Origin of the sequence: Methylophaga sp. OBS4 (genome assembly GCF_026319305.1) — a bacterium.
In the GTDB taxonomy this organism is placed as follows: domain Bacteria; phylum Pseudomonadota; class Gammaproteobacteria; order Nitrosococcales; family Methylophagaceae; genus Methylophaga.
Map to the genome: position 1 here is coordinate 1 of NZ_JAPDMV010000004.1, position 104,459 is coordinate 104,459.

The following is a 104,459-nucleotide window of genomic DNA, read 5'->3' on the forward strand; positions in this document are numbered from 1 at the left end:
TTCAGTAAATCTCTGGCAATCGCGACAACAGCAACTTTGTCAGCTTCACGAACGGAGATAAAGGCTTTACCACCAGTTGGNNAACTCACAGAGGCTGCTAACTGAGATTTGGCAAATGCTTCACCAAGGCTGGCTTTGAAACCCCCATCACTGATCTGACACCGCGAATTCAGGGTAAGCAAGCCACGCTGGAGCAAGCAATAAAGCACATAGCCACATTAATGAAAGCCAGCAAGCAGCCATTAATTGGCGGTCTGGGAACCGATTTAAACGGTGCCCGTGCTGCGATGGCATTGGCGGATAAGAGCCAGGCCAGTGTTGACAGTGTTTATTCCAATGCGGCTTTCAGAAATATTCTGGTATTGCAGGATACCGGTTATATGACCACAACATTGACCGAAGTGCGTAACCGCGTCGATCTGCTGCTGATTGTCGGCACCGATGTTGAAAAAACCTTCCCGCGATTCTTTGAACGCATGGTCTGGGTCAAGGAAAGCATGTTCGGTCAGGATATAGAATCCCGCGACATCATTTATCTGGGTAAAAAACCGTCCGGCGAGGCTTCAACTTCGCCCGGTGGCAGAACAGCCCAGGTGATCGAATGTGATGATGCCGGTCTGCCGGAAGTCATTTCAGTGTTGCGAGCGCTGGTCAAAGGCAAAACCGTACAGGCGCAAACTGTGGTGGGTATTGCGGTAGCGGATTTGGCAGCTATCGCTGAAAAACTCAATGCGGCCAAATATTCTGTAGTGACCTGGTCTGCCGGTCAGCTTGACTTTGATCATGCGGAAGTCACGATTCAGAACATCTGCGAAATGATTAAGGAAATCAACCTCACTACCCGCAGCAGTGGTCTGCCATTGGGCGGCAAAGAAGGGGATGCCACGGTCAATGCCGTGTCTGCCTGGCAGAGCGGTTATCCTATGCGCACCAACTTCCATCGCGGCCATCCGGAATATGACCCTTATCTTAACGACGGCAAACGCATGCTGGCTGATGGGGAAGCCGATCTGCTGATCTGGGTGTCCAGCTTCAATGTGGCAGTCACTCCGCCGCCAAGCATCGCCACTACAGTGGTATTGGGACGTTCAGGCATGACGTTTGAACAGGAACCGGAAGTCTTTATCCCGGTCGGTGTCCCCGGTATCGATCATGCCGGCCGTGCGTTCCGTACCGACAGTGTGGTGTCTGTACCGCTGAAAAAATTACGTGACAGTGGCTTGCCCAGCACCTTCGAAGTGCTGACTGCTGTTGAACAAGCTCTGTAAACGGAGATAAATCATGATTACTAAATTAACAGGCGGCAGAATCTTTGATCCCGAACACGGTATCAACGATGTTGTCCGCGATATCTATATTCGTGATGGCCGTATTGTGGATGCGCCCAGTGATGGCAAAGTCGATGAAGAAATTGATGTCCGCGGTAAAGTCATCATGTCCGGCGCGATTGATATGCATACTCATATCGGCGGCGGAAAGGTCAATATTGCCCGTACCATGTTGCCGGAAGATCATGCCGAAGCGATTGTCGAGCGTACTGAACTGCTGCGCAGCGGTTCAGGTCATGCAGCGCCCAGCACCTTGACCACCGGTTACCGCTACGCTGAAATGGGTTATACCTCCTGTTTCGAACCTGCGGTATTGCCGGTCAATGCCCGTCAGGCCCATATGGAAATGCATGACACGCCGATTATCGATAAAGGCGGTTATGCGATGCTGGGCAGTGATGACTTCCTGCTCCGAATGATGGCGGCCAATCAGGATCAGGAAGCCATTAACAATTATGTGGCCTGGACCCTTACCCACAGTCAGGCTATCGGCATCAAAGTGGTCAATCCGGGCGGCATCAACGCCTTCAAATTCAACCAGCGCAAACTGGATCTTGACGAGAAAAACGAGTTTTACAATGTGTCGCCGCGTGAAATTCTGCAACGTTTATCGCGGGCGGTCACCGAGCTGGGCGTGCCGCATCCGTTACACGTTCATGGCTGTAATCTGGGCATACCGGGCAATATGAATACCACCCTCGATACCATTCAAGGTATTGAAGGTCTGCCGATGCATCTGACCCATATTCAGTTCCACAGCTACGGCACCGAAGGTGATTTCAAATTCTCATCCGGTGCGGCCGAGATTGCTGAAGCCATCAACAAACACAAAAACATCACCGTTGATGTCGGTCAGATCCTGTTCGGTCAGACCGTCACCGCATCGGGCGACAATATGCGCCAGTTTGCCGGTAGCGCCCATGCGCACCCGAACAAGTGGGTGTGTATGGATATCGAATGTGATGCCGGCTGTGGTGTGGTGCCGTTCAAATATAAAGATCAAAGCTATGTAAACGCCTTGCAGTGGATGATTGGTCTGGAAACCTTCCTGATGGTTGATGATCCGTGGCGGATCTTCCTGACCACCGATCACCCGAACGGTGCGCCGTTTACCAGCTATCCGCATCTGATCAAACTGCTGATGGATAAATCATTCCGTAACGATATGCTGTCCACCTTGCATCCGGAAGCACAGAAAGCTTCGCATCTGGCGTCATTGGATCGTGAGTATTCACTTTACGATATTGCGATTATGACCCGTGCCGGTGCCGCTAAGCTGGTCGGCTTGGCCGATCGCGGTCATCTGGGCACCGGTGCGGCAGCGGATATCACCGTTTATACCGATGATGCCGATCGCGAAAAAATGTTTGCCAAGCCGGATTATGTATTCAAAGACGGGCAGATGGTGGTCAAAAACGGTGAGCTGGTTAAAGTTACCTGGGGCACCACGCATGTGGTCAAACCGGAATTTGATATAAGCATTGAAAAACCGTTGCAGGCTTATTTCGATCAATACCACACCATGAAATTGGGCAACTTTAAAATCGGTGACGATGAAATCATTGATGATGGTCGCGGCAGTCTGACTGTACAGCCGTTGAAAAAAGGAGGCAGCTTATGATTATCAACGGCGTCACGATAGACCCGACCTTTGCCGAAGCCTTTCCGATGAAAGGTACCCGGGTCATTATCACGGCACAAAACCTTGAGTGGGCGATGAACTCGGCAACTGCGTTTACCGGTTTTGCCACCTCGGTCATTGCCTGTGGGTGTGAAGCGTCGATTGAACGCACTTTGGATCCGAGTGAAACCCCGGATGGCCGCCCCGGCGTAGCCTGTTTGATTTTTGCGATGGGCGGTAAAGGGCTGGCTAAACAAGTTGAAACCCGTGCGGGTCAGTGTGTACTTACATCTCCTACCTCGGCTTTATTTGCGGGGATTGATGAAGGTGATCAGATCGCTTTAGGTAAAAACCTGCGTTTCTTTGGTGACGGTTATCAAATCTCCAAGATGATCGACGGTAAACGCTACTGGCGGATTCCGGTGATGGACGGTGAATTCCTGACCCAGGAAACCACGGGCGTATTGCCATCGGTCGGCGGCGGTAACTTTTTGATTTTGGCCGAATCACAACCGCAGGCATTAGCGGCGTGTGAAGCGGCGATCAAGGAAATGAAAAAAATTCCGAACGTCATTATGCCGTTCCCGGGCGGGGTAGTGCGCTCAGGCTCTAAAGTCGGTTCCAAATACAAGGCGTTGAATGCCTCGACCAACGATGCGTTTTGCCCGACCTTGAAAGGCCAGACCAAATCCGAACTGTCGCCGGAAGTCGAATCGGTGATGGAAATCGTTATCGACGGTCTGTCGGAACAAGATATCAACAAAGCGATGCGTGTCGGTATTCAGGCGGCCTGTGATCTGGGCGCCGAAAATGGTATCCGTCGCATCAGCGCCGGTAACTACGGCGGTAAACTGGGGCCGTTCCACTTCCACCTGCAGGAGATCATGGCATGAGTGCTTTAACATTCACTTTAAAAACCACCCCTGCACAGCGTATTGATTGTTCGGCGCTGACACCGGATAAATTCGAAGGGAAAACGCTGGCTGATATCGCAGCATTAGAACTGGTCACTGGTAACAGCAAAACCCGCGTCGATGCCTTGTTTGATCTCAGCGGTGACGATCTGGATGATCTGTGTTTCGAAAACAGCTGCGGCAAACTGGATCATATCGGCCATGCAATGAGCTCAGGCAGCATTACCGTTAACGGCGATGGCGGCGCTTATCTGGGTCAGTTCATGACCGGCGGTCAGCTTGAAGTCAACGGCAATACCGGTATTTTCACCGCCTGTGAAATGAAAGGCGGTGTGATTAAAATCAACGGCAATGCCGGTGATTTTGTCGGCGGTGCCCGCGTCGGTTACAAAAACGGCATGGCCGGCGGTACCGTGATTGTGACCGGCAATACTGGTGATCGTACCGGCGATCATATGCGTCGCGGCATGATCCTGATTGAAGGAGACGCCGGTGATTACTGCGGTGCCCGTATGGTTTCCGGCACTATTGCCGTGTTGGGTCAGGTTGGCAAGCATCTGGGTTATGCGATGAAGCGCGGCACCTTGCTGCTTACTCAGCCGCCGCAAAACGGTATGGCGGCCAACTTCAATGACTGCGGCGCACATACGTTAGCATTTCTGCCGTTGATGTTTGCCTCGTTCAAACAGCTCGACAGCAAGTTTGCCGAGGTTGAACCGTTCTCACGGGTACAACGTTATGCCGGTGATATTTCCGGTATCGGTATGGGCGAGATCCTGGTCAAGCTGTAAAACTTAAAGATGTAACCACAGAGAAAATAATGTACTGGTTCCCACGGTCCTCCGTGGGAACCGTGTTCCTGTTCTCAGTAAACCCAACCGTTCCCATGCTTCGCGTGGGAACAAGAGCTTACACCTTGTAGGCTGGTTGAATACCAACTTGCTTATCCCTCCCCGGTGGTTTAGTTTTATCAAAATAACCATAAAGTAATTCAGCGAATCCGCTGACTTTCAGCGCGGAGGCAACACCCATGTCAGATATCGGAAAATCCGTTATTCAATTCATTGTCGAAGAACAACGGGCGCATCCCGGCTCCACCGGCGACTTATCCGGCCTGCTTAGCGATATTGTCAGCGCCTGTAAAAAAATCTCTCATCTGGTCGGCCGCAGCGGCATTATCGGCCTCGGCGGTTATGCCCACTCGCAAAACATCCAAGGTGAAGATCAGAAAAAACTCGATATCATCACTAATGATGTGATGGTCGACCATCTGAAATGGACCGGCCACCTTGCCGCGATGGCTTCGGAAGAAATCGAAGAAATCATCCAGATCCCGGCGCAGTTCCCCAAAGGTAAATACCTGGTCTGTTTCGATCCGCTGGACGGTTCCTCTAATATTGATATCAACCTGACGGTTGGCACTATCTTTTCGGTTTTACGTTGTCCGGAGGGTATCCAGGAGCCGGCGCTGGACGATTTTATGCAAAAAGGCAGCGAGCAGGTCTGTGCCGGTTTTTGCATTTACGGTCCGGCCACCATGCTCATCATGACGGCCGGCAACGGCGTCAATGGCTTTACGCTGGATCGTGATGTCGGCGAATTTATCCTCACCCATCCGGATATGACCATTCCGGAAGATACTGCCGAGTTTGCGATTAATACGTCTAACCAGCGCTTCTGGGAAGCGCCGGTCAAACGTTATATCGACGAATGCGTGCAAGGCACCGATGGCGGCCGCGAGAAAAACTTCAATATGCGCTGGAATGCGTCAATGGTGGCCGAGGTCTACCGCATCCTGACCCGCGGCGGCATCTTTATGTATCCCCTCGACAGCAGAATCGCCGAGAAAGGCGGCAAACTGCGCCTGATGTATGAAGCCAACCCGATGAGCTTTATCGTCGAACAGGCGGGCGGTGTGAGCTCCACAGGCCGCGAACGCATTATGGACATCCAGCCGCAAAGCATTCACCAGCGGGTGCCGGTGGTGTTGGGTTCTAAAAAAGAAGTGGAGCGGGTGGTCGAATATCACCAACAAGCATAAAGCGCCTGATTTTTAACAAAGCGCTATATAGCTAGGGCCTGTTTATTGAAATGGAGGGGAGATGGCGAAACATCTTGCTCTGGTACTCATTTCGGTATGGGTAACCGCTATCCAGGCGGCCGAAGTTTATCAATGTGTCGAAAATGGCACATTGATGTTGAGTGACAGACCTTGTGCAAAAGAGGCCGAACATCAGAAAACCATCCCTATCAAAGAACCGCTGCCAGCCACGGCAAGCTCTGAAAGCACCTCAGATTTAACCTCATCATCAAAAGCTGTTGTGGACTTGGGTTCGGACGAAATTCTTCGGCAGAAGCTAATCGGGCGTTGGGCCGGAAAATTATTGGGAGAGGGAAGTGAAGACAGGACTTTTTATGCAGACGGCACGTTTGAATCTTACGGAAAAAACAAGTTTGCTGAAATAACTGCCACCGGTAGCTGGTCTCTGCACGGTAAAAAGCTCACGATCACAGCTGATTTTGAGAATACGATGTATAACGGAGATAAAGTGACCGTGAACAATATTTTGAAATATACAGTGAAATCAATAGACGATCGTGTGCTGAAGCTCTACTGGCCTCGGTATGGCAGTAGCGAGGAATGGGTACGACAATAGCCCGTTAATTTATTTTTTATCATGGAAGATCATCATGGCTAAATTATTTACAGGAGCAAGGATATGCGTTTCTTAACAGCTTTATTAGCTTTGGTATTGGTTCTGCCGGTACAGGCAGAGATCTATAAATGCACGGTCAACGGCAAAACCCAGTTCAGCGATCAACCTTGTTCGGACAAGGCTGAAATCATTGAGCTTAAAATTCGCCAGCCCAAAGCTGAAGATGTAACAACGCAACAGCAGATAACCCAGCAATTCAAGGAAGAGTCCAGGGTCAATACCATCCATTCTTTGCACGAAGAAAACGAAACGCTTAAAGCCCAAATCACGGAACTGGAAAAGCAGCGGGAAGCTGAACTTGAGGAGTTAAGCCAAAGAACGTATCAATATGATGACGACACCATCGCCACTAAAGAGCCTGGCCTGTTTCAGAAAATGAACGATGTGATGGCGAGCTACCAGAAAAAAATCCGGCAGATCGAGAATCGGATACGGGAAAATGAAAATACGATGTCGCAGTTACAGTAGAAGGCACCGTGACTGTAGCAAACAGGCCCGATTAAACAAGCAAAGTCGAGTTATTGGCCTTATTTTGCGAGCATAGGCCCAGACGTTATTTCTAATTTGGTTAAAAATCAAAAATATAGTTTAGTCTTTGGTTTGATGTTGGCGGATTAAAATGTCGCCCTATAATAATTATTATGAGGCCGGAGGCTTCATAAACAGACTGTTAAGGATCTCCCATGGGCGACTCGGAAGTCTTTCTGCATGTCCAAAACTGTTTCAGTGATCTTGATGATGCTCGTAATGTGCTAAAGGCTGTCAGAAATTCAGACGGTGGCATCATCCGTGAAGCCGCTTTCAAGTATGCAGTTATAGCGTACTGTCGAGTCTATACAGGCTCACAGGGAAAGAAAGGGACGCCTTGGCGTAAACTTGATGAGCGCTACATCCCAGATGGTTTTCGTGAATTACATGATGAGTTGTTGCGTTGTCGAGACAAAATGTATGCCCATTCTGACAGGGACATCCTCGATGCAAAAGTTTCGGTTCATGAATTCAAAGGCCAAAAGATACCATTTCGAATTCAAAACATTGTGTACCCGCTCGAAGTGATGGCTAGGATTGAAAAAAGAAATGAACGCTGTATCTGGATGGAATGTACTTCACATTAGATTCACGGCTTATATGATCAGATTAATAATTAAATTAATCTCCGCTACGTCACTGTTTATGTTTTTTGCGTGCGTGGCGCATGCGTCTTCGGGCTGTGGTGATAACGGTGTAGCGGTGCAGGTACTGGGCTCTGGTGGTCCCGAAATCACCGACCAGCGGGCATCTTCTGCTTACTTGATCTGGCAGGATGGCCGTGCTCGCGTTTTGATAGACATGGGGCCGGGCAGCATGTTGCGTTACGAAGAAAGTGGTGCGCGATTGGAAGATCTCGACGTGATTTTGTTGAGCCATTTGCATGTCGATCACAGTGCGGATCTGCCGGCGCTTATCAAAGGGGCTTTTTTTACCGGGCGCGAGCGGGACTTGCCGATCTATGGCCCTACGGGTAATCAATTCATGCCGAATACGAAGGATTTCGTGCAGGCGTTGTTCGCGTCACCCGATGGTACATTTCATTATCTTGACGATTATTTGACGGGAAATGAAAGCTACCGCTTGAGAGCCTTTAACGTAGAGGCGGTCGGCGACAGCCCGACGAAGGTCATTGATGATGGGCGCTTTCATCTAACCGCCGTGCCTGTACACCATGGTTCGCTTCCAGCACTTGCCTGGCGTGTTGATATCGCCGGTAAGCATCTTGTGTTCAGTGGCGATATGAACGGTGACAACCACACGCTTGAGCTGCTTGCCTTTAATGCCGATCTGCTTGTGGCGCATCATGCGATTCCGGAAAGCATGGGTGGTGTTGCCCGTAACCTGCACATGCCGCCGTCAGTAATAGGTAAGATTGCTGCCATGGCGAGCGTTAAGCACGTCGTGTTGTCGCATCGTATGCGCCGTACCATCGGCCTCGAAACGGAGTCCACCGAAGAGATTCGAAAGCATTACAACGGGCCATTGGTATTTTCCGAAGACGGCCAATGCTTCGCTGTTGAGTGAATGTATTTAGCCGTGGTCGAGGATTAAGCGACCGAAACACTTGAAACCTGATATTTTAGTCATCGGATTCTATCCATTTGTAATCAAGTGTTACGAATTCCAACAAAATTAACGGGAAAAAGAAATGGCCTACTATCTGGCTAAGGTAGTCATTACCACAATTCTGATAGTTATTATCTCCGAAATCGCCAAGCGAAGCTCTCTGATCGCAGCTGTCTTGGCTTCCATACCACTGGTGTCAGTGCTTGCGATGATTTGGCTTTATATCGATACCAAGGATGTTGCCAAGGTTACTGCTCTGGCGACAAGTGTGTTCTGGCTGGTGATCCCTTCCTTGGCCTTATTTATCACCTTACCCTTGTTGTTAAAGCAGGGTGTGGGTTTCTATATCAGTCTGGCGATTTCTATTGGTGTTACCGTTACCTGTTACTTCGTTATGTTGGCTTTATTGAATTATTTCGAAGTAAAACTCTAGTTCATAATCAAGGGGATAATACGCTTGAAACCAGATACTTTAGTCACCTGATTCTATCCCTTCGGAATATAAACATGACCGACCACAACCTGGAGATGGAAAACGACAGCGAAGTTTATAAAACGCTGTTGGAGTCCACCAACGCCATTCCCTGGAAAATTGACTGGGAAAGCCTGCAATTTGCCTATATCGGCCCGCAAATCGAAAAGCTGCTGGGCTGGACTCAGGATAGCTGGAGAGGTATCGATGACTGGGTGGAGCGGATGCATCCCGAGGATAGGGAGGAGGTCGTCAACTTTTGCGTGTCACAATCCAAAGCAGGCACCGATCACGAGGCGGATTACCGGGCGCTGACCAAGGATGGTGAGTATGTCTGGATCCGTGATGTGGTACATGTGGTTCGAAATGAAAACGGTGAGGTCGATTCGCTGATAGGTTTTATGTTTGATATCACTGAGCGCAAGGAAACGGAACATAAGCTGATCGAGTTGCAAAAAGAGCTGGAAGAGTTGTCATTCAAAGACGGTCTGACCGGTGTGGCCAACCGTCGTATGTTTGATTCGGTGCTGGAAATGGAGTGGAACCATGCTCGGCGCAATCAACGGCCTTTGTCGTTGATCATGCTCGATATCGACTTTTTCAAACAATATAACGACCATTACGGTCATATTCAGGGTGATAGCTGCCTGAAACAGGTTGCCGAAACCTTGAGTGAGGCGGCAACACGCGCCAAAGATTTTATCGCCCGTTTTGGCGGCGAAGAGTTTGCGTTGATCCTGCCGGAAACCGACGCTGAAGCGGCCGGTAAAGTTGCTGAACGCTGCCGCAGGCTGATATTCAAACAGCAAATCCCGCACCGGGCTTCATCTATCAGCCATGTGCTGACGGTGAGCATGGGTGTCAGCACCATTATTCCGGCGCATGATGATGAACCGCTCCGCTTTATCGAAACGGTTGATCGCCTGCTTTACCAAGCCAAGCAAATGGGCAGAAACACCACCAAGGTCGGTGACGAGTGAAGCGAATCCCAACAATTAATTGCTTTCGAGGATATTGGGTTCAGCGTAAGAAATTTTTATGTTGAACATATCTGCCAGAAATGAAAGTATTACCGGCAGCCTATTAAAATAATAGAGAAGCTTAAACCAACAAAATAAAGGGACTTATACATGTTCAGAAAACTAGCGATTGCGGCTACGATAATTTTTTCATTAGTTTTGTCAGGTTGTGCATCAGTACCGATGGCTAATAAAGAAAATGACCTTGCATTGAAGCAGTTTTCACCCCCACCGGAAGATAAGGCCGGTCTCTATATTTATCGAAATACCTTTGTTGGGCAGGCACTGAAAAAGACGGTATCTCTGGATGGCAATGTGATCGGAGAAACGGCAAATAAAGTTTATTTCTACAAAGTTATTTCACCGGGCCCTCATACACTGGCTACAGAGTCCGAGTTCAGTGATAACTCAATATCATTTGAAGCAGATGCAGGCAAACACTATTACGCAGAGCAGTACATCAAGGTGGGTGTTTTTGTTGGTGGAGCTAACCTGAAAATGGTCGAGGAAGAAGAGGCTAGAAAGGCTATTCTTGAATGTAGTCTGGCCGAGGAAGCGTCGCTTGCTGACAAATCTGCTCAAGCCTCAAACCGATAGGTCTGGATGTATTTCATTAACTGTTTTCAGATAATTGGGTGGTCAGAATACGTTTAAGGTTGTCTTCAATCCAGCCAGCCAACCCGATCGCGCGTTCACCAATTTCCATTCCCAATGGCGTCAGACTAAATCCACATGTAGCTGTACCACAGGGTAAGAAGCGGGTTTGGAGTATATTTGTTCAAAAAGCATAGCGGCACTCACTTGTCTATGGATGATGCCATTGAACCAAGGACCATTGCATGTTCATGCTCTCCATCACCGATGGTGGCGTTATAAATATGAATTTGAAAAGGGCTGGCTTTTTGAAAAGAAAAATGAAGTAAGCTGTTTATTGACCATGTAACCCGAGAGTCAATATGGGCCAACAAGATGAAAAGTCGTCAGCCGCGAGTGAATATCCGCCTGCCACTCGTTATCTAAGCAGTTATCTGTTCGGGCTTGTGGAAAGCCGTTTATGGCTGAAGGTGCTGATCGGCCTGTTTCTGGGGCTTATCGTCGGTGTGTTATTGGGTCCTTCCGTTGGTTGGGTTGAACCGGAAACAGGTTCTATTATCGGCAGTTGGCTGGCATTTCCCGGCCATTTGTTTATCGCCAGTATTCAGATGATAGTGATACCGCTGGTGGTGGCGTCTGTGGTTCGTGGGCTGGCGGCCAGTGAGGATTTGGAGCAGCTTCGCAAAGTCGGCATTCGTGTCGTTTTGTTTTTTACTATCACCACCGCATTGGCTGCGGCGATAGGTTTATGGGTTGGCAATTTGTTCAAACCGGGTCTGCTGCTGCACGGTATGCCGGTACCGAATATTGATGATGCGGTGATTGAAAACAACGCAACATTGCCCAGTGTGGTTGAGTTACCGGAGGTATTGATAGGTCTGCTGCCCGGTAATCCGCTGGATGCGATGGTGCAAGGTCAGATGCTGCAAATCGTCATCTTTTCGATCATTGTCGGTATTGCGCTGGTGACGATGGCGCCGGAACAGTCGCGTCCGATGCTGGATTTGCTCAGATCCTTGCAACAGATCTGCATGACCGTGGTGCGCTGGGCAATGCGTCTCGCACCTTATGCCGTGTTTGGTTTGATGGCACAGCTGACGACCAGCATAGGTTTCAGTGCATTGCTTGGCATGGCCTCTTATGTAGCCACGGTACTGGCCGGACTGCTGGTGATGCTGGCGGTGTATTTATTGCTGTTGCGGTTCCTGGCCAAGCAGGAGCCGCTGCTTTTTCTGAAGCATTCGCGGGATGTGTTATTGCTGGCATTTTCCACGTCAAGCTCTGCTGCAGTGATGCCCTTGTCGATTCGGACTGCTCAAGACAAGTTGGGAGTGAGGCCCTCCATTGCCCAGTTCGTTATTCCGCTGGGGGCAACGATCAATATGAACGGCACGGCATTGTACCAGAGTGTAGCAACGGTTTTTCTGGCGCAGGTATATGGTATTGATTTGAGTATGGCGAGCATGGCTTTGGTGGTCGCAATGGCTGTCGGGGCATCCATCGGTTCTCCGGCGACACCGGGTGTCGGTATTATTATTTTATCGATGGTGCTCACCACTGTCGGCATCCCGCCAAGCGGTATCGCGTTGATAATGGGTGTCGACAGAGTTCTGGATATGTCGCGTACAGCGATTAATGTGACCGGTGATCTGGTGACGTCCCGTTTGATGGAGTCATGGGCGCGTAAAGAGCCGTCACAGGCTACGGCTGTGGCTACCGAGTCCGATCAATGATAACTGTTGACAGCTTAAAAAACAGGGCAGCAGAGCTAAAGAAAAATACCTGCGCCTTGTATCTGGCATCAAAAGATCCCCGCGTGCCAATATTGGCGAAAATAGTGATCGTTATCGTCGTGGCTTATGTCTTGAGTCCTGTTGATCTGATCCCGGATTTTATTCCGGTCATCGGTTATCTGGATGATATGTTGTTATTACCTATTGGTATCTGGCTGGCGATCAGATTGATACCCGAAGAGACCTGGTTAAGTTGTCAGGCAGCTGCGAAGAAGCAGATAGCTGATTTGCCGCGTAATCGTCAAGCAGTGAAGGTGATTATTTTTATCTGGCTATTATTGGTGTTAGTGATCTTGTTGTGGTTGGTTTAGCCTTCCATTGATGCTTCTTGTGAATTCGAGAATGATCTTTCACTTTTTAGCCTGTAGCAGAATTGCTAACCCAAATTAATTCAAAAAGTAAGTTTCTGATTAACGAATAATTTTCTGCTATATCCATTTTTTTTAAGTGGGTATAAAGTAGTAAATAACTATAGCCGTTAACCATAGGTGAGTCTTGAATCATGAGTGAAAAGCATGAGGATCAAGGCCGGGACGTCATAAAACAGCTTCGCAGCAGAACCGCACAGCTCGAGGAGTTAAGAGCGCACATCAATGGGCTGGAAAATCAATGTATGCATTTACAGGACTCGGCTCACCAGCTGGCTGAAAAACTCATCGAATACAGCCAGATTGAAGAGGAGTGGGAATGGTTCTTTGAACACTCTGTAGAAATGCTTTGTATCGCCGGAACCGATGGTTATTTCAAACGGGTTAACGCCGCTTTTGCCAACAATCTCGGTTATACAAAGCAAGAGCTTACTTCGTGCCCGTTTATCGATTTCGTTCATCCTGATGATCGGCAAAGAACACAGGAAGAATTCCGTGCGCTCCAACATGGGCACGACACCATCAACTTTGAAAACCGTTACCGGGATAGTGAAGGGCACTGGCACTGGTTGTCCTGGCATTGTCCCGCAGTTACTCCGTCGATGACCAAGCTGTTTGCGGTTGCGCATGATATGACCGAGAGAAAGCGCAGCGACGAGGATATGCTCTATAAGGCGTTACATGATCCGCTGACGGGTTTGTTCAATCGGGCGGCGTTTGAGGAACAGCTGTCTAACGCCATCGCACGGGTGAAGCGCCTTCCGGGTGATGAGATCGCGTTATACCTCATTGATCTGGATGGCTTCAAGCATGTTAATGATACCTATGGGCATATGGCCGGCGATCAATTGTTGAAACAGTTGTCAGCAAGATTTAAGAAGATAAAGCGGGAAAACGAGTTTGTCTGCCGCTATGGCGGAGATGAATTTGCCTGGCTCGCTGAAGAATCAGGGGCCATGAAAGTCGAACCGCTGGCGGAAAGAATTATGGCTAGCATTAATCAGCCCATCAAGCTGGAGAAGGCGACGGTCAGAGTTAGCTGCTGTGTCGGTATTTCAATATTTCCGCGTCAGGCCATAGATGCCAGCACCTTGATGTCGCAAGCCGATGCAGCTATGTATAGTGTTAAAAAAAATGGGAAATCCGGGTATAAGATATTCAAATACTAGGAGCCTGAATGCCCTCGCACGCTTTACGGTGGCTGGCATTGCCACGGCAACGGTATCAACAGGGAGGTGAGGTATGAAGAAAATTTTGCTGTTTCTTACAACCCATGCCGTTACCCTGCTTATCGGTTTCGCGGCCGGTATCTATTTGTTGCCTATCCTGATTGCGCCGCCGGCCCCGGAAGAGTCAGAAGTGAATGCCGTGGCTTCTCAGGCCATGTTCGGCGGTCAGTTTCGACGTGATCTCAAAGGCAGCGATGCGTTGCACTGGGGGGAAGGTACGGTGTCGGTCAGCCGCGAAGCGGTTTCACTGCAGGGTAAATTGGCGCCGGGGCCTGATTACCGGCTCTATTTCTCACCCGCGTTTGTCGAAACCAAGGCTGATTTCCTGCAAATAAAAGCTCAGATGGTGCAGGTCGGCGACGTTAAGACATTCGAGAACTTTATTGTTAAGCTGCCGGCATCAGTTGATCCGGCGTCCTATAACACGGTGATCGTCTGGTGTGAGTCGTTCAATATGTTTATCACCGCAGCCCGGTATCGTTGATCCGGGTAATTGGCTTTGGCAGGAACAACTTTATGAGAATAATTATTTCAGCCTTATTTTTCACTCTTTCCTTTGTTGCTGTTGCCGATATTGTTCAATATGAGGTTGATGGTAAAAGCTATGAAGGTTTCTACACCAGTCCGTCCGCGGATGCGCCGCTGATTTTGCTGCTACATGATTGGGATGGCCTGACCGAATACGAACTCCAGCGGACCCAGATGCTGGCTCAAAAAGGTTATGCGGTGTTTGCGGCAGATCTGTTCGGCGCCGGTATCCGGCCGACAGAAGATAAAGACAAGCGCCAGCATACCGGTGAGCTTTATCAGGATCGGGAAAAAATGCGTGCTCTGATGAATGGTGCTTTGCAAAAGGCGGCTGAATTAGGTGCGAAGATTGATAACGCGGTGGTGATGGGCTATTGCTTTGGCGGTGCCGCGGTACTTGAAATGGCGCGATCTGGTGCCGATCTGAAGGGATTTGTCAGCTTTCATGGCGGTTTACGCACTCCTGATGGTCAGGATTATGCCGCTACCAAGGGTGAAATTCTAATCCTGCATGGTGCCGCCGATCATCATATAAGCATGGATGAGTTTGCTCATTTGGGCGAAGAGCTGGAACAGCAAGGCGTGACTTATGAAATGATCGCCTATGGCGGCGCCCGCCATGCTTTTACCGTGTTTGGCGGTGACCGTTATCAGGCCGAAGCCGACAGAAAATCCTGGCAACGGTTTCTGTATTTTCTTGAAAACAAACTGCATTGATCTAACGGAGCCGCTTCATGCCCACCTTGTTTGTGACCTTGTTTATTGTGTCTTTATTTCCTATCACGCTGGCGGTGCTCGGCGGCTATCTGAGATATAAGCAGTTTGGCCACTTTGATAATAATCATCCCAGATTGCAACAAGCACAAATGACGGGGGTGGGCGCCAGGGTCTTATCGGCACAGAAAAATGCCTGGGAAGCGCTGATTTTCTATACCGTAATGTGTGTACTCGCTTACGTTTCAGAAATTGATTTGTATAGTCTTAACTACGCCGCGTTATTATTTTTGCTAAGCCGGATTGCACATCCCATTTTCTATATGCTGAATATGGCACCGTTCCGATCATTGGTGTTTTTGATTGGCTGGCTGAGCTGCCTGTATATCGGGATCAAGGCGGTGGCGTCAGCTTGATAACAGCGCTCTTTACAAGGTGATATCGTCGCATTCAGGCAGAACCTTTTGAGGCGCTAGTCAGATGCTGTTGCAACGGGCTGAAACATCCTGCGGTACTGGCCGGGTGTAAGTCCGGTCAGCCGCTTGAACAGTCGTCTGAAGAAGGAAGCGTCTTCATAACTGACAGCAAGTCCGACATCTTCCACTGGCATGGTGCCAGTTTCCAGTAATCGCTTGGCCTCTTCAATACGCAGGTTCTGAATATATTCGATCAGGGATGAGCCGGTTGCCATCTTGAATCGTCGTTTTAGGCTGCGTTCCGGGATCGCCACTTCTTCCAGCAAAGCATGGATTGCATGTGGTTCCCGAAAATGCTGTTCAAGCCATTTTTCACAGCGTCGTACCAATGAATCAGCATGCGGCGTCCTGCGTACCAGGCTGGTATAGGGCAGCTGACCTTCGCCATGCCATTTCAGCAGATAGACCTTGGCAATACGCAAAGCTTCACCGGTACCGGCATAGCGGGAGATGATGTGAATGGCCAGATCATGCCAGGAGGTGGTGCCGCCGGCAGTGATGATGCGCCCGGCGGTGTCGGCAAATACCAGGTTGGCCTCCGGACGGAAGCGCACCTGTGGATAGTGTTCACGGAACAGGTCCTGATAACCCCAGTGGGAAGTGGCCTCGCAATGATCCAGCAGTCCGCTTTCTGCAAGCAGAATGGAGCCGGAGCAGGCGGAAAATATATGGCTTCCCTGCCGGTATTGCTGCTGTATCCATGTCATTAACTCTGGATAGCGACCGCTGATATCTTCGTGCGGCCCCAGCCAGATCTCAGGCAGAATCACAATATCGGCTGCCGGATGGTCTTTAATACTGCAGGCAGGTGTGACCGGGATTGCGTTGCCGCAGTTAAAAGGCTTGTTTTCAATGGCCACGACACGGACATTGAACAGCTGGCGAGGGGCTTCCGTAGCGACGAGGGTTTGCCAGATATTACCCGCAGCCATCAGCACATCCACCATGCCATACAAGGCTGAACCAGCTGTTTCCCTGATCGCAACGATAAGGACTTCCAGAGGTTTGATTCGAGCAGGATTCATCTTTCACCCCCAGCCATCAATTGATGGCACAAATGCCCTGTTATTGACATAAATCCATCTTATTCAGGGGGTTGTCAAGGCGTAACTTAATACTCAAGCCCTGCAAACAGGGCCTGGTTATCAATATCAACGAGAGGAAGTTGTCATGAATACCATCAACCAAACACAATGCAACGGCCTGGATATGGTCAAAATGGGGCAAACCGTAGCACTGTTACAAAACGAGCCCGACCTGGCCCGTTTTGAGTTCCGGGTACAAAACAGGTGGATCAGCGGGGGAGAAAATCAGTCCACTATCCGCGGTTTCTATGGTGCCGGCGCTGAAGATACCTCCAGGCAGGAAGATTTTGTCTTTACCAATGGTGAACCACCAGTATTGCTGGGGGATAACGAAGGGGCCAACCCGGTTGAGTTTCTGCTGCATGCGCTGGCTGGTTGTGTCACAACCACAACAGTTTTACATGCTGCCGCCAGAGGCATTCATATCCGGGCGCTGTCTACCGAATTGAGTGGCAATATTGATGTGCAGGGTTTGCTGGACCTGGATCCTGATGTTCCCGTTGGTTATGAGCAGATTCTTATCAAGATGCATATTGAGGCTGATTGCAGCGATGAAGAACTGGAAGATTTGCTGGCTTTTACCAAAGCGCATTCTCCGGTGTGCAACACCGTGTGCCGGCCGGTTCCCGTTGTACTCGAACGTGCTTGAAAAAACAAAAAGGCGGAGCGGTTAATACACTGCTCCGCCTTTTTAATTGTGAAGGAAACAAGAAAACAGGCACTTAGCCTGCAGAATTTCTGCGCTGTGGCCGCAAGGACAATACCTGGATAAGCAAACAAGGCAGAAAAGTCAGCGTCACGATCATTGAGTAGAAAATACCGACCAGCACCACGATCCCGACCCCTCGGTAGAGCTCAGTGCCGGCGCCGGGAAGAAAGACCAGAGGTGCCAGACCAAACACGGTGGTGGCCGTTGACATCAAAATAGGCCGCAGGCGGGTGGCAACAGCCTTATTAACTGCCGTGCGGATGGAGAGAGAGCTGTCACGCAGATTTCTTCTGGTCTGTTCAACAATCAGAATCGGATTGTTGACCACGGTACCGAGCAGAATGACAAAACCAAGCATGGTGATCATATCGAAAGGCTGAATCAGCGCCGGCAGCCCGAAAGCATTGAGTATTCCTCCCGAGGCATTAACGGCCACCAGTCCGACGATGCCGCCGGCAATACCCAGCGGCACGGTCGCCAGAATCAATAACGGATAACCCCAGTGGGAGAAGATGGCGGCCAGCAGCAGATAGATCAGAATCACCGCGATAACCATATTGCTTGAAAGTGATTCCCGCGTGGCATCCAGCTGATCAGCGGCACCGGAAATACTGACTGTGACGCCTTTCTCGACTTCGCCCGCAGCCTGCATGGTCGGGATCATCTCTGTTCTCACCTGGTTCACGGCGGTTTCCAGCGCTACTTCACGAGGCGGGATGATGGATAAGGTCACGGTACGGCGCCCATCTACCCGGCGTAACTCGTCACTGTCCACCGTGTCTTTGATTTTGGCCAGCGCATTGAGCGGTAATACGGTGCCGCCCGGTGTCATGACCGGGAGGGTGGCCAGTTGTGACAGTGTTTGATTTTGACCGGCGCTGCTGAAGATAAAGATATCGATCTTGTCGTCGTCCATAAAGAATTCGTCTACATAAGCGCCGTCACTTAATGCCGCGACGGTATAACCGAATTCATCAGCGGACATGCCCAGTTCGGCAAGCCTGTCCCATAAGGGTTCAATTTCTATCAGCGGCTGATCCAGTGACAAAGAAGAGGGTTCCGAGTCAATCTGCGGATTATGGAACATCTGCTCTGCCCGTAGCAGGGCTTTTTCAGCCGTCTGGTACAGGCTGGCTTGATCCGGCCCGGAAATATCCAGGTTCACCGCGCGGGTGCCGCCCTGATTACTGGCGATAATCGAGCCCCGGTGTGAAAAGCCGCGCATGCCCGGATAGCTTTTAAACATATCAGTGAGCGCATGCATCATGGGGCCGATGTCTTTTTCACGGGTGGGTTCACTCAACACCCAGATCGTGCCCGGGGCGATGCGCTGGAAATAGTATTTCAGTGACGGTAGCGGGTGTTCACCGCTATCAAATTTTGCCGGATCAGCATGCAGCGCCAGCGATAAATGCGCACGGATTTCGTCTGCCAGCATTTTCATTTCAGACAAGTTATAACCGGGCGGTGCCGTCATCACGCTGAATGCTTTCGGTTCTTCACCTTCAGGCAGGTATTCTGCCGGCGGCATCAGATACCAGCCCGCGCCCAAGGTGCCGGCAAAGAGCAACACAATACAAGCCATTCGTATGAATGAACCGGCATTCAACCTGCTGACCATTTTCAGAATCGGTCCCGGATGCGACAGATCATCGCCATAATCGCGGTTACCGAATCCCACCCGCGCACAGGCGGCCGGGACGACGCCAACGGCAAACAGCATGGATGCCAGAATCGCGGTGGAAATGGCGATAGCTATATCTGAATAAAGCTGGCCTGCTTCTTCCTGTACAAACAAGACCGGCGCAAAGACCAAAACCGTGGTCAGACTGGAGGCCAGCACCGCAGTCCACACGTCTTTGACGCCGGTGATGGCCGCCTCGATACGATCCAAACCACGGCGGCGCGCCTGTTCGATGCTTTCCAATACAACGATGGTGTTATCCACCGTCATGCCGATGGCAAAGGCGATACCCGCCAGCGAGATAACATTGAGGGTGCGATCAAAGGCGAGCAGGCCGATAAAGGCGGCGATAATACAAACCGGCATACCCAGCAGGCCGATGAGTGTGGCACGACCGGAACGCAGGAACAGAAACAAAACAGCAGTGGCGAGTACTGCGCCCAGCATCAGATTGGTGGTGACTTTTTTTACCGACGCTTGCACATAACGCACGTCATCCCCAATCAGCGAAATGGTGAGTCCGCCCGGCTCAAGCAGGTCGCGGCGGAGTTCTTCCACGACTTGCAACATTTCCCGTTTGATATCAATAACGTTAGAACCCGGCTGGCGCTTGACGGCCAAGGTCAAAGCCGGTTCGTCATTCACTATGGAGATGCCCCGGACCTCATAATGATCCAGCTGGATTTCGGCCACATCCTGCAGTTTGATGTCCGTATTATTGCGATGTACCAGAATCAGCTGCTTCAGGCTTTCAACGTCTTTGAAGCGCCCGGTTGTTCTGATTAGATAACGACGTTTGCCGTCATCCAGATCGCCTGCCGAGGTGTCGCGGTTGCGTTCACGAATGGCATCGCGAACATCGGTCAGGGTCAGGCCGCGTTGCGCCAGTTTGGCGGGATCGATATAGATTTGAATCTGGCGTTCCGGACCACCGCGCAGCTGCACTTCAGAAACGCCTCTGACGCGCTCCATCCGCGGCCGGACATCGTCATCAATAAAATCGGTGACCATGTTCATGTTCAGCTGTAGCGGATTGCCGGGCAAAGGCGTAATCGCAAAATACATAAAAGCATTTTCAGAAAACGAGCTGCTGAACAGTTGCGGCTGATCAACATTTTCCGGATAGCTGGGTACCTGGCTCAGGGCATTGGAGACTTCAATAAGCGTCTCATTGATATCAACACCAAAAGGAAATTCCATTTCAATGCTGGCCTGGCCGGTTGCCGCCAAGGATTCCATGCGGGACAGATTGGGCACACTGCGTAAATAGCGCTCCTGCTCAATCAGGATTTCTTTTTCCACATCCTGGGGTGTTGCCCCGGGCCAGCCGGTCACGACGCTGATGGTGCGTACATCCAGATCAGGAATCATCTGTACCGGGATTCGTTGTGCGGCGGCGATGCCCAGCACGATGACGATCAATACAATAACGGTGAGCAGTTTTCCGTTTCTAATCGGCGCTTCCAGCATGATAATCCCGAATCGTTATTGATTAATGATGGTAACGGCTTGCTGATCCCTCAGCACTTCGTTGCCGCGAATCACGACCTGTTCATTGCTGTTCAGACCGTTGATAATGCTGACGCCTTGCTGGCTTTGCTGCCCGATGCGAACCTGTCTGCGCTCGGCAATGCCGTTGTTGACGATAAACAGGCTGTAGCCGCCATCCGGATGAAGCAGCAGCGCATCACGCGGCACAATCAGTTTTTCAGTGGTGCTGCCATTGAGGCCGAATTCGGCGGTCGCAGAAGTGCCGGGCAGCAGGTTGAGGTCGCTGGTATCAATCACCACGCGCACCAGAAACGCTCGGGCCTGCGGATCACTGACCGGCACAATGGCGTTGATGCGGGCTTTGATTTTACGGCCGGGATAAACGTCCGGAATCACATTGACCAGGGTGTCGGGGTGAATATCTGCGAAACGTTCCTGAGGCACTTTGACGTCAAGACGAACAAGATCGGTGGCCACCAGTTCCAGCACGGTGGTACCGCGGTTTACCCATTCTCCGGCTTCCGTCATCTTGGCGCTGATGACCCCGGCAAAAGGGGCGGGTAACTCGTGGCGGCGCAGATTTTCCCGGGCCGCCTCTTCTGCGGCCTTGGCGGCATTTAGCGCCGCGTTTCTCAGGGCAAGATTGGATTTACGGTTAGCCATCTCGCTTTCAGAGATATAGTTCTGCTGACGCAAACGTTCCGCTTCTTTGACCAGACGTGCGGCTTCGTCTCTGGCCGCTTCAGCTTCGGCTGTTGCCGCTTTTGCCTGCGCGACATTCTGCCGGGCGATGGCCGGGTCCAGTCTCAATAACACATCGCCTTTGGCTACCTTGCTGCCGGCATCTACCCGTACTTCCGCTACCAGACCATCGACACGGGGAGACAGCTTGGCGTGTCTCTCTGCTGTGAGCGAGCCGGACAGGCTCAGGGTTTCTGCCACGGTCGACTGAATGGGCAAAGTGGTGGCAACAGGGGTGGGGTCGTTAGCCAGCGAATATTTAGCCGGAACGGCAGCCAGTATTAATAGCAGCAACGAAAAGCGTATACGGGAAAATGGGCGGCGGGTAAGCATATATTTCAGTTTATTCCTTTTCACTAGAAGCAGTCTCGGTCTTAAAATTACCCTTGCACACTGATACGGCGTTACCAACCCTGCTACGGTGCTCATTTACTAATTGGTAAACTCCGCTGCTCGCGGGATTCATACCTTGTTTCAGTACATGATCCCTACTTTTGAGACCGCTTCTATTTAGGTTATGGCAGCAGGAATAGTTCCCAGCTACGCACACAGTGTTAAATTAACAGCCACAGCGCCGGTTTTGGCAAGTTTTATCAGGCGGAGACAATTATTTTATATGTTGAACAGGCTAACCCGATTATTTCCGCTCTGGGCTATCTGTATGAGTGCTTTGGCCTGGTGGCAGCCACAGTGGTTTGTGTTTGCTAAACCGGCGATTTTGCCTTTGCTCGCGTTGATCATGTTTGCCATGGGCTTAACGCTGACGGTAAATGATTTCAAGCGGGTGCTCAAAATGCCCGGCGTGATTGTATTGGGCACATTGCTTCAGTTTGGTTTGATGCCATTGTTAGCCTGGATGATTGCCGCCGGGCTTAAACTGGAGCCGCTGCTGGCTGCCGGTTTGATTCTTGTTGGAGCCTGTTCCGGCGGCACAGCGTCGAATGTGATCACCTATCTGGCGAGAGGCAATGTGGCTTTATCCATCACGCTGACCGCGGTGTCGACGCTGCTGGCAGTGGTTATGACCCCCTGGCTCAGCTGGTTGTATATTGATACCGCCATAGCGGTACCGGTCTGGTCCATGCTGAAAACCATCTTATGGTTGGTGATTCTGCCGGTGGTATCGGGCGTGTTGATAAATCAGTTTTTTCATCGTTTTGTTAAACCGGTTCAAAGAATGTGTCCGCTGATAGCGGTGTTGGCCATAGTGCTGATCATTGCGATTATTGTGGCGCTGAACCAGCCACGGCTGGCAGGCATATCTTCTATCCTGCTACTGGCGGTGATGATGCATAACCTTGCCGGTCTGTTGTTGGGGTATGGCATTAGCCGTTTAATGGGTTATTCCGGCGCGGTGTCACGTACACTGGCTATTGAAGTCGGGATGCAGAACTCCGGACTGGCGGTGGCGCTGGCGTTGAAATATTTTGCACCGCTGGCGGCTTTGCCCGGTGCTTTATTCAGTATCTGGCACAATATAAGTGGATCGTTGCTGGCCAGCTGGTGGCAGCGGCAACCAAGCATTGAGCGCGCAGAATCATGACAGTAGAAGTCGACACTCTTTATTATTTGCTGGTGGCTTTAGCCATCGGCTTGCTGATTGGTGTGGAGCGGGGCTGGCAGGAGCGGGAAAGCCGGGAAGGTCAGCGTATTGCCGGTGTCCGCACCTATGGTCTGATTGGTCTGTTGGGAGGTGTGCTGGCTTTGTTATCCGAACAGTTCGGTGAGTTGATTCTGGGACTGGGTTTTATTGGTGTGGCAACGCTTATTGGCATGATCTTCCTGGCTAAACAACGGCAACAGGGTGAATGGGGCATTACCAGTCTGATTGCGGCACTGCTGGTCTATGTGCTGGCTGCCTTGGCAGCCACAGGCGAAGTGCTGGTAGCTTCTTCCACGGCGGTGGTGGCGGTTTTGTTACTCAGTTACAAACCGCTGTTGCATGGCTGGATCAGTCATTTGCAAGCTGAAGAACTGCGTGCCGGTATCAAGTTGTTGCTGATTTCGGTGGTGTTACTGCCGGTGTTGCCGGATGAGGCATTTGGCCCAGGGCAAGTCCTTAACCCCTATCGGATCTGGTGGATGGTCGTGTTGATTGCCACGATTTCTTTTGTGGGTTACTTTGCCATCAAAATCGGCGGTGCCCGCCGCGGCATCTTGTTTACCGGTCTGTTTGGTGGCTTGGCTTCATCGACGGCAGTGACCTTGCATTTATCGCGATTGGGTAAGTACCATCCAGACGCGCTGCCGGTGGTGGCGAGCGGCATTCTTATCGCTTGCGGCACCATGTTTATTCGCCTGTTGATGATTGTTGGTCTGCTGGAACCCTCATTGCTGAAAGGATTGTGGATACCGGTAGCGCTGATGGCTGTTATTACTTATCTGCCATTGCTGGCATATCATCGTGACGGTATGCCTGCTTCGCTGGGCACTTCGTCGACATTGAAAAATCCGCTGGAACTGAAAACGGCGCTGACCTTTGGTGCCATCCTGGCGTCGGTGATGATTTTGAGCGTATTTTTACGGCAGGCTTTTGGCGATGCAGGTCTGATAACGTTGGCGGCGGTGTCCGGGATTGCCGATGTGGACGCCATCGTGTTGTCTCTGGTGGGCATGGCGAGTGATGATTTGTCGCCGCGCCTGTTTGTTCTGGGCTGTGTGGTGGCGGCGGCGATGAACAATCTGCTCAAAGCTGGCATGGCCTTTATTATCGGTGGCCATGCTTTGGGGCTGAAGGTGGCACCGCCGCTGATTTTGAGCTTTGTTATCGGTTTGCTTGTCGCTTGGTCTGGAGTTTGATTGTTCGCGGTAAAGTTGTTCCGTAAGGGGACCAGTCGGAATTTTTTATATTTATAAATCCGCAGATTACGCAGATGGACGCAGATTATTCCGGAAAAGATGATCAGGGCCATGCCTACGATTATTGTTGGTGCAGAGGTCTAGGGGCTGTGAGCTTCTGGAGGCGGCATATGCAATACAAAAGACTTGTTTTTAATCTGCGGGAATCGGCGAAATCTGCGGATAAAGATTTTTACGCTGGTTCCCACGCAGAGCATGGGAGCCAGCCCATTCTTTGGAATTCGTGGGGGAATCCTCAGACTCAGTCACAAACGCCAAATCCGCAGTGTTTCTCCACTTCATCGGGAGCCATGGGTTTGGCAAACAGATAACCCTGTATTTCATCACAGCCGAAAGCTTCCAGAAAAGCGCGTTGCGCTTGTGTTTCGACCCCTTCGGCGACCACTTTAAGTCGTAACTGGCGTGCCAGCACGATCGTGGTCTGTACGATGGCCAGATCGTCGCTGTCTTCGGGAATGCCTTCTACGAAGGAGCGATCGATTTTGAGGCGGTCCAGCGGAAAGCGTTTCAAATAAGCCAGACTGGAATAACCGGTGCCGTAATCATCCAGTGCCAAGCCTATTCCCATTTCATTCAGGGTCTGTAATTTGACAATGGCCTGTTCGGGTTCACTCATTGCGCTTGACTCCGTGATCTCCAGTTCCAGCAGCTGCGGAGGGCATTCCGTTTCGTGCAAAATCCGCTTAAGAGTTGCTGCCAAATCGGTTTGTTCGAGCTGGCACCGGGATAGATTGACCGACACCCGGAAATTCTCGCGCCCTGCGTTTTGCCAGACACGGGCCTGGAGGCAGGCGCAACGCAGTACCCATTCGCCAATAGGAATAATCAGTCCGGTTTCCTCGGCAACAGGAATGAAATCCTCGGGTGATATCAGGCCGAGCTCGGGATGGGCCCATCTCAGTAATGCTTCGGCCCCGGTATATTGGCCGGAATCCATATCCATCAGCGGTTGATATTGTAGATAAAGCTGGTTTTTGTTGATGGCCGAACGCAGATCGTTTTCCAGGTGCAGCCGTGCACGGACGCTGGCGTCCAGCTCGGGGCTGAAAAAGCGGAAAGTATTGCGGCCCTGTTCCTTGGCCAGGTAAAGCGCGGTATCGGCATACTTCACCAGTGTTTCGGCAATATCGGCATCGCGGGGATAGATGCTGATGCCGATACTGGCGCGGACATGCAATTCGTAGTTGGCTACTTTGAAGGGGTGGGACAGCGACCCGAGGATTTTGTCGGCAACATGGGCGGCATCCTCGGGAGCGGTCAGGCCGGGCAGCAGGATCAGAAACTCGTCGCCGCCGCCCCGGCCGATGGTATCTTCTTCCCGCAGTGTTTCCACCAGGCAGTCTGCAACCTGTTGCAGCAGCGAGTCGCCTGCCGCATGGCCCAGAGTGTCGTTAATCGTTTTGAAACGGTCCAGATCCAGAAACAGCACGGCCAACATTTCCTGGTGCCGATGCGCCTGGACGATGGCATGATCCAGACGGTTCATGACCAAAGCCCGGTTCGGCAAGCCGGTCAGAGCATCGTGATAGGCAAGGTACTGGATATGCGCCTCTTGTTCCTTGCGGGCCGTGATGTCCTGGGCAGTGCCGGCAATGCGATAGATTTTGCCGGTGTCGTCCCGAATCGGGAAAGCGCGATCATGAATATAACGCAGGCTGCCGTCCGGGTGGATAATCCGGTATTCGATATCATATTCGCGACGGGCTTGATGATGGCAGGCGGCATATTTCACCTTTTCCCTGTCGTCAGGGTGGATTGCATCTATCCATTGTTTGGGATCGGCGTAGAGGCTTTTACAGCTCCGGCCCCAGATGGTTTCATAGGCCGGGCTGACATAAAGCATCCGTTCTTTTGAGACATCGGTCAGCCACACGACTTCCTCGATGTTTTCCGTCATTTGCCGGAATCTTTCCTCTTGCTCGCGCAAGGCGGCCTCGGCCTGACGCTGGGCCTGTTCGGCACGTTTGCGCTCACTAATATCGCGCACCAGCGCCAGGTTGTAGCCTTGGCCATCAAACTCGAAATAATTGGCGTTGATTTCAACCGGGACGATCTCGCCGGTTTTTGTGATGTGAGTGGTCTCCAGCGTGACGGAGCCTTCCTGCTTGAGTTGTTGCCAGTGTTCTTGCCAGACGGGTATTTGATAGTCCGGATCGATATCCGGCACGGTCATTTTGTGCAGCAGCTCGTCGCGGCTATACCCCAGCTTGCGGCAGACCTCGTCGTTGATATATTTAAATTGTCCATCCTCGTTCATGAGATAGACACCTTCACCTACCCGGTTAATAGCAAAGCTCAGCAATGCAACTTCATGTTCGGCCTGTTTGCGTTGATCGATATTTTCTATCTGGGAGACAAAATACAAGGGTTCGTCGCGATCATCACGGACAATACTTGTTGTCAGTTTCGCCCACAGATAATGGCCGTCACGGTGGCGGTAGCGCTTTTCAATCTGCATATAGGGAATCTCACCGGCAATGAGCCGGCGCACCTCTTCCCGTCCACGGAGCAGGTCATCCGGATAGGTCAGATCCTGATAGGTCATCTGCCTTAACGCCTCTTCAGAATAGCCGAGCATTTCACAGATTGAATGATTGGCGCGCAGCCAGCGGCCATCCGTGGACAGAATGCCCATGCCGATCCCGGCAAACTCGAAGGCATGTCGGAAGCGCTCCTCGCTTTCCCGCAAAGCTTCATCGACCCGCTTGTGTTTGGTGATGTCATGAAAATAACCGTGCCAGACAATTTCGTTATCCGCATCGGATTCGGGGGTGGAGCGGCATGCAACCCAAATCTCGCCTTTTTCCGGGTGTTGCACGCGCCATTCGCCGTGAAGGGGCCGCATACCGCGAGCTGACTCTTCCATCGCTTGTGTAATAAGCGTGCGGTCATCAGCATGGATCCGTTCCCATGCTGGTGAGGCGTTATTAATAACGTCTTCTACTGGGATGCCATAGATGTTGATAATGGCGGATGAAGCATCAAGAATGTGCATTGTGCCGTCTGGAGCCAGGCAAAACTTGTGTATCAAAACCGGTGCGGTCTCGGCCCCATTTTTGTGGGTCGGTCTTGTCATACTGCTGTCCTTCCAGTGTTTGCCCCGGGTGCCATCTATCAAATAAGCAGACAAGATGGCAGACGAGGCAGAGCTGATATGAATGTGCATCGTAATCTACCTGACGGCAGCTTCATTATTTTTAGCGGCGCACAACCGCAAATATTTAATCGTGTTGCTCTATTTTCCCTAGGCATTATGACTGGCGGGCTTCGCCGCTGCCTAGCGCCGGCAAAAGCCGGAGGCACCGGCTTTCTGGCAACGACTGCTACCGTTACTGGAAGGGCAGTCACAGCAGCAGGATCTGGCCATATTGATCGAAAAGTTGGCTAAGCAGCTTTAATGAACCTTCTCTTTACAAGTGGTATTTTGTAAGCAGAAAAAGAGCAGTGGACGCACGTTGATGATTTTTGACTGAAAATTTTGTCCAATTCAGATAGTGCCTGGAGGAGTGGGAGATGATACAGATCTATCCTGATTTGTGGCAGACGCACACTGAGCATCCGTTTGAAGGTGTCAATACACATGCTTATTTTCTGATGAGGGAGCAAGGCAATGTGTTGTTCTACAGTACCGGCCAGAAGAAAGATCTCAAGCATATCTGGGAGATGGGCGGTATTGTGTGTCAGCTGTTGAGTCATCGCGATGAAGCCGGGCCGCCGCTGGAGAAAATCAAGAATCTGTACGGTTCGAAATTGGCCTGCCACGAGCTGGAGAAACCGTTTATAACCGGGTATTGCCCGGTAGATGTGTTGTTTAACAAACGGCAGAATTATCTTGATGGCATCGAGGTGATTCCCACCCCCGGCCATACGGATGGCAGCGTTTGTTTTTATTTTCAATCGCCTTTTGGCAAAAACTATCTGTTTACCGGCGATACTATTTTTCCCAGAAATGACGGCTGGGGCACGTATGTCATGCCTGCTGCCGGTGGCAGTGTCTCTGCCTTGAAAGCCAGCCTTAAGCTGTTGCGCGTATTGCAGCCGGATGTGGTTCTTTCCAGTGCTTCAGTGGGTCATTATGCCTTAAAGGACATGGCGGCCGGTGAGTGGCAGGAGATCGTGGACCAGACGCTTCTATCTTTGTCATAGCCGTTGGTTGTTGCCATTGATATACTGCGAGTCAATAAACAAGGCAAAATGTGCGTAAAATCAGACGGCTGGGGCAGCTTTTCCGGATTTGTCAGGGTAAAGCGGGTGTTATAGATGTATAGCTTAAGGTAGGCATAATGCTGACAGGGGTACCAGAGACTTTATTCACTAAGCTGCCGGGTTGGTCACGGTGAGTTCATATCCAGCGGGACGCCCGATTTCGCTTATTCAGGTTAAAACCATACTGTGGGTAGCAATTGCTGCTGTTTTTGTAATCACGCCTTTTTCTATCAACAATCTTATTCAGCATCGCTATTTATTAGGCTTCGGTTCGCTGGGCGTTATCCTGATCCTGATAAGCAATGCCTGGATTTGTTTGCGCGGCCGTTATTACCCTTTCTTGACCTTATTCGGCCTGGTGCCGGCAATCATTGTTTTTCTGGGGTTGGCTATTCATAGGCAAGGAATGATCGGCGCGTTATGGTGTTATCCGGCGGTGATTTCATTTTATTTCATGTTACCGGAGCGGCAAGCATGGATAGCCAATATTACGCTGCTGGCCATGGCGATTCCTTTTTCATGGTTTTTTATCGATGCGGCATTGGCAGCCCGGGTTACGGCAACATTATTGTGTGTCAGTGTTTTTTCGGTGATTTTTGTCAGGGTGATCAGTGCTCAGCAGCAAGAACTGCATGAGCTGGCGATGACTGATGCGTTGACCGGACTGTCCAACCGGGTTCTGCTTCACGGTACGCTGGAGCATGCTGTGCAACAGCATGAACGTAGAAAAGCGCCGATGACGCTGGTGACCCTTGATCTTGATCATTTCAAAGACATTAACGATAACCTGGGTCATGCTGCTGGTGATAAAGTCCTGCGTGGTATCGGCAAGCTATTGCTACAACGAATACGCCGTGCCGATAAAGTGTTCCGGCTGGGCGGCGAAGAATTCCTGATTTTGCTTTACGATACCAATGCTGAGGATGGCTGGCGTGTGGCTGAAGAGCTTCGGCAGTCTATAGAAGCGATGCCGTTGCTGCCTGAGCATATTGTCACGACCAGTATCGGTGTCGCCACACTTGAGCCTGGCGAACACTGGCGGGACTGGATGAAACGCAGTGATGAAAATCTGTACCGGGCCAAAAAAGAAGGGCGTAACCGGATTGTGGCCTGATGGCACTGTTTCAGTATAAGTCTATGACCAGACTTAATTTATTCGCTTTTATCGCAGCGTTGGCGTTATCATATTCATACTGAAATACTGATATTTTTCAGCGATGCGGGGTTAATCAAAGGAGGCTGTCATGTCACTTAGAATTAACGATATAGCGCCTGACTTCACTGCTCAAACCACCCAGGGTGAAATTCAGTTTCACCAGTGGTTGGGAGACAGCTGGGGCATATTATTTTCACATCCAAAAGATTTCACACCGGTATGTACGACAGAGCTCGGTTATATGGCCGGTTTGGCATCGGAATTTGCTAAACGTAACTGTAAAGTCATCGGTCTCAGCATCGATTCGGTAGACGATCACCTGCTCTGGCAAAAAGATATTGCAGAAACACAGGGGCACATGGTGAATTACCCGATTATTGGAGACAGCGATCTGGCAATAGCCAAGCTCTATAATATGTTGCCTGCCGATGAACCTGGCAGTGCACAAGGACGCACTGCTGCTACTAATGCAACGGTACGTTCAGTGTTTGTTATTGCACCGGATAAAACCATCAAAATGATGCTGACCTATCCGATGACCACAGGCCGCAACTTTGATGAAATTCTGCGGGTGCTTGATTCGATACAGCTCACTTCAGAATTCAAAGTCGCGACACCGGTCAACTGGAAAAAAGGTGAAGATGTGATTATCGTGCCCAGCGTGAGTGATGACGATGCCCGGCAGTTGTTTCCAGCAGGGTTTAAAACACTGAAACCTTATCTGAGAACAACCCGACAACCGAGTTCACGTCATCATCATTAGTCAGGTACCTGAGGAGCCGTCCGAGAACAGCGACCGCAGCAGGTCCATCTGTTCCCGGGTAGTCTCCTAGCGTTTTGCTGCAGCTCTTCTGCTGGCAGGACGTTGGCGCCTTGTCGCGTTAGTAGCCTGCTTGCCGGCAGCGCTCTGGCGTCGGTGTTTGTGACCTTGCGCTGTTTCTGCGCGCTGACCGTCTTTGTGTTCGGCTTTGGCTCTTTTCGGTTTGTGATGTGCATGGCGAGGGTGTGCCAGACTCGACGCCGGAACATCATGGACCGGCTCAAAGCCGTCGATCATTTCACGGGTTAATAATTGACCTATCAGGCGCTCAATGTCAGACAATTGCTGAAATTCATCGGCACTGACCAGTGAGACGGCTTCGCCAGTGGCACCGGCACGACCGGTACGGCCGATGCGATGAACATAATCTTCAGGTACGTTAGGCAGATCGAAGTTGACCACATGGGGCAACTGGTCGATATCCAGCCCGCGTGCCGCAATATCCGTGGCAACCAGCACCTGGATTCCGCCTGATTTGAAATCAGCCAAGGCTTTGGTGCGCGCACTCTGGCTTTTATTGCCGTGTATGGCGGCGGCTTTCAGGCCAACAGACTCAAGATGTTTGGTCAGTTTGTTAGCGCCATGTTTGGTTTTGGAGAACACCAGCACTTGAGACCATTGATGATCATTGATCAATTTGCTCAGCAAGGCGGGTTTCTGTTTTTTATCTACCGGGCTTATCCACTGTTTGACCGTGGGTGCCGTGCTGTTACGGGGGGAAACCGAAATCTCGATCGGATCTGACACCAGACGCTTGGCAAGGTCGCGGATCTCGTTAGAAAACGTCGCCGAAAATAGTAAATTTTGACGGTTTTTGGGTAAAAAAGAGATAAGTTTGCGGATATCGTGAATAAACCCCATATCCAGCATACGGTCGGCTTCATCCAAGACCAGCACTTCAAGCTGATCAAAACGCACGGCATTTTGATTATACAAATCCAGCAATCTGCCGGGCGTGGCTACCAGAATGTCGGTGCCGCGTCTTAAACGCATCATTTGCGGATTGATTTTGACGCCACCGAACACAACGGTGGATCGCAGGGAAAGGTGTTTGCCATAGGTGGCAATGCTTTCAGCTACCTGGGCAGCCAGTTCCCGTGTCGGTGTCAGAATCAATGCTCTGGCCTGGTTGGCTGTGGCAGGCTTGCCGGGAGCAAGGCGGTGCAGAATAGGCAAGGTGAAACCAGCCGTTTTACCGGTGCCGGTTTGTGCTGCGGCCATTACATCTCTGCCTTCAAGAATGGCGGGAATGGCTTGAGCCTGAATAGGGGAAGGCGTTTTATAGCCTTGTTCGGTCACGGCCTGCACAATACTGGCAGAAAGACCGAGTGAGGAAAATGTCATAAGTTAACTCTAAAGTAAGATCGTGACACGAGCGGTCACGATCGGTAGTGAAAATGCAATTTTATAAGCCGGATAATCAGGCTTTCTTAAGAAATTGTGTGAGTAATACGATGCGGACACCATTAACACGGCCTTCAATCTGTTCCGGGTTATCGGTAAGGTGAATACCTTTCACCATGGTGCCGCGTTTGGCGGTAAAGTTAGCGCCTTTCACATCGAGATCCTTGATCAGGGTAACGCTGTCACCTTCCGAAAGCGTTGTGCCATTGCTGTCGCGGCAATCGGAAGTTTCTGTTGCCGAGCTTGTTTGTGCCCAGGCCAGTGTTTCTTCATCCAGATACAGCATATTAAGGCAATCCTGGGCCCAGGCTTCCTGTTCGATTTGCTTCAAAATCCGCCAGGCCAGGACCTGCACAGCAGGCACCGGTGTCCACATGGTTTCATTCAGGCAGCGCCAGTGATTGATATCTGTAGACCGCGCATCGTTCACAAAAGGCAGGCAGTCATTACAGAGCATGACGTTATGGGCTTCATCTTCATCAGTGAACGGTGCAACGTTATAAATGGTCAGGGTGTTATCTGCGCGACATAATTCGCATTGAGATTGACAACGTTCAGCCAGCGATTGTTCTAGGGTCATTCGGTTCTCGGAAAGGACAGGTAACGGGGGATCCCGCAAATGGACCATTATTATGACAGATTTATCATCAGAAGATGTGATCTGACTAAACAAGCGTGCCATAAAGAGGTGTTATGATAAAAAGATTCAGCTACTCGAACAGGAGAAAGAAGCATGTATAAGAAGAAAGCTGTAATGATCACGGTTATTATTGCTGCTCTGGCAGTATTGGTACTGGTAGCAGTCTCGACCGTATTTATCGATGACAGCAAGGAACGTTATCAGAATGTGCCAGCGCCTGAAGAGATACAAAATCAGGACGATAGCGCCGACGCCCCTGCTACTGTTGAACCTGAAGTTACTGAACCACCGGCGCAGAGTGAAACGGAGTCAGAAACGGTGGCCGAAGAAACCGGTGAGTCGGGCGAGTCAAAGGAGGAAGCCTCCGTCGCTCCTGATCAAGCTGAAGAAGAAACACAATCTGCGGGTGAGGCGCAGGTTCATATCGTCACGGCACAAGGCTTGGTCTACAACCCGTTAGTTGTTGTGATTCAGCCCGGCGATACTGTCGCCTGGGAGAATATGCCTACCCATGATACGCAATCAATGGAAGGGTTGATTCCCGAAGGGGCGGAAGCCTGGCATTCAGCTCTGGGCGAAAACTATCAGCGCACGTTCACCCAGGAAGGTATTTACGTGTATAAATGCACGCCACATTTTGGTGCCGGTATGGGCGGAGCCATTATTGTCGGCAAACCGGTCAACCTGGAAGCGATTAAAGCCTCTGGTGCCAAAGGTGCAGCCGGGCGTCTGGTAAGAAAAGCCATCCAGGCGGCGGAAGCATTGTAATATTATTTACTTATGCACAAAAGCCCCCTGTCCGGGTTTCGGGCCGGGGGTTCTTTTTTTTTTTGGGGATTGCAAATAATGACTGAACAAACTTTTATCAAAGGCAAGGACCGCGATCTGGAAACCAGTATTGCCACCATGCAGGCCAAGTTGCAGGCGTTTGGTTTTGATATTGAGGAGGCGTCCTGGTTGAACCCGGTCAGTCATGTTTATTCTGTGCATATTCGCGATAAAAGCTGCCCGCTGATGTTTACCAATGGTAAGGGCAGTAGCGCCAAGGCCTGTCTGGCCAGCGCATTGGGGGAATATTTTGAACGCCTGAGCTGCAATTATTTTTTCGCCGATTTTTATCTGGGCCAGGATCACAGTGACAGTGATTTTGTCCATTATCCTGATGAGCGCTGGTTTCAGTACGAAGATGACGGCGTTCCTCCAGAAGGGTTGATGGATGAAACATTGTGGGCGCATTTCGACCCGGACAATGAGCTGACAGCAGACAATCTGTTTGATACCAACTCAGGTCGCGGAGAACGGGGAATCTGCGCTGTGCCCTATGTCCGCCTGCGTGATCAGGAAAAGATTTATTTTCCGGTCAACATTATTGGCAACATCTATGTCAGCAACGGCATGTCAGCGGGTAATACGCAAAACGAAGCGCGGGTACAGGGTCTGTCCGAAGTGTTCGAGCGATATGTGAAAAATCGCATTATTGCCGAAGGCATCTGCCTGCCGGAGGTGCCGCAGCAGGTGATTGAGCGTTTTCCCAATATCAAAACTGCCCTAACGGAACTGGAAGGCCACGGATACCACTTAAAAGTGGCGGATGCGTCACTGGGCGGTCAGTTCCCGGTCATGAATGTAACGTTGATTAACCCGAAAGATGGTTCTGTTTTCGCCTCATTTGGCGCCCACCCCAGTTTTGAGGTAGCGCTGGAGCGAACCGTCACCGAGTTGTTGCAGGGCCGCAGCCTGGATCAGCTGGATGTGTTCCATCCGCCAGTTTTTGATATGGAAGAAGTGGCTTCGCCGCAAAATCTGGAAATGCACTTTATCGATTCCAGTGGTTATATTTCTAATGATTTTTTCCGCAAAACACCGGATTACACATTTTATGACTGGGATCACGATGCCCCTACCCGCGATGAGTTCAGCTATCTGACCGATCTGATTCATCAGCTCGGCTTTGATATTTATATAGCGGACTATGAGCACCTGGACGTGTATGCTTGCCGGATTCTGGTGCCGGGCATGTCTGATATTTACCCGGTTGATGAGCTTGCCTGGGAGAACAACAACGAAGGGGCGTTGTTCCGGGAAGATTTGCTGTCGCTGAAACAGGGCGATGAGCAAAGCTGGCGCGATTTGCTGATGGAGCTGGAAGAGGGGGGCTACAATGATCATACGCCGGTCGCCCCGTTTATCGGCCTGGCTCCGGACCCCGGCACTTTGTGGGCAACAATTCGTCTGGGTGAAATCAAACTGATGTTATGCCTGGCCCTGCAGGATGAACAGGCGCTGGAATGGGTAGACTGGTGTCTGTCTTTAGGGCAGGGAGATGATGCGCAATTGCGGTTTTATCGTTGTCTGAAAGCTTTACTCGATATCAAATGGCATGACAGCCGTGATTATGATGATTATGAACAAGGCCTGTCTTTGATGTATGGCGAAAAAACGGTCAAAGACGGTATTGCCATTGTTGAAGCCAGACAGGTTTTTCATGATCTGCATTGTCCGGGCCTCAGCCTTGCCGGTTTTGAACGGCATAGTGCCTTGCTGGCGGGGTATGAGAAGTTGCAAAAAGCCAAACGTAATAACTGGCAAAAGCCGCGCTGAATGGCGCAGCTATATTTTTTGCAACAAACACTAACACCTTTCAGTAATTTGCTGTATATTTTCACGCTTCTTGTCGCAACCGGCTCTTTTTCAGAGCGCTTCAGGAAAACTGCGGAGCGGTAGTTCAGTTGGTTAGAATGCTGGCCTGTCACGCCGGAGGTCGCGGGTTCGAGTCCCGTCCGCTCCGCCACTTTATTTCTTTATTTTTCCTTTGCTAACAGGCCTGCATGCAATGCGTCTGTCGGCCTCATCCTCCCAGCAGCTATAATTAGCCTTCAGTTACCTCTATTTTGGGTTTATGAAGACTTCAGCGGATTCAGCACAAGCAGGCAAATGGCAGTTTTGGGTCGATCGCGGCGGTACCTTTACCGACGTGGTGGCCAAAAAGCCAGATGGCACCTTGCTGACCCATAAGCTGTTGTCGGAAAATCCGGAGCAATACCGCGATGCAGCAGTGGCCGGTATTCGCCGTCTGCTGGGGCTCAACGCAGATGAACTGATCAGCGCCGACAAGGTCAGTTCGGTCAAGATGGGCACGACGGTGGCAACCAATGCGTTGCTGGAACGCAAGGGTGAACCGACATTGCTGGTCATCACCGAAGGTTTTCGTGATGCGCTGCAAATCGGTTATCAGAACCGGCCGCGGCTGTTCGATCGACATATCATCATGCCGGAACTGCTGTATCAGCAGGTGATTGAAGCTCATGAGCGTGTCAGCGCCGAAGGCGAAATATTAACCCCGTTAAACGAAAAAAAGCTGAAACAACAGCTGCAGGCTGCATTTGATAGCGGCCTGCGTAGCGCGGCTATCGTCTTTATGCACGGTTATCGTTATCACCAGCATGAAAAAAAGGCGGCAGCGCTCGCCAAACAGATAGGTTTCAGCCAGATCAGCAGTTCTTATATCACCAGCCCGATGATCAAACTGATCAGCCGCGGTGACACAACGGTGGTTGATGCCTATTTATCCCCAATTCTGCGACGTTATGTCGAACAAGTGGGTGCTGAAATGCCCGGCGTGCCGCTGTATTTCATGCAATCTTCCGGTGGCCTGACCGATGCGCACCAGTTTCAGGGTAAAGACGCGATTCTGTCGGGCCCGGCCGGCGGTATCGTCGGTATGGCGCGTACCGCCGAGCTGGCCGGTTTTGATAAAGTCATCGGCTTTGATATGGGCGGCACTTCGACCGATGTGTCGCATTATGCCGGCGAATTCGAGCGTGACTTCGAGACCCAGGTGGCGGGGGTGCGGATGCGGGCACCGATGATGAGCATCCATACCGTTGCGGCTGGCGGTGGTTCTATCCTCTATTTTGACGGCGCGCGTTTTCGGGTCGGGCCGGAAAGCGCCGGCGCCAATCCGGGGCCTGCCTGTTACCGGCGCGGCGGGCCGCTGGCCGTGACCGATGCCAATGTGATTGTGGGTAAGATTCAGCCCGATTTTTTTCCGAAAGTATTTGGTCCCAACGCCGATCAATCGTTAGATGTAGATAGTATCCGGCAGCAGTTTCAACAATTGGCCGAGCAGACCGGCCGCAAAGCGGAGCAGGTGGCGGAAGGTTTTATTCAGATCGCCGTGCAGCAAATGGCGAATGCAATTAAAAAAATCTCGGTTGCGCGCGGCTATGATGTGACCCGTTATACGCTGCAGTGTTTCGGTGGGGCCGGAGCCCAGCATGCCTGTCTGGTCGCCAGGGCCTTGGGTATGGTGCAGATCCTGATTCATCCTTTGGCCGGTGTGCTCAGTGCTTACGGGATGGGCCTGGCCGATCAAAGCCTGATCCGCGAGCAGAGCATCGAATGCGCCCTGAGTGAAGCGAATATGGCGCAAATTGCGGCCACCATTGACGATCTCGGTGGCCAGGCAGAAACCGAGCTGGCGCAGCAATATGCCGACGGCGGCAAAATGAAAGTTGAGCGCCGCATCCATGTGCGTTATCAAGGCAGTGATACTGCGCTGGTAGTGCCGTTTGGCGAGTTCGATGCCATCAAAACGGCTTTTGAGGCTGCCTATCAACAGCGTTTTTCTTTTCTGATGGCGGATAAGCCGCTGGTGGCCGCTGCGGTGTCGGTGGAAGTGATCATGCACAGCGATGCGCCAGTCGAACAAAGTTATCCGTTATCTCCTGAGCGTGATGTGCCGGTCAGGCAGCAGGTCCAGTTCTTTTCCAGCGATACATGGCATCAGGCGGCGCTGATTATGCGCGATGAATTAACGGCGGGCGATAAGATAAACGGCCCGGCCATTATCGTCGAAAACAATGCCACAACTATTATCGAGCCGGGCTGGCAGGCCAGCGTCACCGACAGATTGCATCTGCTGTTGCAGCGGGTGCAGGAAAAAACGCTAATGCCGTCAGTCGGCGTCAAAGCCGATCCGGTCATGCTGGAGGTGTTCAACAACTTGTTTATGAACATTGCCGAGCAGATGGGGGTGCAACTGCAAAATACCGCACTTTCGGTCAATATCAAGGAAAGACTGGATTTTTCCTGCGCGTTATTCAATGCCGAGGGTAACCTGATTGCCAATGCGCCGCATGTGCCGGTGCATCTCGGTTCCATGGGGGAAAGCATCAAGGCGGTGATCAACAAAAACCGCCAAACCATGCGTCCGGGCGATGTGTATATGCTCAATGATCCTTATCACGGCGGCACCCATTTGCCGGATATTACTGTGATCACGCCGGTGTATCTCAGCAGTGACAAGCAGCCCGATTTTTATGTCGGCAGCCGCGGCCATCATGCCGATGTCGGCGGTATAACGCCGGGCTCGATTCCGGCTTTTTCCGCCGATATCAATCAGGAAGGTTTATGCATCGATAATTTCAAACTGGTTGAACAGGGCCTTCTCCGCGAAAAGGAGCTGATGCAGCTGCTGACATCGGGGCCATATCCGGTGCGCAATCCCGAGCAGAATATCGCTGACTTACGTGCCCAGATCGCGGCCAATGAAAAAGGCGTGCAGGAACTGGCCAATATGGTCGATCAATTTGGCGGCGAGGTGGTACATGCTTATATGCAGCATGTGCAGAATAATGCCGAGGAATCGGTGCGGCGCGTGATTACCCGGCTGAAAGATGGTGAGTTTACGGCCAAGCTCGATAACGGCAGTCAGATTAAAGTCGCGATCGCGGTCGATGCCGATGCGCGCAAAGCCCGGATTGATTTCACCGGCACCAGCGAGCAGCAGGCCAATAATTTCAATGCGCCGAAAGCGGTATCGATTGCGGCGGTGTTGTATGTGTTCCGCAGCCTGGTCGAGGATGATATTCCGCTTAATGCCGGTTGCCTGAAACCGCTGACCCTGGTGATCCCGGACGGCTGCATGTTGAATCCGAGTTACCCTGCGGCGGTGGTCGCCGGCAATGTCGAGACCTCCACTTGTATCACCAATGCCTTGTATGGTGCATTGGGCATTATGGCTGCAGCGCAGCCGACGATGAACAATGTGAGCTTCGGTAACGTACAACATCAGTATTATGAAACCCTGGCCGGGGGCAGCGGTGCCGGCGGCCGCTTTGATGAAAACGGCAAGCTGGTGAGCGGATTTGACGGTACTTCCGCAGTACAAACCTTGATGACTAATTCCAGGCTGACCGATCCGGAGGTATTGGAAAGTCGTTTTCCGGTCACATTGTTGTCTTATGAACTGCGCACAGGCTCAGGCGGCACCGGTCGCTGGCGTGGTGGCGATGGGGCGGTAAGACGCATACAGTTCCTGGAGCCGATGACGCTGAGCATAGTGTCTAACGGCCGGGTTTATCCGGCTTTCGGGCTGGCAGGAGGCGAAGACGGTGCGCCGGGGCGCAACCGAGTGCTCCGTGCCGGTGGCGAGATTGAGGAACTGGGGGCGCAGGTTGAATCCGAAGTGGCAGGGGGGGATATTGTCGAGATCCATACACCGGGTGGCGGCGGTTTCGGCAAGGCGGTTACAGCTGCTGCATCTGGGCTAGACTGATCCGTTTGATGCGCGCGATATCCCCGACTGTATTTTTGTCCTGCTCGGTGTTGTAGCCCCAGTCGGCAAAAAACAATTGCACATGATCCAGCCGATCATCGGTGATGACATTGATCAAGGTTGGCAGCCGATCTTCGACAAACAGAATGTCATCTTCCGGCTTTTCGGCGGTCAGATCCGTCAGAATTTGTTGTTTACTCAGGTTGCGATCCAGCCCAAAAATTTGTTCCGGTGGGAAGTGGATATCATTAGCCTGCAGAATATGATCAACAAATCTTTCCTGTTTGGTGGTGATGATATAACTATGACTGCTGTCAATCCGGCGTAACTTGTCAGCAATACCGTCAAACAGCGGGTTCATTTCAATCCAGTTGTCGATATCCTCATTTATCCATTTATCCCGGGTTGAGCCAAACAGTTGTTTCAGATCATCAACAAACAACTGATCGCGAATCATCAATGCTTCAATCCGGGGATGAAAAGCCTGCACTATATTTGATGGTGCCATGCCTTCAAATAACAACCGCATGATCAGAATGGCTTCATAACCGGTTTCCATAACCGGTCTGATCTGACGAAATTGCTGTAGCAGTCTGGCCGGGATTTCGGCCGGCATGTCTGACCACAACTGCAAGGCGACTTTCCAGCCGGCCATGCCGGTTTCAACGGCGCTATCACAGATAACGCCGTCAAAATCGAGTGCGTAGAGCTTATTTGTCATCTGCTGGGAAAATGCAGTGTTTGGTAAAGTCGGTAGCCTCGTTGGCAGTCCAGTCACCTTTGGGCTTTTCTTTCATCATCGCGCACCACTTTTCGCTGCCGACTTCCGGGCTGCAGCCACTGATGCTGATCAGTAGAAAAGATGCTGCTACCAGCGCAAGAAATTTGTTTAGTTGGCTCATAAGCTTATCCTTAATGTTTGCTGAAAAAAGGTTAATACCGTTCATAAACCAGGCGGCCATGAAATAGCGTATGGCTGACTTGGTGGTTAAATAACCAGCCAGCGAAAGGGCTGTTTTTACCCGCACTGATAAAGTTAAGGGGCCGACATTCGTACTCGGAATCGGGGTCGATAATGCACAAATCGGCTACCGCCCCTACTTTCAGCTGGCCCGATTCGATACCGAGAATATCTGCAGGATTGCAGGTCAAAGCGGCCAACGCCTGACAGAGATTGATTTCATCTTCCTCTACCAGTTTCATTGTTAATGGTAACAATGTTTCCAGACCTGATATGCCCGGTTGTGTTTCGGCAAAAGGACCCAGTTTGGCATCCTTGTCCAGTGGCTGGTGGTGAGAAGAAATGGCGGCAATCACACCATCACGTAATCCTTGTTGCAGTTGCTCGCGATCACGGATGCTGCGCAGTGGCGGCAATACATGACTGAGGCTGTCGTAATTGCCCAGATCATGTTCAGACAGATGCAGGTGATGGGCACTGACATCTGCGGTAACCGGCAGCCCGCGGCTCTGGGCATCACGAATCATCTTTACCGCTTTGCCACAGGATAAATTATGAAAGTGAGCGCGTACACCTGTTTGCTCAATCAGAATTAAATCCCGGCTGACGGCAACGGTTTCCGCGCTTTCCGGGATACCGCCCAGGCCCAATCTCGTACTGACCGAACCTTCATGCACACAACCCTGAGATTGCAGCCAGGGATCAACGGCATTGATAAATACGGTCATATCCAATGTGGCGGCATAAGCCATGGCGCGTTGCTGGATCACACTGTTTTTAATAGCGGACAAGCCGTTACTGATACCGATGCAACCAGCGGCTTTCAGCCTTGCCATTTCCGCCAGTAGTTCGCTCTCCAGATTCTGGGTCATGGCGCCGACAGTCAGTACCATGGTACGGGCCGCTTTTTTGGCGCGATCCTCGATCAGTTCAACTACAGCCGGATTATCAATCACCGGATCGGTATCAGGGGGCACACATAAGGTTGTGACACCGCCGGCTGCCGCGGCGGCTGTTTCACTATTAATGGTAGCGGTGTGTTCCTGACCGGGCTCCCGCAGCCGGACGCTTAAATCCACCAGGCCCGGGCTGATAATCAGGCCTGAAGCATCAATAATCCGGTCGGCGGTAAAGTCATCAAAATAGTCGGTAATTGCCACGATTTTACCGTCGCTGATAAAGACATCATGTCTGGTGTCAAGCTGGCTGGCCGGGTCAATAACACGGCCGTTTTTTATGCGAATCTTCATGCTTGTATCTCATGTTGTTCTGATTGCGATCCCAGAGCCATGGACATGACGGCCATCCGGATCGCAATGCCATGAGTGACTTGTTCCAGAATCACAGATTGCGGGCCATCGGCGACCGAAGAGGCAATTTCGACGCCACGGTTAATCGGGCCGGGATGCATGACGATGGCATCAGGTTTGGCCAGCTTAAGTTTTTCTTCACTGAGGCCGTAGCAGTGATAATACTCGCGGGCGCTGGGTAATAATGCCCCTTGCATGCGTTCCAGTTGCAGTCGCAGCATGATGACTACATCGACATCTTTCAGGCCGGTTGCCATATCGTGATAAACGTGTACGCCCAAAGTCTGGCAGTTAGATGGCAACAGGGTTTGCGGGCCGATAACTCGTATTTCACCGACGCCCAGTGTCGCTAAAGCCTGAATTTGCGAGCGCGCTACCCGTGAATGCAGAATATCGCCGACAATGGCAACCCGCAGATCGGGGAAAAAATGCTTGTGGCGGCGGATGGTAAACATGTCCAGCATCGCCTGAGTGGGGTGGGCATGACAGCCATCACCAGCATTGATCACACTGACGTGGGGCGAGACATGTTCGGCGATAAATTCGGCGGCGCCACTCTGGTTATGGCGTACCACAAACATGTCAGTGTGCATGGATTCCAGGTTGTGCAGGGTATCGAGCAGACTCTCGCCTTTGGAGGTAGCCGAGGTACTGATATTGAAATTCATTACATCGGCAGATAAGCGTTTTGCGGCCAGCTCGAAGGTTGAGCGGGTACGGGTACTGTTTTCAAAAAACAGGTTAACGATGGTTTTACCCCGCAGAATCGGGACTTTTTTCACCTGGCGATTGGTGATGCCGGAAAACTGTTCGGCGCGATCCATTATTTCGGTGAGCAGGGGCTTTTTCAGACCATCAATAGTGAGAAAGTGGCGTAACTGTCCCTGTTCTGTCAGCTGATTATTCTTCATTCACCCCTCCCCTGGTGCGATATTCCAACTGCAAGCCTGAGGTATTGGTCAGCTTGATATGCTGATCGTTGGGCAGCTCAATGGATTCACCGATGATATCGGCCTGGATCGGTAGCTCTCTGCCATTTCGCTCCATCAGAACTGCCAGGCAAACACTGGCTGGGCGTCCATAGTCGAAAATTTCATTGAGAGCGGCCCGGGTGGTGCGTCCACTGTGCAATACATCATCAACCAGCAGCAAATGACGGCCATCGACACTGAAGGGCAGATCGGAAGGGGTTACCTGGGGGTGCATGCCGATACGGGTAAAGTCATCACGATAATAGGCAATGTTCAATGTGCCCAGCGGTGCATCAAAAAAGTCTGCGCCGAGTATTTCCTGCAATGCCTTGGCCACCCAGACTCCGCCGGTATGTATGCCGACCAGTAACGGTTTGCGGTCGCCCAGTTGGTCACGGATTTCTGCTGCCATATTTTCCAGCAAATCCTGTACTTGTGATGGTGAGAGTGCAATGGTCATAGTTGTTCCAACCTGAAAACCTCAGTTGAACACGGAGTTTGCACTGAGAACCAAGAGCGCAAGACAAGGCTCCGCTCGCCGGCACTAGTATTATCCTTGCCAAGAGCGGTAACGGCATATTGCGCTCTTGGAGCCAGCGCAAAACCGTGTAGCGTTGTTAAGCTCATCTGGAAAGCGGATGGGGCGCAATAGGCTTTTAAATTCATATCTACACCTTAATAATAAAGAGTTAGCGGTCAACGGAGGTTTTCAGGTTTAACCATGATTGAAGTATGAGTTGTGCCGATAAACGGTCGACGTCGCTACGCTGACGGGAGTTCATTTTACTGCGGATACCCATATGATCCAGTGCTTCGTATGTGGTCAGCCGTTCATCCTGCCATTCTACCGGGATATTAAAACGTCCATGCAGTCTGTTGCCAAAGCGTCTGGCGGCCGCGGTCATCTCCTGTTCCGTTCCGTCCATATTGAGCGGCAGCCCCACCACCAGCAGGTCAGGTTGCCACTCGTCGAGTAGTTTTTTGATCTGCTCCCAATCCGGTATGCCATCCCGTGCCTTGATAGCGGTGAGCGGATTGGCTGTGGCAGTGAGTTCCTGACCGACAGCAATACCGATGTTTTTCATACCAAAATCAAAACCGAGTATAGTCCGCGTGCCGCTCATGCGTGTCCTGTGGAGTTGGACATCAGATTGATATCGATACCGAGCAGTTTGGCTGCAGCCTGCCAGCGTTTGTCCGCCGGCGTATCAAACAGCAGATCATGTGTTGCCGGTACCGTCAGCCAGCTGTTTTCTGCGAGTTCCTGTTCCAACTGACCCGCTCCCCAGCCGGCAAACCCCAGCGTGACCAGGGAATGTTCCGGTCCTTTATCGGTACCAATGGCCTCGAGAATATCTGTGGAGGTGGTCAGAAATATGTCTTCAGCCAGCTGTATACTGGATTTCCAGTGGCCTTCGCGTTGATCATGAATCACCATGCCCTGACCTTTTTGCACCGGCCCACCAAACAATACGGGGGTGGTTTTGATAAGTTCGGATTCGTTATCAATTTGCAGGTGGGATAATAATTCTTCCAGCATGATGCGCGTCGGGCGATTAACGATCAAACCCATAGCGCCATTCTGATCATGCTCACACAGATAGACTACTGACCGATAAAAAAATGAATCGGACAAGGCAGGCATGGCGACCAGAAAATGGTTTTGTAATGTAGACTCCATGTGGCTCCTAGAAAAAAGTAAAACCAACTTGGAACAAACGCTCTACCTCCTTAATATAGCGTTTATTGATTAAAAACAAGATCACGTGGTCCTCGGATTCGATTACGGTATCATGATGCGCAATAATCACTTTCTCTCCACGGACGATGGCGCCAATGGTTGTGCCGGGTGGCAGGTCGATCTCTTCAATCCGTCGTCCCACCACTACGGAGGAACTGCTATCTCCGTGAGCAACCGCTTCCAGCGCTTCGGCCGCGCCCCGGCGCAGCGAGTGAACAGCGACAATATCACCACGGCGGATGTGGGCAAGCAAGCTGCCGATAGTCGCTTGCTGCGGCGACAGCGCGATATCTATACTGCTGCTTTCGACCAGATCCACGTATGCGGCGCGGTTAATCAGTGATAAAACTTTAGTGGCACCGAGTCGTTTTGCCAGCATGGATGACAGGATATTAGCCTCATCATCATTGGTTAGCGCGCAAAACAGATCAACTTTATCGATTTCTTCTTCCAGCAGCAGCTCTTCATTGGCCACATCACCCAACAGTACAATCGAGTTGGTCAGTACTTCTGACAAATAATCGGCCCGCTGTGGATTCGCTTCAATCAACTTGATTTGATAATCATTTTCCAGTGCCTTGGCCAGGCGGACACCGATATGACCGCCTCCGGCAAGCATGATGCGTTTATAGGGTTTTTCCAGTCTGCGCAGTTCGCCCATTACAGCATGAATATCTTTGCTGGCGGCAATGAAAAATACTTCATCATCCGCTTGAATGACGGTGTCTCCGGTGGGCGTGATAGGGCGGCCGGCGCGGAAAATAGCGGCGACGCGGGTATCGGATTTGGGTATGTGTTTGGGTAAAGCCCGCAATGGATGACCCACCAGAGGGCCGCCGTGAAAAGCTCTGACTGCGACCAGCTGAACTTTGCCCTCGGCAAAGTCAAGCACCTGTAGTGCGTTGGGATGGCTGATCAGACGTTGAATATAGTCGGTGACAATCTGTTCCGGACTGATCAGCATATCAATGGCAATGGCCTGCGGGTTTTCTTTATCGAATAATTGCGGCGTAGACAGGTAACCGATTGAGCGTATGCGGGCGATCTTGGTGGGGGTGTTATAGAGTGTATGGCAAATCTGACAGGCGATCATATTGGTTTCATCACTGTTGGTTACAGCGAGAATTAAATCCGCATCCTCAGCGCCGGCGCGTGCTAACACATCAGGATGTGAGGCTTCACCCTGAATGGTACGAATATCGTAATGATCCTGCAGCCTGAGCAGATTGGTGTTGTCGGTGTCAACCAGGGTCACATCGTCGTCTTCCCGCGCCAGGGTGGCCGCAACGGAAGAGCCGACTTGCCCGGCGCCCAGAATCAGAATTTTCATACGTTTATCCTAGTGTCGTGTCCTGAATAAGATGACTATATCGCGAGATCGCTAAAGGGTCAGTTGCAAGGCGCGGTGTGCTGGCAATGGCTATTCCCTTGTCAAGCGCCGTAACGCCGCAGATGATCCTTTGACGACTCGCTCGGAGGCTAGATCTGTTTTGTATCAATACCCAGCGACCGCAACTTGCGATACAAATGGGTGCGTTCCATACCGGCTAGTTTGGCTGCTTTACCGACATTACCATCAGTTTCCTGCAGTTTTTGCAGCAGGTATAAGCGTTCGAACTGTTCGCGTGCTTCACGCAGGGGCAAGTCGAAATTGATGGTCTCATCGCCGGCAGCGGTGGTTTCGGCTTCGGTTTTCAGGGCGTGTTCGATATCGGCAACATCGATATCGTCACCTTCACCCAGCACCAGCAATCGCTGAATTACGTTTTTGAGTTCGAGTACATTGCCCGGCCAGTCGTGGTTGCGCAAGCGGTTTTGCGCGGCGACCGTGAAACGACGGTAAGGCAGCCCGGCCTGCGTGGTTTGCAGATCGACAAAGTGATGCACCAGTTCGGGAATATCTTCGATATGTTCACGTAAGGGTGGCAAAGCCAGTGTGATGCTGTTGAGCTGATACAGCAGCCCTTCAGTGAAATCATGGTTATCAACCGCTTTTTGCAGTGAATACTGGGTGGCACAGATCAATTGGCAATGATCCAGCTGGTTGCTTTCCAACAGGTGCAGTAACAAAGCCTGAGCCTCATCGCTGAGCAGCGCCAGATCATTGATGTAAATACAGTTGTTTGCAACCAGAGATTTAAATTTAAGACTGTCCAGCGGAAAGCTTTCCGGGCTGAACTCGATAAATTTACCGTCGGCAAAATTACCCAGGCTGTGCAGGTAGTGGGCAAAACAGTGTTTACCAGCCCCGCCCTCACCGATCAGCATGATCGGCATATTATGACGGGCAATCCGTTCGACCTGTTCACGCAGCAGGTTCATTTGACTGCTTTTACCGACCGGCACCTGCGACAATTCCCGTCGGATAGCGACTTGTTTGGCGCGGTTTTCCAGTGCCATTTCGACGCCACGCAGCAGTTTGGCGGTCGACAACGGTTTTTCGATAAAATCACTGGCGCCCAGCCGTGTTGCTTCAACCGCGGTTTCAATAGTGCCGTGACCGGATATCATGACGATAGTGACCGCTTTGTTCTGCTGTTTGAATTCTTTCAGCAGGCTGATGCCATCAATATCAGGCATCCAGATATCCAGCAATACAAGATCCGGTGGCTGTGTGTTGAATTCTTTCCGTGCCTGTTCACCGTTGGCTGCGATGCTGACCTGGTAATTCTCGTCTTGCAGAATATCCCTGATCAACTCTCGAATATCAGGCTCGTCATCCACAACTAAAATCAGTGGTTTGTCTGTACTCACGCTCGATGATCCTCCAATGGTAATCGGATCATTATACTTGTTCCGTCGGGGCTGAGGTTTTCTGCCCAGACGTCACCGCCATGCTCCTCAATGATTTTTTTGACAATGGCAAGCCCCAGTCCGGTCCCCCGGTATTTGGTAGTGGCATACGGTTCGAATAGTTTGTCGATAATGGCCGCCGGAATGCCCGGCCCATGATCACGAATATTGATTTCCAGCCAGCGCCGACTATTCTGTTCAACTGGATGATAACTGATAACGATATCGACCGGTATCTGAGTCTCTTCACAGGCTTCGATTGCATTTTTCAGCAGGTTATGCAGGACTTGGCGGAAACGGTTGGCATCTATAAGCAACTGGATATCTTCGCGACTGTTGAGCAAGGCAAACTGATGATTGGGGTTGCTCTGGTACATGGTCAGCACTTCACGAATCAACTGACCAATTGAATGAGGCTGTAATTGCAAAGCCGGGGTGCGGGCATATTCGGAAAACTCATTGACCATTTCCTTCATGGCTTCCACTTGCTGCACGATAGTGCCGGTTAGTTTGTTTACCGATTCAGCTTGATCGTGCGGAATCAGGGTATTGTACTTACGCTGCAAACGCTCTGCGGATAGCTGAATCGGAGTCAGCGGATTTTTGATTTCATGGGCCAGTCTGCGGGCGACTTCCCCCCAGGCTGCATTACGCTGAGCTTGCAGCAGTGTGGTGATATCGTCAAATACCACCACCCATCCCGCATCGTTGGGCAGTTGCGTGCCATGACAGATCAGGGTTTGATGCCCTTTTTTATGCCTAAGCTCAATTTGTTGCTCCCAGTTGACGCCTTTGTGAGCACAATTTTCGATCATCTGGCAGAAGGTTTTCAGGTTTTCATTGACCTGTGCCAGTTTCGACAATGGGCTGTCGAGTCGTTGTTGCAGATTAACACCAAGAATTTTAGTACTGGCAACATTGGCCGTGTGCAGATAAAACCGCTGGTTGATAGTCACTACACCGCTGGACAGACTGCCAAGCACGGTGGTCAGATAATTGGTCTGTTGTTCCAGCAGGCGATGACTGCGCTGAGATGCATTGCGTGCATGTGTCAGGCGCTGGGTCATTTGGTTGAAGGAACGTACCAGAAAACCGATTTCATCATGTCCGGAAGCGGTCAGTTGCATATTGTAATTGCCGGAAGCCACGGCCTGTGTACCTTCCGCCAGGCTCTGCAAAGGTTCAACGATACGTCTGGATATCCAGATTGCAAACCATATCGACGCCAGAATCGTCAGGAATACAATCAGGCTCAGCGTTAATGTGAAAATGGTCACCAGCGGTTTACGCAGGTAGCGGAGTTCCTTGTAGTCGGTATAGGCTTTCTGCACAGTTTTGCCCAGTTCGCTCAGGTTTTCGTTGACAGGAAACAGTACATTGAGCAGACGTTCTTCTGCCAATACTGAGCGTTGTGGAATGCGCACCGCAGCACGCAATTGCAGATTATCATTTTCGCTGGAATCCAGGCTGATATAGTCTTCTTTTTGCTGCATTTGACGCAAAATAGTGTCGTTGGGACGGTTAGGAACCATAATCGCAGGTGTTTCAATGCTGGAGACGACCAGCTGGCCGTCCATGGTCCAGATACTGAGCTCCAGCGCGCCACTGAGTTGGGTCAAATCACGCAAGCTGTGTGACAGTTCCGAATCGGGTAATTCGCCTAGTACACCCGCCATCATACGGGTTTGGCGCAGCAGCGTTCGCATGCGAATGCCAAAGGCCGTCCGGCTCAATTCCAGAGAGTCATCCAGTGCCTGTTCGATTTTGACGTCAAACCAGCTGTTAATACCGCGATGCAGGAAGTGCATCGAGAAGCCGTAAACAATGGATGTCGCGACCAGAATCAGCAATACAAACAGACTCACCAGTCGGATGGTCAGTCGGGATCCTGCTTTGTTTTTCTTGAAATCCCGGTAAAGGCGAAACAGGCTGCGTGCCAGAAGCGCGGCGAGCAGGAGCAGACAGACCAGACCGATGCCGAAAATAATCAGAAATAAATCGTTGAGTCGGGAGCTATCCTGAGTGGCGACGCTGAGCAGATAAGCCAGCACCAGTAATAAAAAAGCCAGAGAAAAATAAGGTGCGGTGCCGGAACTGAGCCGTTTGATAAATGTTATGGCCATACCGCTTCCACCCAGGGACTGGTCAGTTGCCATTTACTGGAAATCAGCGCGCCGGGGCGCATCGGTGTCGGCAGGGCATACAAATCCAGCCCACTGCGTATACGCAAGATCAAATTGCTGGTTTTTGTAGTATGTTCAGGCGGCAGGCTCAGGTTTTCGATATGGCCCAGTGTGGCCAGCGCCCCTTCTATAGTGGGGAAATTTTGCTGATCGTGGGTATCCAGAGACAATACGACATATTGTTCAGCCAATGCGTGGTAGCGTAACTCGTATCGGAGTTCGACTTGCCACAAGGTGGTTTCCCATTGCCAGAAATTGCCGAGAACAGGAATGGATCGAACCAGTTCCAATTCTTGTACAAAAGTGAGGGGAACACCGTTATCCAGGGCTTCAGCGACTCTCGGCGTCAAGGGATAATCGATTTGGGCATTAAGCACATAGCCGTTGCCGATTTGATGAATAACCGGGTTATTGACGCTGAAGGTGGCCGCGGAGGCGCTGGCATGAAATGCCAGCAGCATAAACAAGGTTTGCAGGATGCGTTTAGCGGCGGCGCAGGCAGGCATAATAAAACCCATCCATGACATCGTCGCCGGGCAGACGCTGATAGCCATAAGGTCTTGGTCGGGCCGGAGACCTGTCGGGCCTGACTTCCTCGGCATCCGGGTGTCGCTGCAGAAACGCTTCAATTTGCTGCTCGTTCTCTTGTTTAAAAGCAGAGCAGGTAGTGTAAACCATCAGGCCGTCCGCTTTCAGTAAAGGCCATAGATTATCGAGCAATTGTTGTTGTTTCTGTGCCAGATTGCTGATGTCTTCCGGCCGTCGCAAGGTTTTGATATCAGGATGACGGCGGATCACGCCGCTGCCGGAGCAGGGCGCATCGATCAAAATACGGTCAAAGGTCTTGCCGTCCCACCATTTTCCGGTGTCAGCCGCATCGGCCGCCATCAATGTCGCATTAAGTCGCAGACGATCGGTGTTTTGTCTGATCTGTTTGAGCCGCTCAGGATCAATATCCAAAGCCAGTACTTCATTCTCCGGCGCAATTTCGAGGATATGGCAAGTTTTCCCGCCCGGCGCGGCGCAGGCGTCCAGAATACGTTGTCCTGTCTTAATTGACATCAGCGGGGCAACCAGCTGTGCCGCACCATCCTGCACCGATACCATACCTTCACTGAAGCCGGGTAAAGCATAAACATCCGTGGCCTCCTGTAACAGAATGCCGTTGTCACAGCCGGCCATCGCACTGGCAGCAATCTCTGCTTTCGTGAGCATTAGCAGATAGGTGTCACGTGAAGCCAGCTGTTGATTGACCCGCAGCATCATCGGCGGTTGTTGATTGTTAGCCTCAGTAAGCTGTTGCCAAGCTGCCGGCCAGTCATGCTGATATTGTTTAAGCAGCCAGTCGGGGTGGGCATAATAGGCGCTTTCATGTTGTTTGAGTTGCTGCTCCAGCGAGTCTTGCTGGCGTTGATAGTTGCGCAGGCAAGCGTTCAGCAAGCCAACGGCCCACTGTTTGCCGAGCTTTTTACTGGCGTTGACCGTTTCTGAAATGGCGGCATGCGGCGGGGTGCGCATACTGCGAAGCTGGAACAGGCCGATCAGCAGCAGAGCCTGAATGTCCGCATCTTTATTTTTGAACGGTTTTTTCAACAATTGCGAGCCGAGGAAAGTCAGTGTGGGTTGCCAGCGTAATACGCCGTAACAAATCTGCTGACACAAACCTCGTTCTTTTTCTGCCAGTAACGGCAGGTTCTGAGCCAGCATGGCATTCAGAGAACGATGCTGACCGATGACTTGGGCCAGAATTGTGGCGGCAGCCGAGCGGGCACAAAGCAGTTTAGCCAAGGTGTTCGCCGACCTCAATGGTATTAGCGTTGAGAAAATCCTGTACCGCCATCGCCCGTTTGCCGGGGATTTGCAGCTGTTTTACCCGTAATAAACCTTCACCGGTAGCAATATCTATCCCCTGTTTGCTCACCGCGATAACCGTGCCGGGCCTAGCCTGACTATCACCTTCGTTAACATCGGCCTGCCATATTTTGAAAGTATTATCACGCCAGCGTGTTTGTGCGACCGGCCAGGGATTAAAGGCATTGATCTGACGGCGAATAGCCGTGGCGGGTTGGGACCAGTCTATCTCAGCTTCCTGTTTTTGCAGTTTGTCGGCATAGCAACTCAGGGCGTTGTTTTGCTGCTGAGCATGTTGTTGCCTGTATTCAAGATCGGACAGGCTTGTTACCAGTGTGTTGGCACCCAGTTTGGCCAGACGGTCATGCAGATCCTGAGCGGTGTCATCAGCGTGTATGGGACAACGGGCTTCAGCCAGTACCGGGCCAGTATCTAGACCTGCTTCCATTTGCATGATGCAGATACCGGATTCTTTGTCTCCGGCGAGAATGGCGCGCTGAATCGGGGCGGCACCGCGCCAGCGAGGCAGTAATGATGCATGCACATTGATACACCCCAACCGCGGGGTGTCGAGTACGGCTTGTGGTAATAACAAGCCATAAGCCGCAACCACCATCAGATCTGCCTGGTAAGCCGCCAGGGTTTGACGGCTTTCCTCGGTCTTAAAGTTGAGCGGTTGTTCTACCGGAATATTATGTTGCAAAGCCAGCTGTTTGACCGGGCTGGCCGTTAGTTTACGGCCGCGGCCTGCGGGACGGTCGGGTTGGGTATAAACAGCACAGATGTCATGCTCGGTGCCCAGTAACGCGGTTAGCGTTTCGGCAGCAAAAGCTGGCGTACCGGCAAAAATGATGCGCATTACGATCCTTACAGTTTTTGTTTTTGGTGTTTTTCCAGACGTTTTCTGATGCGCTGTCGCTTCAGATTGCTGAGGTAGTCGATAAAGAGTTTACCATCCAGGTGATCGATCTCATGCTGAACGCAGGTGGCAAGCAAGCCCTCAGCATCAAATTCGATATCTTCGCCTTGCAGGTTAACCGCTTTGACTTTGACCTTGTCGGCACGAATCACAGCTTCGTAAGCTTCGGGTACAGACAAGCAGCCTTCTTCAAACTCTCGTTCACCTTCTTTATAAAGAATTTCCGGATTGATAAGCACCAGCGGGTCACTTTTATCCTCAGAGATGTCGATAACGATGATACGCCGTTGTATATCAACCTGATTGGCAGCGAGGCCGATCCCGGGTGCGTCATACATGGTTTCCAGCATATCTTCAGCGAGCTGGCGGATATCATCCGTTACTTCGGCGATCGGCTCCGCTTTTTTGCGTAAGCGGGGATCCGGGAAATGAAGAATATTCAAAATAGCCATGGTAGTACCTGTGTGTTTGCTCTGATTTAAGAGCAATGCAAGTTCAGAATATTTTTATTGTAATGCGGATAAGCAAGCTTGAGAAATGTTGCTGTTAATAAAAAGGCGGCCAGAGGCCGCCCGCTGACCGATTCTGCAACAAGCTTATTTCAAGCTGGCAAAATAAGCAGCCAGATTATCGATGTCTTCATCGGACAGATTGGCAGCCTGTTGCTGCATCAGCGATGCCATGCCTCCTTGGCGTTCTTTGCTGCGGTATGCTTTTAATGCTGAAACCAGATAAGCTTCATTTTGCCCGGCCAGGTTGGGATAAGCAGGTATGGTAGCAATACCGTTGGCGCCATGACAGGCTGCACAAATACCGGCTTTAGCTTTGCCGGCTTCAACGTCGCCCGCAGCCATGGCCGTGGGTGCTGTTATTAATGTAGCGATGCTCAGCAGGGTGATAGCAATAGATTTCATAACGTTACTCCTTTCCAGATGCAGTAATATAATGCCATGTATAGTGCTGATAATGTAAACCAAATCGTTGGTATATGACAGTTTTTATCGTTATTAGTTGCCTAATAACTTGATAAGTGTTTACGCTTATAACACACTATATCCACTGTTACTCAATACTGGGATCAGGGTAACGTTTATGCCCATGAGGATATTTCAATGATACGACGCATTGTCTTTAGTCTGTTTTTTGTATTGTTAAGCTTGCCGCTGGTGGCAAATGAAGTCGAACTCAACCCTGATCATCCACAACGTTATACCGTTGTTAAAGGTGACACCTTGTGGGATATTTCGGGCATGTTTCTCAGGTATCCCTGGCACTGGCCCGATATCTGGTACGTCAATCCCCAAATTGAAAACCCACACCTGATTTATCCCGGAGACGAACTCACGCTGGTTTATCGTGATGGTCAGCCGATGTTGGAACTCAGTCGTGGCAAGCGTACTGTCAAACTGTCTCCACAAGTGCGTGAGACCATGCTGGACAAAGCGATTCCGACCATCCCATTGTCAGCGATAAGGCCTTTCCTGACCAAACCGAGAGTAGTCGGTGCCGAAGTTATGGAAACCGCGCCTTACGTGGTGGCCAGTGCTGATGAGAGACTGATTTCCGGCTCAGGCGATTATGTTTACGCCCGTGGTATCAATGAAAATCAAGCAGAAACTTACAGTGTTTTCCACGGCGGCGAGGTCTATGTTGATCCGGAGACTAACGAAGTCCTGGGTTATGAAGCTATTTATACGGGGGATGCCAGCCTGGCTGCGGCAGGCGATCCGGCCAAAATGGATTTGACTTATACCAATCGCGAAGTACAGATCGGTGACCGCTTGCTGGAAGTGGAAGAGGAGGACTTTGATCTTAATTTTATTCCGCGTTCTCCGGAGCAAGACCTGCATGGCCGGATCATTTCTGTGTTTGATGGTGTGTCGCAGGTCGGTCAATATCAGATTGTGGTACTGAACCTGGGCACACGGGACGGGCTTGAATCCGGACATGTTTTATCCGTATTCCAGGCGGGTGAAACTATCGAGGATCAAGTGACAGCAGATCGTAAGGATACGGTCACACTGCCTGATGAGCATGCGGGTGAGGCAATGGTGTTCAAACTGTATGAAAAAGTCAGTTATGCCATTGTAATGAAAGCAACCCGTGCGATTCACCTTTACGACAAAGTGAACAGCGCCCCATAAAAGGACTTGCTTCTGGATAATATTCCTGACAAGCAAAAATCGCTGGCTTGTTGGATTGCCCTGCAACGAATTCCGGGAGTGGGGCCTGCGACTTATGCCAGACTGCTGGAACAGTTTGGCGATCCTCAACGCATTCTGGACAAGCCGGGCCGTATCAACGGCCTGAGCCAATCTGTACAAGAAGCGCTTTATCAGCCTGACTGGCAACAGGTCGAACGCGATTTGGCCTGGCTGGAGGCTGAGAACCGAACGGTTATTACCCTGCATGATCCGCACTATCCTGAACTGCTGCGGCAGATCAGTGATCCGCCTTGTGTATTGTATGTCCAGGGTGATGCCAGCTTGTTATCAGAATGGCAACTGGCGATCGTCGGTAGTCGTAATCCTTCTGCATCAGGACGCGATACCGCTTTTGATTTTGCCCGCTACCTTGCTGGTGGTGGTCTCACCGTGACCAGTGGTCTGGCAATGGGGATTGATGGTGCCGCGCACAAAGGCGCATTGGCCGCAGGTGGTAAAACCATCGCTGTGGTGGCAACCGGGTTGGATCGGGTGTATCCGGCGCAACATCGCCAGTTAGCACATGATATTGCCGCCAATGGCGCTATAGTCTCTGAATTCCCTTTAGGCACAACACCACGAGCGGAGCTGTTTCCCAGACGTAATCGTATTATCAGCGGCCTGTCGTTGGGCACGTTGATAGTGGAGGCTGCATTGAAAAGCGGTTCTCTGATCACGGCCAGAATGGCGATGGAGCAGAGTAGAGAAGTGTTTGCGATACCAGGGTCTATTCATAATCCATTGTCCCGTGGTTGTCATCAGCTTATTCGAGAAGGGGCGAAGCTGGTGGAAACAGCGGATGATATTATTGAAGAGCTGAGCGCACTGGCCGGGGTAAGGAAACCTTTGGCAGTTGATCTGGCAGATTTCTCGGTCAGTCATGAAAAAGATAGCGATTACCGGATTCTGTTTGAATATTTGGGATATGACCCTGTCCCTGTAGATAAGTTGATTGAAAATAGCGGATTGACGGCTGATGTCGTTTCATCCATGCTGTTATTACTAGAGTTACAAGGTGAGGTTGAGTCATTGCCGGGCGGACGTTATGTACGAACGGGTTCCTGAACCAGGCTTATAAAGAGAAACGAATGAAAGAAAATGTAATTGATGTGTTGTTGTATCTGTTTGAAAACTACATCGACACAGAAGACAGTGATAAGCCCGATAACGATGTGTTGGAACTGGAACTGGAACAAGTCGGTTTTCAGGAACTGGAAATTCACAAAGCGTTGGAATGGCTTGAAAATATGACTGTTGTGGCGGATATGCCGCTCAAGCGGCATGCGACCATGCGGGTATTCAGTGAAGTGGAAAAGGAAAGACTTGACGTTGAAAGCCGTGGTTATCTGCTGTTTCTGGAACAGGTCGGCGTTTTGGATGTCGAAACGCGTGAAGTTGTGATCGAACGGGTCATGGCGCTGGATACGGAAGAAATCGACCTGGATCAGCTCAAATGGGTGATCTTGATGGTACTTTTCTACCAGCCCGGCAGGGAAGTTGCTTTTGCCTGGATGGAAGATCTGGTGTTTGAAGACCTGGAGGCTGTTGTTCACTGACACAGCGAAAAACAGACTGCTCAAAACTCTGCCCGTGTAATGCGGGCTTTGTTGTTTAATACGCTGGTTTTTGGTACTGGAGAATATGGGAAAGAAATTAGTCATCGTCGAATCGCCTGCCAAGGCGAAGACCATCAAAAAATATCTGGGAAAAGATGTCGAAGTGCTGGCTTCTTATGGCCATGTTCGGGATTTGCTGCCCAAAGAAGGCGCTGTCGATCCGGCTAATGACTTTGCGATGAAGTATCAAATTATCGATCGTAACAGCAAACATGTCGACGCCATTGCTAAGGCGATGAAAAAAGCCGATGCCCTCTATCTGGCAACGGATCCGGATCGCGAGGGAGAGGCCATTTCCTGGCATCTCTACGAATTGTTGAAAAAGCGCGGCGTTTTGAAAGACAAAGAAACCTATCGCGTTGTCTTTCATGAAATCACCAAACAAGCAGTCAACGATGCGGTCGCCCATCCGCGAGACTTATCTATGGATATGGTCAACGCGCAGCAGGCGCGACGTGCACTTGATTATCTGGTGGGGTTTACGCTGTCACCGTTATTGTGGAAAAAAGTCCGGCGCGGGCTTTCCGCGGGCCGGGTGCAGAGTCCGGCTTTACGCATGATCGTCGAACGTGAACTGGAAATTGAAGCTTTTACCCCCAGGGAATACTGGACCATCGAAGCCGATGCGGCGGCGGAAGATAAAGCCTTTCAGGCCAAGCTGACGCATTTTGAAGGCACAAAACTCAGCCAGTTCAGTGTCGATAATGCTGATCAGTCTGCCGAAGTGGTGGCTAAGCTCAATAAAGCTGCTCAGGGTAAATTGCTGGTTACCAGCGTTGACAAAAAACAACGCAAACGCAATCCGGCCGCGCCTTTTACTACCTCGACCTTGCAGCAGGAAGCTTCGCGTAAGCTGGGTTTTGGCGCGCAACGCACCATGAGTGTGGCCCAGCAGTTATATGAAGGGGTGGATACTGGTGAAGGTGCTGTCGGTTTGATCACCTATATGCGTACGGACTCGGTCACGCTGGCGGCTGAAGCCGTGGAGGAAATCCGCAGCTTTATTGCCGAGAAATATGGCAAACAGATGGTGCCGGGCAAGCCGCAGCAATACAAAACCAAATCCAAAAACGCTCAGGAAGCGCACGAAGCGATACGCCCCACTTCAGCGATGCGTACGCCGGAAGAGATGAAAGCCTACCTGCCCGTCGATCAGCTCAAACTCTATACCCTGATTTGGCAACGCACAGTGGCCTGTCAGATGGTGCACGCAACCCTGAATACCGTTGCCGTGGATCTGGGCTGTGGCAGTGGCAATACCTTCAGAGCCAATGGTTCTACCGTCGTGAATCCCGGTTTTATGAGTGTGTATCTGGAAGGTAAGGACGATACTGCTAAAACAGATAAAGATGAGAACCTGCTGCCGCCGATGGAAGTGGGACAGATCGTCGATCTCAAAGCTATCCGGCCTGAACAGCATTTTACCGAGCCGCCACCGCGTTACAGTGAAGCCAGCCTGGTGCGCAGTCTGGAAGAGCACGATATCGGCCGTCCATCGACTTATGCCAGTATTATTTCTACCCTGTTGCAGCGTGAGTATGTTGAGTTGGTGACCAAACGTTTCCACCCCACCGATGTCGGTCGTGTGGTGGGCAAATTCCTGGTCGAACACTTCACCAAGTATGTCGACTATGATTTTACTGCCAAGCTGGAAGATGAACTCGATGCGGTTGCCCGCGGTGAAGAAGAATGGATTCCGCTGTTACGCAATTTCTGGGGGCCGTTCAAGGAACAGGTAGAAACCAAAGACAAAGAGGTCCAGCGCAGTGACGTGACCCAGGAACTTCTGGATGAGGACTGTCCGAAATGTGGTAAAAAGCTTTCCAGCCGTTTGGGGCGGAGCGGGCGCTTTATTGGTTGTACCGGTTATCCGGAGTGCGATTACACCCGAAATATTAATGGCGAAGAGAACACCAATAACGAACCTGAAGTAGTCGAAGGACGTAAATGTCCGAAATGTGAATCTGATTTGTGGATCCGCACCGGCAAATACGGCAAATTCATCGGTTGTTCAAGCTATCCAAAATGCAAACATATCGAATCTCTGGAGCAACCGACTAATACCGGTGTTGAGTGTCCCAAATGCCATAAAGGTGAAATCCTGACCCGTAAGTCACGTCGTGGCAAAGTGTTTTATTCCTGTTCCGAATACCCGTCGTGTGATTATGCGATCTGGAATGAACCGGTAGCTGAAGCGTGTCCGAATTGCAGCTGGCCTATTTTGACCATCAAAACCACCAAAAGCAAAGGCACCGAAAAAGTTTGCCCGCAAAAAGAATGCGGTTTTACGGAAAAGATTGAAAGCGCCTAGGTGTTTATGGTTCGGGTTTGCGATCAGCATGTCCGAGATCCCGCTCCGGAGCGATCACGTCTCTGACCCGTTGTTTAAGCTCGGTAATTTCCGGAAAGCGCCCTTCATTTTTGCGTGACCACACCAGTTTGTCATTGGCGGTCACTTCAAAAACGCCGCCGCTGCCGGGTTTGAGGGTCAGCTCATCCACTTCACCGTCAAAGGTGGTCAGCAGTTCCTGTGCCATCCACCCTGCGCGAAGCAACCAGCGGCATTGAGTGCAGTAAGTGATGGTTATCTTGTTCATTTGACTCTATTAATCGGATTGTAGCGACTGGAAAGCTTTTTCTGCCAGTTCCATAGCCTGTTGTGTGTTATTAGCCAGTATATTGAAATGCCCCATTTTACGGCCAGGGCGGGCTTCTTGTTTGCCGTACAGGTGCAGTTTGATATTGGGGTGGACAAGCAGGGTATTCCAATGCGGAACACTGCTGCCCCAGACATCACCAAGCAGATTAACCATTACCACCGGTGAAATCAGATCGCAATTGCCGGAAGGCAGGCCGCACAGCATCCTGACTTGTTGTTCGAACTGTGAGGTATGGCAGGCATCTACGGTATAGTGGCCGGAATTGTGAGGGCGTGGTGCGATCTCATTGGCAATAATCTCGCCGGATGTCGAAACAAAAAACTCTACCGCCATGGTACCGACATAGTCGAGACCTTCGGCAATTTTATCGGCCATTTGCAAGGCTTGTTGTGCCTGTTCAACCGGCACGCCGCTTGGCACGGTAGTGGTGTGCAGAATACCGTTGATATGGACGTTTTCGGCCACCGGAAAGTTGGTAACCATACCAGATGTGCTTCTGGCCAGTACGACAGATATTTCCCGCTCCAGATCAATGCGTTGTTCCAATACACATTCGACATTACCCAACGCATCAAAAGCCTGGTAAACCTCTTGCAAAGACTGACATACCACCTGACCTTTGCCGTCATAACCGAAAGTGGCAACTTTTAAAATCGCCGGGAATTGAATCGTTTGTTCGGCAGCGGCAATATCGTCAACATCGTGAATCGCTGCAAAAGGCACGGTTGGAATACCCAGAGATGCAATAAATGCTTTTTCGACGTTGCGGTTCTGAGTGGTGGCGAGAGCCTTTGATGACGGATGTACGATTGTCTTCTGTTCCAGAAAAGCCAGCGTAGCAGCCGGTATGTTCTCAAATTCGGTAGTGATGGCGTCACATGATTGAGCCAATTTTTCCAGTGCTTTTTCATTGTCGTATTTGGCGCAGATATGCTGTTCGGCGATCACGCCGGCAGGACTTTGAGGGTCGGGGTCAAACACCACGACTTTATAACCCATGGTCTGGGCTGCCGTGGTAAACATACGGCCGAGCTGACCACCGCCTAACATACCTAAAGTGGCTCCCGGTAAAATCTGCGTATTCATCATAACCTCTTTGCGTGAGCCATTCCGTGACTGAACGGCCTGCCCTGTTCTATAATCAAAATTTGAGCAATCAGTATCTTTATCGTTGTATTATTGTGGTGGGAGTGTCATCTCCAGCACAGATTGATACTGGTCTTTGCGGAACTGTTCAAGCTTGACGGATAAAGCCGCATCCTGAGTAGCAAGCTGAGCAATGGCGAACAAGGCAGCATTGACGGCGCCCGCTTCGCCAATGGCAAAAGTGGCTACTGGCACGCCTTTGGGCATTTGTACAATGGACAGCAACGAGTCCTGGCCTTGCAGATATTTTGAAGGCACAGGCACACCCAACACCGGGACGATCGTGCTGGCAGCCAGCATGCCCGGTAAATGTGCGGCACCACCAGCGCCGGCGATGATGCAGGACAGGCCGCGTTGCCGGGCTGTTTGCGCATACTCAGTAAGCAAATCCGGGGTGCGATGTGCCGACACTACCTTGGCTTCATAGTTGATACCAAAGGCTTCCAGTTGTTCGACGGCTTTTTGCATCACAGGCCAGTCACTGTTGCTGCCCATGACGACACCGACTAATGGTTTATCCATGATCGTTCCGTTGCTTTATTTGAAAAACAGTGCATTTTAGCTATTTTATTGAAAATAGGAAAATTTAACGCTGAGGAATCAGTCTCAATAATGACGGAATAATTGAATGGCACGGTATCAATCGTTATACTTGTTGATCCTTTCTACCGTATTTTGGTCAACGCTCCTCGACGATAAACGCAAATATCGCCGGTAACCCGACGGGGGAGCAGCGACGGCGCTAACTAATATTATGAAGGTATGTGACGTGAGTCAGCCAACAGAAATGAACCAAGGCCTTTACCGGCCACAATTTGAAAGAGACAACTGTGGTTTCGGTCTGATCGCTCAGATGGACGACAAACCCAGCCATTGGCTGATCGAAACCGCAATTGAAGCTTTGGGTAACCTGACCCATCGTGGTGCCATTGGCGCCGATGGCAAAACCGGTGACGGTTGTGGTTTGCTTATGAAAAAGCCCGACAGCTTCTTTAAAGCCATTGCTGAAGAGCAGGGTTACGCGTTATCGTCCTTATATGCGGTTGGCATGGTGTTCCTGTCTCAGGATAAGGCTAAAGCCAAAACAGCCCAGGATATTGTCACTGACAAACTCAGCGGACAAGGTCTGGAAATACTGGGTTGGCGCGATGTGCCGGTTGATCCTGATACAGCCTGTGGTGAACAGGCGTTGAATTCGCTGCCGGTGATGCGTCAGGTCTTTGTTAACGCCGCAGCAGGTATGAGCGAAGCCGATTTCGAGCGTCATCTCTATATCGCCCGTCGGCTGGCTGAAAAAACGGTCACCGATGACGACGATTTTTATATTCCCAGCCTGTCTTCTCATGTGGTGTCGTACAAAGGCCTGGTGATGCCTTCGTATCTGCCGGTGTTTTATAAAGACTTGCATGACAAACGCATGCAAACCTCTATTGTGGTATTCCATCAGCGTTTTTCTACCAATACCTGGCCACAGTGGCGTCTGGCACAGCCTTTCCGCTATCTGGCGCACAATGGTGAAATAAACACGGTGCAAGGTAACCGTAACTGGGCACTGGCCCGTGGTGCCAAGTTTGCTTCTTCATTGATTGAAAATATGGACGATATCCGTCCGCTGGCGAGCACAACCGGATCTGACTCATCCAGTATGGATAACATGCTGGAATCGCTACTGCTGGCCGGCGGTATCAGTATGTTCCGCGCGATGCGTCTGCTGATACCACCTGCATGGCAGAATGATCCGACCATGGATGAGGATCTGAAAGCATTTTACGACTATAACTCCATGCATATGGAACCCTGGGATGGGCCTGCCGGCGTGGTAATGACCGATGGTCGTTATGCCGCCTGTACTCTGGATCGTAACGGTCTGCGTCCTGCCCGCTACATTATCACCAAAGATCGCCATATTACCCTGGCCTCTGAGGTTGGGGTATATGGCTACAATCCGGAAGATGTGATTGCCAAAGGCCGTCTGAAACCAGGTCAAATGCTGGCTGTTGATACCCAGACCGGCGAACTGTTGATGCCGGAAGATATCGACAATATGCTGAAATCCGCCCAGCCATATCGGCAGTGGCTGGATAATAATCTGCAGCGTATCAAAGACAGCGAAGATGATGAGACCGGTCCAACGCTTGAGGGCGACGAGTATGCAGTTTACGAAAAGCTGTTCAATATTTCTTTTGAAGAACGTGACCAGGTCATTCGTGTTTTAGGTGAGGCCGGCCAGGAAGCGGTTGGTTCGATGGGCGACGATACCCCGTTCCCGGTCATGTCTCGGCATGTCCGTTCTCTGTATGACTACTTTCGTCAGCAATTTGCCCAGGTAACCAATCCACCGATTGACCCGCTGCGTGAAAATATTGTGATGTCGCTGGAAACCTGTTTCGGTGAAGAGCGCAATATGTTTGAAGAGGATGAAAGCCATGCGCAACGCGTGGTGGTTGACTCCCCGGTGTTGTCTGAGAGCAAGTTCCGTCAATTGATAGCTTTGGGTGAGCATAATCCGGAATACAAATCGATCACCTTGTCGCTGAACTACAAGCCGGAAACAGGTTTGGAAGCTGCGATTGATGCTTTGTGTGATAAAGCCGTAGAAGCGGTTGCAAGCGGTGTTGTGGTACTGGTATTGAGCGACCGCAATATCGAACTCGGTACCTTGCCGATTCATGCGTTACTTGCCACCGGTGCGGTGCATCAGCGCCTGATTCAGGCAGGACTGCGCTGTGATGCCAACCTGATTGTTGAAACCGCGACTGCCCGTGACCCGCATCACTTCGGTGTGCTGCTGGGTTATGGTGCAACAGGTATTTATCCGTACCTGGCCTATGCGTGTCTGTACAACATGATTACCTCCGGTGAGATCAAAGATATCAAGCGCCCTGAGCTTTGCCAGCGTTACCGTAAAGGTATCAACAAGGGCTTGTTTAAAATCACATCGAAAATGGGTATTTCCACGGTTGCCAGCTACCGCGGAGCGCAATTGTTTGAAATTGTCGGCCTCAATGACGGCGTAGTGGATAAATGCTTTACCGCAACTACCAGCCGTGTGAACGGTACCAGTTTTGAGGATCTGCAGGCAGATGATGAGAAACTGGCAAAACTGGCCTGGAACCAACGTAAAAAACGTGCGCAAGGCGGCTTGCTGAAATTCATCCATGGCGGTGAGTACCACGCATACAACCCGGATGTGATCGGCTCTTTGCAAAAAGCGGTTCAGGGCGGCAGTTACGATCACTACAAAGAGTATGCGTCTTTGGTTAATGAGCGTTCACCGATGGTGTTGCGCGACCTGATGAAACTGAAGCTGGCAGACAAACCGTTGGCGCTGAATGAGGTTGAAGACGTCAGTCATATTCTGAAACGCTTTGACAGTGCGGGTATGTCGCTGGGTGCATTGTCGCCGGAAGCACATGAAGCATTGGCTATCGCGATGAACCGTCTCGGCGGCCGCTCTAACTCCGGTGAAGGCGGCGAAGATCCGGATCGTTTCGGTAATGAACGTGTCTCCAAGATCAAACAAGTCGCCTCCGGTCGTTTTGGCGTCACTCCACACTATCTGGTGAATGCAGAAGTCTTGCAGATCAAAGTGGCTCAAGGTGCAAAACCAGGTGAAGGCGGTCAGCTGCCGGGCGGTAAGGTTAATCAGATGATTGCCAGTCTGCGTCATTCCATACCGGGGGTAACGCTGATTTCACCGCCACCGCATCACGATATTTATTCGATTGAAGATCTGGCGCAGCTGATTTTTGATTTGAAACAAGTTAATCCGCAGGCTTTGGTCTCGGTCAAGCTGGTATCACAAGCCGGTGTCGGTACCGTTGCGGCCGGTGTCGCAAAAGCCTATGCCGACTTGATTACCATTTCCGGTTATGACGGCGGCACCGGAGCCAGCCCGCTGACCTCGGTTAAATATGCCGGCGGTCCATGGGAGCTGGGATTGAGTGAAGCACACCAGACCTTGCGTGCTAATGACTTGCGTGACAAAGTCCGCCTGCAGACAGATGGGGGGCTGAAAACCGGGATGGACGTGGTGAAAGCCGCTATTCTGGGCGCGGAAAGCTTTGGCTTCGGTACCGGGCCGATGGTGGCTCTGGGTTGTAAATACCTGCGGATCTGTCATCTGAACAACTGTGCGACCGGTGTTGCAACTCAAAACGAAAAACTGCGTACCCAGCACTTTATCGGCTTGCCGCAAATGGTGATGAACTACTTCCAGTTCGTTGCCCGTGAAACGCAGGAATGGTTGGCGGCGCTGGGCGTTGCCAGTCTGCAGGATCTGATTGGTCGTACTGATCTATTGGAACTGTTACCGGGTGAAACCAGCAAACAACAGCGACTGAATTTACAGCCGCTGCTGTCTGATGCGGGTGTGCCAGCTGACAAGCCACAATTCTGTCTTGAGCCTAAAAACGAGCCTTACGATAAAGGTGAGCTGGCCGAAAAAATGGTAGCGGATATTAAAGCCAGCATCGCCAACAAAACCGGCGGTGAATTCAGCTACGATATTCGTAACATTAATCGTTCTATCGGTGCACGCTTGTCCGGTGAAATCGCCAGGGTTTACGGCAACTACGGTATGGCTGACAGGCCGATTCGCCTGAAACTGAAGGGTTCTGCTGGTCAGAGCTTCGGTGTGTTCAACGCCGGCGGTCTGGAAATGTACCTGGAAGGTGATGCTAACGACTATGTCGGTAAAAGTATGGCTGATGGCAAACTGGTGATTTATCCATCACCCGACAGCGAGTTTGAATCACAAAAAGCCAGCATCATTGGCAATACCTGTCTCTATGGTGCCACCGGCGGTGCTTTGTATGCCGCAGGCCGCGCCGGTGAACGCTTTGCCGTCCGTAACTCGGGAGCCATGGCCGTGGTGGAAGGTGTGGGCGATCATGGCTGTGAATATATGACCGGCGGTGTGGTTGCTGTTCTGGGTGAAACCGGGCTCAACTTCGGAGCCGGTATGACAGGCGGTCTGGCCTTTGTGCTCGACAGCGAGGATACCTTTGCGGCGCGTTACAATCAGGAACTGGTTGAGCTGGTCAAAATTGATACTGCTGAAATGTCCGAACTGGCGTTATACCTTAAAGGCATGATTGAAGATCATGTTCGCGAGACAGGCAGCGCCTGGGCACACCAACTGCTGGATGCGTTTGAACAGCGTCTGCAGCAGTTCTGGTTAGTGAAACCAAAAGCAGCGGCGATGGACGGGTTGTTGAAACTCGCTACCAAAGCGGCATAAACGGACGCAGTGCAAAACTAAATAACAACCATGACAAAAAATACTTTTCAATTTTTAGATGTAGGCCGTGTCGACCCCAAAAAACTGGACGCCAAAGAACGTGTCAAGGAATTTGGCGAGATTTACGGTGAATTTGAGGCTGATTCTGCTGCAGAGCAGTCGGATCGGTGTCTGGAATGCGGTAACCCTTATTGTGAATGGAAATGTCCGGTTCACAACTACATTCCCAACTGGTTGAAGCTGGTTGGCGAAGGTAATTTGGAACAGGCGGCCGAACTGTCTCATCAAACCAATACACTGCCTGAAATCTGTGGTCGTGTCTGTCCTCAGGATCGGCTTTGTGAAGGGGCCTGTACCCTGAATGACGGTTTTGGTGCTGTTACTATCGGTTCGGTTGAAAAGTATATTGCTGATACTGCACTGGAGCAGGGCTGGCGCCCTGATCTGTCCAATGTGGTCGATACCGGTAAGCGTGTTGCCGTGATTGGTGCAGGGCCTGCTGGTCTGGGTGCGGCCGATATCCTGGTGCGTAATGGTGTCAAAGCGATAGTGTTTGACCGTTATCCTGAAATCGGCGGCCTGCTGACATTCGGTATTCCCGAATTCAAACTGGAAAAAGCCGTGGTTAAACGCCGTCGTGAAGTGCTGGAAGGCATGGGCGTTGAGTTCAGACTCAACACGGATGTCGGTAAGGACGTTGATTTTCAGTCATTGATTGATGAGTATGATGCCGTATTCCTGGGTATGGGCACTTACACTTACATGAAAGGCGGTTTTCCGGGTGAAGATTTGCCAGGGGTTTATGAAGCCTTGCCATATCTGGTTGCTAACAATAAATTCCTGCTGGAAATGGCGTCCGACAATTATGTCAACCTGGAAGGCAAGAAAGTCGTCGTACTGGGTGGTGGTGATACCGCAATGGACTGTAACCGTACAGCTATTCGTCAGGGCGCTGCCAGTGTGGTCTGTGCTTATCGCCGTGATGAAGAAAATATGCCTGGTTCACGCCGTGAAGTGAACAATGCCCGCGAAGAAGGTGTTCAGTTCCTGTGGAACCGTCAACCTGTCGAAATCGTCGGTAATGGCAAAGTAGAAGGCGTTAAAGTTGTTACGACTGCTTTGGGCGAACCGGATGAACGTGGACGTCGTCGTCCTGAACCGGTGCCTGGCAGTGAAGAGATCATCCCGGCCGATGCTGTCGTTATTGCCTTTGGTTTCCGTCCCAGCCCTGCTCCCTGGTTTACGGAGTTTAATATCAGCATTGACGATGGTGGCCGTGTTGTGGCGCCGGCTGATGGCGGTTGTGCTTTCCAGACCACCAACCCGAAAATTTTCGCTGGTGGCGATATGGTGCGTGGTTCCGATTTGGTTGTCACCGCGGTTTGGGAAGGTCGTCAGGCTGCCGAAGGAATTCTCGACTTTCTCGACGTTTGACCTAGATTATAAACATTGCTCTTTAAGGCTTTTTCATACATGGATAATCATTCCTGTATGATCAAGCCTTTTTTGTATCCGAATATAGCCATTCCGGCGCGTCATTTTAAGGTGAATCTGTGGCTGAGTTAAAAAACGATCGATATCTGCGGGCTTTATTGAAACAACCGGTAGACAAAACACCTGTCTGGGTGATGCGTCAGGCCGGCCGTTATTTGCCTGAGTACCGGGAAGTACGGGCCAAAGCCGGCGATTTTATGACATTGTGCAGTACGCCGGACATGGCTTGTGAAGTAACGTTACAGCCGCTGCGACGTTATGATCTTGATGCCGCGATTATCTTCTCCGATATTCTGACTGTGCCGGATGCCATGGGCCTGGGTCTGCATTTTGTTACTGGCGAAGGCCCCAGGTTTTCCAAAACCATCCGTAGTGCTGCTGATATTGCCCGGTTGACGGTGCCTGATATGGAAGACAGTCTGGGGTACGTGATGGACGCCATCAGGCTGACTCGCAGAGAACTGGATGGTAAAGTGCCGCTGATAGGTTTTAGTGGCAGCCCCTGGACTTTGGCTTGTTATATGGTTGAAGGCGGTTCCAGTAAGGACTTTGCCAAAATAAAAGGCATGATGTTTGATGCGCCTGAGCAAATGCATGCGTTGCTTGGCGTGCTGGCAGATTCGGTCATTGCCTATCTGAATGCTCAAATCAATGCCGGCGCCCAGGCTATCATGTTGTTTGATACCTGGGGAGGCAGCTTGAGCCCGGCGAATTATCAGACATTCTCACTGGCTTATATGCAAAAGATTGTGGCGGGTCTGCAACGCGAAGCAGAAGGCCGCACCGTGCCGGTTACCCTGTTTACCAAGGGTGGTGGCCAGTGGCTTGAGTTGATGGCTGACACCGGAGTCAATGCTCTGGGTTTGGACTGGACAACTGATATCGCACAGGCGCGTCAGCGAGTGGGCGATAAAGTCGCGTTGCAAGGCAATATGGATCCTTGCGTTTTATATGCATCAGCTGATCGCGTAGAACAGGAAGTCGCTACTATCCTCGCTGCTTACGGTCATGGCAGCGGACATGTATTCAACCTGGGCCATGGCATTCATCCGACTGTGAACCCGGACAATATGGCTCGTTTGGTTGAATCAGTACATAAACACAGCGCTCAGTATCATCTCTAGGGCCTGTTTCAGCGAACGCCAGCAGTTTCAGGAGATAAAAAAGAGGGCAGGTCGTGAGACCTGCCCTTAATGGAGTATGCAGTAAAACTAAGGTTTATTTTCCGCTGTCAGTGAACTCCGGATAGGCTTCCAAACCACATTCCACATAGTCGACACCTTGATACTCTTCTTCTTCAGTGACACGGATGCCCATGACGAGTTTCAGGATAGACCAGACAATGAAGCTGGTAACAAATACCCAGATAAAGATGGTGGCAGCACCGATCAGCTGAGCCAGGAAGCTGGCATCACCATTCGTCAATGGTACGGCTAACAGACCCCAAAGACCGACCGTACCGTGAACCGAGATAGCACCGACTGGATCGTCAATTTTCAATTTGTCTAGGAAGACAATTGAAAACACAACAATCACACCACCAATGGCACCGATAATCGTAGCCATCAGAGGTGTTGGGGTATCAGGACCTGCAGTGATGGCAACCAGACCGGCCAATGCACCATTCAGGATCATGGTCAGATCCGCTTTACCAAACATCAACTTGGCGGCAATCAGGGCGGCAATCACACCACCTGCTGCTGCGGCGTTAGTGTTCAGGAATACCATTGCAACGGCGTTGGCGCTGGCCATATCACCCAGTTTCAATACGGAACCGCCGTTGAAACCGAACCAGCCCATCCACAGGATAAAGGTACCTAAAGTTGCCATAGGCAGGTTAGCACCGGGAATCGGGTGGATTTCACCGTTAGGGCCGTATTTACCTTTACGTGCGCCGAGCAGCATCACACCGGCTAATGCCGCTGCGGCACCGGCCATATGAACGATACCGGAACCGGCAAAATCGAGGAAGCCAAGATCACCGAGAGAGTACAGACCGAATACTTCAGCACCGCCCCAGGTCCAGGCACCTTCCATAGGATAGATGAACGCGGTCATTACAACGGCAAAAGCAGCAAAAGACCACAGCTTCATACGTTCTGCAACCGCACCGGATACGATAGACATTGCCGTAGCAACAAATACAACCTGGAAGAAGAAGTCGGAAGCCGCAGCGTACACTGAACCGCCTTCAAAGCCTGCTTCTGCAGAAGCTGCCAATGCATCGGCAACCAGTGTGTCACCGCCGTCAATACCGGCCAGGAACAGACCGCCATCGTACATGATGTCATAACCAACAACGAGATACGCTGTACAGGCAATCGCAAACAGCATCACGTTCTTGGTCAGGATTTCAGTGGTATTTTTTGCACGGACCAGACCTGCCTCAAGCATCGAGAAGCCTGCCGCCATCCACATGACAAGGGCACCCATTACCAAGAAGTAAAAAGTGTCCATGGCATACTGGAGTTGGAAGATTTGATTTTCCATATTATCTACTCCTCAAGCTTACAGGGCATCAGGACCGGTTTCGCCAGTGCGAATCCGAACCACCTGCTCTAATGGGTAAACAAAGATCTTACCGTCACCAATCTTGCCGGTATTGGCACCTTTGATAATGGCTTCGATAACTTGTTCGACGATGTCATCATCGACGGCAATTTCCAGTTTCAGTTTAGGCAGGAAGTCAACGACATACTCGGCACCACGGTACAGCTCGGTGTGGCCTTTCTGACGTCCAAAACCTTTCACCTCTGAAACGGTCAAGCCTTGCACGCCGATTTCGGAGAGCGACTCCCGGACATCATCAAGCTTGAAGGGCTTGATAATCGCTACAACTTGTTTCATAAGCAAATTTCCTTCTGTAGAAAAGATTACCCTCTCGACCTCGAGAGGGTAATAAAGAGAAGTTACATTGATTTAGATACTGTAAAAACCAACCTACCATCAGCGATGTTATCACCATAAAGCTCTTCACCATCACTGTCAGTATCGGTATATGTCAGGTCGAAGCCGAAGCCGACGAACTCTTTAGACAAACCAATACGGTAGTCGGTCGCACTGTCTTCTGCATCAGGGCCGAAAACATCTTCGTCATAGTCGTAATAACCGAGGCCGGCACTCAATGCCAGACCATATGGCAGGTCGTAGTCAAAACCAGCTGAGTAGTAGGTGCCTTTTTCACTAGAACCATATACATCACTAGAATGCGCTACGCCGATGCTGAAATAACTGTAGCTCAAAGAACCATAGACTTCGTTCCAGTCACCGCCATCTGTGCCCGGGTAGATGAAGCGCAGAACACCGAGGTCATAACCGATACCGGTGTCGCCGATTTCGTTAGCAAAACCAGCATAAACGTCTACTTCGATGTGTGCCTGGTCATCACCGAGAGCAAAATCAACGTTTGATGCCCAGGTACCCGCATAGAAACCACTGCTGTGGCCGTAGTCAAAGCTACCAGAAATAGCTGGTTCGTTATCGGTTTGTGAATAACCACGCCACATGTAATCAGAACCCAGTGCAACGCTGGCGCTGGTTGAATGAGCACCGTCTGCACTTTCCCAGGCCATCGCTGATGAAGCAGCAAACAGAGTCGTTGCTGCAAAGCAAAGCGCTGAAATCTTACTTAAATTCATGGTTGTTACTCCTCGGTTTATATTGTTGTTTAGCCCTATTGAATTCATGCGTTGGTCTTTTGCAACACTTTGTATTCAGACTGCAACAATGGAGGCAGATACTATGCCAACTTTCAAAGTTTTTATAAAACAGTGATATAGCACACATTTGCTATATCTGATAGCACTGGATGGCGTTATTTTGGTGCAAAACAAAGCCGGTCATGTTCCAAAGTGGTGCACCTCCTGTGCTCCTGCTTTAACACCTGTTGGTGCATGGTCGCTACTGTCATCCCCTGATTTGACGTAAGCCAACAATGTAGTGTGCCTTGTCCCGTACAAACATTTCTCCGCTGTGATTTATAAACAGGCGCTAAGATTAGTCATGGTTTACTTGCTATCATGACGGTGTTTAATTTTTGAGAACGCTAAATGAATTATCCGAATATCGATCCTGTTGCTATTAGCCTGGGGCCTTTGCAAATTCACTGGTACGGGCTGATGTATCTGTTTGGTTTTGCTGCTGTCTGGTTGTTGGGCCGATATCGGGCCAAGAAGCACCATGACTGGCAAAATTCGCAATTGGAAGATTTGCTGTTTTATGGCGCTATCGGGGTCATTATCGGCGGTCGCCTGGGGTATGCATTATTTTATGATTTGCCCGCCCATCTTGATAACCCCCTCAAGCTGTTGAAAATCTGGCAGGGCGGCATGTCTTTTCATGGTGGTTTGTTGGGGGTACTGACCGCTTTCTGGTTTTTTGGCCGTAAGACGGGCAAAATATTTTTTGAAGTCAGTGATTTTATTGCACCGATGGTGCCGATAGGGTTGATGCTGGGCCGTATCGGTAATTTTATCAATGGTGAGTTATGGGGCAGAGTCAGTGATGTGCCCTGGGCGATGGTGTTTCCCGGTGCCGGCCCCTTACCCCGCCATCCATCTCAGCTTTATGAAGCGGCGCTGGAAGGTGTGTTGTTATTTATCATCATCTGGTGGTTTTCAGCCAAACCCAGACCGTTGGGGGCTGTTTCCGGTCTGTTTTTGCTCGGTTATGGCAGTTTTCGCTTTCTGGTTGAATTTGTCCGGATTCCGGATCCGCAATACGGTTATCTGGCTTTCGGTTGGCTCACGATGGGACAGGTATTATGTCTGCCGATGATTCTGCTGGGTTTGTATCTGCTGCTGACAGCCCGTTCGCGGGTCACTTCAAAATGATAATCAGCCAGGTTGCGATGGCAATAAAGATAGTCATCAGCACCGCGAATGAGCCGTAGTCTTTGGCCCGGCCAGAGAGTTTGTGGCGATCAGTGCTGACGCGATCCACCACCGTTTCTATCGCGGAATTAAGGATTTCCACAATCATGACCAGCATCAGACTGCTGATCATGGCTAATCTTTCTATCGCAGTAACATCGAGAAAAAAACTGAAACTGCTGAGCAGGATAAAAGCGATAAATTCCTGGCGGAACGCTTCTTCGTATTTAAGAGCCGAGAGCAGTCCCTGCCAGGAATAAATGGCCGCATGAAACAAACGCTTGATGCCCTGGTTTTTTTGCATAACTTCCTCATTGTCAGTGTGTTTGATGATAATTAAAATAGTGTTTCCTGTTACAGATCCTAATGATAAATGATTGAATAATAGGCAAAGATTATTAACAGCATGTTAAAATTATTCTCTTTTCAACATATGTTTGTCGGTGCGCTATGAGTTACCAGGATCACTATGATGTCATTGTCGTCGGCGGTGGGCACGCCGGAACCGAGGCGGCACTTGCCTCAGCACGTCAGGGTGTGAAGACCTTGTTGCTGACACAGAACATCGAAACCTTGGGGCAGATGAGTTGTAACCCTGCTATTGGTGGTATCGGTAAAGGACATCTGGTCAAAGAGATTGATGCGCTGGGCGGGATTATGGCGCAGGCAGCTGATCGTGCCGGTATTCAGTTTCGTACCTTAAATGCCAGCAAGGGGCCGGCCGTACGTGCGACCCGCGCGCAAGCCGATCGTGTTCGCTATAAAGCGGCTGTGCGAGCCTATCTGGAATCGCAACCTAATCTGTTTATTTTCCAACAGCCGGTTGATGATCTGGTAGTCGAACACGATCGGGTTGTCGGAGTGGTAACCCAGGCCGGTCTGCGTTTTTCTGCCAAAGCGGTGGTACTGACTGTGGGTACTTTCCTGGGAGGCTTGATTCATATCGGTTTGCAGAACCATCAGGGAGGCCGTGCCGGTGATCCGGCTTCAATTGCCTTGTCACAACGTCTGCGCGCTTTGCCGTTTCGGGTGGATCGTCTCAAAACCGGTACGCCGCCGCGTATCGCCACAGGCAGTATCGATTTCTCGCAACTGACCGAACAACCGGGCGATACGCCAACACCGGTATTTTCATTCCTGGGCAAAGCTGAACATCATCCGCAGCAGATTTCCTGCTATATCACCCATACCAACGAGCAGACCCATGATGTGATCCGCAATAATCTGGATCGGTCACCGATGTACAGCGGCGAGATCGAAGGCATCGGCCCGCGTTATTGTCCTTCGATTGAAGACAAGGTTGTACGTTTTGCCGATCGATTATCACATCAGATCTTCCTGGAACCGGAGGGACTGGATTGCGGTGAGGTCTATCCAAACGGTATTTCAACCAGTCTGCCTTTTGATGTGCAGTATGAAATCGTGCGCTCGATGAAAGGGCTGGAAAATGCCCATATCACCCGTCCCGGTTATGCGATTGAATATGATTTCTTTGATCCGCGCGATCTGAACCCGTGGCTGGAAACCAAACACATGGCGGGCCTGTTCTTTGCCGGACAGATCAACGGCACCACCGGTTATGAAGAAGCCGGAGCGCAAGGGCTGATTGCCGGTCTGAATGCGGGGCTGCAGGCGCGAGGCATTGAGCCCTGGTATCCACGTCGTGATGAAGCCTATATGGGGGTATTGATTGACGACTTGATTACTTCCGGTACTCGCGAACCGTATCGTATGTTCACCAGCCGCGCTGAATACCGCTTGATGCTGCGTGAAGATAATGCGGATTTGCGTCTAACGCCAATCGGCCGTCAGCTGGGCATTGTCGATGATGAACGCTGGGCAGTCTTTAATACCAAGCAGGAATCAGTGGCAAAAGAAAGAAGTCGCCTGGAAACTTACAAGTTCGTGCCGGAAAAAGTCGATCAGCTCAAAGCTGAAAATGTACTTGGTGAACCTTTGAAAAAAGTCAGCACAGCGATAGAGCTGTTACGTCGCCCTCAAGTTGATTATGCGGGGTTGCTGGCGCTGATGGATGAAGCGCAGCAAGTCGCTGATGAGGTGGCAGAGCAGGTAGTGATTCAAGCCAAATATTCTGGTTATATCAATCGTCAGCAAAATGAAATTGATCGGTTGCAACGCAATGAAAAGGCGGCATTGCCGATTGATATGGATTATAAAAACGTCCGCGGCCTTTCCAACGAAGTACGTGAAAAACTGGAGCAGGTCAGACCCGGCAATCTGGGGCAGGCAGCCCGTATTTCAGGTGTGACCCCGGCAGCGGTGTCTTTGCTGCTGGTGCATCTGAAACGCAGTGGTATGAGTGAAGCCAGTTGATGGCGGCTGAGCCCTCTCTGTCGCAGCTGCAACAAGGCTGCGAAGCGCTCGATATTGAATTGAATTCTGAGCAGCAAACCAAGCTGCTCAGTTATCTCGCGCTGCTGCATAAATGGAATAAGGTCTACAATCTGACCTCTGTGCGTGACCCGGCACAAATGTTGTCACGCCATCTTCTGGACAGTCTGGCCGTATTGCCTTATTTGTCAGCAGCCTCATTGCTTGATGTAGGGACCGGCGCAGGTCTGCCGGGTATCCCTGTCGCTATCGCCAGTCCGCAAACCGCGGTCACTTTACTCGACAGTAATTCTAAAAAAACCCGTTTTCTACAGCAGGTCAAGGCAGAACTCGGCCTTGATAATGTCACGGTTGTGCATGGCCGGGTTGAACAGGTATCTTTACCCAAGTTTGCTATTATCACCGCTCGTGCATTTGCCAGCATTAGCGACATCATTGATTTGGCAGGCCAGCATTGTGAAAATGCGGGCAGGCTGGTATTGATGAAAGGTGTTTATCCGGACGAGGAGCTTCAGTTCGAGTCCGAGGCTTTTCGATTGCTTGATGTCGTATCGTTAAGAGTGCCGGGTTGCGAGGGTGAAAGACATTTGGTGAGACTGATTAAGGATAAAGGCTGTGCTCCTTCAAAGTGATATTTTGGTATTCAGTTGGTCTGTCAGTGTTCTGGGCAAGGAGCATTAGATGGGAAATATATTCGCGGTGACCAACCAGAAAGGCGGCGTCGGTAAGACCACCACCACGGTAAATTTGGCAGCGTCATTGGCCGAATATGGCAAGAAAGTGCTGTTGATTGATCTGGATCCGCAAGGCAATGCCACCACCGGCTGCGGACTGGATAAAAACGAGCTGCAAAACAGCAGTTATGACGTCATCATGGCGGAAGCGCGTGCTGTTGATACCATTATTCGCGCCGGAGATCTGGGCTTTGATGTGATGCCCACCAATTCCGATCTGACCGCTGCCGAAGTCGAACTGCTGGAAACCAAACTCCGCGAGCATCGGCTGCGCCTTGCGCTGGAGTCGACGCGTGAGAAGTATGACTACATTCTGATTGACTGCCCGCCTTCGTTAAGTATGCTTACCGTTAATGCGCTGGTGGCATCACAGGGCATTTTGATTCCGATTCAATGTGAATATTACGCATTGGAGGGGCTGTCTTCACTGCTCAAGACGATTGAGCGGGTCAAGCAACGGGCTAATCCGACGCTGGAAATAACCGGTCTGCTCAGAACCATGTTTGATGCCCGCAATAATCTTGCAAATCAGGTGTCGCGTCAGCTAACCAGTCATTTCGCAGAAAAAGTTTTCCACTCGATCATTCCACGAAATGTCCGGCTGGCAGAGGCGCCCAGTCATGGTTTGCCGGTGTTGAATTATGACCGTGCCTCGCGAGGTTCCATTGCTTACATGGCATTGGCCAGCGAATTTATGCGACGACAGCAACAACAATAATGGCTGAGACGACAGGTAATCCGATGGTGAGTAAAAAAAGAGGTTTAGGCAGAGGGCTGGATGCCTTGCTGGCCGATGTACATCAAGTAGAAAACACTAATCTTGATGATAGCCTGCAACATTTTCCTCTGGATATGATTCAACCGGGCAAATATCAACCCCGGGTTGATATGTCTCAGGAATCACTGGAAGAGCTGGCAGACTCGATCAGGGCGCAAGGTCTGGTTCAGCCGATCGTGGTGCGTCCTGTCGGAGAAGGCCGCTATGAAATTGTCGCTGGTGAACGCCGCTGGCGGGCATCCAGAATGGCGGGTCTGCAGAGCGTGCCGGTATTAATCAAGGATGTTTCTGATCGTAATGCGATAGCCATGGCGCTGATTGAAAACATTCAGCGCGAAAACCTCAATCCGATGGAAGAAGCCAATGCCTTGTTCCGTCTGCGCGAAGAATTTGAACTGACCCATCAGCAGGCTGCAGAGGCTGTGGGTAAATCCCGTGCTTCAGTCACCAATCTGCTCAGATTGCGCAATCTGAATGATGCGGTAAAAAAACTGGTGGAAAACTGTGACCTGGAAATGGGGCACGCCCGTGCATTATTAGCATTGGAAGGGGAAGTCCAGACAGACACAGCCGGCCAGATCGTGGAAAAAGGTTTATCGGTTCGTGAAACTGAACAGCTGATCAGAAGACTGCTTAACCCGAAGAAAGCACAACAGAAACAGTCGGATAGCGACCTGGAAGAAATTAGTGAAATCGAGCAGTTCATCAAACAGAAACTGGACTCGGCATTCAGCATCAAACACAACGCCAGTGGCAAGGGCAGATTGGTCATTAATTACAGAAATGTCGATGAATTGAAGAAAATAATCAAAAGAATAAAGTAAGCAAAGAATTTCATTGACCGGGTCCGCGGCGAGTCTTTATAATGCCGTGATTTGCTTAAGGCAAAAATACACTCCAGCAGGTTTCGATGGACCGACTGACTAGAATACAACCCATCAATAAGATACTGAAGATGCAGGTTGTCGGGCTGGTTTTAACAGTAATAGTTTTTTCTCTGTGGCAGGGTTTTGGGATGGCAATTGCCGGCGCTTATGGCGCTGCAATCGGCATCGCTAACACTTTGTTGCAGAAGCGACATCTGGTGGTGGCAGCGCACGAGGCCAAATCAGATGCCGCAATGAATTTGCGCAAGGCTTACAGATGTGTTGCGGAGCGGTGGATTTTGACCATCGCCATGTTTTCGGTCGGGTTTATAGTGTTGAAGTTTTCAGCGCTGGCAGTTTTGGTCGGATTCATAGTGACACAATTGGTTTTGTTTTTAGGAAATATGAATCGATCTTGAGACCACACATGGCTAGTGAAGCGATTACTTCTTCTGAATATATCAAGCACCATTTACAAAATCTGACCTACGGTCAAAAAGCTGATGGCACCTGGGGCGTTGCCCACAGTGCTGAAGAGGCCGCTGACATGGGGTTCTGGGCAATCAATCTGGATACCATCGGCGTATCGGTTTTTCTCGGCGTTCTCATGATGTGGTTTTTCCGCAGTGTAGCGAAAAAAGCCAGCGCCGGTGTCCCGACCGGGACACAAAACTTCGCGGAATGGATTATGGAGTTCATTGACAGCAGCGTGCGGGGCTCTTTTAGTGGCAGAAACCCGCTGGTTGCGCCATTAGCATTAACCATATTTGTCTGGATATTCATGATGAATTTCATGGATCTGATCATGATCGATGGGATTCCACAGCTTGCCACCCTGTTTGGCACAAACGTTTTAGGTGCAGATCCGCACCACGTCTTCTTCAAAATTGTACCGACGACGGATCCGAATGCCACTTTTGGTATGGCTTTTGTCGTGTTTGCGATGGTGCTTTACTACAGTGTGAAAGTGAAAGGTTTGGGCGGTTTTATCGGTGAGTTGACCCTGCAGCCGTTTGGTAAATGGGGTATCCCGGTAAATCTGTTTCTGGAAGGGGTTACCCTGATTTCCAAACCTATCTCACTGGCATTACGGCTATTCGGTAACATGTACGCCGGTGAAATGATCTTCATCCTGATTGCCATTATGTATGGTGCCAGTTTGATTCTTGGCTCATTTGCAGGTCTGTTACAAATTGGTTGGGCAATTTTCCATATCCTGATTATCACTTTGCAGGCGTTTATCTTTATGACGCTGACCATCGTATATCTGGACATGGCTCACCAGAAACACCACTAAGTCTGAGTTTGGTTTTAATTTAAATTTTTCATTTAGTCTTTTTTAGGAGAAAAAAATGGAACAAGCGTTGTTGTTTATTGCTGGTGCCTTAATGATGGGTTTGGGTGCTCTGGGTGCTGCTGTTGGTATCGGTATCCTGGGTGGTCGTTTCTTGGAAGGTGCTGCTCGTCAGCCTGAACTGATTCCTATGCTGCGTACCCAATTCTTTATCGTTATGGGTCTGGTTGACGCGGTGCCAATGATCGCTGTTGGTCTGGCTATGTACATTCTGTTCGCAGTGGCTTAATTCGAAAACTACGTTTTAAACCATTTAGCGATAAATAAGAGGTACAGGCATGAATATCAATGCAACCTTGATAGGCCAGGCAATTGCATTCCTGTTGTTCATCGGCTTTTGCATGAAATATGTATGGCCGCCCATCATGCATGCGTTGGAAGAGCGTAAAAAGAAAATTGCTGATGGTCTGGCTGCTGCAGAACGTGGCAGACACGAACAGGAACTGGCTGAGAAGCGTGCACAAAAAGTTATCCATGAAGCAAAAGAGCAAGCGAGTGAAATTATTTCGCAAGCTCAGCGCCGTGGTAACGAAATTGTGGATGAATCCAAAGATAATGCCCGTGTTGAAGGTGACCGCATTCTGACTTCTGCGAAAGCGGAAATCGAACAGGAAGCGAACCGTGCCCGTGATGAACTGAAATCACAGGTCGGTAGTGTTGCCTTGGCAGGAGCGAGCAAAATTCTTGGCCGTGAAATTGATGAAAAGGCCCATACCGATTTGTTAGACGAATTGGTAAGCCGAATCTAGAGGAAAGTTAGGATGGCAGAAGCAATAACCATCGCTCGTCCCTATGCAAACGCGGCTTTCGCGATTGCACAGGAAAAAGGCGAGTTGAAGGCGTGGTCTGACCTGCTTGCGGTTCTGGCGCAATGCGTCGCAGATCCTGAAATGCAATCCATAATCACTAGCCCTGCGGTAAGTGACGAGCAAATTGTTTCGTTAATGGCGGATATTGCTGGCGAAACAATGACTAAAGATGCCCGTAACTTCCTGTCATTGCTGGCAGAAAACAACCGTCTGATGTTGCTGACGCACATCACCGTTCTCTTCGAAGCCTTGCGCGCGGAAGCTGAAAAATCCATGACCGCCGATGTCATTTCGGCGCGAACACTGACACCAGAGCAGGAAGGCAAGATTTCAGCTGCGCTGAAACAGCGCCTGGGTCGTGATATCACGCTCAATGCCAGTGTTGATGAAAGCTTGTTAGGCGGTGCAATCATTCGTGCAGGGGATCTGGTTATTGATGGTTCTGCCTTGGGTAAACTGAACAGACTGGCCAGCGCTATTAACTAAGCGGCCCGTTATAGAGGAAACAGAGATGCAACTGAATTCAGCAGAAATCAGTGACCTGATCAAAAAGCGTATCGAAAGCTTTGATGGGGCCACTGAAGCGCGTACAGAAGGTACCGTAGTTGGTGTGACCGACGGTATTGTTCGTATTCATGGCTTAGCCGATGTTATGTCAGGGGAAATGCTTGAATTCCCGGGCAACACTTTCGGTATGGCCCTTAACCTTGAGCGTGACTCAGTCGGTGCAGTAGTACTGGGCGCCTATCAACACATTTCAGAAGGCGACAAAGTAAAATGTACCGGTCGTATTCTGGAAGTCCCTACCGGTGAAGCCCTGTTGGGTCGTGTTGTTAACTCTCTGGGTAAGCCGATTGACGGTAAAGGTGATATCACCGCTGAAAGCTCTTCTCCAATCGAGAAAGTGGCACCCGGCGTAATCGCTCGTCAATCAGTTGATCAACCTATCCAGACTGGTTTGAAATCAGTTGACTCAATGATTCCTGTCGGTCGTGGCCAGCGTGAGCTGATCATCGGTGACCGTCAAACCGGTAAAACAGCGATTGCGGTTGATACCATCATCAACCAGAAAGGTACAGGCGTTAAATGTATCTATGTTGCGATTGGTCAGAAAGCTTCTTCTATTGCGAACGTTGTTCGCAAGCTGGAAGAGCATGATGCTTTGGGTCATACCATCATCGTTGCCGCTTCGGCCTCTGACTCAGCAGCGCTGCAATTTATTGCACCGTACGCCGGTTGCTCCATGGGCGAATACTTCCGTGATAAAGGTGAAGACGCGCTAATCATCTATGATGATTTGACCAAACAGGCCTGGGCTTACCGTCAGGTATCGCTGTTGTTGCGTCGTCCACCTGGTCGTGAAGCTTATCCTGGTGACGTTTTCTATCTTCACTCGCGTCTGCTGGAACGTGCAGCGCGTGTTAACGCTGACTACGTTGAGCAAATTACTAACGGTAAAGTAAAAGGCAAAACAGGATCTCTGACTGCATTGCCTATTATCGAAACCCAAGCGGGTGACGTATCAGCATTCGTGCCGACCAACGTTATTTCGATTACCGACGGCCAGATCTTCCTGGAAACTGACCTGTTCAACTCCGGTATCCGCCCTGCGATTAACGCGGGTCTGTCGGTATCGCGTGTAGGTGGTGCAGCGCAAACCAAGATCATCAAAAAACTGGGTGGTGGTATTCGTCTTGATTTGGCTCAGTATCGTGAATTGGCGGCTTTCGCCCAGTTTGCATCTGACCTGGATGAAACAACCCGTGCGCAAATCAGCCGTGGTCAACGTGTGACCGAATTGATGAAACAACCTCAGTATCAACCTCTGTCAGTAGCTGAAATGGCGGTTTCCCTGTTCTCGGCTAACGAAGGTTTCCTGGACGATGTTGAAATCAACAAAGTCGGTTCTTTTGAAGCGGCATTGCTTTCATATATGCGTTCAAACCATGCGGACTTGATGAAGAACCTTAACGACACCGGTAACTTTAATGACGACATTGCAGGCCAGCTTAAATCTGCAATCGAGAGCTTTAAAACAACCGGAAGCTGGTAATCGGAGCATAAGTCATGGCTAGCGGTAAAGAGATACGGACTCAAATCGGCAGCATCAAGAACACGCAGAAGATCACCTCTGCGATGGAGATGGTTGCTGCGAGTAAAATGCGTAAGGCTCAAGATCGCATGGCAGCGACGCGCCCTTATTCAGACAAAATCTATAATGTTATCCAGCATCTGGCCTTCGCCCATCCTGAGTACAAACATCCGTACCTGCAGGATCGTGAAGAAACCAAACGTGTTGGTTACATTATTGTTTCTTCTGATCGTGGACTTTGTGGCGGTCTGAACAACAACCTGTTCAAAACTGTCCTGACTGAGATTAAAGATAAGTCAGATAAAGGGTTGGAAGTGGATGTCTGCACCATCGGTCAGAAAGCATCCAACTTCTTCAGCAGACTTCCTGTTAACCATGCCGGACAATCTGTACAGCTGGGTGACGCTCCGCATCCCCACGAATTAATCGGTACAGTCAAAGTCATGCTGGATGCGTATAACGAAGGCCGAATTGACAGCCTTTACCTTGTTTATAACGAGTTTGTGAACACGATGACTCAGGAAGACAAGATTGTACGTTTGTTACCGGCCAAGCCTGAAAAACCGAGCAAAGAGCTGTCTCATCACTGGGACTATATTTACGAACCTGATGCAAAAGAAGTACTGGATAACCTGCTGGTCCGTTACATCGAGTCTCTGGTTTACCAGGGTGTTGTTGAGAATATTGCCTGCGAACAGGCTTCTCGTATGATTGCGATGAAAAACGCAACCGACAACGCCGGTAACCTTATCGATGACTTGCAACTGGTTTACAACAAAGCTCGACAAGCTGCGATTACGCAAGAGATATCCGAGATTGTTGCAGGTGCCGCTGCGGTATAACTGAGATAACACGGGCTTAGTCGCCCGAAGCTATTAAGAGGAAGCAAGATGAGCTCTGGAAAGATTGTACAAATTATCGGCGCGGTCGTTGACGTGGAATTCCCACGTGACAGTCTGCCAAAAGTCTATGATGCTTTAATGGTCGAAGAAGTTGGTTTGACCCTGGAAGTTCAACAACAATTAGGTGACGGTGTCGTTCGTGCGATTGCCATGGGTACCACAGACGGTCTGAAACGTAGCCTGGGAGTCAGCAACACTGGTAAAGCGATTAGCGTTCCGGTTGGCCAGAAAACCCTGGGCCGTATCATGGATGTATTGGGTAACCCTATCGACGAAAAAGGCGACATCGGTGAAGAAGAGCGTTGGGGTATCCACCGCAAAGCACCTGCATTTGATGAACTGTCTGCCAGTAACGAACTGCTGGAAACCGGTATCAAAGTTATCGACCTGGTCTGCCCGTTCGCCAAAGGTGGTAAAGTCGGTCTGTTCGGTGGTGCCGGTGTAGGTAAAACCGTTAACATGATGGAACTGATTCGTAACATCGCGATCGAACACAGCGGTTTCTCGGTATTCGCCGGTGTCGGTGAGCGTACCCGTGAAGGTAACGACTTCTATCACGAAATGACTGACTCCAACGTTATCGATAAAGTATCGCTGGTTTACGGTCAGATGAATGAGCCGCCAGGTAACCGTCTGCGTGTTGCGTTGACCGGCCTGACTATGGCTGAGTTCTTCCGTGACGAAGGTCGTGACGTATTGTTCTTCGTTGATAACATTTACCGTTATACCTTGGCCGGTACCGAAGTATCAGCCCTGTTGGGTCGTATGCCATCAGCGGTAGGTTATCAGCCGACGTTGGCGGAAGAAATGGGTGTTCTGCAAGAACGTATCACTTCAACCAAAGTAGGCTCTATCACTTCTATCCAAGCGGTATACGTACCTGCGGATGACTTGACTGACCCGTCTCCAGCTACCACTTTTGCTCACTTGGACGCGACTGTTGTTTTGTCTCGTCAAATCGCCGAGCTGGGTATCTACCCTGCGATTGACCCGCTGGATTCGACTTCACGTCAGCTGGACCCGCTGGTTGTCGGTAACGAGCACTATGATGTGGCTCGTGGCGTGCAAGGGACCTTGCAGCGTTATAAAGAGCTGAAAGACATCATCGCGATCCTGGGTATGGACGAGCTGTCTGAAGAAGACAAGCAAACCGTATCTCGTGCTCGTAAAATTCAGCGCTTCCTGTCACAACCGTTCTTCGTTGCGGAAGTCTTTACTGGTGCTCCTGGTAAATACGTTTCACTGAAAGACACGATTGCTGGTTTCCAAGGCATTCTGAATGGTGACTACGACTCTCTGCCGGAACAAGCGTTCTACATGGTAGGTGGTATCGAAGAAGCCGTTGAGAAAGCCAAGAAGCTTTAACCCCCCGGGAGGTAGCACATGGCTATGACTATCCATGTTGACATTGTTAGTGCTGAGCAAGAGATCTTTTCAGGTCTGGTAGAAGCGGTTTTTGCTCCGGCAAAAATGGGTGAAGTGGGTATTTACCCTCGTCACACCCCACTGTTAACGCAACTGAAACCAGGCGAAGTACGTGTGCTGAAAAGCAACGGTGAAGAAGAGCAATATTACGTCTCCGGCGGTATGCTTGAAGTTCAGCCACATGTTGTGACTGTTCTGGCGGATACTGCAATGCGTGCTGCTGATGTTGATGAAGCGGCAGCTTTGCAGGCCAAAGCTGATGCAGAACGTGCACTGAAAGATAAAAGTGCGAAGAAAGACCTTGCCGAAGCCCAGAAAGAACTGGCCGAAGCAATGGCGCAATTGCGTGCTATCGAGCGTATGAGAAAAGGCAAGGGACACTAATCCCAAGCCACATCAATAAAGAAAGGCTGTCTTCGGACGGCCTTTTTTTTTTTGCCTTTTAAAAAATGAATTAACCACAGAGGCGCAGAAGGTTTGGAGGAAATAGACAAGCATGCTTTCTATTTCGAGTCTTATCACTACCCCCGGAACAAAGGCTTGTCATATGTGTTCATGGTTCGACATGCTCACCACGAACGGTGTGACGCTTATCTCGATCATTATTTCCGTTCGCTCTGAGCTTGTCGAAGGGTGCCTCAGTGGTTCATTTCAGAATCGTGAATATCAATCTGCTAGAATGCATCTTTTGAATTAACAACAAGCCGTTTATGTCACTATCCATCATCATCCTCGCCGCCGGTAAAGGCACCCGCATGAAATCCAACAAGCCCAAGGTCATGCACACCTTGGGTGGCAAGCCTTTACTGCAACATGTGGTCGATACCGCCAAAAAGCTCAATCCCACCGAACTTGCTGTTGTCTGCGGCAATGGCGCCAGCGACGTTGTGCCTTACCTTGAAGGCCAAGGGATTCAGACCGCTATCCAGCATGAGCAAAAAGGCACCGGTCATGCGGTTGAGCAGGCTAAGGATTATTTCCAGAACAGTGATCAGGTTTTGGTGCTGTATGGCGATGTGCCGATGATTGAAATTGACACGCTGCAAGCCTTGATTGATGAAGGCGACAGCAACAGCCTCAAAGTGCTCACCGCTTTGCTGGATAACCCGACCGGCTATGGCCGCATTGTGCGCGACTTTGATGACAAGATGCTGCGCATTACCGAAGAAAAAGATGCTGATGAAGAAACCAAGCTGATCAATGAGGTCAACACCGGCATTATGTGCATCCCGGCCAAGTGGCTGGATGAAGCTTTAACCAAGCTCGATAACAACAACGCCCAGGGCGAATATTACCTGACCGATCTGATTGCCCAGGCGGTCGAGCAGAGCATCGAGATTGACTCCGTTGTCTGTGAAGACGAAATGGAAGTTGCTGGTGTTAATAACCGCGTGCAACTGGCCGAACTGGAAAGCTATTACCAGCAAAAACGCGCCACCGACTTGATGATGGCAGGGGTCACTTTCCGTGATCCGGCCCGTGTCGATATCCGCGGCGAGATTACAGCCGGGCAGGATATTACCGTCGATATCAACGTCATCTTTGAAGGCAACAACACCATTGCCGATAACGTCGAGATCGGTGCCAACTGCATCATTATCAATAGCGTGATTCACGAAGGCGCTGAAATTCTGCCCAACAGCATTATTGAAAATGCTGAAGTGGGCACTAACTGCTCTGTTGGCCCATTTGCCCGTCTGCGTCCGGGTACGGTGATGTCAGCCAAAGCCAAGGTCGGTAACTTCGTTGAAGTCAAAAATGCCAATATCGGCCTTGGCTCCAAGATCAACCACCTCAGCTATATTGGTGATACTGATATGGGCGCTGATGTGAATATCGGGGCGGGTACCATTACCTGTAATTATGATGGGGCTAATAAGCATCGTACTATTATTGGTGATCGGGTGTTTGTGGGGTCTGATACTCAGTTGGTGGCACCTGTTATTGTTGAGGATGGGGCTACTATTGGGGCTGGGTCTACTATTCGTAAGACGGCGCCTGCTGAGGCTTTGACTTTGACCGTTTCTAAGCAGAAGACGGTTGAGGGGTGGAAGAGGCCGGTTAAGAAAAAAAGCTAGCTCGATTTAACCTCATGGAGGAGTGAAGATGGATGCATTAATCAGTCTCATAGGTGATTTATTAAGTTCATTGTTTCATTCAATTCCCACTGACCTTGCCTCTTGGAAGGATCTGGCTGTCATTATCAGAGATATCGCGGTTGGATTCTCAGCTGTTTACGCAATTTTCTTCGGCGCAAAGAAATTAAAAGCTTATTTAGACGAGGACTTAAAGCAACGCATAAAAGAGACGCGTTCGTCTAATAAATCTACTAATGAGCTAGCTGTGTTACTCATTGAAGAGCTTGAGGAAAAGAACTTAAAACAAAAAGATATAAGGCCAATAACCGAAGTTGATATAGCTTCATTTAGAGAGCTTACAAAAGATCTCACTGAGAGGGCCATAAATGCAAATGATACGACTCAAACATTAATCTTTCTTCTCAGGAGGGTGCTGATTGATTTACAGGTTAGTTTTGAAAAGGATGAGTTCAAGGAAAAAATAGTTCTGAGTGATATTAACCGTTTTATCTATTTTGTATTGATCGAGGTTATGCATGACACTAGCAATATTCTTGAGATACCCAAAACTTCAAAAGCAAAGAATATTGGACTAAAAAGTACATTTGAATATTCAACAGGTGTAACTCTGAAGCATGACTCAAAAAATATCGAGAAGTTCTACAGATTAACGGAGATGTCTCGGAACGTCTTTCTGATACAAAGCATGTTGGTTCATCTAGGCTCTAATTATCCAGTTTTTAAAATGTTACAGAGATGCAGGGTTTATGTACCACTGTTACTTTGTGTAAAATATAATGAGATGGATATTTTAGCTTCAAGACCTGCCCTGCATTTGATTAGGGTTTCATTAGAACGAAAAAAATTCTTTATTTTTACCTACTATAAAGCTGTTCAAGCATCGTACGCACCAATCAGTCGTAATGTAGTTTATTTGCAGGATAGAAAAGCTGTAGAAGCACATAAAGATCAGTTTTATGATCCCATTTTTAATGAAAAAGCCGACCCTAAGTTTTTTAAAGATTTTGTAATCAAGGGTAAACAAATAGTTAACATTAAACTTCAACCTGAACATTCAAAATTTCTTTGGGGCTATAAAAATTATGCTCTGAAGAGGTGGGTGCAGAAGAATGTTTATACCAATAATTTGTGAGATTAAAAGAAGGAGGATCAATAGGGTCAGACACGATTGAAATTCGCCTTTTGAAATGAAAGAGTTCAACCAACTCGATCGTGATTGCCATCTGATTTGTGGAATTGGCAACCAGGCTTCTATTGCAAAAAGAAGCCCCATCAATTGACGGGGCTTAGTTGTGTGTTGGTGGCTGATAAATCAGTCGCCAACTTCATGGCCTATGACACCGCCTACAGCAGCGCCACCGACGGTTCCGACAGCACTGCCACCAGTTAAGACTGCACCCGTTACGGCGCCGATGCCTGCTCCTGCAGCAGTGCTTTTATCCTGACTCGACATGCCACTACAGGCGGCTAAGGTCAGTATTACCAAGGTAAGAAAGAGTCCAGTTGAAATGTGTTTACGAGCGTTCATGATGTGTATCCCTAGGTTCGGCGGAAGATATCCAGCCGATATATTGAGTATACTCGCGATATTGATATGCAATACGGTTATATTCATAAAAAACATTTTAAAATCAATTATTTATTTCCAGTGCGACACATGGGTGAGACGTCGTATCAAGCGGTCAGATCACTTTATTTTATGGCTAGATTCCAGCTGTCGTGGGAATGACGTAAAAAATATCGTCACTGCGAGAAGGCGAAGCCGACGCGGCAGTCCAGTGTTGAACTGGATTGCTTCACTCCGTTCGCAATGACGGTGATAAGCTTTACCACCAAGAAGCAATCAACAAACCTAAAGGCGTGCCGATAATATAACCCGCCACACCAACCAAAATCCCAGGTGTGACGAGCGTTCCCCAGCCACGCGCCATCGCTAAAGCGGGGGCAGTGGTGGCTCCGAGAATGGCGGCATTGGAGGCAATAATCAGTTCGGGCAGGGAAAGCCCCAGTTCTTTATCTTTGCCCATCCGTTTGAATAGCTTGGTCAGTAAAGCGCCACCGCCAAATGTGACGATCCAGTGGGTTGACAGCAAGATCAATACAAATAACAGCAGGATGGGGGCATGAGCCAGCAAGGTAGCGACATCGGCGCCGGCGGCAATGGTGGCAAAAAAGACCAAAGCCAGCACCAGGCCGATACTTTGCCCGCCATGCATTTTCTGCATATGTCCGGGGGCAAAGGTGGCAGGCAGTACAGCAAACAAGGTGATAAACAGATAGCGCAGGATGCTGAAGTCATAAGTGGCTGCTAGCGAGTTCAATAAAGCCACCACGATATCGGATAAGGCGACAACGGCCATCGCAAAAGTTATGGCCGCGGCTAATGACAAACCGCTGACCTGCTTTTCTCCCTGTTGGAGAGCAGTTTTATCATCCATAGCATAGTAGCGCTCGACATAGCGTTTCATTAAGAAACTCGATGCAGGCATCGCCACCAGAATAATCAGGAAAACCACGCCCAGTAAATTATCGACGGCGGTGGCAGCAGCAATGGCACTGGCGTCATCAAAGCCCGTTGACTGGATGAGTGCAGCAAAGTTGGCGGAACCGCCGGTATAGGTCGCGGTAAACATACCAGCCAGAATATTTTCATTTTCACCAAGATCGACAACACTGGCTGCAATGATGGCGCCTGATACCGTGCCGATGCAGGACAGAATAAAGGCAATACCGACACGACCGCTTTCCGCCAGGATGCGTTTGACATCTGCATGCATCAGAAACAAGGGCAGCAGCATCGGCACAAAATAGCTGAACACGACGTTATAGGCCGGTGCCTGCTGCGGGATGATGCGCAGATTGGACAAGAGAATGCCGATGAGAATTGCCCACACCGCCCCGGTCAGCATCTTGCCCCAGGGTTTCTTCTCAGCCCAAAAGCCAAATAATGCAATGGCAAACAAGGCGGCCAGGACGGCAAAGGTTTGATCGGCTGGGATGATGGAGGCCATGCTTGTATCCTAGTGGTAGCAGTTAAACGGATATCCAGAATTTCAGGATACATGGTTAATAGTCACACTAGGGCCTGTTTATCTTTCAGGGCCACCACTGCTAGAGGCGTATTTTTACGCTCCAGCCCTCTGGGTTGTGGCTGAAAAAGCGTCTATCGGTGTTGCTCGTCGTTTGTTTAGAATGGCTAAACTGCTCTTCTCGCGCCTTGATAGACGCTTTTTCATCTCACAACAGAGGTGGCTATGAAAGATAAACAGGCCTTAATATAAAACAAGGATAGCTATGTACACAGACGACGATCTGGAACAAGCGGTAGCAAAAGGGATTTTCACCCAGTCAGCCGTTGAAAGGTTTCGTACTCATATTCAGCAACGTAACAACACTTATTTTGCTGATGAAGAAGACTTCAAGCTCATCACCAGTTTTAACGATATCTTTGTGGTGATTGCCTGTGCCTTATTACTGCTGTCTGCCGGTTGGGTGATTCAGGGGTTCAGTGCGGCCCTGGCGACGATGGTCGTCGCCGCCTTGTCATGGGGGCTGGCCGAGTTCTTTGTACTCAAGCGTAAAATGGCGTTACCAGCCATTTTCTTATTGATTACCTTTGTTGGCAGTGTGTTTGCGACAGTCATTTTATTATTACTCTTCGAACTGCGGTCCGAGCAGGTGATGATGCTGGCGGGTTCCGTCGCCTCAATAGCTGCCTGGCTGCATTGGAAACGCTTTAAAGTGCCGATTACAGTAGCCGCTGGAGTGGCAACCGCCGTCATTTTTGTGGCCGCCGTTCTGGTTTCGATTTTCCCGGTTTTAAGAGATTATTTAACGTCGCTGATGTTTGCGGGTGGCATTGCGGTTTTCATTTTTGCCATGGGCTGGGATATGGCCGATTTGAAACGGGTGACCGGCAAGTCCGATGTCGCGTTCTGGCTGCATCTCACGGCTGCGCCGCTGATTGTGCATCCTGTGTTTTCCAATTTAGGTATTTTTGAGGGCAATCAGCGTACGTTGGATTTGGGTATTGTGCTGGTGCTTTATCTGGTGCTGACTCTGGTGTCTCTGGTCATCGACCGCCGCGCATTTATGGTGTCTTCACTGGTATATGTGCTGGTCGCCTTGTCGCAATTACTTAAAACCTACGGTCTTGCCGGTGATAGCTTTGCTTATGTCGGCGTGGTGATTGGTTTCTCTTTGATACTGCTGTCTGGCTTTTGGCATAAGGCGCGCCGTAGCTTGGTGCAACATTTGCCTGAACAACTTCAATCCAGAGTGCCGGCAGTGGGATGAATACGCTAACCTCTACAGTGGGACGACGATGGTGAGAAAGTGGATAGTTATTTTTCTCGTGGTCGTTCTTATCCAGCAATGGGATGGGATTAATGACTTTTTTGATCCACCTCAGGATTACTCCGGTCTGGAGGGTGTGCAGGTGGTGATGTATTCCACGCAATGGTGCGGTTATTGTGCCAAAACACGCCAGTTCCTCGACAAAAACCGGATTGCCTACCACGACTTTGATATTGAAAAGTCGACCAAGGCCAGAAGGGAATATGAATCGCTGGGCGGCACCGGTGTGCCTTTGCTGGTTGTAAATAAGCAGATTATTCGTGGCTATAACCCTCCACAAATCCTGAATTACCTGGACCAACAGTAAGCTCTGACTGTTTTTACAGCAAGTAGGTGGGTTGCATTTTGCAAGCCCACATAAGGCAAGGTGTTGGATTCGCTGCGCTTATCACTAAGCTACAAAAGGTTCACCTTGACCCCGAGCGAGCAGAAAATGGTGCAAGGTCTGGCAAACACCGGTTAAGAAGCAGTAAGATTGAAAGCGTGGAGACTGGATAGCATGTGGTCTGGTTTGACAACAATACCGGTAACCTAGGACGTCGTCAGAATGAGAAAGCCATACTTCGATCCAAACAAAGTACCCGCCCCCCAAGAGCGATTTGTTGCCTGGCTGAATCTTATGGGAGCCAAGAATTTGATGGCGTCATCGCTAAAGGACACTTCCACCGCCATATTCAAAACGCATGTTTGCGTTCTGGACGCGGTAAGAGATATCGCGTTTCAGGACTTGAGGGTATTTCCTGTTATGGACGGCGTCTACATCACCAGCACTAAGGTGGGTGATATTAAGGTGTTGCTGGCATCCGTTTTGCGGGTCTTATCAAACGTTTTTCTTGAGGATAGTGGCAACCCGCACTTTCAATTCATGGTGAAAGCCTCTGTTGCCAAAGGTCCGATTTATCGTGGCGAAGACTTGCTTGCAGGTTCGGCCCGACGACTGGACGAGAACCCGGCATACAGGGATTCACTGCTGATCGGCATGCCTGTGGTCAACGCCTATCTCACAGAAACCGCCGCCCCGCCATTCGGCGTGGCTGTACACGATTCTGCAAAGTCAGACTTCGGACTTACCTGTTCAGATGTGTGGTGGTCGTGGTTCTACCGAACGGATTTCAACCCGCAGGATTTCTATGCAGAAATGAGCGCGTACTTTAGCTGGTGCCGTGACAATCACACAGATTACAAACCCGACCGCATTACAGTTCATGACTCGTTTGCGAAGGAATATTTTCTGGGCTGACAGGCATTTAAATCAACAACCAGACTACGGCTGCTCAACGCGCTATGCACCTTTGTGCCCCGGCGGTTGGTCTCGCAAGGAGTGATCACGGCAGGTTGGAGTGAGGTGAGAACCAATAAAATTCTTCTCGATGTTGAGACGTGCTCCACTCAGCACCAACCTACCAGATCCTGATCGTTATTATCTGCTCACTGAGAGCACTGTTTAGTGTCGGTAATACCGGTGGCCGCGGTGATGGCGGCCATAATCACGATAGTAACCGCGTGGTGTATGCCGGTAATAACCTTTATGCCCTCCATAGCCGCGATGTGTGTAGTGGTGACGTTTATGTTTGTAGTAATGTTTCGGTGGGTAATAATGGTGGTTAGGGACGTAATGGCGGCCATAATGGCCGATTACATAGCCATGATCATAGTAATAATGGTGATAGCCATGATCGTGGTAACCAATCGGGAACCCGAAACCAATACTGATACTAAAATCACCGGCTCTGGCATGGTTGATTGAGAAAGCTGTAAGCAGAAAAGCAAACAGCAATAAAGTTAGTGATTTTACGGTGATGAAGTGAAACATAACGCTCACCTCCTCATTGGCAGTTTGTTCGAATTTTAGACTGTCAGCTCAAAATGGAAGTTCTTATTTCTCACTTGCGAAGTTGGTGAGTCGAATCACATTTTCGAGCAACCGGCTTGCAAAGCCAGCAGTGCCATGACTTGCCAAAAGTGGCAAATATGCTACAAGTCAGGTGAATCTGCTAAGGTTAGGGCTTTGACAGTTATAAAAGGATAATTCATGGCCAGTGTTGGTTTTCTTGCTCTTTTGGATGATATTGCCACTCTGCTGGATGATGTATCGTTGATGACCAAGGTGGCAGCGAAGAAAACTGCGGGCGTGTTGGGCGATGATTTGGCCTTGAATGCCCAGCAGGTCAGTGGCGTCAAGGCCAGCCGTGAATTGCCGGTGGTATGGGCGGTCGCGAAAGGGTCATTTATTAACAAGCTGATTTTGGTACCGCTGGCTTTGCTGATCAGTGCCTTTATTCCCTGGCTGGTGACGCCGTTATTGATGCTCGGCGGATTGTACCTGTGCTTTGAAGGGGTAGAAAAGATTACTCATAAATGGCTGCACAGCAAGGAAGAAGATGACGCGCATCATCAAGAGCTGGCGCAAGCGGTCAGCGATCCGGCGGTTGATATCAAGGCGTTTGAAAAAACCAAAATCAATGGGGCAATCCGCACCGATTTTATTTTGTCGGCGGAAATTATAGTGATTGCTTTGGGCGCAGCTCAGGGCGCGGATATTCTGACGCAAAGCATGGTGGTTTCGTTGATTGCTGTTGCGATGACCGTAGGGGTTTATGGTCTGGTGGCCGGCATTGTGAAATTTGATGATGCCGGTCTGGCATTGATTAAGAATGCGGGCCGTAATGCCTTTGGACGGTTTAAACATGCTTTGGGGCAGGGCATTTTGTTTATTGCGCCCAAGTTTATGCGCTTTTTATCGGTAGTCGGCATGTTGGCGATGTTTCTGGTGGGGGGCGGTATCCTGGTGCATGGCCTGCCGTTTCTGCATCATCTGCTCGAACCGCTGCTGCATAACCTGGGTGTGGTTATGACGGTGATGCTGCCTATGTTGATTAACGCATTGGTCGGCGTGATTGCCGGCAGCCTGGTGCTGGCGGGGCTCAGCGGTATCAAGAAGCTGGTTTAGCGTCAGACTCCGGCCCCATCCGCAGACCACGACGCGCTGGAGCAGGGACTAACCCCGGATTGCCTTCTGCAAGCAAGCTTCACTAAACACGCTAACTTTTATTTCGAACCAACATCTAATCTCACCTGTCACAATTTTGAGCTGGGTTACTGTGTTTTCTGGCTTGGCAGGTTGTTACTGTTTTGGTAACGGCGCTGAACCGGCTTTCATCTCAGTCTCGGATTTAAGAGAGAAATATCAAAAAACAGGACAGGTGTTGCATGTCTGATGAAAATAACAAGCCTTCCTCTCCAAGTTGGGCAAGTATCCTCGGTGTCGTCGCGATTATGCTAGGCGTATTTCTGACGGCTGTGCATGGTAATGAAGTGATGAAACAGTTCGTAGTGACCAGCAATATGCCAGCCAGTGGTGAAATGCCGGTTGCGGAGTGTCCGCCGGAAGAACTCGAGGAAGAGGGCATCAGTCTCGCTGAGTGTGAGTACTTGGTGAATCACGTTAAAGGGATTGCCCTTGCCGCGCCTGACTGGTTCCCCTCGGCGCAGTTGACGTTGGCGGCGGTTGGTGCCGTACTGGCGTTCATATCCATCATTATTGGTGGTGCACTTGTTAACTACACGCCTTGGGCCTCAAAAGCAGCCGTGACTGTTTTTGCTGGACTGGCGGCCATTGATATGTTGCAGTTTGCTGCCGTGGTCAATACCGGCCCGACTTTGCGAGAAGTCTACCTGGGCGGCATTTTACTGTGGTTTGTATTGCACCTGATGTTGTTAGTGGGGGCGGTTGCAGGCAGGCATACGGAAGCAAATGCCTGATTGCGCTGCTGATGGCAACGATTAAACGGATGCGCTTATGCAAAGACAAGGTTTCAACAGAACGGCGGTGATCCTGCATTGGTTGCTGGCCGTTTCTATTTTCTTTTTGTTTATCTCCAGTTGGTGGATGATGGGGCTGCCACTGCCATCGGAGGAATTGCAGTTCCGTGCCTTTCCATTCCAGCTACATAAAAACATCGGCATTACGCTGGTTATTATCATTTTGATGCTGCTCTACGTGCGGCTTAAATATCGCCCGGCACCGGTAGATTCGACGCATATGAAACTCTGGATGCATGTCTTGATGGTGTTATCACATGTCTTGATTTACGGTCTGGTATTGGCGGTGTGCGTGACAGGTTACCTGTCATCGGCCCATACCCGTTGGGATACGGTATGGTGGTGGGCGATCGAGTTCCCGCGTATCGCCGAACCCAGTGAAGAGCTGAACGAATTCTGGGGCGAAATGCATCTGTGGACGGCCTGGGCCCTGTTGGGCATTATTGCTGTGCATGTTAGCGGGGCGATATACCATGCTTTCCGCAATGATGGCATTGTTCGTCGTATGCTGCGTTGGTAAAAGCGGATAACGAATCCGTTCACTCCGGCCCAATGCTCTCTGTTCTCCCAAACCACATCATCAACTACTAGATGTGCACAATATGTTGTACATGTTCCAGTAAAGACTTATACTTGTACAACTAGTTGTACAAGAGGTTGGTATGAGAATTATTTCATTTACTGAAGCCAGAAACGGCTTAAAAGCGGTGCTTGATGCTGTGGTGAACGACGCTGATACCACTATCATAACGCGTCGTGATTCAGAGGATGCGGTTGTTATGTCACTGGATTACTACAACAGCTTAATGGAAACCGTGCATCTGCTGCGCTCACCTGAAAACGTCAAGCATCTAAACAAATCCATCGCGCAATATAAGGCAGGAAAAGCCAGACAGCGAGAGCTGATTGATGACTAAACGCTTATTGTCATGGACTGACGAGGCCTGGAAAGATTACGTTTACTGGCAAGGGCAGGACAAAAAAACACTTCGCCGAATCAACAAACTGATTGCCGACACAAAGCGCACCCCATTTGAGGGTATTGGCAAACCTGAAGCCCTGAAAGAAAACCTGTCCGGCTTCTGGTCTCGTCGTATTGATGACACCAACCGGTTGGTTTATGCCGTAGACGATACTGCAATTACTATTATTTCCTGCCGGTATCACTATTGATGGATCAATCGTGTCTGACCCTGCTGGTTTCGACCCTGCTGGTTTCACCCTAAGTTGCTTGTCTTGGGTGGGGCGATGGTTCTATACTGAATTCATCCTTACTTAGACAGATCTTGAAGATCTGAAAGGGGGAACTAATGAATAACTTGATTAGGTATTCAACTTCATTCCCGATTTCTAGAATCTACGTCAGAATAATTAGTCTCACTACTACCATACTTGTGGCATTGCTGTTGTCGCATTCAACCCCCGTTAGCGCAGAGAGCTGGGGAGAGATGCTCAAAGGAATGGCGCAAGATATAGCGAAAGATTTAGTAGATGAGGGAAAGCACAAGCTGACGAACGAGGACCCAGACCAGCAGTCTGCCAACCCTGACGACCAAGCCAAAACTGAAATGCCAGCGATAACGGCTGCGCCCGCCTCCGGAAATAACCTGGGCCCGCAGCAGTTAAAGCGTGTGCAGTTGAACCTTCAGAAACTTGGCTATGATCCGGGGCCCGCTGATGGTGTGATGGGGCCCAAAACAACCCAGGCAATCTCACAGTTCGAGAAAGACCGCGATTTACCGGTAACCGGCCAGCCCAGTCCCGCTGTACTGATGTATCTACAAACCGCTGTGAGTCAAACGAGTAAGAGTGGTCAGAAGGATGAAATGTATGAACTGGCCCAAATGGACACCGCGACCGGAGCCTTTACCGGATCCTTTGCGACGGCTAAGAAGCCGTGGGAATGCGATGCTGCGTATGTAAACTGCGTGGCGATGAAAAACAGTTCAAATGTATGTGTAAAACAAAAGGAGTTGTGTGAAGAGAGAATTAAATCGGTGTCACCCACGCCTGCGCCGTCACTCACGCCTGATCAAATTGAGCAGGAGGCCCGTCAGGTAGCGACCAATTGCCAAAATCAGTCCGTCATGAACAAACTATATGATTGTGCGTGCGTGGCAAATGAATACCGTGCATATCGGCCTCTGCACCGTGGTGGGCATAGGTTTTCACACGGTAATGTTGATAACGGGTTTTATGACACAGACTGGGCTACAAAGTGTTATCAGCCGAACGGTGCATATAACTATGCGTACAACACGTGCATGAGTAGCTACCCAATGTCACCACGTAAAGCGAAGAACAAATCTGCCGCAGAAATTGAGGCCGTTTGCCAATGTCAGGGGCATGAGTTTATGACGTTGCAAAGCCATGAATCAGGGGTGGAATCGATACAAATACAGAATGTTAGAGCAGAGGCGAACAGGCGTTGTGAATAAAGCCACACCCTCATGCTCGATGATAACTATAAAACAGATACATCATCAGGAAGTATCTTTTTCCGGCGCGTAGCCCCGCCGCATCGTATTCTCGGTCACAGTCACCGGGTTGGTGAAGTGCAACAGATAATCGCGGCCACCGGCTTTGCTGCCGAGGCCGCTGAGTTTGAAACCGCCGAAGGGCTGGCGTTCGACAAAGGCGCGGGTGATCTTGCGGTTGATATAGAGGTTACCCACCTGCAATTGCTGGCGCGCCTGCTCGATATGATCCGGATTGCGTGAATACAGTCCGCCGGTCAGGCCATAGGCGCAGCGGTTGGCATAGTCGATGGCCTGTTCAAAAGATTCGGCTTTGGTGACGGCTAAAACCGGACCGAAGATTTCTTCCTGAAACAAAGCGCTGTCCACAGGCACATCACGGAAGATCACCGGGCCGATAAAGTAGCCTTGCAGGTTTTCCGGGATCGGCATTTCCAGTAATACTTCTGCAACCTGTTTGCCTTGTTCGATGGCTTGCAGAATGTCTTTGTAGGCAGATGCTGAAATCACCGGCCCGACCTGGGTACCGGGAGCAGCCGGATCGCCGATCAGCAGGCTGCGCGTGGCTTCACCCAGCCGCTCCAGAAAATAGTCATAATGATCGCCGACAACAATGACACGCGAGGCGGCACTGCATTTTTGTCCTTGATAACCAAATGCCGATTCGATGGTGCTGGCCACGGCCTCGTCCGGCTCGGCATCGCTGTCGATAATAATGGCGTTTTTACCACCCATCTCGGCCACCACATGTTTGAAATGCTGTTGACTGTCGGCTAGTTGGCTGGCGAGATTGACGATCCGGCGGCCTACCGCCAGCGAACCGGTAAAGGCAATCACATGCACAGCGGGATGCTGCACCAGGAAATCGCCGATGTCGCTGCCGGTACCTGGCAGAAATTGCACGACTTCACGTGGCAGGCCGGCTTCATGTAACAAGTTGACCATGTTGGCGGCGATGACCGGTGTTTGCGAGGAGGGTTTGAGGATTGCCGTATTGCCGGTCACAAGCGTGGCGGACAACATGCCGGTAAGAATGGCCAGCGGGAAATTCCAGGGCGGGATGACCACGCCGACGCCTTTGGCCCGGTACAGGTGGTCGTTGGTTTCGCCGGCGGTATTGCTGGCATTGGGCCGGTCCAGGCTTATCGCCTGATGCGCGTAAAATTCCAGAAAGTCGATGGCTTCGGTGATATTGGCGTCCGCTTCCTGCCAGGTCTTGCCTGCTTCCAGAATTTCCAGCGCGGCGAACTGATCCCGTCTTTTTCTTAACAGTCCGGCAGCCTGCAACAGAATGTCGGCGCGCTGTTGCATGGTTTTGCCTGACCAGTCAGGCAAGGCTTTTTGTGCGGCCTGAACAGCCTGTTCCCCCAACTCCTTATTGGCACAGGCGACTTCACCAATGATTTGCTCCGGATTGGCCCGGTTGACGGAGTGAATAACGGTATCGCTCTTGATCTCTTTGCCGCCGATAATCAGGGGATAATATTGCCCCAGGTTCTGGCGTGCTTTTGCGAGGGTTTGGGCAAAGGCTGCCCGTTCGTTTTCGCTGGTGAAACGGTGTAGTGATTCATTTTTAAACTTATCTCCCGCTGCCGATTGGGTCATATTGGCCGTACCGGTTTGATGCTGTTCTTCAGGAGGCGAAAGTTCAGAATAAATCTCTTCATCCTGCATCGACATACGCCGGAACGACTGGCTGCTGGCATTTTCCAGCAGACGCCGCGTCAGGTAGGCCATGCCCGGAATCAGCTCGCCAAACGGCACATAGACGCGCAGGCGGTAACCGCTGTCACTGACGGCCTTTACCATATGCGGAGACATACCGAATAACATCTGGAATTCAAACTGGTCAGGTTTGATTGCCGCCTGTTCTGCCAGCGACAGGGCATGGGCCAGGCTGCGGATATTATGGGTGGCGATGGCCGGGGTGACATGGTTAATGTTGCGAAGCAATATTTCGACGCAGCGATCGTAATTCTGGTCCGTCTGCCATTTTTGCTCCCACACCGGACTGTCCCAGCCGAACTGGGTGGCCGTGATCGTCTCATAATCCCAGTAGGCTCCGCGTACCAAGCGGATTAAAACCGGCGTGCCGCGCTGTTTGGCCCACTCGATCATGTCCTTAAGATCCTGCTCGGTTTCCTTGAGATAGGCCTGCATCGCCACGCCGGCATGGGGCCAGTTGCGGAATTCCTGCTCCATTAATATTTTTTTGAAACTCGCGAGGATGATGTCCTTGAATTCGAATTGCTCCATATCGAGACAAATTGCCGCGCCGTGCTTTTTTGCGCTGGCAAACACCGGCCGCAGCATTTGCACCAGGCCTTCGATACTGCCTTGCGGATCGACGGCCCTGATCCGGGAATACAAAGAGGACGGTTTGATGGACAGGTTGGGGATGGGCACCGCCTCGCCGTTAGCTTGATCAAGTGCTGGTTTGATCGGCCAATCAGCGGTTTTCGTGGCAAGCGTTTCGATAATCGCCAGATAATTTTGTTGATATTGGGCCGTTTCCTTTTCGCTCAGGGCCGCTTCCCCCAGCATATCGAGAGAAAACAGGATATTTTGATCACGCAGTTTGCGACCTGTTTTCAGGGCTTCCTGTGCATCGGCACCGCCCATGTAATAGCGGGCGATTCGGCTGACCGCCTTGCGCACGGCCATGGCGATCAACTTGTTGCCGGTGATTTTACGCAACTGTTGCATACCGGTCGCCGCGTCACTGAAAAACGCCAGTTCCTCGTCATTGAAATAAGCAAACAGGTGATCGACCAGATCGCGGTCATTGCTCAATGCCGGCAACACATCGACAAAGCGCAGCGCCTGGACGCGGAAGTGTTCGTTTTCCATCAGTCCCTGGATGAACTTCAGCAGCCAGCGATCAACCGCCCGTCCTTCGGCCGCGTTACGCCGGGCCGCCTCGATCAAGCGCTGACCATGTGCCTGGATCTGTGGCTCCAGATGAATGTCAGTTGTGGGGTAGCCAGTCATGATATCTTCCAGCCCCCTTTTTTCATGGGCGTCGGTCGCATAAACCTAGTTTAGCATTCCGTATGCCATGGGCGACATCACCTACAAAAAGTCTTATCTGACCCCACTTATGCACAATAATCACAAGCAGTCTGACGGCTCCTTCGGGGTCGCAGCTGTTGATGGGTATTAGAAATAATTTGTGTTCTCAGATAATGCCAAACGCCAGCATGGCATCGGCGACACGCCTGAAGCCAGCGATATTCGCGCCCAGCACATAATTGCCCGGTTCACCGAACTCTTCGGCTGTATGACAGCAGTTACGGTGAATATGGATCATGATGTCATGCAGGTGTTCTTCACTGTATTCAAAGCTGGAGCTATGTGTTGCATTGTGCTGCATTTCCAGGGTTGAAGCCGCGACACCACCAGCATTGGCGGCCTTGCCGGGGCCGAAAGCAATATCATTGTCCTGAAACACTTTAATGGCTGCCGGGGTGCAGGGCATGTTGGCGCCTTCACAGACGAGGATACAACCATTGTTGACCAGTGTCTGTGCTGACAGGGCATCCAGTTCGTTTTGCGTGGCGCAGGGGAAGGCGATATCACAGGGGATCTCCCAGATATTGCCTTCATCGATATATTCGGCATCACGATGAAAATCCCGATAGGTTTTAATACGGGCGCGCTCGACTTCTTTGATATGGATAACGGTGTCGACGTCAATGCCATTGTAATCAATAATGACGCCATTGGAATCTGAACAGGCGATTACCTTGGCGCCGTTTACTTTGAGTTTTTCCATTGCATAAGTGGCGACATTACCGGAACCGGAGACGATGGCTGTTTTACCTTCCAGATTCTGTTCGTGGCGTGCATAAAGCATCTCTTCGGCAAAAAATACAGCGCCATAGCCGGTGGCTTTCTGACGCACCAGGGTGCCGCCCCATTGCGGGCTTTTACCGGTTATCACACCGGATTCGTAACGATTGGTAATCCGTTTGTACTGGCCGAACAGAAACCCGATTTCTCTGGTGCCCACGCCGATATCGCCCGCTGGCACATCAGTTATTTCGCCGATATGGCGGTAGAGTTCGGTCATGAAACTCTGACAAAAACGCATGATCTCGTTGTCAGATTTACCTTTGGGATCGAAATCCGAGCCGCCTTTACCGCTGCCGATAGGTAAACCCGTCAATGCGTTTTTAAAGGTTTGTTCAAACGCCAGAAACTTGATGGTGCCCAGCGTCACGCTGGGATGAAACCGCAGGCCGCCTTTATAAGGGCCTAAAGCACTGTTAAATCCGACGCGAAAGCCCCGGTTGATCTGCACTTCGCCGTTATCATCTTCCCACGGAACACGGAAGATAATCTGTCTTTCCGGTTCACAGATCCGCTCAATGATTTTATGTTTTGTATATCGAGGCTCTTTTTCGAGTGCCGGCGCCAGCGTTTCAAGCACCTCATGCAGTGCCTGATGGAATTCCGGTTCGCCGGGATTGCGCGCAACAACTTGTTGATAAAGGGAAAAATCAGATTCTAACTGGGACGACATATAAGCCACCTGTTTCATCATTAAAACGGGCATCGGTTAAAAGGCGACTAAATAACCGACGGCTTGCAAACTATGCGCTGCTATTGCAGGGCCTTTGTCTTCAGCTTATACCGAAACAACCTGGAAATGCACGCCTGAGAGCCTGAGGGAGCTCCACGAATTTCAAAGAATTTTGTCCCCCTCACCTTCTGCCTTTACTGCATTTATTTATGAGACTGGTTTTACCAGAGCCTGCTTGTACCCGAGTCTTTTTAGCGAAGCAGCAGGAACATTGCCCGCTGACCACGCACAATGTTGAGCAGCAGTTCATCAGCATCATGCACCAGCGGTTTGAACTGTTCCAGACTGGCAACGGGTTTGCGGTTGACCGAGGTGATGATATCCTCAGCTCGCAGGCCTGCCTTCCAGGCTGGGCTGCCGCGTTTGATTGAATAGACCATCACACCCTCAACCCGGCCGAAGTAGGGTGAACCTTCTTCAATATCCCCAAATGTGGCGCCGGAGAGTCGCGGGTGCACCGTGCCATTCGGTTCAGTTTGCTGAGTTTGTTTGACCTTGGCTTTAAGTGTTTTCGTTTTGCCGTCACGCACAATATCCAGCTTGACGGTTTGTCCGACCACCATCAGACCGATGGTATTTCGCAGACTGTCAGCATTGAGCAGCGGCACACCGTCCACAGCAGTGACCACATCACCTACTTGCAGACCGGCCTCGGCGGCGGCGGAGTTTTCTACAACCTGTGTCACGACCGCACCTTGCTGCGCTTCGATACCGAAAGCTTCAGCCAATTCCGGCGTAATATCCTGCATCTGCACACCCAGATAAGCACGCCGCACTTCACCATGCTCAAGCAATTGATCGCTGATTTGTTTTACCAGATTACTGGGAATGGCAAAACCGATGCCGATATTACCGGCACTTTGCCCGGGTGAGAAAATAGCCGTGTTAATGCCGACCAGCTCACCGCGCAGGTTGACCAAAGCTCCGCCTGAATTACCGGGATTGATCGAGGCATCGGTCTGAATAAAGTTTTCGTAACCTTCAATACCCAGCCCGCTGCGGCCCAAAGCACTGACAATACCGGAGGTGACCGTTTGACCCAAGCCAAAAGGATTGCCTATGGCCACCACAAAGTCACCGACGCGCAGTGTGTCAGAGTCGGCCAGCGGCAGGGCGGTAAGCTTTTCTGCCGGGATTTTGATCAACGCGACATCGGTGGCCGCATCACTGCCGACAATTTCTGCCTGAAAACTACGGCCATCATGGAGAGATACTGTGATTTCATCAGCACCACGAATCACATGGTTATTGGTCAGAACCAGCCCTTGTTTGGCATCAAAAATCACGCCTGAACCCAGGCTTTGTCTGGGACGGACTCTTGGCTGCTCAGGCAAATTAAAGAAATGACGAAAGAAAGGATCATTAAGTAAGGGGTTGTCCTGTACGCGGACATGGCTGCGGGTGGCGATATTGACTACAGCCGGTTTGGAGCGGTCCAGCATGGGGGCCAGGGTAGGCATCTGATCCTGTCCGTCAAACCAGTCCAATGGCAGGGCGCCAGTGGCGACCTGCATTACCAGACTGAAACCGGCCAGCCACAATAAAAACGATTTGAAACTGAATTTCATGAAAATCTCCCTTATCTAACCGTGTTACATGGAAATATGCGTATCACGGCTATAAGACTTTTTCCAATGATTCACGAGGATTAAACGCCAGCTCCTCGGCCATTTGCTGATAGAGTTTTCTGGCTTTGTCCGAGTCAGCCGCAGGCGCGATAATTTGCAAGACAACAAATTCATCACCAGGTTCTTTTCCGGGCAATCCGCGGCCTTTCAAACGCATTTTCTGGCCACTGCGAGCACCGGCCGGAATAGTCAGGTTAATTTTACCTGCCAGTGTCGGCACGGTGACTTTGGCGCCTAATGCGGCTTCCCAGGGCGCTAATGGCAGATCCAGATAAATATCTTTGCCTTCCAGACGGTAATGCGGATGCGGGGCAATCTGAACTTCCAGCAATAAGTCGCCCGCTTTGCCGCCCATGCCGGCTCTGCCCTGACCGCTCAGACGTATTTTTTTACCGGAGGTAATGCCTGCCGGGATTTTAACGTTGATCGTCCCGCCTTGACTGGCGCCGGAGGGACGACGAATGGTTTTAGTTGCACCATGGAAGGCATCTTCCAGAGACACGGTAATTTTGGCGTTAACATCTTCGCCACGGGCAAAGAAATTATCACCCATACCGCCTCCCATACCGCCCATGCCACCACCGAACATGTTTTCGAAGAAGCTGCTGAAGTTACCGCCACCAAAGCCACCGATATTGTCATCCCAGCCCGGTGGTGGATTGAACGACTGACCGTGACGGTAGTTGCTGCCGAACTGATTATATTGAGCGCGCTTCTGGGGATCTCTCAATACTTCGTAGGCTTCGCCGACTTCTTTGAATTTATTTTCGGCATCAACTTCCTTGCTGACATCGGGGTGGTATTTGCGAGCCAGTTTGCGGTAAGCCTTTTTGATGTCGTCCTGGGAGGCATCACGCGGAACTCCCAGGATTTTGTAATAGTCTTTGTATTCCATAAATGGACTTATACACCTGAAATTGATTTAGATCAGTTAAATGGGGGATCCGGGCCTTATTTTCAACCGGACTAAGGATTTTTCTGATGTAGTGCTTGCCGGCGCTATGAGAAGATCTGTCCGGCACTCCGATAAGATATCAGTGATATGTGCATTTCCAAGTGTCACAGGTATAACAATCAATAATAAAAGAGAGAATGAGCTTATGACTCCCCTACGTAAAATTACGTTAATGGTGGCTTTGGCAGCGGTGTCCGGTGGACAGGCTGTAATGGCTGAAGATGATGTTATGCTGGATGAACTGGTGGTGACCGGCACACGTTCGGAAACGTCCTTGCGTGATTTGGCAGGTAATACCGGCAAAGTCAGTGAAGAAGAAATCGATTTGATTAATGCCGATCATATTGAAGAGTCGCTGGCTCGGGTCAGTGGTGTCAATATTCAACGTGGTAACGGTGCTGAGTCTCTGGTCGCATTACGTTCACCTGTTTTAACCGGCCCGGGTGCGGCGGGCGCTTTCCTGTTTATGGAAGACGGTATTTCTTTACGTGCGCCCGGTTTTTCCAATAATAATGGTCTGGCAGAAGCCCATTATGAATGGGCTGGCGGTATTGAAGTAGTACGCGGTCCAGGTAGTGCTTTGTATGGTTCCAATGCCGTGCATGGCCTGATCAATGTCTTGTCACGCGCTCCATCACTGGATCTTGAGCGTGAAATTGATTTCACTTTCGGTTCAGATGATTTGTATAAAGTGAAAGGTACGGTCAGTGATACTGTCGGTGCTCATGGTTATCGCGTCAGCTTCAGTGGCACTGACTTCGGTGGCTGGCGTGATGATGAAGAATATGGCCAGCAGAAAATCACTGCCCGCCACGACTATTTTTCCCCTAACGGTGACAGTTTCAAAACCGTTTTTTCCGCCTTTAATCTGAATCAGGAAACGGCAGGTTTCATTCGTTCTGATGATGATGAGGCCTATAAAGACAGTTCCTTGATGAAAACCAATGAAGATCCCGATGCTTTTCGTGACTGGTGGTCTGTAAGACTGTCTACGCGCTGGGAGCATGAAATGGCGAATGGTAATATGCTGAGCATCACGCCATATTTGCGTAATAATCGCATGGAATTCCGTCAGCATTATCTGCCATCCCGTGCGATTGAAGAAAACGAACACACGAGTATTGGTACTCAAATCGCCTATTACCTGGATCTGGACGGTGGTCACAAAATTATTTTGGGCACGGATTTGGAATACACTGACGGTAGTTTGAAAGAAACCCAGCAACTGGCCAGTTTCAGCTTCTTCGGTAAAAACCGCCAGCAAGGTGTGCATTATGACTTTGATGTTGAAGCCACGACTATTGCACCGTATATCCATGCTGAATGGCAATTGGCAGAAAAATGGCGGGCAACGACTGGCTTGCGTTTCGAACATGTCCGTTATGACTACAACAATAATGTTGCAGACGGTACCGGCGAGGCCGACGGCAGTGCCTGTTTTGCCGCGCCTGCAGAGTGTTTGTTCCTGCGTCCTGCGGACAGGGATGATACCTTCAACGACTGGAGTCCGAAACTTGGCCTGGTTTATAAAGTGACGGAAAATCACAGCCTGTTTGCCAACTATGCCCGAGGCCACCGTGCGCCACAAACCACGGATCTTTACCGTTTGCAAAACCAACAGCTGGTAGGAGATCTGGATTCAGAAAAAGCCGACAGCATTGAGGTGGGCATGCGAGGCAATGCCGGTATTGTTAACTATGACATTAGCGCTTTCTACATGAAGAAGAAAAACTTCTTCTTCCGTGATCCGGATGGCTTGAACGTGACCGACGGTCGTACCCGCCATAAAGGCATCGAAACAGCTCTCAGTATGCCGATGGGTGAGCAGTTTGATCTTGCCGCTAATTACACTTATGCAAGGCACACCTACGATTTCGATAATGTATCAAGTGGTACCGAGTCAGGCAATGAAATCGATACCGCACCTCGACATATCGCTAACGTCCGTTTGGGCTGGAATTTCAAACCGCAAAATCGTGCCGAACTGGAGTGGGTACATATGGGAGATTACTTCCTGGATTCGGCCAATGAGAATGAAT

94 protein-coding genes and 1 tRNA gene are annotated in these 104,459 nt (G+C 50.4%); 61 read left to right on the forward strand and 34 right to left on the reverse strand.

From position 1 onward, the window contains the following. Nucleotides 1-221: 221 nt before the first annotated feature. The 18 genes from OMP95_RS01585 (at nt 222) to OMP95_RS01670 (ending at nt 15,810) form a co-directional block, all read left to right on the forward strand. A complete protein-coding gene (locus tag OMP95_RS01585) occupies nt 222-1,268 on the forward strand; it encodes a formylmethanofuran dehydrogenase subunit B (protein ID WP_266325225.1) in 1,047 nt (348 codons plus the stop codon). Nucleotides 1,269-1,281: 13 nt separating this feature from the next. After that, on the forward strand, nt 1,282-2,949 hold the full coding sequence (locus OMP95_RS01590; RefSeq protein WP_266325227.1) for a formylmethanofuran dehydrogenase subunit A: 1,668 nt from the start codon (nt 1,282-1,284) through the stop codon (nt 2,947-2,949). Continuing rightward, nucleotides 2,946-3,842: a formylmethanofuran--tetrahydromethanopterin N-formyltransferase gene (gene fhcD / locus OMP95_RS01595; RefSeq protein WP_266325229.1), complete on the forward strand. Its 897-nt coding sequence runs from the start codon at nt 2,946-2,948 to the stop codon at nt 3,840-3,842. The genes OMP95_RS01590 and fhcD overlap by 4 nt, the downstream gene beginning before the upstream one ends. Next, nucleotides 3,839-4,654, forward strand: a complete 816-nt coding sequence (locus tag OMP95_RS01600) for a formylmethanofuran dehydrogenase subunit C (RefSeq protein ID WP_266325231.1) — start codon at nt 3,839-3,841, stop codon at nt 4,652-4,654. Before fhcD ends, OMP95_RS01600 begins: the two co-directional genes overlap by 4 nt. Before the next feature lie 239 nt (nt 4,655-4,893). Continuing rightward, a complete protein-coding gene (locus OMP95_RS01605) occupies nt 4,894-5,904 on the forward strand; it encodes a class 1 fructose-bisphosphatase (RefSeq protein WP_266325233.1) in 1,011 nt (336 codons plus the stop codon). A 61-nt stretch (nt 5,905-5,965) separates the two neighbouring features. Continuing rightward, nucleotides 5,966-6,520 carry a DUF4124 domain-containing protein gene (locus OMP95_RS01610; RefSeq protein WP_266325235.1) on the forward strand — a complete coding sequence of 185 codons (555 nt, stop codon included), beginning with the start codon at nt 5,966-5,968 and terminating at the stop codon, nt 6,518-6,520. A gap of 63 nt (nt 6,521-6,583) precedes the next feature. Further along, nucleotides 6,584-7,048, forward strand: a complete 465-nt coding sequence (locus tag OMP95_RS01615; RefSeq protein WP_266325237.1) for a DUF4124 domain-containing protein — start codon at nt 6,584-6,586, stop codon at nt 7,046-7,048. 215 nt (nt 7,049-7,263) lie between these two features. Next, nucleotides 7,264-7,695 carry a hypothetical protein gene (locus OMP95_RS01620; protein ID WP_266325239.1) on the forward strand — a complete coding sequence of 144 codons (432 nt, stop codon included), beginning with the start codon at nt 7,264-7,266 and terminating at the stop codon, nt 7,693-7,695. After that, complete coding sequence (locus OMP95_RS01625; RefSeq protein ID WP_266325241.1) at nt 7,658-8,635, forward strand: MBL fold metallo-hydrolase; 978 nt, start codon at nt 7,658-7,660, stop codon at nt 8,633-8,635. Before OMP95_RS01620 ends, OMP95_RS01625 begins: the two co-directional genes overlap by 38 nt. 124 nt (nt 8,636-8,759) lie before the next feature. After that, on the forward strand, nt 8,760-9,110 hold the full coding sequence (locus tag OMP95_RS01630; protein ID WP_266325243.1) for a DUF3147 family protein: 351 nt from the start codon (nt 8,760-8,762) through the stop codon (nt 9,108-9,110). A gap of 74 nt (nt 9,111-9,184) precedes the next feature. Then, entirely contained in the window at nt 9,185-10,129 is a 945-nt protein-coding gene (locus OMP95_RS01635) for a sensor domain-containing diguanylate cyclase (RefSeq protein WP_266325245.1), read from the forward strand. A gap of 150 nt (nt 10,130-10,279) precedes the next feature. Beyond that, on the forward strand, nt 10,280-10,765 hold the full coding sequence (locus tag OMP95_RS01640) for a DUF2846 domain-containing protein (RefSeq protein ID WP_266325247.1): 486 nt from the start codon (nt 10,280-10,282) through the stop codon (nt 10,763-10,765). 359 nt (nt 10,766-11,124) lie between these two features. After that, nucleotides 11,125-12,495 (forward strand): dicarboxylate/amino acid:cation symporter, encoded by a 1,371-nt coding sequence (locus OMP95_RS01645; protein ID WP_266325249.1) that lies wholly within the window; start codon nt 11,125-11,127, stop codon nt 12,493-12,495. A gap of 83 nt (nt 12,496-12,578) precedes the next feature. Next, nucleotides 12,579-12,866 (forward strand): YkvA family protein, encoded by a 288-nt coding sequence (locus OMP95_RS01650; RefSeq protein ID WP_266325251.1) that lies wholly within the window; start codon nt 12,579-12,581, stop codon nt 12,864-12,866. A 191-nt stretch (nt 12,867-13,057) separates the two neighbouring features. Beyond that, a complete protein-coding gene (locus OMP95_RS01655) occupies nt 13,058-14,092 on the forward strand; it encodes a sensor domain-containing diguanylate cyclase (protein WP_266325253.1) in 1,035 nt (344 codons plus the stop codon). A 73-nt stretch (nt 14,093-14,165) separates the two neighbouring features. After that, nucleotides 14,166-14,636 carry a DM13 domain-containing protein gene (locus OMP95_RS01660; RefSeq protein WP_266325255.1) on the forward strand — a complete coding sequence of 157 codons (471 nt, stop codon included), beginning with the start codon at nt 14,166-14,168 and terminating at the stop codon, nt 14,634-14,636. 32 nt (nt 14,637-14,668) lie between these two features. Further along, complete coding sequence (locus OMP95_RS01665) at nt 14,669-15,397, forward strand: dienelactone hydrolase family protein (RefSeq protein WP_266325257.1); 729 nt, start codon at nt 14,669-14,671, stop codon at nt 15,395-15,397. Between the two features lie 17 nt (nt 15,398-15,414). Beyond that, the gene (locus OMP95_RS01670) at nt 15,415-15,810 is read left to right on the forward strand and encodes an MAPEG family protein (protein ID WP_266325259.1); all 396 of its coding nucleotides are present in this window, start codon (nt 15,415-15,417) and stop codon (nt 15,808-15,810) included. Nucleotides 15,811-15,866: 56 nt separating this feature from the next. Here the strand turns inward: OMP95_RS01670 and OMP95_RS01675 are convergent, their stop codons facing one another. Next, nucleotides 15,867-16,895, reverse strand: a complete 1,029-nt coding sequence (locus OMP95_RS01675; RefSeq protein ID WP_266325261.1) for a GlxA family transcriptional regulator — start codon at nt 16,893-16,895, stop codon at nt 15,867-15,869. A gap of 145 nt (nt 16,896-17,040) precedes the next feature. On the opposite strand from OMP95_RS01675, the gene OMP95_RS01680 reads away from it, so the two are divergent. After that, nucleotides 17,041-17,604 carry an OsmC family protein gene (locus OMP95_RS01680; protein ID WP_266325263.1) on the forward strand — a complete coding sequence of 188 codons (564 nt, stop codon included), beginning with the start codon at nt 17,041-17,043 and terminating at the stop codon, nt 17,602-17,604. Nucleotides 17,605-17,677: 73 nt separating this feature from the next. Here the strand turns inward: OMP95_RS01680 and OMP95_RS01685 are convergent, their stop codons facing one another. Together OMP95_RS01685 and OMP95_RS01690 are read right to left on the reverse strand one after the other, a co-directional pair. After that, nucleotides 17,678-20,818, reverse strand: a complete 3,141-nt coding sequence (locus OMP95_RS01685) for an efflux RND transporter permease subunit (protein WP_266325265.1) — start codon at nt 20,816-20,818, stop codon at nt 17,678-17,680. Between the two features lie 15 nt (nt 20,819-20,833). Next, on the reverse strand, nt 20,834-21,913 hold the full coding sequence (locus OMP95_RS01690; RefSeq protein WP_266325267.1) for an efflux RND transporter periplasmic adaptor subunit: 1,080 nt from the start codon (nt 21,911-21,913) through the stop codon (nt 20,834-20,836). A gap of 328 nt (nt 21,914-22,241) precedes the next feature. Here OMP95_RS01690 and OMP95_RS01695 point away from each other — a divergent pair, with 328 nt between their 5' ends. Together OMP95_RS01695 and OMP95_RS01700 are read left to right on the forward strand one after the other, a co-directional pair. After that, complete coding sequence (locus OMP95_RS01695; RefSeq protein WP_266325269.1) at nt 22,242-23,123, forward strand: bile acid:sodium symporter family protein; 882 nt, start codon at nt 22,242-22,244, stop codon at nt 23,121-23,123. Next, on the forward strand, nt 23,120-24,379 hold the full coding sequence (locus tag OMP95_RS01700) for an MgtC/SapB family protein (protein ID WP_266325271.1): 1,260 nt from the start codon (nt 23,120-23,122) through the stop codon (nt 24,377-24,379). The genes OMP95_RS01695 and OMP95_RS01700 overlap by 4 nt, the downstream gene beginning before the upstream one ends. 301 nt (nt 24,380-24,680) lie before the next feature. Here OMP95_RS01700 and OMP95_RS01705 read toward each other — a convergent pair whose 3' ends face one another. Then, nucleotides 24,681-27,515 (reverse strand): PAS domain-containing protein, encoded by a 2,835-nt coding sequence (locus OMP95_RS01705; RefSeq protein WP_266325273.1) that lies wholly within the window; start codon nt 27,513-27,515, stop codon nt 24,681-24,683. A 437-nt stretch (nt 27,516-27,952) separates the two neighbouring features. Between OMP95_RS01705 and OMP95_RS01710 the strand changes: the two genes are divergently transcribed. The 3 genes from OMP95_RS01710 (at nt 27,953) to OMP95_RS01720 (ending at nt 30,564) form a co-directional block, all read left to right on the forward strand. After that, complete coding sequence (locus tag OMP95_RS01710) at nt 27,953-28,585, forward strand: MBL fold metallo-hydrolase (protein ID WP_266325275.1); 633 nt, start codon at nt 27,953-27,955, stop codon at nt 28,583-28,585. 190 nt (nt 28,586-28,775) lie between these two features. Further along, on the forward strand, nt 28,776-29,759 hold the full coding sequence (locus OMP95_RS01715) for a GGDEF domain-containing protein (RefSeq protein ID WP_266325277.1): 984 nt from the start codon (nt 28,776-28,778) through the stop codon (nt 29,757-29,759). A 130-nt stretch (nt 29,760-29,889) separates the two neighbouring features. Next, nucleotides 29,890-30,564, forward strand: coding sequence for a peroxiredoxin (locus OMP95_RS01720; RefSeq protein ID WP_266325279.1), 675 nt, complete (start codon nt 29,890-29,892; stop codon nt 30,562-30,564). Between the two features lie 66 nt (nt 30,565-30,630). Here OMP95_RS01720 and OMP95_RS01725 read toward each other — a convergent pair whose 3' ends face one another. Together OMP95_RS01725 and OMP95_RS01730 are read right to left on the reverse strand one after the other, a co-directional pair. Beyond that, nucleotides 30,631-31,965 carry a DEAD/DEAH box helicase gene (locus tag OMP95_RS01725; RefSeq protein WP_266325281.1) on the reverse strand — a complete coding sequence of 445 codons (1,335 nt, stop codon included), beginning with the start codon at nt 31,963-31,965 and terminating at the stop codon, nt 30,631-30,633. Nucleotides 31,966-32,041: 76 nt separating this feature from the next. After that, nucleotides 32,042-32,605 (reverse strand): PhnA domain-containing protein, encoded by a 564-nt coding sequence (locus OMP95_RS01730; protein WP_266325283.1) that lies wholly within the window; start codon nt 32,603-32,605, stop codon nt 32,042-32,044. A gap of 153 nt (nt 32,606-32,758) precedes the next feature. On the opposite strand from OMP95_RS01730, the gene OMP95_RS01735 reads away from it, so the two are divergent. The 4 genes from OMP95_RS01735 (at nt 32,759) to OMP95_RS01750 (ending at nt 39,224) form a co-directional block, all read left to right on the forward strand. Next, the gene (locus OMP95_RS01735; protein ID WP_266325285.1) at nt 32,759-33,433 is read left to right on the forward strand and encodes a plastocyanin/azurin family copper-binding protein; all 675 of its coding nucleotides are present in this window, start codon (nt 32,759-32,761) and stop codon (nt 33,431-33,433) included. Nucleotides 33,434-33,511: 78 nt separating this feature from the next. After that, the gene (gene ycaO / locus OMP95_RS01740) at nt 33,512-35,266 is read left to right on the forward strand and encodes a 30S ribosomal protein S12 methylthiotransferase accessory factor YcaO (RefSeq protein ID WP_266325287.1); all 1,755 of its coding nucleotides are present in this window, start codon (nt 33,512-33,514) and stop codon (nt 35,264-35,266) included. 113 nt (nt 35,267-35,379) lie between these two features. After that, nucleotides 35,380-35,456, forward strand: a tRNA-Asp gene (locus OMP95_RS01745). A gap of 108 nt (nt 35,457-35,564) precedes the next feature. Further along, a complete protein-coding gene (locus tag OMP95_RS01750) occupies nt 35,565-39,224 on the forward strand; it encodes a hydantoinase B/oxoprolinase family protein (protein ID WP_266325289.1) in 3,660 nt (1,219 codons plus the stop codon). Here the strand turns inward: OMP95_RS01750 and OMP95_RS01755 are convergent. From OMP95_RS01755 to OMP95_RS01825, 15 genes are all read right to left on the reverse strand, one after another. Then, nucleotides 39,196-39,945, reverse strand: a complete 750-nt coding sequence (locus tag OMP95_RS01755; RefSeq protein ID WP_266325291.1) for an HAD family hydrolase — start codon at nt 39,943-39,945, stop codon at nt 39,196-39,198. The two genes, OMP95_RS01750 and OMP95_RS01755, sit on opposite strands and share 29 nt — an antisense overlap. Continuing rightward, a complete protein-coding gene (locus OMP95_RS01760; RefSeq protein ID WP_266325293.1) occupies nt 39,935-40,126 on the reverse strand; it encodes a DUF3012 domain-containing protein in 192 nt (63 codons plus the stop codon). Before OMP95_RS01760 ends, OMP95_RS01755 begins: the two co-directional genes overlap by 11 nt. Before the next feature lie 31 nt (nt 40,127-40,157). Continuing rightward, nucleotides 40,158-41,435: a dihydroorotase gene (locus OMP95_RS01765; RefSeq protein WP_266325295.1), complete on the reverse strand. Its 1,278-nt coding sequence runs from the start codon at nt 41,433-41,435 to the stop codon at nt 40,158-40,160. After that, on the reverse strand, nt 41,432-42,406 hold the full coding sequence (locus OMP95_RS01770) for an aspartate carbamoyltransferase catalytic subunit (protein ID WP_266325297.1): 975 nt from the start codon (nt 42,404-42,406) through the stop codon (nt 41,432-41,434). The genes OMP95_RS01765 and OMP95_RS01770 overlap by 4 nt, the downstream gene beginning before the upstream one ends. Further along, nucleotides 42,396-42,926 (reverse strand): bifunctional pyr operon transcriptional regulator/uracil phosphoribosyltransferase PyrR, encoded by a 531-nt coding sequence (pyrR, locus tag OMP95_RS01775; protein WP_266325299.1) that lies wholly within the window; start codon nt 42,924-42,926, stop codon nt 42,396-42,398. The genes OMP95_RS01770 and pyrR overlap by 11 nt, the downstream gene beginning before the upstream one ends. Before the next feature lie 229 nt (nt 42,927-43,155). Continuing rightward, on the reverse strand, nt 43,156-43,590 hold the full coding sequence (gene ruvX / locus OMP95_RS01780) for a Holliday junction resolvase RuvX (protein ID WP_266325301.1): 435 nt from the start codon (nt 43,588-43,590) through the stop codon (nt 43,156-43,158). Then, nucleotides 43,587-44,147, reverse strand: coding sequence for a YqgE/AlgH family protein (locus OMP95_RS01785; RefSeq protein ID WP_266325303.1), 561 nt, complete (start codon nt 44,145-44,147; stop codon nt 43,587-43,589). Before OMP95_RS01785 ends, ruvX begins: the two co-directional genes overlap by 4 nt. A 7-nt stretch (nt 44,148-44,154) precedes the next feature. Continuing rightward, a complete protein-coding gene (gene trkA, locus OMP95_RS01790; RefSeq protein WP_266325305.1) occupies nt 44,155-45,537 on the reverse strand; it encodes a Trk system potassium transporter TrkA in 1,383 nt (460 codons plus the stop codon). A 149-nt stretch (nt 45,538-45,686) separates the two neighbouring features. Beyond that, nucleotides 45,687-46,961 carry a sigma-54-dependent transcriptional regulator gene (locus OMP95_RS01795; RefSeq protein ID WP_266325307.1) on the reverse strand — a complete coding sequence of 425 codons (1,275 nt, stop codon included), beginning with the start codon at nt 46,959-46,961 and terminating at the stop codon, nt 45,687-45,689. Continuing rightward, nucleotides 46,958-49,123, reverse strand: a complete 2,166-nt coding sequence (locus tag OMP95_RS01800; RefSeq protein WP_266325309.1) for a sensor histidine kinase — start codon at nt 49,121-49,123, stop codon at nt 46,958-46,960. The genes OMP95_RS01795 and OMP95_RS01800 overlap by 4 nt, the downstream gene beginning before the upstream one ends. Continuing rightward, nucleotides 49,114-49,689 (reverse strand): DUF4390 domain-containing protein, encoded by a 576-nt coding sequence (locus OMP95_RS01805; protein ID WP_266325311.1) that lies wholly within the window; start codon nt 49,687-49,689, stop codon nt 49,114-49,116. The genes OMP95_RS01800 and OMP95_RS01805 overlap by 10 nt, the downstream gene beginning before the upstream one ends. Then, nucleotides 49,667-50,971 (reverse strand): 16S rRNA (cytosine(967)-C(5))-methyltransferase RsmB, encoded by a 1,305-nt coding sequence (rsmB, locus tag OMP95_RS01810; RefSeq protein WP_266325313.1) that lies wholly within the window; start codon nt 50,969-50,971, stop codon nt 49,667-49,669. Before rsmB ends, OMP95_RS01805 begins: the two co-directional genes overlap by 23 nt. Then, on the reverse strand, nt 50,964-51,893 hold the full coding sequence (gene fmt, locus OMP95_RS01815; RefSeq protein ID WP_266325315.1) for a methionyl-tRNA formyltransferase: 930 nt from the start codon (nt 51,891-51,893) through the stop codon (nt 50,964-50,966). Before fmt ends, rsmB begins: the two co-directional genes overlap by 8 nt. 8 nt (nt 51,894-51,901) lie before the next feature. Next, the gene (gene def / locus OMP95_RS01820; protein ID WP_266325317.1) at nt 51,902-52,405 is read right to left on the reverse strand and encodes a peptide deformylase; all 504 of its coding nucleotides are present in this window, start codon (nt 52,403-52,405) and stop codon (nt 51,902-51,904) included. Between the two features lie 144 nt (nt 52,406-52,549). Beyond that, a complete protein-coding gene (locus OMP95_RS01825; protein ID WP_266325319.1) occupies nt 52,550-52,867 on the reverse strand; it encodes a c-type cytochrome in 318 nt (105 codons plus the stop codon). Nucleotides 52,868-53,065: 198 nt separating this feature from the next. Here OMP95_RS01825 and OMP95_RS01830 point away from each other — a divergent pair, with 198 nt between their 5' ends. From OMP95_RS01830 to topA, 4 genes are all read left to right on the forward strand, one after another. Next, on the forward strand, nt 53,066-54,097 hold the full coding sequence (locus OMP95_RS01830; RefSeq protein ID WP_266325321.1) for a LysM peptidoglycan-binding domain-containing protein: 1,032 nt from the start codon (nt 53,066-53,068) through the stop codon (nt 54,095-54,097). Nucleotides 54,098-54,103: 6 nt separating this feature from the next. Next, complete coding sequence (gene dprA / locus OMP95_RS01835; RefSeq protein ID WP_266325323.1) at nt 54,104-55,222, forward strand: DNA-processing protein DprA; 1,119 nt, start codon at nt 54,104-54,106, stop codon at nt 55,220-55,222. Nucleotides 55,223-55,245: 23 nt separating this feature from the next. Then, entirely contained in the window at nt 55,246-55,713 is a 468-nt protein-coding gene (locus tag OMP95_RS01840) for a DUF494 family protein (RefSeq protein ID WP_266325325.1), read from the forward strand. A gap of 85 nt (nt 55,714-55,798) precedes the next feature. Continuing rightward, complete coding sequence (gene topA, locus OMP95_RS01845) at nt 55,799-58,084, forward strand: type I DNA topoisomerase (RefSeq protein WP_266325327.1); 2,286 nt, start codon at nt 55,799-55,801, stop codon at nt 58,082-58,084. A 4-nt stretch (nt 58,085-58,088) separates the two neighbouring features. Here the strand turns inward: topA and OMP95_RS01850 are convergent, their stop codons facing one another. The 3 genes from OMP95_RS01850 to purE all read right to left on the reverse strand — a co-directional run bounded on the left by OMP95_RS01850 (nt 58,089) and on the right by purE (nt 60,101). Next, entirely contained in the window at nt 58,089-58,370 is a 282-nt protein-coding gene (locus OMP95_RS01850; protein ID WP_266325329.1) for a SelT/SelW/SelH family protein, read from the reverse strand. Nucleotides 58,371-58,379: 9 nt separating this feature from the next. Further along, nucleotides 58,380-59,519: a 5-(carboxyamino)imidazole ribonucleotide synthase gene (locus OMP95_RS01855; RefSeq protein WP_416234623.1), complete on the reverse strand. Its 1,140-nt coding sequence runs from the start codon at nt 59,517-59,519 to the stop codon at nt 58,380-58,382. Between the two features lie 90 nt (nt 59,520-59,609). Continuing rightward, entirely contained in the window at nt 59,610-60,101 is a 492-nt protein-coding gene (gene purE / locus OMP95_RS01860) for a 5-(carboxyamino)imidazole ribonucleotide mutase (protein ID WP_266325331.1), read from the reverse strand. A 232-nt stretch (nt 60,102-60,333) separates the two neighbouring features. Between purE and gltB the strand changes: the two genes are divergently transcribed. The 3 genes from gltB (at nt 60,334) to hemE (ending at nt 67,439) form a co-directional block, all read left to right on the forward strand. Continuing rightward, entirely contained in the window at nt 60,334-64,821 is a 4,488-nt protein-coding gene (gltB, locus tag OMP95_RS01865; protein ID WP_266325333.1) for a glutamate synthase large subunit, read from the forward strand. Nucleotides 64,822-64,851: 30 nt separating this feature from the next. Beyond that, the gene (locus OMP95_RS01870; RefSeq protein ID WP_266325335.1) at nt 64,852-66,255 is read left to right on the forward strand and encodes an FAD-dependent oxidoreductase; all 1,404 of its coding nucleotides are present in this window, start codon (nt 64,852-64,854) and stop codon (nt 66,253-66,255) included. A gap of 119 nt (nt 66,256-66,374) precedes the next feature. After that, nucleotides 66,375-67,439 carry a uroporphyrinogen decarboxylase gene (gene hemE / locus OMP95_RS01875; protein WP_266325337.1) on the forward strand — a complete coding sequence of 355 codons (1,065 nt, stop codon included), beginning with the start codon at nt 66,375-66,377 and terminating at the stop codon, nt 67,437-67,439. A gap of 94 nt (nt 67,440-67,533) precedes the next feature. On the opposite strand, the gene OMP95_RS01880 is transcribed toward hemE, so the two are convergent. The 3 genes from OMP95_RS01880 to OMP95_RS01890 all read right to left on the reverse strand — a co-directional run bounded on the left by OMP95_RS01880 (nt 67,534) and on the right by OMP95_RS01890 (nt 69,953). Continuing rightward, nucleotides 67,534-68,805, reverse strand: coding sequence for an ammonium transporter (locus OMP95_RS01880; RefSeq protein WP_266325339.1), 1,272 nt, complete (start codon nt 68,803-68,805; stop codon nt 67,534-67,536). 18 nt (nt 68,806-68,823) lie between these two features. Continuing rightward, on the reverse strand, nt 68,824-69,162 hold the full coding sequence (locus OMP95_RS01885) for a P-II family nitrogen regulator (protein WP_007144177.1): 339 nt from the start codon (nt 69,160-69,162) through the stop codon (nt 68,824-68,826). A gap of 62 nt (nt 69,163-69,224) precedes the next feature. After that, entirely contained in the window at nt 69,225-69,953 is a 729-nt protein-coding gene (locus tag OMP95_RS01890; RefSeq protein WP_266325341.1) for a TorF family putative porin, read from the reverse strand. A gap of 411 nt (nt 69,954-70,364) precedes the next feature. Between OMP95_RS01890 and lgt the strand changes: the two genes are divergently transcribed. Continuing rightward, complete coding sequence (gene lgt / locus OMP95_RS01895) at nt 70,365-71,147, forward strand: prolipoprotein diacylglyceryl transferase (RefSeq protein WP_266325343.1); 783 nt, start codon at nt 70,365-70,367, stop codon at nt 71,145-71,147. Here the strand turns inward: lgt and OMP95_RS01900 are convergent. Continuing rightward, nucleotides 71,134-71,490 carry a diacylglycerol kinase gene (locus OMP95_RS01900; protein ID WP_266325345.1) on the reverse strand — a complete coding sequence of 119 codons (357 nt, stop codon included), beginning with the start codon at nt 71,488-71,490 and terminating at the stop codon, nt 71,134-71,136. The two genes, lgt and OMP95_RS01900, sit on opposite strands and share 14 nt — an antisense overlap. A gap of 146 nt (nt 71,491-71,636) precedes the next feature. Here OMP95_RS01900 and mnmG point away from each other — a divergent pair, with 146 nt between their 5' ends. The 15 genes from mnmG (at nt 71,637) to OMP95_RS01975 (ending at nt 85,729) form a co-directional block, all read left to right on the forward strand. Beyond that, nucleotides 71,637-73,520, forward strand: coding sequence for a tRNA uridine-5-carboxymethylaminomethyl(34) synthesis enzyme MnmG (gene mnmG, locus OMP95_RS01905; RefSeq protein WP_266325347.1), 1,884 nt, complete (start codon nt 71,637-71,639; stop codon nt 73,518-73,520). Then, nucleotides 73,520-74,170, forward strand: a complete 651-nt coding sequence (gene rsmG, locus OMP95_RS01910) for a 16S rRNA (guanine(527)-N(7))-methyltransferase RsmG (RefSeq protein WP_266325349.1) — start codon at nt 73,520-73,522, stop codon at nt 74,168-74,170. The genes mnmG and rsmG overlap by 1 nt, the downstream gene beginning before the upstream one ends. Nucleotides 74,171-74,219: 49 nt before the next feature. Then, nucleotides 74,220-74,990: a ParA family protein gene (locus OMP95_RS01915; RefSeq protein ID WP_266325351.1), complete on the forward strand. Its 771-nt coding sequence runs from the start codon at nt 74,220-74,222 to the stop codon at nt 74,988-74,990. Between the two features lie 23 nt (nt 74,991-75,013). After that, entirely contained in the window at nt 75,014-75,874 is an 861-nt protein-coding gene (locus tag OMP95_RS01920; RefSeq protein ID WP_266325406.1) for a ParB/RepB/Spo0J family partition protein, read from the forward strand. Nucleotides 75,875-75,960: 86 nt separating this feature from the next. Beyond that, a complete protein-coding gene (locus OMP95_RS01925; RefSeq protein WP_266325353.1) occupies nt 75,961-76,335 on the forward strand; it encodes an ATP synthase subunit I in 375 nt (124 codons plus the stop codon). Between the two features lie 8 nt (nt 76,336-76,343). Next, complete coding sequence (gene atpB, locus OMP95_RS01930; RefSeq protein ID WP_266325355.1) at nt 76,344-77,213, forward strand: F0F1 ATP synthase subunit A; 870 nt, start codon at nt 76,344-76,346, stop codon at nt 77,211-77,213. Nucleotides 77,214-77,268: 55 nt separating this feature from the next. Beyond that, a complete protein-coding gene (gene atpE / locus OMP95_RS01935) occupies nt 77,269-77,499 on the forward strand; it encodes a F0F1 ATP synthase subunit C (RefSeq protein ID WP_266325357.1) in 231 nt (76 codons plus the stop codon). A gap of 49 nt (nt 77,500-77,548) precedes the next feature. Beyond that, nucleotides 77,549-78,019 carry a F0F1 ATP synthase subunit B gene (locus OMP95_RS01940; RefSeq protein ID WP_266325359.1) on the forward strand — a complete coding sequence of 157 codons (471 nt, stop codon included), beginning with the start codon at nt 77,549-77,551 and terminating at the stop codon, nt 78,017-78,019. 12 nt (nt 78,020-78,031) lie between these two features. Beyond that, on the forward strand, nt 78,032-78,565 hold the full coding sequence (locus OMP95_RS01945) for a F0F1 ATP synthase subunit delta (RefSeq protein ID WP_266325361.1): 534 nt from the start codon (nt 78,032-78,034) through the stop codon (nt 78,563-78,565). A 25-nt stretch (nt 78,566-78,590) separates the two neighbouring features. Next, nucleotides 78,591-80,132 carry a F0F1 ATP synthase subunit alpha gene (atpA, locus tag OMP95_RS01950; protein WP_266325363.1) on the forward strand — a complete coding sequence of 514 codons (1,542 nt, stop codon included), beginning with the start codon at nt 78,591-78,593 and terminating at the stop codon, nt 80,130-80,132. A 14-nt stretch (nt 80,133-80,146) separates the two neighbouring features. Beyond that, nucleotides 80,147-81,013, forward strand: a complete 867-nt coding sequence (gene atpG, locus OMP95_RS01955) for a F0F1 ATP synthase subunit gamma (RefSeq protein ID WP_266325365.1) — start codon at nt 80,147-80,149, stop codon at nt 81,011-81,013. A gap of 48 nt (nt 81,014-81,061) precedes the next feature. Then, nucleotides 81,062-82,438, forward strand: coding sequence for a F0F1 ATP synthase subunit beta (gene atpD, locus OMP95_RS01960; RefSeq protein WP_266325367.1), 1,377 nt, complete (start codon nt 81,062-81,064; stop codon nt 82,436-82,438). A gap of 18 nt (nt 82,439-82,456) precedes the next feature. Then, on the forward strand, nt 82,457-82,882 hold the full coding sequence (locus OMP95_RS01965; protein WP_266325370.1) for a F0F1 ATP synthase subunit epsilon: 426 nt from the start codon (nt 82,457-82,459) through the stop codon (nt 82,880-82,882). Nucleotides 82,883-83,208: 326 nt separating this feature from the next. Beyond that, nucleotides 83,209-84,576 (forward strand): bifunctional UDP-N-acetylglucosamine diphosphorylase/glucosamine-1-phosphate N-acetyltransferase GlmU, encoded by a 1,368-nt coding sequence (glmU, locus tag OMP95_RS01970; RefSeq protein WP_266325372.1) that lies wholly within the window; start codon nt 83,209-83,211, stop codon nt 84,574-84,576. A gap of 28 nt (nt 84,577-84,604) precedes the next feature. Further along, nucleotides 84,605-85,729, forward strand: coding sequence for a hypothetical protein (locus OMP95_RS01975; RefSeq protein WP_266325374.1), 1,125 nt, complete (start codon nt 84,605-84,607; stop codon nt 85,727-85,729). A 694-nt stretch (nt 85,730-86,423) separates the two neighbouring features. Here OMP95_RS01975 and OMP95_RS01980 read toward each other — a convergent pair. Further along, nucleotides 86,424-87,608 carry a DUF819 domain-containing protein gene (locus OMP95_RS01980; RefSeq protein ID WP_266325375.1) on the reverse strand — a complete coding sequence of 395 codons (1,185 nt, stop codon included), beginning with the start codon at nt 87,606-87,608 and terminating at the stop codon, nt 86,424-86,426. A gap of 283 nt (nt 87,609-87,891) precedes the next feature. On the opposite strand from OMP95_RS01980, the gene OMP95_RS01985 reads away from it, so the two are divergent. The 3 genes from OMP95_RS01985 to OMP95_RS01995 all read left to right on the forward strand — a co-directional run bounded on the left by OMP95_RS01985 (nt 87,892) and on the right by OMP95_RS01995 (nt 90,193). Beyond that, nucleotides 87,892-88,893, forward strand: coding sequence for a hypothetical protein (locus OMP95_RS01985; RefSeq protein WP_266325377.1), 1,002 nt, complete (start codon nt 87,892-87,894; stop codon nt 88,891-88,893). A gap of 58 nt (nt 88,894-88,951) precedes the next feature. After that, nucleotides 88,952-89,260: a glutaredoxin family protein gene (locus OMP95_RS01990; RefSeq protein WP_266325379.1), complete on the forward strand. Its 309-nt coding sequence runs from the start codon at nt 88,952-88,954 to the stop codon at nt 89,258-89,260. A gap of 240 nt (nt 89,261-89,500) precedes the next feature. Beyond that, nucleotides 89,501-90,193, forward strand: a complete 693-nt coding sequence (locus OMP95_RS01995) for a hypothetical protein (RefSeq protein ID WP_266325381.1) — start codon at nt 89,501-89,503, stop codon at nt 90,191-90,193. A gap of 204 nt (nt 90,194-90,397) precedes the next feature. Here OMP95_RS01995 and OMP95_RS02000 read toward each other — a convergent pair whose 3' ends face one another. Next, nucleotides 90,398-90,766 (reverse strand): hypothetical protein, encoded by a 369-nt coding sequence (locus tag OMP95_RS02000; RefSeq protein WP_266325383.1) that lies wholly within the window; start codon nt 90,764-90,766, stop codon nt 90,398-90,400. A 219-nt stretch (nt 90,767-90,985) separates the two neighbouring features. Here OMP95_RS02000 and OMP95_RS02005 point away from each other — a divergent pair, with 219 nt between their 5' ends. The 6 genes from OMP95_RS02005 to OMP95_RS02030 all read left to right on the forward strand — a co-directional run bounded on the left by OMP95_RS02005 (nt 90,986) and on the right by OMP95_RS02030 (nt 95,213). Then, nucleotides 90,986-91,903 (forward strand): DUF808 domain-containing protein, encoded by a 918-nt coding sequence (locus tag OMP95_RS02005; RefSeq protein ID WP_266325385.1) that lies wholly within the window; start codon nt 90,986-90,988, stop codon nt 91,901-91,903. A 260-nt stretch (nt 91,904-92,163) separates the two neighbouring features. Further along, on the forward strand, nt 92,164-92,715 hold the full coding sequence (locus tag OMP95_RS02010) for a hypothetical protein (RefSeq protein WP_266325387.1): 552 nt from the start codon (nt 92,164-92,166) through the stop codon (nt 92,713-92,715). Between the two features lie 37 nt (nt 92,716-92,752). Continuing rightward, nucleotides 92,753-93,295 (forward strand): cytochrome b, encoded by a 543-nt coding sequence (locus OMP95_RS02015; RefSeq protein ID WP_266325389.1) that lies wholly within the window; start codon nt 92,753-92,755, stop codon nt 93,293-93,295. A gap of 142 nt (nt 93,296-93,437) precedes the next feature. Beyond that, the gene (locus tag OMP95_RS02020; protein ID WP_266325391.1) at nt 93,438-93,692 is read left to right on the forward strand and encodes a type II toxin-antitoxin system Phd/YefM family antitoxin; all 255 of its coding nucleotides are present in this window, start codon (nt 93,438-93,440) and stop codon (nt 93,690-93,692) included. Further along, entirely contained in the window at nt 93,685-93,948 is a 264-nt protein-coding gene (locus OMP95_RS02025; protein ID WP_266325393.1) for a Txe/YoeB family addiction module toxin, read from the forward strand. The genes OMP95_RS02020 and OMP95_RS02025 overlap by 8 nt, the downstream gene beginning before the upstream one ends. A gap of 137 nt (nt 93,949-94,085) precedes the next feature. Then, entirely contained in the window at nt 94,086-95,213 is a 1,128-nt protein-coding gene (locus OMP95_RS02030; RefSeq protein WP_266325395.1) for a peptidoglycan-binding domain-containing protein, read from the forward strand. 45 nt (nt 95,214-95,258) lie between these two features. On the opposite strand, the gene OMP95_RS02035 is transcribed toward OMP95_RS02030, so the two are convergent. The 4 genes from OMP95_RS02035 to OMP95_RS02050 all read right to left on the reverse strand — a co-directional run bounded on the left by OMP95_RS02035 (nt 95,259) and on the right by OMP95_RS02050 (nt 102,360). Then, a complete protein-coding gene (locus tag OMP95_RS02035) occupies nt 95,259-98,243 on the reverse strand; it encodes a proline dehydrogenase family protein (RefSeq protein ID WP_266325396.1) in 2,985 nt (994 codons plus the stop codon). A gap of 187 nt (nt 98,244-98,430) precedes the next feature. Then, nucleotides 98,431-99,777: an NADP-specific glutamate dehydrogenase gene (gdhA, locus tag OMP95_RS02040; protein ID WP_266325398.1), complete on the reverse strand. Its 1,347-nt coding sequence runs from the start codon at nt 99,775-99,777 to the stop codon at nt 98,431-98,433. Nucleotides 99,778-100,028: 251 nt separating this feature from the next. Next, nucleotides 100,029-101,405, reverse strand: coding sequence for a DegQ family serine endoprotease (locus tag OMP95_RS02045; protein WP_266325400.1), 1,377 nt, complete (start codon nt 101,403-101,405; stop codon nt 100,029-100,031). Between the two features lie 49 nt (nt 101,406-101,454). Next, the gene (locus OMP95_RS02050; protein WP_266325402.1) at nt 101,455-102,360 is read right to left on the reverse strand and encodes a DnaJ C-terminal domain-containing protein; all 906 of its coding nucleotides are present in this window, start codon (nt 102,358-102,360) and stop codon (nt 101,455-101,457) included. Nucleotides 102,361-102,565: 205 nt separating this feature from the next. Here OMP95_RS02050 and OMP95_RS02055 point away from each other — a divergent pair. After that, a partial coding sequence (locus OMP95_RS02055) for a TonB-dependent receptor (RefSeq protein WP_266325404.1) occupies nt 102,566-104,459 on the forward strand: 1,894 nt, incomplete at its 3' end.

Bases quoted from the DNA above. Each gene is read 5' to 3' on its own strand.
- ruvX (WP_266325301.1), bottom strand. From the start codon at position 43,590: ATGAGCGGCACGCGGACTATACTCGGTTTTGATTTTGGTATGAAAAAC.
- atpE (WP_266325357.1), top strand. From the start codon at position 77,269: ATGGAACAAGCGTTGTTGTTTATTGCTGGTGCCTTAATGATGGGTTTG.
- OMP95_RS01830 (WP_266325321.1), top strand. From the start codon at position 53,066: ATGATACGACGCATTGTCTTTAGTCTGTTTTTTGTATTGTTAAGCTTG.
- OMP95_RS01680 (WP_266325263.1), top strand. From the start codon at position 17,041: ATGAATACCATCAACCAAACACAATGCAACGGCCTGGATATGGTCAAA.
- mnmG (WP_266325347.1), top strand. From the start codon at position 71,637: ATGAGTTACCAGGATCACTATGATGTCATTGTCGTCGGCGGTGGGCAC.
- OMP95_RS01940 (WP_266325359.1), top strand. From the start codon at position 77,549: ATGAATATCAATGCAACCTTGATAGGCCAGGCAATTGCATTCCTGTTG.
- OMP95_RS01685 (WP_266325265.1), bottom strand. From the start codon at position 20,818: ATGCTGGAAGCGCCGATTAGAAACGGAAAACTGCTCACCGTTATTGTA.
- OMP95_RS01995 (WP_266325381.1), top strand. From the start codon at position 89,501: ATGAGAAAGCCATACTTCGATCCAAACAAAGTACCCGCCCCCCAAGAG.
- OMP95_RS01610 (WP_266325235.1), top strand. From the start codon at position 5,966: ATGGCGAAACATCTTGCTCTGGTACTCATTTCGGTATGGGTAACCGCT.
- OMP95_RS01665 (WP_266325257.1), top strand. From the start codon at position 14,669: ATGAGAATAATTATTTCAGCCTTATTTTTCACTCTTTCCTTTGTTGCT.
- OMP95_RS01760 (WP_266325293.1), bottom strand. From the start codon at position 40,126: ATGAGCCAACTAAACAAATTTCTTGCGCTGGTAGCAGCATCTTTTCTA.
- OMP95_RS01590 (WP_266325227.1), top strand. From the start codon at position 1,282: ATGATTACTAAATTAACAGGCGGCAGAATCTTTGATCCCGAACACGGT.
- OMP95_RS01695 (WP_266325269.1), top strand. From the start codon at position 22,242: ATGAGTGCTTTGGCCTGGTGGCAGCCACAGTGGTTTGTGTTTGCTAAA.
- lgt (WP_266325343.1), top strand. From the start codon at position 70,365: ATGAATTATCCGAATATCGATCCTGTTGCTATTAGCCTGGGGCCTTTG.
- OMP95_RS01655 (WP_266325253.1), top strand. From the start codon at position 13,058: ATGAGTGAAAAGCATGAGGATCAAGGCCGGGACGTCATAAAACAGCTT.
- OMP95_RS01705 (WP_266325273.1), bottom strand. From the start codon at position 27,515: ATGACAAGACCGACCCACAAAAATGGGGCCGAGACCGCACCGGTTTTG.
- OMP95_RS01725 (WP_266325281.1), bottom strand. From the start codon at position 31,965: ATGACATTTTCCTCACTCGGTCTTTCTGCCAGTATTGTGCAGGCCGTG.
- OMP95_RS01660 (WP_266325255.1), top strand. From the start codon at position 14,166: ATGAAGAAAATTTTGCTGTTTCTTACAACCCATGCCGTTACCCTGCTT.
- pyrR (WP_266325299.1), bottom strand. From the start codon at position 42,926: ATGACCATTGCACTCTCACCATCACAAGTACAGGATTTGCTGGAAAAT.
- OMP95_RS01720 (WP_266325279.1), top strand. From the start codon at position 29,890: ATGTCACTTAGAATTAACGATATAGCGCCTGACTTCACTGCTCAAACC.
- OMP95_RS01945 (WP_266325361.1), top strand. From the start codon at position 78,032: ATGGCAGAAGCAATAACCATCGCTCGTCCCTATGCAAACGCGGCTTTC.
- OMP95_RS01975 (WP_266325374.1), top strand. From the start codon at position 84,605: ATGGATGCATTAATCAGTCTCATAGGTGATTTATTAAGTTCATTGTTT.
- OMP95_RS01920 (WP_266325406.1), top strand. From the start codon at position 75,014: ATGGTGAGTAAAAAAAGAGGTTTAGGCAGAGGGCTGGATGCCTTGCTG.
- OMP95_RS02005 (WP_266325385.1), top strand. From the start codon at position 90,986: ATGGCCAGTGTTGGTTTTCTTGCTCTTTTGGATGATATTGCCACTCTG.
- gdhA (WP_266325398.1), bottom strand. From the start codon at position 99,777: ATGTCGTCCCAGTTAGAATCTGATTTTTCCCTTTATCAACAAGTTGTT.
- OMP95_RS01825 (WP_266325319.1), bottom strand. From the start codon at position 52,867: ATGAAATCTATTGCTATCACCCTGCTGAGCATCGCTACATTAATAACA.
- topA (WP_266325327.1), top strand. From the start codon at position 55,799: ATGGGAAAGAAATTAGTCATCGTCGAATCGCCTGCCAAGGCGAAGACC.
- OMP95_RS01585 (WP_266325225.1), top strand. From the start codon at position 222: ATGAAAGCCAGCAAGCAGCCATTAATTGGCGGTCTGGGAACCGATTTA.
- OMP95_RS01985 (WP_266325377.1), top strand. From the start codon at position 87,892: ATGTACACAGACGACGATCTGGAACAAGCGGTAGCAAAAGGGATTTTC.
- OMP95_RS01755 (WP_266325291.1), bottom strand. From the start codon at position 39,945: ATGACAAATAAGCTCTACGCACTCGATTTTGACGGCGTTATCTGTGAT.
- OMP95_RS01690 (WP_266325267.1), bottom strand. From the start codon at position 21,913: ATGCTTACCCGCCGCCCATTTTCCCGTATACGCTTTTCGTTGCTGCTA.
- OMP95_RS02045 (WP_266325400.1), bottom strand. From the start codon at position 101,405: ATGAAATTCAGTTTCAAATCGTTTTTATTGTGGCTGGCCGGTTTCAGT.
- OMP95_RS01925 (WP_266325353.1), top strand. From the start codon at position 75,961: ATGGACCGACTGACTAGAATACAACCCATCAATAAGATACTGAAGATG.
- atpG (WP_266325365.1), top strand. From the start codon at position 80,147: ATGGCTAGCGGTAAAGAGATACGGACTCAAATCGGCAGCATCAAGAAC.
- OMP95_RS01800 (WP_266325309.1), bottom strand. From the start codon at position 49,123: ATGGCCATAACATTTATCAAACGGCTCAGTTCCGGCACCGCACCTTAT.
- OMP95_RS02050 (WP_266325402.1), bottom strand. From the start codon at position 102,360: ATGGAATACAAAGACTATTACAAAATCCTGGGAGTTCCGCGTGATGCC.
- OMP95_RS01850 (WP_266325329.1), bottom strand. From the start codon at position 58,370: ATGAACAAGATAACCATCACTTACTGCACTCAATGCCGCTGGTTGCTT.
- OMP95_RS01805 (WP_266325311.1), bottom strand. From the start codon at position 49,689: ATGCCTGCCTGCGCCGCCGCTAAACGCATCCTGCAAACCTTGTTTATG.
- OMP95_RS01890 (WP_266325341.1), bottom strand. From the start codon at position 69,953: ATGAATTTAAGTAAGATTTCAGCGCTTTGCTTTGCAGCAACGACTCTG.
- OMP95_RS01840 (WP_266325325.1), top strand. From the start codon at position 55,246: ATGAAAGAAAATGTAATTGATGTGTTGTTGTATCTGTTTGAAAACTAC.
- OMP95_RS01645 (WP_266325249.1), top strand. From the start codon at position 11,125: ATGGGCCAACAAGATGAAAAGTCGTCAGCCGCGAGTGAATATCCGCCT.
- OMP95_RS01600 (WP_266325231.1), top strand. From the start codon at position 3,839: ATGAGTGCTTTAACATTCACTTTAAAAACCACCCCTGCACAGCGTATT.
- OMP95_RS01640 (WP_266325247.1), top strand. From the start codon at position 10,280: ATGTTCAGAAAACTAGCGATTGCGGCTACGATAATTTTTTCATTAGTT.
- OMP95_RS01735 (WP_266325285.1), top strand. From the start codon at position 32,759: ATGTATAAGAAGAAAGCTGTAATGATCACGGTTATTATTGCTGCTCTG.
- OMP95_RS02030 (WP_266325395.1), top strand. From the start codon at position 94,086: ATGAATAACTTGATTAGGTATTCAACTTCATTCCCGATTTCTAGAATC.
- gltB (WP_266325333.1), top strand. From the start codon at position 60,334: ATGAAGGTATGTGACGTGAGTCAGCCAACAGAAATGAACCAAGGCCTT.
- OMP95_RS01770 (WP_266325297.1), bottom strand. From the start codon at position 42,406: ATGAAGAATAATCAGCTGACAGAACAGGGACAGTTACGCCACTTTCTC.
- OMP95_RS01915 (WP_266325351.1), top strand. From the start codon at position 74,220: ATGGGAAATATATTCGCGGTGACCAACCAGAAAGGCGGCGTCGGTAAG.
- OMP95_RS02010 (WP_266325387.1), top strand. From the start codon at position 92,164: ATGTCTGATGAAAATAACAAGCCTTCCTCTCCAAGTTGGGCAAGTATC.
- OMP95_RS02015 (WP_266325389.1), top strand. From the start codon at position 92,753: ATGCAAAGACAAGGTTTCAACAGAACGGCGGTGATCCTGCATTGGTTG.
- OMP95_RS01670 (WP_266325259.1), top strand. From the start codon at position 15,415: ATGCCCACCTTGTTTGTGACCTTGTTTATTGTGTCTTTATTTCCTATC.
- rsmG (WP_266325349.1), top strand. From the start codon at position 73,520: ATGGCGGCTGAGCCCTCTCTGTCGCAGCTGCAACAAGGCTGCGAAGCG.
- fmt (WP_266325315.1), bottom strand. From the start codon at position 51,893: ATGCGCATCATTTTTGCCGGTACGCCAGCTTTTGCTGCCGAAACGCTA.
- ycaO (WP_266325287.1), top strand. From the start codon at position 33,512: ATGACTGAACAAACTTTTATCAAAGGCAAGGACCGCGATCTGGAAACC.
- atpD (WP_266325367.1), top strand. From the start codon at position 81,062: ATGAGCTCTGGAAAGATTGTACAAATTATCGGCGCGGTCGTTGACGTG.
- OMP95_RS01785 (WP_266325303.1), bottom strand. From the start codon at position 44,147: ATGGAGTCTACATTACAAAACCATTTTCTGGTCGCCATGCCTGCCTTG.
- OMP95_RS01765 (WP_266325295.1), bottom strand. From the start codon at position 41,435: ATGAAGATTCGCATAAAAAACGGCCGTGTTATTGACCCGGCCAGCCAG.
- OMP95_RS01700 (WP_266325271.1), top strand. From the start codon at position 23,120: ATGACAGTAGAAGTCGACACTCTTTATTATTTGCTGGTGGCTTTAGCC.
- OMP95_RS01615 (WP_266325237.1), top strand. From the start codon at position 6,584: ATGCGTTTCTTAACAGCTTTATTAGCTTTGGTATTGGTTCTGCCGGTA.
- OMP95_RS01635 (WP_266325245.1), top strand. From the start codon at position 9,185: ATGACCGACCACAACCTGGAGATGGAAAACGACAGCGAAGTTTATAAA.
- OMP95_RS01965 (WP_266325370.1), top strand. From the start codon at position 82,457: ATGGCTATGACTATCCATGTTGACATTGTTAGTGCTGAGCAAGAGATC.
- OMP95_RS02000 (WP_266325383.1), bottom strand. From the start codon at position 90,766: ATGTTTCACTTCATCACCGTAAAATCACTAACTTTATTGCTGTTTGCT.
- OMP95_RS01750 (WP_266325289.1), top strand. From the start codon at position 35,565: ATGAAGACTTCAGCGGATTCAGCACAAGCAGGCAAATGGCAGTTTTGG.
- OMP95_RS01675 (WP_266325261.1), bottom strand. From the start codon at position 16,895: ATGAATCCTGCTCGAATCAAACCTCTGGAAGTCCTTATCGTTGCGATC.
- OMP95_RS01730 (WP_266325283.1), bottom strand. From the start codon at position 32,605: ATGACCCTAGAACAATCGCTGGCTGAACGTTGTCAATCTCAATGCGAA.
- purE (WP_266325331.1), bottom strand. From the start codon at position 60,101: ATGGATAAACCATTAGTCGGTGTCGTCATGGGCAGCAACAGTGACTGG.
- atpB (WP_266325355.1), top strand. From the start codon at position 76,344: ATGGCTAGTGAAGCGATTACTTCTTCTGAATATATCAAGCACCATTTA.
- trkA (WP_266325305.1), bottom strand. From the start codon at position 45,537: ATGAAAATTCTGATTCTGGGCGCCGGGCAAGTCGGCTCTTCCGTTGCG.
- OMP95_RS02035 (WP_266325396.1), bottom strand. From the start codon at position 98,243: ATGACTGGCTACCCCACAACTGACATTCATCTGGAGCCACAGATCCAG.
- OMP95_RS01885 (WP_007144177.1), bottom strand. From the start codon at position 69,162: ATGAAACAAGTTGTAGCGATTATCAAGCCCTTCAAGCTTGATGATGTC.
- OMP95_RS01880 (WP_266325339.1), bottom strand. From the start codon at position 68,805: ATGGAAAATCAAATCTTCCAACTCCAGTATGCCATGGACACTTTTTAC.
- glmU (WP_266325372.1), top strand. From the start codon at position 83,209: ATGTCACTATCCATCATCATCCTCGCCGCCGGTAAAGGCACCCGCATG.
- OMP95_RS01980 (WP_266325375.1), bottom strand. From the start codon at position 87,608: ATGGCCTCCATCATCCCAGCCGATCAAACCTTTGCCGTCCTGGCCGCC.
- OMP95_RS02020 (WP_266325391.1), top strand. From the start codon at position 93,438: ATGAGAATTATTTCATTTACTGAAGCCAGAAACGGCTTAAAAGCGGTG.
- OMP95_RS01625 (WP_266325241.1), top strand. From the start codon at position 7,658: ATGAACGCTGTATCTGGATGGAATGTACTTCACATTAGATTCACGGCT.
- OMP95_RS01870 (WP_266325335.1), top strand. From the start codon at position 64,852: ATGACAAAAAATACTTTTCAATTTTTAGATGTAGGCCGTGTCGACCCC.
- OMP95_RS01710 (WP_266325275.1), top strand. From the start codon at position 27,953: ATGATACAGATCTATCCTGATTTGTGGCAGACGCACACTGAGCATCCG.
- OMP95_RS01900 (WP_266325345.1), bottom strand. From the start codon at position 71,490: ATGCAAAAAAACCAGGGCATCAAGCGTTTGTTTCATGCGGCCATTTAT.
- OMP95_RS01855 (WP_416234623.1), bottom strand. From the start codon at position 59,519: ATGAATACGCAGATTTTACCGGGAGCCACTTTAGGTATGTTAGGCGGT.
- OMP95_RS01605 (WP_266325233.1), top strand. From the start codon at position 4,894: ATGTCAGATATCGGAAAATCCGTTATTCAATTCATTGTCGAAGAACAA.
- atpA (WP_266325363.1), top strand. From the start codon at position 78,591: ATGCAACTGAATTCAGCAGAAATCAGTGACCTGATCAAAAAGCGTATC.
- OMP95_RS02025 (WP_266325393.1), top strand. From the start codon at position 93,685: ATGACTAAACGCTTATTGTCATGGACTGACGAGGCCTGGAAAGATTAC.
- fhcD (WP_266325229.1), top strand. From the start codon at position 2,946: ATGATTATCAACGGCGTCACGATAGACCCGACCTTTGCCGAAGCCTTT.
- def (WP_266325317.1), bottom strand. From the start codon at position 52,405: ATGGCTATTTTGAATATTCTTCATTTCCCGGATCCCCGCTTACGCAAA.
- OMP95_RS01620 (WP_266325239.1), top strand. From the start codon at position 7,264: ATGGGCGACTCGGAAGTCTTTCTGCATGTCCAAAACTGTTTCAGTGAT.
- OMP95_RS01630 (WP_266325243.1), top strand. From the start codon at position 8,760: ATGGCCTACTATCTGGCTAAGGTAGTCATTACCACAATTCTGATAGTT.